General features: G+C 58.7%; 112 protein-coding genes, 2 tRNA genes, 2 pseudogenes and 2 riboswitches (2 of these 118 running past the window's edge). Of the genes and pseudogenes, 67 read left to right on the top strand and 49 right to left on the bottom strand.

What is annotated here, in order from left to right:
• The 4 genes and pseudogenes from AAFX04_07665 to AAFX04_07650 form a co-directional block, all read left to right on the top strand.
• Positions 1–154, top strand: partial view of a ParA family protein gene (locus tag AAFX04_07665; protein MEO1045297.1) — the 3' portion only. It extends 575 nt beyond the left edge of the window; 154 of the gene's 729 nt are visible here — the last part of the coding sequence; the start codon falls outside the window, past its left edge; it ends in the stop codon at positions 152–154.
• A gap of 561 nt (positions 155–715) precedes the next feature.
• A pseudogene (locus tag AAFX04_07660) lies at positions 716–955 on the top strand (hypothetical protein).
• Between the two features lie 62 nt (positions 956–1,017).
• A pseudogene (locus AAFX04_07655) lies at positions 1,018–1,290 on the top strand (tetratricopeptide repeat protein).
• A gap of 963 nt (positions 1,291–2,253) precedes the next feature.
• Positions 2,254–2,544, top strand: coding sequence for an SPOR domain-containing protein (locus tag AAFX04_07650; GenBank protein ID MEO1045296.1), 291 nt, complete (start codon positions 2,254–2,256; stop codon positions 2,542–2,544).
• A gap of 49 nt (positions 2,545–2,593) precedes the next feature.
• On the opposite strand, the gene AAFX04_07645 is transcribed toward AAFX04_07650, so the two are convergent.
• Positions 2,594–3,463, bottom strand: a complete 870-nt coding sequence (locus tag AAFX04_07645; protein ID MEO1045295.1) for an SAM-dependent methyltransferase — start codon at positions 3,461–3,463, stop codon at positions 2,594–2,596.
• Between the two features lie 85 nt (positions 3,464–3,548).
• Here AAFX04_07645 and AAFX04_07640 point away from each other — a divergent pair, with 85 nt between their 5' ends.
• The 5 genes from AAFX04_07640 (at position 3,549) to AAFX04_07620 (ending at position 6,185) form a co-directional block, all read left to right on the top strand.
• Positions 3,549–4,298 (top strand): ComF family protein, encoded by a 750-nt coding sequence (locus AAFX04_07640; protein MEO1045294.1) that lies wholly within the window; start codon positions 3,549–3,551, stop codon positions 4,296–4,298.
• Positions 4,299–4,353: 55 nt separating this feature from the next.
• A complete protein-coding gene (gene grxC, locus AAFX04_07635) occupies positions 4,354–4,611 on the top strand; it encodes a glutaredoxin 3 (protein MEO1045293.1) in 258 nt (85 codons plus the stop codon).
• On the top strand, positions 4,612–5,466 hold the full coding sequence (locus AAFX04_07630) for a carbon-nitrogen hydrolase family protein (protein MEO1045292.1): 855 nt from the start codon (positions 4,612–4,614) through the stop codon (positions 5,464–5,466). It begins immediately after the preceding gene.
• Positions 5,467–5,472: 6 nt separating this feature from the next.
• Positions 5,473–6,039 (top strand): DUF1178 family protein, encoded by a 567-nt coding sequence (locus AAFX04_07625; GenBank protein MEO1045291.1) that lies wholly within the window; start codon positions 5,473–5,475, stop codon positions 6,037–6,039.
• A gap of 69 nt (positions 6,040–6,108) precedes the next feature.
• Positions 6,109–6,185: transfer RNA gene (locus AAFX04_07620), tRNA-Arg, on the top strand.
• 159 nt (positions 6,186–6,344) lie between these two features.
• Here the strand turns inward: AAFX04_07620 and AAFX04_07615 are convergent.
• The 5 genes from AAFX04_07615 to AAFX04_07595 all read right to left on the bottom strand — a co-directional run bounded on the left by AAFX04_07615 (position 6,345) and on the right by AAFX04_07595 (position 8,797).
• Positions 6,345–6,953 carry a hypothetical protein gene (locus tag AAFX04_07615; protein MEO1045290.1) on the bottom strand — a complete coding sequence of 203 codons (609 nt, stop codon included), beginning with the start codon at positions 6,951–6,953 and terminating at the stop codon, positions 6,345–6,347.
• 96 nt (positions 6,954–7,049) lie between these two features.
• Entirely contained in the window at positions 7,050–7,244 is a 195-nt protein-coding gene (locus AAFX04_07610; protein MEO1045289.1) for a hypothetical protein, read from the bottom strand.
• Between the two features lie 244 nt (positions 7,245–7,488).
• Positions 7,489–7,899, bottom strand: coding sequence for a holin family protein (locus AAFX04_07605; GenBank protein MEO1045288.1), 411 nt, complete (start codon positions 7,897–7,899; stop codon positions 7,489–7,491).
• A 51-nt stretch (positions 7,900–7,950) separates the two neighbouring features.
• On the bottom strand, positions 7,951–8,529 hold the full coding sequence (locus AAFX04_07600; protein MEO1045287.1) for a glycosyl hydrolase 108 family protein: 579 nt from the start codon (positions 8,527–8,529) through the stop codon (positions 7,951–7,953).
• A 191-nt stretch (positions 8,530–8,720) separates the two neighbouring features.
• Positions 8,721–8,797: transfer RNA gene (locus AAFX04_07595), tRNA-Pro, on the bottom strand.
• A gap of 259 nt (positions 8,798–9,056) precedes the next feature.
• On the opposite strand from AAFX04_07595, the gene yajC reads away from it, so the two are divergent.
• From yajC to AAFX04_07575, 4 genes are all read left to right on the top strand, one after another.
• Entirely contained in the window at positions 9,057–9,386 is a 330-nt protein-coding gene (yajC, locus tag AAFX04_07590; protein MEO1045286.1) for a preprotein translocase subunit YajC, read from the top strand.
• Between the two features lie 85 nt (positions 9,387–9,471).
• Positions 9,472–11,082, top strand: a complete 1,611-nt coding sequence (gene secD / locus AAFX04_07585) for a protein translocase subunit SecD (GenBank protein ID MEO1045285.1) — start codon at positions 9,472–9,474, stop codon at positions 11,080–11,082.
• Between the two features lie 13 nt (positions 11,083–11,095).
• The gene (gene secF, locus AAFX04_07580) at positions 11,096–12,094 is read left to right on the top strand and encodes a protein translocase subunit SecF (protein ID MEO1045284.1); all 999 of its coding nucleotides are present in this window, start codon (positions 11,096–11,098) and stop codon (positions 12,092–12,094) included.
• 25 nt (positions 12,095–12,119) lie between these two features.
• A complete protein-coding gene (locus tag AAFX04_07575; GenBank protein ID MEO1045283.1) occupies positions 12,120–12,497 on the top strand; it encodes an MTH938/NDUFAF3 family protein in 378 nt (125 codons plus the stop codon).
• Here the strand turns inward: AAFX04_07575 and AAFX04_07570 are convergent.
• Positions 12,482–13,675, bottom strand: a complete 1,194-nt coding sequence (locus AAFX04_07570) for a glycosyltransferase (protein MEO1045282.1) — start codon at positions 13,673–13,675, stop codon at positions 12,482–12,484. The two genes, AAFX04_07575 and AAFX04_07570, sit on opposite strands and share 16 nt — an antisense overlap.
• A 14-nt stretch (positions 13,676–13,689) precedes the next feature.
• Positions 13,690–14,253: a helix-turn-helix domain-containing protein gene (locus AAFX04_07565; GenBank protein MEO1045281.1), complete on the bottom strand. Its 564-nt coding sequence runs from the start codon at positions 14,251–14,253 to the stop codon at positions 13,690–13,692.
• A gap of 89 nt (positions 14,254–14,342) precedes the next feature.
• Between AAFX04_07565 and AAFX04_07560 the strand changes: the two genes are divergently transcribed.
• Positions 14,343–14,810 (top strand): DUF6456 domain-containing protein, encoded by a 468-nt coding sequence (locus AAFX04_07560; protein ID MEO1045280.1) that lies wholly within the window; start codon positions 14,343–14,345, stop codon positions 14,808–14,810.
• A 10-nt stretch (positions 14,811–14,820) separates the two neighbouring features.
• Here AAFX04_07560 and AAFX04_07555 read toward each other — a convergent pair whose 3' ends face one another.
• Complete coding sequence (locus AAFX04_07555) at positions 14,821–16,644, bottom strand: ATP-binding cassette domain-containing protein (protein MEO1045279.1); 1,824 nt, start codon at positions 16,642–16,644, stop codon at positions 14,821–14,823.
• Positions 16,645–16,762: 118 nt separating this feature from the next.
• On the opposite strand from AAFX04_07555, the gene AAFX04_07550 reads away from it, so the two are divergent.
• From AAFX04_07550 to AAFX04_07525, 6 genes are all read left to right on the top strand, one after another.
• Positions 16,763–17,080: a hypothetical protein gene (locus AAFX04_07550; GenBank protein ID MEO1045278.1), complete on the top strand. Its 318-nt coding sequence runs from the start codon at positions 16,763–16,765 to the stop codon at positions 17,078–17,080.
• Between the two features lie 107 nt (positions 17,081–17,187).
• A complete protein-coding gene (locus AAFX04_07545; protein MEO1045277.1) occupies positions 17,188–17,862 on the top strand; it encodes a response regulator transcription factor in 675 nt (224 codons plus the stop codon).
• Positions 17,863–17,932: 70 nt separating this feature from the next.
• Positions 17,933–19,402 carry a HAMP domain-containing sensor histidine kinase gene (locus AAFX04_07540; protein ID MEO1045276.1) on the top strand — a complete coding sequence of 490 codons (1,470 nt, stop codon included), beginning with the start codon at positions 17,933–17,935 and terminating at the stop codon, positions 19,400–19,402.
• Positions 19,403–19,871: 469 nt separating this feature from the next.
• Positions 19,872–21,248, top strand: coding sequence for a S41 family peptidase (locus tag AAFX04_07535; GenBank protein ID MEO1045275.1), 1,377 nt, complete (start codon positions 19,872–19,874; stop codon positions 21,246–21,248).
• 80 nt (positions 21,249–21,328) lie between these two features.
• Positions 21,329–22,252: a LytTR family DNA-binding domain-containing protein gene (locus AAFX04_07530; protein MEO1045274.1), complete on the top strand. Its 924-nt coding sequence runs from the start codon at positions 21,329–21,331 to the stop codon at positions 22,250–22,252.
• A gap of 168 nt (positions 22,253–22,420) precedes the next feature.
• Positions 22,421–23,332 carry a hypothetical protein gene (locus AAFX04_07525; protein ID MEO1045273.1) on the top strand — a complete coding sequence of 304 codons (912 nt, stop codon included), beginning with the start codon at positions 22,421–22,423 and terminating at the stop codon, positions 23,330–23,332.
• Positions 23,333–23,382: 50 nt separating this feature from the next.
• Here the strand turns inward: AAFX04_07525 and AAFX04_07520 are convergent, their stop codons facing one another.
• Entirely contained in the window at positions 23,383–23,676 is a 294-nt protein-coding gene (locus AAFX04_07520) for a chorismate mutase (GenBank protein ID MEO1045272.1), read from the bottom strand.
• 86 nt (positions 23,677–23,762) lie between these two features.
• On the opposite strand from AAFX04_07520, the gene AAFX04_07515 reads away from it, so the two are divergent.
• From AAFX04_07515 to AAFX04_07500, 4 genes are all read left to right on the top strand, one after another.
• Positions 23,763–24,776, top strand: coding sequence for a polyprenyl synthetase family protein (locus AAFX04_07515; GenBank protein MEO1045271.1), 1,014 nt, complete (start codon positions 23,763–23,765; stop codon positions 24,774–24,776).
• 35 nt (positions 24,777–24,811) lie between these two features.
• On the top strand, positions 24,812–25,312 hold the full coding sequence (locus AAFX04_07510; protein MEO1045270.1) for a GNAT family N-acetyltransferase: 501 nt from the start codon (positions 24,812–24,814) through the stop codon (positions 25,310–25,312).
• On the top strand, positions 25,309–27,789 hold the full coding sequence (gene hrpB, locus AAFX04_07505; GenBank protein MEO1045269.1) for an ATP-dependent helicase HrpB: 2,481 nt from the start codon (positions 25,309–25,311) through the stop codon (positions 27,787–27,789). Before AAFX04_07510 ends, hrpB begins: the two co-directional genes overlap by 4 nt.
• Before the next feature lie 98 nt (positions 27,790–27,887).
• Positions 27,888–28,166 (top strand): ETC complex I subunit, encoded by a 279-nt coding sequence (locus AAFX04_07500; GenBank protein ID MEO1045268.1) that lies wholly within the window; start codon positions 27,888–27,890, stop codon positions 28,164–28,166.
• A gap of 21 nt (positions 28,167–28,187) precedes the next feature.
• Here the strand turns inward: AAFX04_07500 and AAFX04_07495 are convergent, their stop codons facing one another.
• Genes AAFX04_07495 through AAFX04_07480 form a run of 4 tightly spaced genes read right to left on the bottom strand, consistent with a single transcriptional unit; the run spans position 28,188 to position 30,859 of the window.
• On the bottom strand, positions 28,188–28,721 hold the full coding sequence (locus tag AAFX04_07495) for an NUDIX hydrolase (protein MEO1045267.1): 534 nt from the start codon (positions 28,719–28,721) through the stop codon (positions 28,188–28,190).
• A gap of 32 nt (positions 28,722–28,753) precedes the next feature.
• The gene (locus AAFX04_07490) at positions 28,754–29,437 is read right to left on the bottom strand and encodes a hypothetical protein (protein ID MEO1045266.1); all 684 of its coding nucleotides are present in this window, start codon (positions 29,435–29,437) and stop codon (positions 28,754–28,756) included.
• Between the two features lie 16 nt (positions 29,438–29,453).
• On the bottom strand, positions 29,454–30,272 hold the full coding sequence (locus AAFX04_07485; protein MEO1045265.1) for a TPM domain-containing protein: 819 nt from the start codon (positions 30,270–30,272) through the stop codon (positions 29,454–29,456).
• A complete protein-coding gene (locus AAFX04_07480) occupies positions 30,272–30,859 on the bottom strand; it encodes a LemA family protein (GenBank protein ID MEO1045264.1) in 588 nt (195 codons plus the stop codon). The genes AAFX04_07485 and AAFX04_07480 overlap by 1 nt, the downstream gene beginning before the upstream one ends.
• A 157-nt stretch (positions 30,860–31,016) precedes the next feature.
• Here AAFX04_07480 and mscL point away from each other — a divergent pair, with 157 nt between their 5' ends.
• Positions 31,017–31,463 (top strand): large conductance mechanosensitive channel protein MscL, encoded by a 447-nt coding sequence (gene mscL / locus AAFX04_07475; protein MEO1045263.1) that lies wholly within the window; start codon positions 31,017–31,019, stop codon positions 31,461–31,463.
• A 462-nt stretch (positions 31,464–31,925) separates the two neighbouring features.
• Here the strand turns inward: mscL and AAFX04_07470 are convergent, their stop codons facing one another.
• The 4 genes from AAFX04_07470 to AAFX04_07455 form a co-directional block, all read right to left on the bottom strand.
• Positions 31,926–32,156 (bottom strand): hypothetical protein, encoded by a 231-nt coding sequence (locus AAFX04_07470; protein ID MEO1045262.1) that lies wholly within the window; start codon positions 32,154–32,156, stop codon positions 31,926–31,928.
• Positions 32,157–32,232: 76 nt separating this feature from the next.
• Positions 32,233–33,516: an N-succinylarginine dihydrolase gene (locus AAFX04_07465; GenBank protein MEO1045261.1), complete on the bottom strand. Its 1,284-nt coding sequence runs from the start codon at positions 33,514–33,516 to the stop codon at positions 32,233–32,235.
• An 18-nt stretch (positions 33,517–33,534) separates the two neighbouring features.
• A complete protein-coding gene (locus AAFX04_07460; protein MEO1045260.1) occupies positions 33,535–34,560 on the bottom strand; it encodes an arginine N-succinyltransferase in 1,026 nt (341 codons plus the stop codon).
• The gene (locus AAFX04_07455) at positions 34,557–35,768 is read right to left on the bottom strand and encodes a hydrolase (protein MEO1045259.1); all 1,212 of its coding nucleotides are present in this window, start codon (positions 35,766–35,768) and stop codon (positions 34,557–34,559) included. Before AAFX04_07455 ends, AAFX04_07460 begins: the two co-directional genes overlap by 4 nt.
• Before the next feature lie 169 nt (positions 35,769–35,937).
• On the opposite strand from AAFX04_07455, the gene AAFX04_07450 reads away from it, so the two are divergent.
• Positions 35,938–38,034, top strand: a complete 2,097-nt coding sequence (locus tag AAFX04_07450; GenBank protein MEO1045258.1) for a malate synthase G — start codon at positions 35,938–35,940, stop codon at positions 38,032–38,034.
• A 10-nt stretch (positions 38,035–38,044) separates the two neighbouring features.
• Here AAFX04_07450 and AAFX04_07445 read toward each other — a convergent pair whose 3' ends face one another.
• From AAFX04_07445 to lptD, 5 genes are all read right to left on the bottom strand, one after another.
• Positions 38,045–38,545 (bottom strand): YdeI/OmpD-associated family protein, encoded by a 501-nt coding sequence (locus tag AAFX04_07445; GenBank protein MEO1045257.1) that lies wholly within the window; start codon positions 38,543–38,545, stop codon positions 38,045–38,047.
• Positions 38,545–39,390 carry a 16S rRNA (adenine(1518)-N(6)/adenine(1519)-N(6))-dimethyltransferase RsmA gene (gene rsmA, locus AAFX04_07440; GenBank protein ID MEO1045256.1) on the bottom strand — a complete coding sequence of 282 codons (846 nt, stop codon included), beginning with the start codon at positions 39,388–39,390 and terminating at the stop codon, positions 38,545–38,547. Before rsmA ends, AAFX04_07445 begins: the two co-directional genes overlap by 1 nt.
• Entirely contained in the window at positions 39,380–40,375 is a 996-nt protein-coding gene (pdxA, locus tag AAFX04_07435; GenBank protein MEO1045255.1) for a 4-hydroxythreonine-4-phosphate dehydrogenase PdxA, read from the bottom strand. The genes rsmA and pdxA overlap by 11 nt, the downstream gene beginning before the upstream one ends.
• A 31-nt stretch (positions 40,376–40,406) precedes the next feature.
• Complete coding sequence (locus tag AAFX04_07430) at positions 40,407–41,708, bottom strand: peptidylprolyl isomerase (GenBank protein MEO1045254.1); 1,302 nt, start codon at positions 41,706–41,708, stop codon at positions 40,407–40,409.
• 267 nt (positions 41,709–41,975) lie between these two features.
• On the bottom strand, positions 41,976–44,216 hold the full coding sequence (gene lptD, locus AAFX04_07425; protein ID MEO1045253.1) for an LPS assembly protein LptD: 2,241 nt from the start codon (positions 44,214–44,216) through the stop codon (positions 41,976–41,978).
• Between the two features lie 341 nt (positions 44,217–44,557).
• Between lptD and AAFX04_07420 the strand changes: the two genes are divergently transcribed.
• The 4 genes from AAFX04_07420 to ndk all read left to right on the top strand — a co-directional run bounded on the left by AAFX04_07420 (position 44,558) and on the right by ndk (position 47,672).
• Entirely contained in the window at positions 44,558–46,033 is a 1,476-nt protein-coding gene (locus AAFX04_07420; protein ID MEO1045252.1) for a leucyl aminopeptidase, read from the top strand.
• A 9-nt stretch (positions 46,034–46,042) separates the two neighbouring features.
• Complete coding sequence (locus AAFX04_07415) at positions 46,043–46,495, top strand: DNA polymerase III subunit chi (GenBank protein ID MEO1045251.1); 453 nt, start codon at positions 46,043–46,045, stop codon at positions 46,493–46,495.
• 133 nt (positions 46,496–46,628) lie between these two features.
• On the top strand, positions 46,629–47,126 hold the full coding sequence (locus AAFX04_07410) for a hypothetical protein (GenBank protein MEO1045250.1): 498 nt from the start codon (positions 46,629–46,631) through the stop codon (positions 47,124–47,126).
• A gap of 123 nt (positions 47,127–47,249) precedes the next feature.
• Positions 47,250–47,672, top strand: a complete 423-nt coding sequence (gene ndk, locus AAFX04_07405; protein ID MEO1045249.1) for a nucleoside-diphosphate kinase — start codon at positions 47,250–47,252, stop codon at positions 47,670–47,672.
• A 157-nt stretch (positions 47,673–47,829) separates the two neighbouring features.
• Here the strand turns inward: ndk and purN are convergent, their stop codons facing one another.
• Both purN and purM read right to left on the bottom strand, forming a co-directional pair.
• Positions 47,830–48,792 carry a phosphoribosylglycinamide formyltransferase gene (gene purN, locus AAFX04_07400; GenBank protein MEO1045248.1) on the bottom strand — a complete coding sequence of 321 codons (963 nt, stop codon included), beginning with the start codon at positions 48,790–48,792 and terminating at the stop codon, positions 47,830–47,832.
• Positions 48,793–48,825: 33 nt separating this feature from the next.
• Positions 48,826–49,974 (bottom strand): phosphoribosylformylglycinamidine cyclo-ligase, encoded by a 1,149-nt coding sequence (gene purM, locus AAFX04_07395; protein MEO1045247.1) that lies wholly within the window; start codon positions 49,972–49,974, stop codon positions 48,826–48,828.
• An 89-nt stretch (positions 49,975–50,063) separates the two neighbouring features.
• On the opposite strand from purM, the gene AAFX04_07390 reads away from it, so the two are divergent.
• The 6 genes from AAFX04_07390 (at position 50,064) to AAFX04_07365 (ending at position 57,147) form a co-directional block, all read left to right on the top strand.
• Positions 50,064–51,314, top strand: coding sequence for a heavy-metal-associated domain-containing protein (locus tag AAFX04_07390; GenBank protein MEO1045246.1), 1,251 nt, complete (start codon positions 50,064–50,066; stop codon positions 51,312–51,314).
• The gene (locus AAFX04_07385) at positions 51,311–51,937 is read left to right on the top strand and encodes a chromosomal replication initiator DnaA (protein MEO1045245.1); all 627 of its coding nucleotides are present in this window, start codon (positions 51,311–51,313) and stop codon (positions 51,935–51,937) included. The genes AAFX04_07390 and AAFX04_07385 overlap by 4 nt, the downstream gene beginning before the upstream one ends.
• Positions 51,934–54,090 carry an RNA degradosome polyphosphate kinase gene (locus tag AAFX04_07380; GenBank protein ID MEO1045244.1) on the top strand — a complete coding sequence of 719 codons (2,157 nt, stop codon included), beginning with the start codon at positions 51,934–51,936 and terminating at the stop codon, positions 54,088–54,090. The genes AAFX04_07385 and AAFX04_07380 overlap by 4 nt, the downstream gene beginning before the upstream one ends.
• A gap of 282 nt (positions 54,091–54,372) precedes the next feature.
• Positions 54,373–55,872 carry a Ppx/GppA family phosphatase gene (locus AAFX04_07375; protein MEO1045243.1) on the top strand — a complete coding sequence of 500 codons (1,500 nt, stop codon included), beginning with the start codon at positions 54,373–54,375 and terminating at the stop codon, positions 55,870–55,872.
• A 92-nt stretch (positions 55,873–55,964) separates the two neighbouring features.
• On the top strand, positions 55,965–56,729 hold the full coding sequence (gene epsC / locus AAFX04_07370) for a serine O-acetyltransferase EpsC (protein MEO1045242.1): 765 nt from the start codon (positions 55,965–55,967) through the stop codon (positions 56,727–56,729).
• 49 nt (positions 56,730–56,778) lie between these two features.
• Positions 56,779–57,147, top strand: a complete 369-nt coding sequence (locus tag AAFX04_07365) for a DUF2794 domain-containing protein (protein MEO1045241.1) — start codon at positions 56,779–56,781, stop codon at positions 57,145–57,147.
• A 23-nt stretch (positions 57,148–57,170) separates the two neighbouring features.
• Here AAFX04_07365 and AAFX04_07360 read toward each other — a convergent pair whose 3' ends face one another.
• The 9 genes from AAFX04_07360 to AAFX04_07320 all read right to left on the bottom strand — a co-directional run bounded on the left by AAFX04_07360 (position 57,171) and on the right by AAFX04_07320 (position 66,411).
• A complete protein-coding gene (locus AAFX04_07360) occupies positions 57,171–57,800 on the bottom strand; it encodes a DUF4328 domain-containing protein (GenBank protein MEO1045240.1) in 630 nt (209 codons plus the stop codon).
• Between the two features lie 42 nt (positions 57,801–57,842).
• Entirely contained in the window at positions 57,843–58,742 is a 900-nt protein-coding gene (locus AAFX04_07355; protein ID MEO1045239.1) for an SDR family NAD(P)-dependent oxidoreductase, read from the bottom strand.
• A 149-nt stretch (positions 58,743–58,891) separates the two neighbouring features.
• Positions 58,892–59,590: a phosphate regulon transcriptional regulator PhoB gene (gene phoB, locus AAFX04_07350; protein MEO1045238.1), complete on the bottom strand. Its 699-nt coding sequence runs from the start codon at positions 59,588–59,590 to the stop codon at positions 58,892–58,894.
• Between the two features lie 16 nt (positions 59,591–59,606).
• Complete coding sequence (gene phoU / locus AAFX04_07345; GenBank protein MEO1045237.1) at positions 59,607–60,314, bottom strand: phosphate signaling complex protein PhoU; 708 nt, start codon at positions 60,312–60,314, stop codon at positions 59,607–59,609.
• Positions 60,315–60,346: 32 nt separating this feature from the next.
• Positions 60,347–61,144, bottom strand: coding sequence for a phosphate ABC transporter ATP-binding protein PstB (gene pstB, locus AAFX04_07340; protein MEO1045236.1), 798 nt, complete (start codon positions 61,142–61,144; stop codon positions 60,347–60,349).
• Between the two features lie 8 nt (positions 61,145–61,152).
• A complete protein-coding gene (pstA, locus tag AAFX04_07335) occupies positions 61,153–62,442 on the bottom strand; it encodes a phosphate ABC transporter permease PstA (GenBank protein MEO1045235.1) in 1,290 nt (429 codons plus the stop codon).
• Positions 62,435–63,811, bottom strand: a complete 1,377-nt coding sequence (gene pstC / locus AAFX04_07330; protein ID MEO1045234.1) for a phosphate ABC transporter permease subunit PstC — start codon at positions 63,809–63,811, stop codon at positions 62,435–62,437. Before pstC ends, pstA begins: the two co-directional genes overlap by 8 nt.
• 37 nt (positions 63,812–63,848) lie before the next feature.
• Complete coding sequence (locus AAFX04_07325; GenBank protein MEO1045233.1) at positions 63,849–64,892, bottom strand: substrate-binding domain-containing protein; 1,044 nt, start codon at positions 64,890–64,892, stop codon at positions 63,849–63,851.
• 229 nt (positions 64,893–65,121) lie between these two features.
• Positions 65,122–66,411 carry an ATP-binding protein gene (locus tag AAFX04_07320; GenBank protein MEO1045232.1) on the bottom strand — a complete coding sequence of 430 codons (1,290 nt, stop codon included), beginning with the start codon at positions 66,409–66,411 and terminating at the stop codon, positions 65,122–65,124.
• A 158-nt stretch (positions 66,412–66,569) separates the two neighbouring features.
• Here AAFX04_07320 and AAFX04_07315 point away from each other — a divergent pair, with 158 nt between their 5' ends.
• The 4 genes from AAFX04_07315 to AAFX04_07300 are packed head-to-tail and all read left to right on the top strand — an operon-like array spanning position 66,570 to position 69,277.
• On the top strand, positions 66,570–67,007 hold the full coding sequence (locus AAFX04_07315; protein MEO1045231.1) for a hypothetical protein: 438 nt from the start codon (positions 66,570–66,572) through the stop codon (positions 67,005–67,007).
• Positions 67,008–67,027: 20 nt separating this feature from the next.
• Complete coding sequence (locus AAFX04_07310) at positions 67,028–67,393, top strand: HPr-rel-A system PqqD family peptide chaperone (GenBank protein ID MEO1045230.1); 366 nt, start codon at positions 67,028–67,030, stop codon at positions 67,391–67,393.
• The gene (locus tag AAFX04_07305) at positions 67,383–68,249 is read left to right on the top strand and encodes an HprK-related kinase A (GenBank protein MEO1045229.1); all 867 of its coding nucleotides are present in this window, start codon (positions 67,383–67,385) and stop codon (positions 68,247–68,249) included. Before AAFX04_07310 ends, AAFX04_07305 begins: the two co-directional genes overlap by 11 nt.
• Positions 68,246–69,277, top strand: a complete 1,032-nt coding sequence (locus AAFX04_07300; protein MEO1045228.1) for a nucleotidyltransferase family protein — start codon at positions 68,246–68,248, stop codon at positions 69,275–69,277. The genes AAFX04_07305 and AAFX04_07300 overlap by 4 nt, the downstream gene beginning before the upstream one ends.
• Here the strand turns inward: AAFX04_07300 and AAFX04_07295 are convergent.
• Positions 69,269–69,943 (bottom strand): HAD-IA family hydrolase, encoded by a 675-nt coding sequence (locus AAFX04_07295; protein MEO1045227.1) that lies wholly within the window; start codon positions 69,941–69,943, stop codon positions 69,269–69,271. The two genes, AAFX04_07300 and AAFX04_07295, sit on opposite strands and share 9 nt — an antisense overlap.
• A 136-nt stretch (positions 69,944–70,079) precedes the next feature.
• Between AAFX04_07295 and glmU the strand changes: the two genes are divergently transcribed.
• From glmU to AAFX04_07275, 4 genes are all read left to right on the top strand, one after another.
• Positions 70,080–71,468 (top strand): bifunctional UDP-N-acetylglucosamine diphosphorylase/glucosamine-1-phosphate N-acetyltransferase GlmU, encoded by a 1,389-nt coding sequence (glmU, locus tag AAFX04_07290; protein MEO1045226.1) that lies wholly within the window; start codon positions 70,080–70,082, stop codon positions 71,466–71,468.
• An 11-nt stretch (positions 71,469–71,479) separates the two neighbouring features.
• Positions 71,480–73,303, top strand: a complete 1,824-nt coding sequence (gene glmS / locus AAFX04_07285) for a glutamine--fructose-6-phosphate transaminase (isomerizing) (GenBank protein MEO1045225.1) — start codon at positions 71,480–71,482, stop codon at positions 73,301–73,303.
• Entirely contained in the window at positions 73,303–73,692 is a 390-nt protein-coding gene (locus tag AAFX04_07280) for a GFA family protein (protein MEO1045224.1), read from the top strand. The genes glmS and AAFX04_07280 overlap by 1 nt, the downstream gene beginning before the upstream one ends.
• 89 nt (positions 73,693–73,781) lie before the next feature.
• The gene (locus tag AAFX04_07275; protein ID MEO1045223.1) at positions 73,782–76,139 is read left to right on the top strand and encodes an EAL domain-containing protein; all 2,358 of its coding nucleotides are present in this window, start codon (positions 73,782–73,784) and stop codon (positions 76,137–76,139) included.
• Between the two features lie 25 nt (positions 76,140–76,164).
• On the opposite strand, the gene purQ is transcribed toward AAFX04_07275, so the two are convergent.
• Positions 76,165–76,839 (bottom strand): phosphoribosylformylglycinamidine synthase subunit PurQ, encoded by a 675-nt coding sequence (gene purQ, locus AAFX04_07270; GenBank protein MEO1045222.1) that lies wholly within the window; start codon positions 76,837–76,839, stop codon positions 76,165–76,167.
• Positions 76,836–77,087, bottom strand: a complete 252-nt coding sequence (purS, locus tag AAFX04_07265; protein MEO1045221.1) for a phosphoribosylformylglycinamidine synthase subunit PurS — start codon at positions 77,085–77,087, stop codon at positions 76,836–76,838. The genes purQ and purS overlap by 4 nt, the downstream gene beginning before the upstream one ends.
• Positions 77,088–77,271: 184 nt before the next feature.
• On the opposite strand from purS, the gene AAFX04_07260 reads away from it, so the two are divergent.
• On the top strand, positions 77,272–77,403 hold the full coding sequence (locus AAFX04_07260; GenBank protein MEO1045220.1) for a hypothetical protein: 132 nt from the start codon (positions 77,272–77,274) through the stop codon (positions 77,401–77,403).
• Here AAFX04_07260 and AAFX04_07255 read toward each other — a convergent pair.
• Complete coding sequence (locus tag AAFX04_07255) at positions 77,359–80,331, bottom strand: insulinase family protein (GenBank protein MEO1045219.1); 2,973 nt, start codon at positions 80,329–80,331, stop codon at positions 77,359–77,361. The genes AAFX04_07260 and AAFX04_07255 overlap by 45 nt on opposite strands.
• A gap of 44 nt (positions 80,332–80,375) precedes the next feature.
• On the bottom strand, positions 80,376–81,155 hold the full coding sequence (purC, locus tag AAFX04_07250) for a phosphoribosylaminoimidazolesuccinocarboxamide synthase (protein ID MEO1045218.1): 780 nt from the start codon (positions 81,153–81,155) through the stop codon (positions 80,376–80,378).
• A gap of 203 nt (positions 81,156–81,358) precedes the next feature.
• Between purC and parC the strand changes: the two genes are divergently transcribed.
• Positions 81,359–83,623 carry a DNA topoisomerase IV subunit A gene (parC, locus tag AAFX04_07245; protein ID MEO1045217.1) on the top strand — a complete coding sequence of 755 codons (2,265 nt, stop codon included), beginning with the start codon at positions 81,359–81,361 and terminating at the stop codon, positions 83,621–83,623.
• A gap of 147 nt (positions 83,624–83,770) precedes the next feature.
• Positions 83,771–85,483, top strand: a complete 1,713-nt coding sequence (locus AAFX04_07240) for a bifunctional diguanylate cyclase/phosphodiesterase (protein MEO1045216.1) — start codon at positions 83,771–83,773, stop codon at positions 85,481–85,483.
• Here the strand turns inward: AAFX04_07240 and AAFX04_07235 are convergent.
• The 5 genes from AAFX04_07235 to AAFX04_07215 all read right to left on the bottom strand — a co-directional run bounded on the left by AAFX04_07235 (position 85,480) and on the right by AAFX04_07215 (position 89,865).
• The gene (locus AAFX04_07235; GenBank protein MEO1045215.1) at positions 85,480–86,718 is read right to left on the bottom strand and encodes a CCA tRNA nucleotidyltransferase; all 1,239 of its coding nucleotides are present in this window, start codon (positions 86,716–86,718) and stop codon (positions 85,480–85,482) included. The two genes, AAFX04_07240 and AAFX04_07235, sit on opposite strands and share 4 nt — an antisense overlap.
• The gene (locus AAFX04_07230) at positions 86,711–87,355 is read right to left on the bottom strand and encodes a CoA pyrophosphatase (protein ID MEO1045214.1); all 645 of its coding nucleotides are present in this window, start codon (positions 87,353–87,355) and stop codon (positions 86,711–86,713) included. Before AAFX04_07230 ends, AAFX04_07235 begins: the two co-directional genes overlap by 8 nt.
• Positions 87,355–87,942, bottom strand: a complete 588-nt coding sequence (locus AAFX04_07225; protein ID MEO1045213.1) for a DUF1285 domain-containing protein — start codon at positions 87,940–87,942, stop codon at positions 87,355–87,357. The genes AAFX04_07230 and AAFX04_07225 overlap by 1 nt, the downstream gene beginning before the upstream one ends.
• Positions 87,943–88,001: 59 nt before the next feature.
• Positions 88,002–88,523, bottom strand: a complete 522-nt coding sequence (locus tag AAFX04_07220; protein MEO1045212.1) for an N-acetyltransferase — start codon at positions 88,521–88,523, stop codon at positions 88,002–88,004.
• 67 nt (positions 88,524–88,590) lie between these two features.
• Entirely contained in the window at positions 88,591–89,865 is a 1,275-nt protein-coding gene (locus AAFX04_07215) for an MFS transporter (GenBank protein ID MEO1045211.1), read from the bottom strand.
• A gap of 128 nt (positions 89,866–89,993) precedes the next feature.
• Between AAFX04_07215 and AAFX04_07210 the strand changes: the two genes are divergently transcribed.
• On the top strand, positions 89,994–90,791 hold the full coding sequence (locus tag AAFX04_07210) for a DUF1499 domain-containing protein (GenBank protein ID MEO1045210.1): 798 nt from the start codon (positions 89,994–89,996) through the stop codon (positions 90,789–90,791).
• A 9-nt stretch (positions 90,792–90,800) separates the two neighbouring features.
• Here the strand turns inward: AAFX04_07210 and AAFX04_07205 are convergent, their stop codons facing one another.
• On the bottom strand, positions 90,801–91,988 hold the full coding sequence (locus AAFX04_07205) for a PQQ-dependent sugar dehydrogenase (protein MEO1045209.1): 1,188 nt from the start codon (positions 91,986–91,988) through the stop codon (positions 90,801–90,803).
• 108 nt (positions 91,989–92,096) lie between these two features.
• Here AAFX04_07205 and AAFX04_07200 point away from each other — a divergent pair, with 108 nt between their 5' ends.
• The 3 genes from AAFX04_07200 (at position 92,097) to folP (ending at position 95,172) form a co-directional block, all read left to right on the top strand.
• The gene (locus tag AAFX04_07200) at positions 92,097–92,708 is read left to right on the top strand and encodes a ribonuclease HII (GenBank protein MEO1045208.1); all 612 of its coding nucleotides are present in this window, start codon (positions 92,097–92,099) and stop codon (positions 92,706–92,708) included.
• A gap of 222 nt (positions 92,709–92,930) precedes the next feature.
• On the top strand, positions 92,931–94,064 hold the full coding sequence (locus tag AAFX04_07195) for a DNA methyltransferase (protein ID MEO1045207.1): 1,134 nt from the start codon (positions 92,931–92,933) through the stop codon (positions 94,062–94,064).
• Positions 94,065–94,077: 13 nt separating this feature from the next.
• Positions 94,078–95,172 carry a dihydropteroate synthase gene (gene folP / locus AAFX04_07190; protein ID MEO1045206.1) on the top strand — a complete coding sequence of 365 codons (1,095 nt, stop codon included), beginning with the start codon at positions 94,078–94,080 and terminating at the stop codon, positions 95,170–95,172.
• 17 nt (positions 95,173–95,189) lie between these two features.
• Here folP and AAFX04_07185 read toward each other — a convergent pair whose 3' ends face one another.
• Positions 95,190–96,608 carry a sigma-54 dependent transcriptional regulator gene (locus AAFX04_07185; protein MEO1045205.1) on the bottom strand — a complete coding sequence of 473 codons (1,419 nt, stop codon included), beginning with the start codon at positions 96,606–96,608 and terminating at the stop codon, positions 95,190–95,192.
• 235 nt (positions 96,609–96,843) lie between these two features.
• Here AAFX04_07185 and AAFX04_07180 point away from each other — a divergent pair, with 235 nt between their 5' ends.
• The 3 genes from AAFX04_07180 (at position 96,844) to AAFX04_07170 (ending at position 99,230) form a co-directional block, all read left to right on the top strand.
• Positions 96,844–96,969 (top strand): aa3-type cytochrome c oxidase subunit IV, encoded by a 126-nt coding sequence (locus tag AAFX04_07180; GenBank protein ID MEO1045204.1) that lies wholly within the window; start codon positions 96,844–96,846, stop codon positions 96,967–96,969.
• 6 nt (positions 96,970–96,975) lie between these two features.
• A complete protein-coding gene (locus AAFX04_07175) occupies positions 96,976–98,136 on the top strand; it encodes an NAD(P) transhydrogenase subunit alpha (protein ID MEO1045203.1) in 1,161 nt (386 codons plus the stop codon).
• A gap of 524 nt (positions 98,137–98,660) precedes the next feature.
• Positions 98,661–99,230 (top strand): fasciclin domain-containing protein, encoded by a 570-nt coding sequence (locus AAFX04_07170; GenBank protein ID MEO1045202.1) that lies wholly within the window; start codon positions 98,661–98,663, stop codon positions 99,228–99,230.
• Here AAFX04_07170 and AAFX04_07165 read toward each other — a convergent pair whose 3' ends face one another.
• Positions 99,231–99,416, bottom strand: coding sequence for a hypothetical protein (locus tag AAFX04_07165; GenBank protein MEO1045201.1), 186 nt, complete (start codon positions 99,414–99,416; stop codon positions 99,231–99,233).
• Here AAFX04_07165 and AAFX04_07160 point away from each other — a divergent pair.
• From AAFX04_07160 to AAFX04_07115, 10 genes are all read left to right on the top strand, one after another.
• Positions 99,415–99,696 (top strand): NAD(P) transhydrogenase subunit alpha, encoded by a 282-nt coding sequence (locus AAFX04_07160; protein ID MEO1045200.1) that lies wholly within the window; start codon positions 99,415–99,417, stop codon positions 99,694–99,696. The two genes, AAFX04_07165 and AAFX04_07160, sit on opposite strands and share 2 nt — an antisense overlap.
• A 3-nt stretch (positions 99,697–99,699) precedes the next feature.
• Positions 99,700–101,154, top strand: a complete 1,455-nt coding sequence (locus AAFX04_07155; protein ID MEO1045199.1) for an NAD(P)(+) transhydrogenase (Re/Si-specific) subunit beta — start codon at positions 99,700–99,702, stop codon at positions 101,152–101,154.
• A 19-nt stretch (positions 101,155–101,173) separates the two neighbouring features.
• Complete coding sequence (locus AAFX04_07150; protein ID MEO1045198.1) at positions 101,174–101,869, top strand: amino acid racemase; 696 nt, start codon at positions 101,174–101,176, stop codon at positions 101,867–101,869.
• 58 nt (positions 101,870–101,927) lie between these two features.
• Positions 101,928–103,094 (top strand): deoxyguanosinetriphosphate triphosphohydrolase, encoded by a 1,167-nt coding sequence (locus tag AAFX04_07145; GenBank protein ID MEO1045197.1) that lies wholly within the window; start codon positions 101,928–101,930, stop codon positions 103,092–103,094.
• Positions 103,087–103,809, top strand: a complete 723-nt coding sequence (locus AAFX04_07140) for an NAD-dependent epimerase/dehydratase family protein (GenBank protein MEO1045196.1) — start codon at positions 103,087–103,089, stop codon at positions 103,807–103,809. The genes AAFX04_07145 and AAFX04_07140 overlap by 8 nt, the downstream gene beginning before the upstream one ends.
• Before the next feature lie 56 nt (positions 103,810–103,865).
• A riboswitch (glycine riboswitch) is annotated at positions 103,866–103,955 on the top strand.
• A gap of 7 nt (positions 103,956–103,962) precedes the next feature.
• Positions 103,963–104,079: riboswitch (glycine riboswitch) on the top strand.
• 55 nt (positions 104,080–104,134) lie between these two features.
• Entirely contained in the window at positions 104,135–105,271 is a 1,137-nt protein-coding gene (gene gcvT / locus AAFX04_07135; protein MEO1045195.1) for a glycine cleavage system aminomethyltransferase GcvT, read from the top strand.
• A complete protein-coding gene (gene gcvH, locus AAFX04_07130) occupies positions 105,271–105,642 on the top strand; it encodes a glycine cleavage system protein GcvH (GenBank protein MEO1045194.1) in 372 nt (123 codons plus the stop codon). Before gcvT ends, gcvH begins: the two co-directional genes overlap by 1 nt.
• 58 nt (positions 105,643–105,700) lie before the next feature.
• Entirely contained in the window at positions 105,701–107,077 is a 1,377-nt protein-coding gene (gene gcvPA / locus AAFX04_07125) for an aminomethyl-transferring glycine dehydrogenase subunit GcvPA (protein MEO1045193.1), read from the top strand.
• A complete protein-coding gene (gene gcvPB, locus AAFX04_07120) occupies positions 107,068–108,642 on the top strand; it encodes an aminomethyl-transferring glycine dehydrogenase subunit GcvPB (GenBank protein ID MEO1045192.1) in 1,575 nt (524 codons plus the stop codon). The genes gcvPA and gcvPB overlap by 10 nt, the downstream gene beginning before the upstream one ends.
• Before the next feature lie 14 nt (positions 108,643–108,656).
• Positions 108,657–109,640 carry a bile acid:sodium symporter family protein gene (locus AAFX04_07115; GenBank protein MEO1045191.1) on the top strand — a complete coding sequence of 328 codons (984 nt, stop codon included), beginning with the start codon at positions 108,657–108,659 and terminating at the stop codon, positions 109,638–109,640.
• Between the two features lie 21 nt (positions 109,641–109,661).
• On the opposite strand, the gene AAFX04_07110 is transcribed toward AAFX04_07115, so the two are convergent.
• On the bottom strand, positions 109,662–110,180 hold the full coding sequence (locus tag AAFX04_07110; GenBank protein ID MEO1045190.1) for an isoprenylcysteine carboxylmethyltransferase family protein: 519 nt from the start codon (positions 110,178–110,180) through the stop codon (positions 109,662–109,664).
• A gap of 44 nt (positions 110,181–110,224) precedes the next feature.
• Here AAFX04_07110 and AAFX04_07105 point away from each other — a divergent pair, with 44 nt between their 5' ends.
• The gene (locus AAFX04_07105) at positions 110,225–110,878 is read left to right on the top strand and encodes a DUF938 domain-containing protein (protein MEO1045189.1); all 654 of its coding nucleotides are present in this window, start codon (positions 110,225–110,227) and stop codon (positions 110,876–110,878) included.
• Between the two features lie 28 nt (positions 110,879–110,906).
• On the opposite strand, the gene AAFX04_07100 is transcribed toward AAFX04_07105, so the two are convergent.
• Positions 110,907–112,133: a hypothetical protein gene (locus AAFX04_07100; protein MEO1045188.1), complete on the bottom strand. Its 1,227-nt coding sequence runs from the start codon at positions 112,131–112,133 to the stop codon at positions 110,907–110,909.
• 16 nt (positions 112,134–112,149) lie between these two features.
• Here AAFX04_07100 and AAFX04_07095 point away from each other — a divergent pair, with 16 nt between their 5' ends.
• Both AAFX04_07095 and AAFX04_07090 read left to right on the top strand, forming a co-directional pair.
• Positions 112,150–112,299, top strand: a complete 150-nt coding sequence (locus AAFX04_07095; GenBank protein MEO1045187.1) for a hypothetical protein — start codon at positions 112,150–112,152, stop codon at positions 112,297–112,299.
• Positions 112,300–112,452: 153 nt separating this feature from the next.
• Positions 112,453–112,460 carry the 5' end (the start) of a fatty acid--CoA ligase gene (locus tag AAFX04_07090; GenBank protein MEO1045186.1) on the top strand. Its footprint extends 1,570 nt past the window's final position, so 8 of the gene's 1,578 nt are visible here — the first part of the coding sequence; it begins with the start codon at positions 112,453–112,455; its stop codon lies off the right edge, out of view.

The raw sequence follows: 112,460 nt of genomic DNA, 5'->3' as shown, positions 1-112,460 counted from the left end.
GGTGGGCGCACTTTGGAACTATATCTCCGACAGGCTGGAGAAAAACTTCCGTCGCACCATTTTCACCGCTCCGACCGCCGCCGCTGCGGCATCGCCCATGGCAGGCGCACCGCGCCCAATGGGTGGCTTTGGCCGTCGCATCGCAGGATCGTGAGGAAAGACAAAGATCATGGGTGATCCCAAACCACTGGCTTCTCTGTCCTCATCCCTGCTCGCCCGTAAAGGTGCGGCGCGGCCGGCGATGCGCAGGCAGATCAATTTCTCTGCGGCACCTGCCGATACCAGCGGTCATGAAGACCTGGGCTGGAACGATATGGGCTATGACGTCAATCCGCCGCAATCACCAACGCCCATTTCCGACAAGGCTGACGGTGATGACGAGCGCAAGGCCAATCCGCTTGCCGGTGCCATTCCGGAGGTGGTGAAACAGCAGGATGCTCTGAAGCAGAAACTGCAGCCGGACAGCGAGGCTGTTGAGCCCGATCCGGACCATGATGAGCAGCAGGAAAAAAGCGCGCCGACGCCCGTTAGCGATGTGCCGGATCAGGCCAGTGCCGAGACAGAAAAACCGCGTGGCATCGGTTCCATCCTTTCGCGCAAGCCTGGCGCATCGCAGCCGGTCATGCCCGAAAGCAAAGCAGCATCGCAGACTGTGCCTGTCGAACAACCGGCGGAAAAACCCTCCGAGCCGGCTGTGGTGCAGCAGAAAAAGCCGGCTGCTCCAGCCAGGCCGAAGCGTGTTGCCAAAGCCGCCAGGGGCGATGCAGCGGGCAAGCGTGCGGCATTCACATTGCGTCTCGATCCGCAGCGGCATTTGCGGCTGCGACTGGCCTGTGCGGTGCACAACCAGTCGGCTCAGCAACTGGTGACACAGGCACTGGACGAGATGCTGGGCAGCCTGCCCGAGATTGATGCGCTGGCAGGCCAGCTTCCGGCAACGGCAAAGAAGGCGTGAACAGTAACCAACAGGATCATGGCCCTGGGGCCAACACAGCATTGGGGCAAGACAGGAACAGGATGATGACAAGCAAGGTTGTATGGAAAGTCGCGGTTTCCTCACTGATCATGGGGGCTACGCTTGCGAGTTGCACCGGCAGCAGTCAGACGGGGCGGCCGCAGTCGCTGTCGGCCAAGGCCGAGAAATCGATCGCCAGGGGCCAGCCGGTTAAGGCTATCACCCGGGGTGAAGAGGCTGTGCGCATTGCTCCACGCGATGCCGAAAGCCGTGCGGTTCTGGCGCAGGCCTATCTCGCATCGGGCCGTTTCCTCTCGGCAGAAAAGACCTTTGAAGACGCGATGGAACTGGGCGACAGCAGCGCCCGGACTGTCATCAGCCTGGCGCTGGCGAAAATCGCCATCGGCAAGAATGATAACGCGCGCAACCTGCTCTCGGATCATCGTAATAACGTTCCTGCGAGCGATTTCGGTCTGGCTATGGCGCTTGCGGGCGATACCAAACAGGGGGTCAAGATCCTCGAGGACCTGGTCCGTAGTGGTGTCAACTCGCCGAAGGTGCGCCAGAATCTTGCTTATGCCTATGCTCTTGACGGTCGCTGGCGCGAATCGAAACTGGTGGCACAGCAGGACATTTCGCCCGAAGAGACCAATGCGCGTATCCTCAAATGGGCCCGCACGGCGCGTCCTGATCTTGGATATCTGCGTGTTGCCTCAGTATTGGGTGTCACTCCCGATGGCTCGGATGCTGGTCAGCCGTTAGAACTGGCGCTGGTCGAGCAGACAGAAAATGCCAAGGCAGTTGCTGTTACCCAAGCGGTCATGACTGGTAAACCGGTACCGGCGAAGAAGCCGGAGAAGCGCGAGCCTGTTGAAACCGTCGCGGTTCCGGCCGCACAGCAGCGGGCACTGCCCAAAAAGCCTGTCGAACTGGCTGCCGCAGCACCGGTTCCGGTCATTGCAGCGCCGAAAAAACCAATCCGTAGCGCGCCGCCGGCGGCCAAAGCTGAAGCTGTGCGCGTGACACAGCCGCGCACACTCGAAGCCATGGGCAAGCCGGCAGCAAAGCCGACTGTTGCGGCACCGGTAAAGGCTGATACCGCAGCACCCAAACCCGCTGCAAAACCCGTCTCGGTTCCGGCGGCTGGCAAACCCGCAGGCAAAGCCACCGATACTCCGGTAAAGGCCGCCACTGCGGCATCGAAACCGGCCGCCAAAGCGCCGACGGCATCGGCCACCGCCAAGGCAGCAGCCAAGCCAGCGACCCGTGCCGCCTTCCGCCCTGCCAGCAGCAATACACTGCGTGAAGGCACCTATATCGTACAGCTTGGCGCATTCTCATCCGCATCCAAGGCGGATCGTGCCTGGTCCTATTATACCGGCAAATATGGCGCTCTGAGCGGTTTTGATCATGTCAGTACCCCGGTGACTTCCAAGGGCCGGACATTGCATCGGCTGTCGGCTGTCGGTTTCGGTAACCGTCAGACTGCGCTGGCAATGTGCGATGGGCTGAAGGCACGCGGCGGCAGTTGCATTGTCCGCAAGGCCGGTAAATCGGTTGCCGGTACCAAACTGGCGATGCGCCGCTAAACCCGATCAGAACGAGCAATGTATCGACTGGGCCCGCTTCGTGCGGGCCCTATTGTTTTGGCGGTTTGCGCAAGGCATCGGCGAGTGAGGCGGTTGCGCTGCCGCGTCGCGCAGGCTTTGGCTGGTCGGGCGAGGGAGCCCAACCGCTCATCCATATCAGTTCGATCTGCTCTTCCGTCTTGCCATCGGCATCGGCCTGTGCAGCGAACGCCTGCTGCGCGCGTTCCAGGCCCGACTGGCCCAGCGGATGCAATGGCGTAGCCAGTGCGTTGCTGCCGCCAAAGGCGCGAATGTCGCGTATTAGCTGCATCATGTCGAAATAGCGCAAGCGCAGGCTGTCACCATCGCTAACTGGCATGGTGAAGCCGCAGCGGCTGAGCAAATTGCCCGCAGCGCGGACATCGATCTGCGGGTGGATATGCGGTGTCACCTGCGCGCCATCGGCAGCCAGCATCGCTGCCTTTAACCTTGCCAGACTGCCCGAACCAAGCATCGCTGCGAGAAACAGTCCATCGGGCTTCAGCGCCCGGCGCAGCTGGATCAGCAGCCCGGGCAGGTCATTGACGGCATCCAATATGCCAATACTGATGACAAGGTCGGGCGTTTCAATATCCTGGGGCAATCTGTCCCAGCGTTCCAGGGGCTGCACTCCGGCAACACCCGAAGCGGCTATATCGCAGCGACTGATAGAGATATTCTGATGTGTCAGTGCAGTGGTCAGGCTCTCAGGCGCATTGCCGATGATCAGCGCATGGCGAAAATCGCGCGTTACCAGTTCCAGTCGAGCGACGATCTCCTCGGCCATCAGCGATGACAGGATATCGGCTGCCGGGTCACGCGCAGTGATTGCTGTTGCACGCTGACGGTAAAGCCGCTGGCGCCGGGTATCGAAAATGTCCTTGGGGCTGTTATCGCTCATATCGCTTCCTGTAGTCTGCAGGCCTTGTGCCGCGTCGCGATTGGCGCGACAAGGGACTATGGCGAGCAATCGGCAAAACTATCCAATGGCAGCTGTAATCGCTCCGGCGCTTGATCTGCTGCTGCCGCCGCGATGCCCGCTATGCGGCGAGATGGTGGCGGATCCCAACAGCTTCTGTCCGTCATGCTGGTCTGAACTGGATTTCATCAGCGCGCCGCAATGCAGCAGTTGCGGGGTGCCACTTGGTAATGCAGCTCATGACCCGGATGCCAAGCTACAATGTGCCGGATGTATCGAAAAAGCACCCGTGCATGACGGTATCCGGGCGGTGGTTGCCTATGATGATGTCTCGCGCGCTGTGGTGTTACGGCTGAAACATGCCGGGCGCATTGGTCTGGCCAAGCTCATCGCGCATTTTCTTGCCAGTCGCATTGCCGATATGCCGGTGGACACGCTGATTATTCCTGTGCCGCTGCACCGCTGGCGTATCTGGCGCCGCAGTTTCAACCAGGCACAGCTTATTGGCCGCGCGCTGGGTGACATGACCGGCCTGGAGATGCGTGACGATCTGTTGCTGCGTACCAAGGCAACGCCGCCGCTCAAGGCAATGCGGGCGCGCGAACGCGAAGCTGCGGTGCGCGGTGCCTTTGCGCTGGCACCTCAAGCCCGGAATGTGCTGTCTGGCCGCACTCTGTTGCTGGTCGATGACGTTTATACCACCGGCGCGACGGCGAATGCCTGTGTCAGGCTGCTCAAACAGGCAGGAGCGCAAAAGGTGGTGATTGCCTGCTGGGCCCGGGTGCTGGCCGCCGGAGAGGCGGGAACAGGTGGGTGACTTGCTTTTGCGGCATAGCAGCCCCATTTGGAGGCAAATAACGGAGCGCAATTCTATGGCGAAAGTCGAAATATACAGCAAGTTCACCTGCCCCTATTGCTATCGTGCCAAGGCACTGTTGCAGCAAAAAGGCGCAGAATATGAAGAATATGAGATTTCCATGGGCGGTCCCAAGCGCGAAGAGATGATCCAGCGCGCCAATGGCCGTACCACGGTGCCGCAGATTTTCATCAATGGCCAGCATGTTGGCGGTTCAGATGATCTTACCGCGCTCGAACAGGCGGGCAAGCTGGATTCGCTGCTCGCCGCCTGAATGGCCAGCCCGGACACTTCCGAAACACGGCGTATCGCGGTGCTGCAGATGACCAGCGGCACTGACTGGCGCACCAATGCCGATGCCATTGATGGCGCAATGGCGCAGGCTGCAGATGGCGGCGCCGTGATGCTGTTTACCCCGGAAATGGCGGGCCTGCTTGATCGCAAGCGCATCCGCGCCGCGCCCCATATTGTTGCCGAGGAAGAGAGTGGGTTCATTGTGGCGATGTGCGCTGCTGCGGCCCGGCACGGCTTGTGGCTGGCGCTCGGATCGCATCCAGTGGCGCATGGTGACGGCAAATGGCGTAACCGTTCGCTGGTGATCGACAGTCAGGGCGTCGTGCAGGCCCGTTATGACAAGATCCATCTTTTTGATGTCGAACTGGGCGGTGATGACGACTGGCGCGAATCCGCTGTCTATGGCGCCGGCGATGAGATTGTCGCCTGTGAAACACCGGTGGGCATGCTCGGGCTTTCTGTCTGTTATGATGTGCGTTTTCCGGCCTTTTACCGGGGGCTTGCCGATTATCGACCCGACATCATAGCTATACCTGCAGCGTTTACCGTGCCCACCGGGCGTGACCACTGGTCGGTGCTGATCCGTGCCCGGGCGATAGAGGCGCAGGCCTTTGTCGTCGCGGCCGCGCAATGCGGCAGCCATCAGGACGGACGCAGTACCTGGGGTCATTCGATGGTCGTTGACCCGTGGGGCGAGGTGCTGCTTGAGATGGACGATCAACCCGGGCTGGCGCTGGTCGATGTTGACCGCGGGCGCATAACTGATGTTCGCCGCAAGCTGCCGGCGCTTGCCAATACCCGTCCCATCACTCTAAAGCGTGAGGACGATGGATAGACAATCATGATTGTTTTCGACCTGCAATGCCGCAAGAACGGCCATGTATTTGAAGGCTGGTTCGGCTCTTCAGAGGATTATGACCGCCAGCATGCCGATGGTCTGCTATGTTGCCCGATATGTGGCGATACCGAGGTGACCAAGGCGGTGATGGCGCCCAATGTCGGACGCAAGGGCAACCAGCATCCGAGTGTTGCAGCAACCGACATGGTGATAAATGATGAGGCTGCACCACCACAGGTGCCAGCACCATCTATGCCTTCCGCTCCTGCTGCGGTTTCCGATAATGGCAGGAGTGATGTAACAGTTGCGAATACCCCCAAAGATGCGGCACCGGCCGATATGAAACGGTTGTTATCAGCGCTGGCCAAGGCGCAGTCAAAGGCGCTGGCACAGTCGAAATGGGTCGGATGCGATTTTGCCGAGCAGGCAAGGGCGATGCATTATGGCGAGGTCGAGCAGGAACAGATCCATGGTGAGGCCAGCGGTGAAGAAGCTGAAGCGTTGATTGAGGAAGGTGTTGCTCTGATGCCTTTACCATTTCCGGTACAACCGCCTGAGAAACAGAACTGATATTTCGCTCTCGCCGGTAGTAATGGTGATTGCATTGCACCGCGCGCGCGATTATTCCGACCCCCGGCTGCGCCCGTAGCTCAGCAGGATAGAGCACCAGATTCCTAATCTGGGGGCCACAGGTTCGAATCCTGTCGGGCGCGCCATTTTTTCAATCCTCGCGCCATTCCCTACGCTCCGCTCCGGGGCTGCTGCGGGCGGCCGGTTGGCCTTGCGAACCCTGCGGGTTCGATGTTGCATCTCTCGGGCGTACCATTTTTGCTTTAGCAGCAATTTATTCTGTGAATGCAGCGCGAGCCGACTAGCTAAAGATCGAAATCCATGCGTGAGGGGATTTCGGCCGACTTGTCCATATAATTGCCTTCGGCGAGAACCTTGTCGCGTTTCTCGAGCAGGTCGATGATCGGATCGTGGAATACCTCGACCGCAGCCGTCAGCCAGTCATTGACCAGCGGGTCGCCCGGGGCGTCCTTCATGCTGAAGTTCTTCAGCCGCTGGGCGATGGCATCAGCGGGCATCATATATTCGAAGGTCACCCAGTAGTTGGTGGTGAACCAGTAGAGCGGCATGCCATCGGTGTTGAAACCAAGCGCGGCGAAATGCACCACCTTGGCCGGAAATTTGCCTTTTTTGTTTTTCTTGTGCTCCGGCTTGATCAGCGGCTCGACACCTTTGAACATGTCGAGCGGCAGGAACATGTGAAAATGCCCGTGCTCGCCTTCCTCGCGCTCTTCCGGCTTATGTGCATGATAGAACCATCGCGACTTGTTGCCCGGCGCGATGCAATCGCCCTTGGGATAGTGCTGATATTGCACAAAGGGCACATCCGGCGGGACAACCCGCGGGATAAGGGAGACGCCTTCCTTGACGATCTGCCCGGTTAACGCAAAAAGACGGTCGACTGCTTCGCTCATTATGGTTCCGTTTTCCTGATAAGCGCTGAACGATAAACAATCAGCTAAGGGAAAACCAACACATAATGGCGGACAGTCGACCGTCCTTGATTTGCATCAAATAATCTGGGTCAGGCCCGGATTATTCAGCGGCGCATTCGCCTTCAGCACCACAGGCGCCGCAAGCACCACAGGCGCCGCATGCACCACAGGCACCGCATTCACCGGTGACAGCGTCAGCAGCTGCGCAAGCAGCACAACCCACAGCTTCAGCACCGCAAGCAGCGGCACATGCAGCGCCACAAGCGGCACAGCCTACAGCTTCAGCGGCGCAGCAGCCAGCTTCTGCAGCTTCTTCCGGCGTACAAGCCGTTGCGAGAGCGAGGCCGCCAGCGATGGCGAGCATCTTACCCAGGTTGCTATTCTTCATCTTCATTCCCCTTCAGGTTTATGTAAACTTGTAAACAAGAGTGGGCTTTTTACGGTCAGCCTCCCTCGTCATGCAAGATTTTTTCGCATGACCGATAGATTTTTTTGCATTGCAGCGCGCTGCGGCTCACTGGACACCGCGATTTTTGCCCCATTGCCGGGCCACGGTATAGCCCAGATATCCGGTGCCAAACAGCGCATATAAGGGCTCGGGAATGCCGGAAAGGTAGGCATTCATGCCGTTGGCGATGGCGTGGGCGGTTTCGGGACGGACGCTGGCGATCAACCCCATGGGAATCGCCCACAATATCATCACATACATGACATAAAGGAAGCTTGGACGTGCCCGGCTGGTCCATGGATCGGCGGATTGCGCCTCTGCCATGATCGCGGCGATTCGCGTTTCCACCTCTTTCAGCTCCTGGCTGCCCTGCAGTTTGAGCAGTTCCAACTTGGCCTTGTCGCGCGCCTGCGGATCGGGGATAATCTTGTCGATCAGCTTGGCGACTGGTGAAATAATCGTATCAATGAGAGACATGATTTGACCTCTTGCTTGCTGAATATTTTGCGGCGCTCATGCGCACCGCTGTCACGGACGGGTACGGTGCGCCAGCCAGCCATAGAGAAACGCCTCATTGGCCGGACGTGATTCGGCAAGCTGGATGTATCGCGCGCCCTGGAGCGAATCGATGGCACGCAGCAGCACTGATTCCCCAGCCTGACCGCGCCTGCGGATGAAGCGGTGCAGTGCGCCGACCGTCTGTTCACCGATAACGCGATCAATGGCGATGTCGGCATAGTCCTTCTCGCCGCGATTGAGCGCGTTGAGCGCACGTTGCAGAAAACCAATGGCGATGCCTGGTCCCATATTGACGCCGATATCGAATAGTTCCGCAGCCACTGTGGGAGCATCTGCGGCAAGCCCGTCGAATCCCGGGCGCAACCAGTAGATTCGCGTGTAGATTTCCACCGCGCGCTCGCGCGGCATGTCGCGCATCGGCCCATGATAGCCATGCTGGCGGGCCACTTTATGGGTGATGCCCCAATTTGTCTCACCGCCGCGATCGGCGGGATGATTGCTATAACCGCCCTCGCGCGCGATGACGCCATTTATCAGCTGCTCGACGGTGGCAGGGCAGGCTTGCGGATCGGCGGATTTATATTCGATGGGGGTATAGGACAACAGCATCAGGCAATCTCCAAGATGTGATCCCTGGTGAATAACCTATTTGGATAACTGTAGGAAAATGCTTTGTTTTCCTATTACCGATCTTCGCCATAACAGCATCCGTGCCAATATCGGCGCCATATGTGATACGGCGAAAAGCTGATTTGTGATTGTACAATGTGGGGGAGAACTGGTCGGGACGAGAGGATTCGAACCTCCGACCCCCACACCCCCAGTGTGATGCGCTACCAGGCTGCGCTACGTCCCGACCGAGGCAGCGCCTATAAAAGGCGTTGGCGCCTTTGGCAAGCGCTGCGGCCTGCCATCTATGCTGGTCTCGCCACCGTCATGTTTATTGCCACGTGCTGCAATTGCTGATAGGCGCGCCGCACATAATGATAGGGTGCCTGGCGATGCGGAATTGGTTCGCCAGCCTGCATCGTCCTTGTGGCGACGGCATCGCGCCATATATCAGCCTGATATTACCGCGCGCCACAGCGCCCGCACTGCAATGAAGAAGCACGGATATGGACACTATTATCTTCACTACCCTGGCAGCCGCAACCCCCGGTGCCGCACCTGCATGGGTCAGCCTGCTGCCGCTGGTACTCATCTTCATCATCTTCTATTTTCTGCTGATCCGGCCGCAGCAAAAGCGGATGAAACAGCATCAGGAAAAGATTTCGGCCGTAAAACGCGGCGACCAGGTGGTCACTGGTGGCGGCCTGATGGGCAAGGTTATCAAGGCCGATGACGATTATGTCGAAATCGATCTGGGCGGCGGCACCAAGGTCAAGGCGGTCAAGTCGACCCTCGCCGATATCGTGCCGCCGGGCGGCAAGGCGGCCAATGACTGAGGTGCCTCATAACCGTCATGCCCAGCAACCGGGCAGATCCACATCCGTCCGCTGATCCGCTGCCTCGCGACTGAAAGATCCGAACATGCTCGATTTTCCTCCCTGGAAGACGATTTCCCTGACACTGATACTGGTGGTCGGTGTGGTGCTGTCGTTGCCCAGCCTGCTCCCCGCAAAGGTGATGGAATATTGGCCGTCATTCCTGCCGCAGGAGACCGTCAATCTGGGTCTTGATCTTGCCGGCGGCAGCCACATTCTTCTCGAGGCCGATCCTGCCGATGTGCAGAAGGAGCAAACCGAGAATATGGAAGGCGCGGTGCGCAATGCGCTGGCCAATGCCGAACCCGAAATCCGCATTGGCGAGATTTCGGTCGAAAATGGTGCGCTGTCCTTCATGGTGCGTGATGCCAAACAGGTCGATGCGGCGCGCGAGGCGATATTGCCTTTGACCAGCGGTGCCGGCCTTACCGGTCAGCGTGACTGGGATATCGAGGTGCGCGATACCACCCGCTTCGTGCTGACCCCAACCGGTGCCGGTCTCGACCAGGCGGTCGAGGATGCAATGAATTCGGCGGTTGAAGTGGTGCGGCGCCGTATCGACGAGCTTGGTACCCGGGAGCCGACCATTATCCGCCAGGGTGCCGAGCGCATCGTGGTGCAGGTGCCGGGCCTGCAGGACCCGGAAGAGCTGAAAGAGCTGCTGGGCCGCACCGCGAAGCTCGAGTTCAAGCTGGTCGACAATCAGGCCGATCCGAATGAAACGTTCGCTGGACGTGCTCGCATCGGCAGTGAGGTCTATCCCTTTGTTGATGGTGAGTTGAGCGGCCAGCCCAACATCGCCGTGCGCCGTCTGGGCGGTATCAAGGGCGACCGGCTGACCGGAGCGCAACAGGGTTTCGATCCGCAAAATCCCGGCCAGCCGGTGGTGAATATCCAGTTTGACAATCAGGGCGCACAGACTTTCGCCAAGCTCAGCACCGAGAATACCGGGCGGCAATTTGCCATCATCCTCGATGGCGAGGTCATTTCCGCACCGACATTCAACGAGCCCATTCTTGGCGGGTCGGCACAGATTTCCGGCGGTTTCACCGTCGAGACTGCCAACCAGTTGGCGATCCAGCTGCGCTCCGGGGCCTTGCCGGTCGAGCTCAAGGTGGTCGAGGAGCGCACCGTCGGGGCCGATCTCGGTGCCGAATCGATTCGCGCCGGTGTGATTGCCGGACTGATCGGCACCGCGGTGGTGCTGCTCTATATGGTGCTCGTCTATGGCCGGTTTGGCGTCTATGCCAATATCGCGCTGGTGCTGAACCTGTTCCTGATCCTCGGTATCATGGCGCTGCTCAACGCAACCCTGACGCTGCCGGGTATTGCCGGCTTCATCCTCACCGTCGGTTCTGCTGTCGACGCCAATGTGCTGATCAATGAACGTATCGGTGAAGAACGGCGCAATGGTCGCCGTATCATTCAGGCGATCGAGGTCGGCTATCGCGAAGCCTCGCGTGCCATTTACGATGCCAATGTCACCAATGTGATTGCTGGCGGCCTGCTGTTCTTCTTCGGCTCGGGTCCGATCAAGGGCTTTGCCATCGTGTTGATCGTCGGCATCGTCACATCGGTGTTTACCGCCGTCTTCATTACCCGCATGTTTGTTGCCGGCTGGCTGCGCCGGTCGCGGCCCAAAGAGCTGCGGATATAGGGAGGCCGGACAGATGAAACTTCTCAAACTGGTTCCCGAAACCACCAATATCGGCTTTCTCAAACTGCGTAATCCGGCGGTCGGGCTCAGCCTGTTGCTGATTATCGGCTCAATCGCGCTGGTGTTCACCAATGGCCTTAATTTCGGTGTCGATTTCGTCGGTGGCCAGCAGATCCGCGTCACCTTCGAGGAAGTCGAGGAAGCGCCGATTGTCGAATTGCGCGAGAGCATAGCCGCGCTCAATCTCGGTGAGGCCAATATCCAGCGTTTCGGTGAGGCCAATGAGGTCGCCATCCGCATGCGGCTGAATGCCGAGGCGGGTGATGAATTGCAGGAAGCTGACAGCGCCACCATCGCCATCACCAGCACAATCACCGAAACCTTCGCTGATCAGGGGGCACGGATTGACGGGGTCGATGCGGTTTCGGGCAAGGTCTCGGGCGAATTGCTCACCACCGGTGTCTATTCGCTGATCTTCGCATTGATCGCCATCTCGATCTATATCTGGTTCCGCTTCGAGTGGCAGTTCGGCGTTGGCGCATTGTTCGCGCTGTTTCACGATGTCGCCCTGACCTTCGGCTTTTTCGCGCTGACCCAGATCGAGTTCAACCTCAACATCATTGCAGCATTGCTCACCATTATCGGCTATTCGCTCAACGATACCATCGTCATTGATGACCGTATCCGCGAGAATCTGCGCAAATACCGCAAGATGGAAATCGCCAATCTGCTTGATCTGTCACTCAACGAGACGCTGGCGCGTACTGTCAGCACCAGCCTGACCATGGTCTTTGTGCTGGTGTCGCTGGTGTTCCTAGGCCCGGATGTTATCTTCGGCTTCAGTGCAGCAATGCTGCTGGGCGTTATTGTCGGCACCTATTCCTCGGTCTACATCGCCTCGCCGGTGCTGATCTGGCTGGGGGTTGGTCCGGACAGCTTCCTGCCGGTCGAATCCGACAGCGAAAAGGCCCAGCGGCGCCTTGCCGAAGGCTATGATGGCGCGCAGCCCTGATATCCTGCTGCTGGAGTGCTGAGCTGTGGTCGAAATACGCCGCGAGGATATTGAAGGCCCGGTGATCAGCGCCATTGGCCCGTCGGGCTATCGCGTCGCTGACCGCATCGTGCCCGGCGGCCTGGTCCTGCTCCCCGATAATGCGCTCGACTGGACGCCGCCTGCGCTTGACGCCCTTGATATCACAGCACTCGATACTGCACTGGCACTTGAGCCGGCCCCCGAATTTGTCCTGCTCGGTTCCGGTCCAAGGCTTGAACATCCGCCTGCGGCGCTACGCCGAGCGCTGGAGGAACGCAATATCGGCCTTGAGGTGATGGACAGCCGTGCTGCTGCCCGTACCTGGGGCCTGATGCGTGCTGAGGAGCGCTGGATCAGCGCCGCGCTCTATCCACTGGGCTGACCGTCCAGAGCTGATACCCTGGCAAATATTGCCCGTAATTCCTCGGCATTACGTTCCCAGGTGAAATGGGTCACGCTACCGCGCACCTGTTGCGGATCGGGTGATTGATCAAGCAGCGCACGCATCGCCTCGGCAATCGCGTCCGGCTGCTGCGCCACAATCCGCCCCGCAACATCGCTGGTTACCAGCTCGCGCGCGCCGCCAGCCTCGCTGATGACAATCGGCGTGCCGCAGGCCAGCGCCTCGACCCAGGCATTGGCCAGCCCTTCAGATTGTGATGGCAGCACCAGCATGCTCGCGCCTGCGAGCAGGCCGGGCAGGCTGTCATGCGGCACGGCTCCGAGAAAATGCACGCGTTCGGTCAGAGCCAACGCCGCCGCTTGGCGTTCGAGCCGCTCGCGCTCTTCGCCATCGCCGACAAAGACATGATGCATATCGGGCACCGCCTGTAGCGCTTCGATAATCAGATGCGGGTTCTTGCGCGCGATCAGCGCACCGACAGTGATGGCATAAGGTGTGTTATCAGCGAAAGGCAGGGGGATTGTCCGCTCGGCATCGGGATGAAAACGCTGCTGGTCGCAGCCGGTATAATGGACATGGATCTTGTCGCGCGCCATTCCCAGCGCTGCCATATCGTCGGCCAGAGCCTGCGACACCGCCAGCAGCGCCGCCGCACCTTGGGCGGCAGGCAGTATCTGTTTGGCGCTGGCGGTCTGGATACCCCAATAGTGGATATCCGCACCCCGTGCCTTGATGGTGTAGGGAACGCCCAGTGCGTCGGCGATCAATGCCGCAGCAGGTCCATCGGGATAGAAGAATTCGGCATCGATCAGGTTGAACGGTTGCGCGGCATGCAGCTTCTTCGCCAGCGGCATGACGGCACGGGCAATGCTCGCCGCATTGTTGCGCGCAGCCATGCCAGGCATCGACTGAAACGCGACGCGGTGGATTGGTGGGCAATCGCCCGGTTGCGCCTCAATGCCATCGCCCGATAGCCGCGCCGCATAGCGAAAGCGTTGCAATCGGCTTAATGGAAAGGGCGGCAGGCTGACCGGATTGATGACCGTCACATCGGTGTCGGGCAACCGGTGCAGATGCTGGGCCTGGCGCGCGACAAAAATGCCGAAATTCGGCTGCGATGGATTGGGATAGAGCGTGGCCAGTGTCAGGATGCGCATCGCAGTTGTCGCTGCTAAAGGCTGCGCAACAGCTGCATGGCGACGCCGATCCAGTCGGGCGCGTTGATGATCTGTTGCCGGGCACTGGCGGCGAGCGGCAATATCTGCATCCGATCAGCTTCGAGCGCCAGCAACCGCCCGAAAATGAAGCGACCGGCTGGTCGGGGTACCAATATGTCGCGGTTCAGCGCGGCGGTAAAATCGTCTTTTTCCAGCCGCTTGAGCCAGAGCTGGTCACCGGCGCGATAGTCGCCAATGGAGATGGCCATGCGCATTGCCACTTGGGTGTCTGCGGTCCGGGGCGGGGCGATTTTCTCCAGCCGTGACGGGGCACGGGCACCATCACCGTCAACAATGGCGACCAGTTCGGTGACCGGATCATCCTGTCGTGCCAGCAGGATATCGCTGTCGACATCAAGCGCTTTGGCAATCCGCTCAAGCCAGGTCAGCGACAGGGTGCGGACCCCGGTTTCCAGCCGCCCGATGGTCTGCGCTGTGGTCGGCGGATCGCAGCGTTCGGCCAGTTCGGCCAGTGTCAGCCCCTGTTCCTTGCGAATGGCCCGGATGTAATTGCGCATACTTTGCCCACCTCTTGTGCCTGACGGCTTTCCTACAGACAGGCCAAAATGGCAATATGCAATCTCAAAAGAACCCTATTGGAGATTCTATGGGAAAGGCGACCACACCGCGATCACGCAGCAAGATCCCCATGCCGCAGCCACCACGGCCTGGGAAAAACCTCGCCGAATCCCCGATTTCCTGGCTTCATGCCCGGGGCTATCTCACTCGCCGCCAGTTCGATGCGGGGGAGACGCTACGTGATGACTGGGAGCGGGCGCAATTTGACGGCATCGCCACCATGCGCTGGTCACCATTGGTAGACAGCCGCCGTCGGCGCGGCCCGCCCGAGCAGCTTGAACCGGGTGAACGTGCCATCGCTGCACGCCGTCGCTTCGAGGAAGCGATGCAGGCGGTCGGCCGCGATATGAACGACCTTTGCTGGCGCGTAATCTGTGCCTGCGAGTCGATACCGACGGTCGAGAAAGATCTGGGTTGGCCGACTCGATCGGGAAAGCTGGTGCTGCGTATGGCACTTGACCGCATTGCCGATTATTACCGGATAGCAGAAGGTTAGGCTGCTATCCTCAGGATTGTTCTGCCATCGCTTCGACTTCTTCGGCCAGCAACAGCCAGCGTTCTTCTGCCGCCTCTTTGTCCGCGCGTTTTGCATCGAGACGCGCGGTGAGTGTTGCGAATAGTTCGGCATCGCGGCTGTACAGATCAGGATCGGCCAACTGCATCTCGATATCGGCCATCTCTGTTTCCAGCGTGGTTATATGATCGGGCAGCCGATCATAGTCGCGCTGATCCTTGTAGCTGAGCTTGGTCTTTCCCGCTTTTCGGGCACGCGGCTGTGCCTTTTCGTGAGTCGATGATTTACCTGCTTTTTCAGATGGTTTTTGCCGTTTATTGTCATGCCGCTTCTTCTCCCAGTCGGCATAGCCGCCGGCGACGATATCGACAAAGCCCGAGCCATCCAGCCCAAGCGTCACGGTTACCGTCTTGTCGAGAAAATCCCGGTCATGGCTGACGATCAGGACCGTACCGTCATAATCGGCGATGACTTCCTGCAGCAGGTCGAGTGTTTCCAGGTCGAGGTCATTGGTCGGCTCGTCGAGCACCAGCAGATTGGAAGCACGCGCAAATTCGCGCGCCAGCAATAGCCGCGACCGCTCACCGCCGGACAATATGCCGACCTTGGTGTCGACAATGCCGGGATCGAAAAGGAACTCCTTGAGATAGCCCTGCACATGTTTGCGCACTCCGCGTACATCGATCCAGTCGCCGCCCTCGGCCAGCACATCGCGTACCCGCTTGTCCGGCGCCATCAGGCTGCGTTGCTGGTCAATGATTACCCCGTCCAGCGTTTTGGCATGGGTGACGCTGCCGCTATCAGGTTCCAGATCGCCGGTGAGCAGCTTGAGCAGAGTCGTCTTTCCCGCACCATTATGACCGACCACGCCGATACGGTCACCGCGCTGAATACGCAGGCTGAAATTGCGGATGACGCTGCGCTTCTCCTCGCCTTCTCCGAAGGATTTGGAAATATCCTCGGCGACGATCACCGACTTGGTGCGCACATCATCGCTGACCACAGCCAGCTTGGCCTTGCCGCTGGGGCCGAGCATGGCAGCGCGCTGGGCCCGCATTTCATAGAGTTTTTCCAGCCGGCCCTGATTGCGCTTGCGCCGCGCGGTGACGCCACGCTCCAGCCAGTGCGCCTCGATCTTCAGCTTGGCATCGAGCTTTTCCGCTGCCCGCGCTTCTTCGGCATAGACTTTTTCCATCCACGCATCATAGCCGCCAAAACCGATCTCGCGACGCCGCAGCGCGCCCCGGTCGAGCCACAAGGTCTGCTTTGTCAGTCGGGTAAGAAATGTCCGGTCATGCGAGATCGCAATAAACGCGCCGCTATATCTGCCCAGCCAGTCCTCCAGCCAGTTGATCGCGGCAAGGTCGAGATGGTTGGTCGGCTCGTCGAGCAGCAGCAGGTCCGGGTCCTGCGCGAGCGTACGACAGATGGCGGCGCGGCGCTTCTCGCCGCCACTGGCGCTGGCCGAAGCCCGGTCGAGGTCAATGCCGATCTGGTCGGCAATGGCGCGTGCACCATGTTCGGGCGGACCATTATCGCCATGTGTTGCATAATCGATCAGCCGTTCATGGCTGGAAAAGTCGGGGTCCTGAGGCAGCATAACGACTTTGGTACCCGGAACGATGGTACGTTTGCCGCGATCCGACTCGATCTCGTCGGCGATCAGCCGCAACAGCGTCGTCTTGCCTGCGCCATTGCGCCCGATCAGCGCCAGCCGGTCGCGCGGGCCGATATGCAGGTCGATATCCTGAAACAGCCAGCCGCTGCCCTGGATAAGACCAAGGCCTTCATGCGAGAGGATAGGGGGTGTCGCCATGGTGCAAGCGCATAAGGTGTTGCGGCTGGCGATACAAGCAGCGCCGCCACAATCCCGCATGGATGCCGGGATTGTGCCATTCACTTGCTATTCAATCGATTGAAGCTATTGCAATCGGATGGTCTATTCTTCCTTGCGTCTGTTCCTGCTGCCGCTGGGCATTGCATTGCTGACTCCACTGGCTGTGGACGATGCACAGGCGCAACGCCGTGGCGCCGAAGAAAATGCGCGCCAGCAGATGCTCGACGGCCAGGTCAAGTCGCTGAAAGAGATTGAGGCCGCAGTGCTGCCCAGGATGAAGGGCATGACCTATCTGGGTCCCGAATTTGACCCGCGAACGCGAATCTATCGCCTCAAATTTATCCGCGACAACAATCATGTGGTGTTTGTCGATGTCGATGGCCGCACCGGTCGTATCCTGCGCCAGCGCGGCTGAGCCCGACATTTCCGTAATTTGCCCAAAAAACTTGACCTCAGCTATAATAATATGGCTTGCCCGGTGAGATATGAATCGGGGCACCGGCCTGAGACAGGGAGAATGTCATGCGGCTATTGATTGTCGAGGATGAGCCAACATTGGGCCAGCAGCTCAAGACGACGCTGGAAGGATCGGGCTATGCGGTTGATCTGTCGACCGATGGCGAAGACGGCCATTTTCTTGGCTCGACGGAAAATTACGACGCGGTGATCCTCGACCTCGGCCTGCCGGAGATTGACGGACTGACGGTGCTGACCATGTGGCGGCGCGAAGGGCGCACTTTTCCAGTACTGGTACTGACGGCGCGTGACAGCTGGTCCGACAAAGTTGCCGGGCTCGATGCCGGTGCCGATGACTATCTCGCCAAGCCGTTCCAGACCGAGGAACTGATCGCACGGTTGCGGGCGCTGATCCGCCGTTCCACCGGCAATGCCAGCTCGGAGTTGACCGCTGGAGAAGTGCGGCTCGATACGCGCTCGGGCAAGGTCACGCTGGCAGGCGAGCCGGTAAAGCTCACCGCGCAGGAATATAAACTGCTATCCTATCTGATGCACCACAAGGGCAAGGTCGTGTCACGCACCGAGCTGATCGAGCACATTTACGATCAGGATTTCGACCGTGATTCCAATACTATAGAGGTGTTCGTTACTCGCATCCGCAAGAAGCTGGGCAGCGATGTGATCACCACCATCCGAGGTCTGGGCTATAGTCTGGAAGACCCAGAAGAGCGGGATGGCTGACCGCGATCCCGAGGACAGATTTACTCCGGTGACCGCACCGGATTTGCCCGCTCGGCCAGCATTACAGGAAATGACCGGAGGTGCGGCAGGAGATCCCTCTGCCGGACAGGTAACGCCGCCGCATACCGGCTCGCTAAACCGCCGCATGATCAGCATCGCGGCGGCATGGATATTGGTACTGCTCTTCGGCGGCGGCCTGATCCTCGATCGCATATTGACCACCACCATCACCGCCAATTTCGATGAGCAGCTCGAATATGTGCTGAACGCCATGATCACCTCCGCCGAGATCGGGCCTGACGGTGAGGTGCTGTTCAACCGACCGCTGGGCGACCAGCGCTTCCTCGAACCCGATAGCGGTCTGTACTGGCAGATTAGTGGCGACGGACATCAGGATTTCCCGTCACGTTCGCTCTGGGACCGCAGCCTGACGCCGCGCGCTGACAGCGGAGCCGAAGCGGCCTATATCTATGATACCACCAAGATCACCCAGCTTACCGAGCCGGCCGGCGATGTTCTCGATGGCGATGAGCCGGCAGAGGTGCGCTCATCATCGATCCAGCCACGCAATGATGGCGTTTTGCGGGTAATCGAGCGCGGGATTTATCTGCCCGGATCGGATGTCCAATGGTGGTTCATGGTGGCGCAGAGCCGCAATGAGCTGGATGAACAGCTTGCCGATGTCCGTCAGACGATCTTCTACAGCTTCGTGCTGCTCGGCCTTGGACTGATCATCCTGGCGACATTGCAGACCTTTTACGGGCTGTGGCCGCTGCGACGCGTTCGTCAGGCGATTTATGCGATGCGCACCGGCCAGCAGGACCGGGTGACCGAAAGCCTGCCGCGCGAAGTCATGCCGATGGTCGATGAACTCAACGCGCTGCTCGAACATAATGAGCGCCAGGCCGAGGAAGCGCGTCGTCATGCCGGCAATCTGGCGCACGCGCTGAAAACGCCGCTTACGGTGGTGATGAATGCGGCAACGGCGCAGGCGGATGACCTTTCCGATACCGTGATTCGCGAGGCGCGGGTGATGCGCCGCCAGGTTGATCACCATCTGGCTCGCGCGCGCGCGGTCGGTCGGCGTGGTCATGCGCATAGCCGTGCCAATGTGTGGCAAAGCGTCGAGGCGGTCGAACGCGCGGTGACCCGGCTTTATTCGCATGTGCGTTTCGATCTTGACGGTAAGCGCGATATTGCCGTCAGCGTCGAACGTCAGGATCTCGACGAGATTCTCGGCAATGTTATCGAGAACGCTGCCAAATATGGTGGCGGCAGCGTGTTCGTGACCATCGGTGTCGATAGCGCCGGCGAAAATGCCGAAATCTGGGTCGAGGATGACGGCACCGGCATTCCGGCTGAAGAGCGCGATCATATTTTCGATCGCGGCGCCCGGCTCGACACCAGCAAACCCGGCACCGGACTGGGCCTCGCCATCGTCCGCGATGTCGTCGAGATTTATGATGGCACAGTTACGCTCGAAGAAAGCGAAGACCTGGGCGGTTTGTTGGTGCGGATAAAACTGCCTTTGGCAGCGTAAGCCCTGTCTGGAAGACTCCATCCATTCCAGTAAAGAGTGACACAGGGTGACACGCTGTCACCCATGAGTTCCGGGTAAGTTGACGCCTCTAATATGCTGAAAAATATGTGTTTTTAATCCACTGTATCGCTATTGTTACGGGGTGAGACCATGTGCGGATATGCACCGAAATGCCAGCATCAGAAAAACAGATAAGCAAGAGTTGCTGCGATAATAGCAGGCGGGACCGGGCGTAGGACATGAGGCACATTCAGGGAGCAAAGCGAGTGGCGGCGACAGCAGTCGCAAAGCTATAAACATTGTTTATCAATAATTAAATTATTGACTATCAATAAAGCATCTATAGTCGATGATATCGATTATCGATAATGATTCCTGATGCCATGTGCTTCCGCTGCAAAAAGGTTCTCTGAATGATGTACAATTTGACCACTGCCAAGCTGCCCAACTGCAATATCGGGGTGCTGCTATGAGCATCCAGCTGACACGCCGCAAGGCGCTCATAGGCGGCGGCGCGGTTGCCACTATAGCCGCTACGGCAGGCACCGGTTTTCTGATCATGAAAGAACCGTCATCGGCACCGGGGCCATTTGCGCTTGAAGCCTTGAAAAAGGATCTGAAAATATGGCGACAGGCGCTGTTGCAAAGGCATCCGCGATGGCATGGCCACAATCAGCTGGATGATGCGACCGAAACCGCATTTCAGGCCGTCGCCGCCTCAATTACGCAACCTCTTAGCCGACAAGATGCGTTCCGGGCATTCGGCAGGATGAATCCCTATTTCCGCGATGCCCATACTCTTTTGATGCCATCACTTAATGGCCGTGGTCCCTATGATGACATGGACAAGCAATTTCCTTTCGGTGTGGATGTGAATCCTGACGGCAGCTTCTCCCTGCGCAGCAGCTGGACACATCAGGGCAGCGAATATCCGTTGCTGAAAGGCGGAGCCGAGATACTCGCGATAAATGGTGTTGATGCTTCCCGGATATTGGGGCGGATCAGGCCCTATAGCCATGGCGAAACCGAGATATTGCGTGGCTATATTCTTTCCCTGCTGCTGCCCCAATGGCTTGATTGCGTGCTTGGCTGGCGCGACCGCTTCTCCATTGTCATGCGGGAGGGCAGTGCGACGCGCCAAATCGTGTGGAAATCGGGCGATCCCTGGGAGGCTGATGATGCCAAGACCCGCTATGTGCCCGAGATTGCCTGGCCCATGCCCGGCATGGCTGTGCTGCGCGTGCCGACCTTTGATGTCGATGAAGACCCGGCTTTTTTTGAGAAACAGATTGCGGATTGCTTCGCCCAACTGAACAGGCGCGGTACAGACAGGCTGGTGATTGATATTCGCGGCAATACCGGGGGGCAGAGCGATGCTGGCGCACAGATCATAAGTCGCCTCATCGACAAGCCGGTTACGCAAGTGGCCCGGGCGCGCGAAAAGCTGAATGAAGACAATAATGGTATATTGGGATGGTATGGCGAGCCAGGAACCATGCGCGAATTCGATATGGATGCAGAGCAGATAGAGCCTGTTTCACCCGACCAGCGGTTCAGCGGGCAAAGCTATGTCTGGATAGATGAACTGAGCTATTCGGCATCCATCCTCTTTGCGACAGCAATGCAGGATCATGGCATTGCCAGGCTGATCGGCACGCCCACCGGTGGCTTTGCCAATCAAACCGGCAATATGATGCCAACACGTTTACCCACAACCGGGTTCAACGCCTATATCGCGACACGTGAATTTCTCAGGCCCAGTGGCGATGCGCGTGTTGGGCCTGTGATGCCGGATATTCTGCAGGATAAGGGGGAGAGCGATGCGGCGTTTTTGCGGCGTATATAGCGAAGCAGAATTTTGGAATTGGCAAGCTGTTGCTGTAAATTCGTCTATCTAACCATTGCAGGATTATCGTACAGACCATCATGGCTTTATCGACTTTAGAGACGGTTGGAACTGCGCTTAAGGCCAGCTCTGTTTTGGAGCTTGATGACCGCATATTGAGCAAAGTCGTTGCAGGGAGCACTCTTTTCCTTGCGATATTCATCGTCCTGTATCAGCCTTTTCAGCTAGACGAATCCAGCCTGCCCGACCTGGTTTTTGTATCCATCAGCACAGCAATCATCGTCTTCCTGTACACCTATGGCTTTTATCGGCTGGCCTCAGGCTTTTTGCGGAAATATCCGCGTTTTCGCAGCAAACGCCTTTATGTGGAAATTGCAACGACACTAGCCGTCACAATCGCAGCAAGCATGACAGTTTATGCGCTGCGTATAGGACAAGGTCAGGTCCCGATATCATTATCAAATGCCGTACTTTTTCTCTATTTTGCACTGACAGTCACACCGCTTTTGGTGGTTGTCACACGAACAGTGTTGGTAATCCGGGAAATGGCGAAAATGCTGGGTAGAAACACCCCAAAGATGAGTCAGACCGGAAATATTATGACGGATGAGCCTATCATCCATATTGCAAGGGAGGGGAATGAACCTCCGCTTGTTTTCAAATCTGGCGATTTTATCTGCGCATCGGCGGAGGGAAATTATGTGCAGATCGTTTTGGACTCAAGGCTGACAGATCCGGAGATACTGATCCGGTCTACATTCACTGCGTTTTTGCAGCAGGTAAACCATATCGCGCATTATCGACAAAGCCACCGGTCACATATGGTCAATCTGGACAAGGTGTTGAACATCACCGGTGATGCACAAGACAAGCGGCTGAGGTTGCGTGGTACCACACGCCTGATCCCGGTATCGCGATCCCGGGTAAAATCGATCCTGTATGATCTTGCAGATCTGCAGAATCAAAAGCGCTTGCACTCACTTCCCAAAAACCATCTGGCCTGATCGCTGATTATGCGCTTAGCTTGGCTGGCGCTCTAACGATATCCATTCGTCACAAATCTTTTCGTTTCGTCCCAGCATGCTGGAAGAACCACCGATTTTCATCAAGCCCTGCACTTATTGCGCGCCGTCCAGTGCGTGCCTCAAGCATGTTTTGCGGGATGAGAATTGATGAAAAAACTTGGCATAGCCGCTATTTTTATCAGCCTGTGCGTTATCACATTTGTGTCGACCGGTTGCAGCTACAAGCATCTTTTGCCTCGAGGGCCTGCACTCACGCCTGATGCAACAGTCTCTGCCGGAACCGGGCATTTTGTGATGACCGCCTATAAAAATACAGACAGGAAGAGAATCCGGGTCTGGACGCATAGGCCTGAGGACTGGCAAGCGGGAGACCAGGTTCTCTTCGTGATGCATGGTATGTCACGAAATGCGAAAGACTATCTCGATGCATGGCTGGATATTGCCGATCAAAAGAACATTCTCATTATAGCACCCGAATTTCACAACAAATTCTACAAATATACGACCATTGATTATCAGGACGGTAACTTATTCGGCCTTTTTGGTGAAAAGAACCCGCGAGAAGAATGGGCGTTTCAGGTCATCGACAATATTATTGAGAAAATTGAGTCTGATAATGACTTTCGCATTGAGAAATATGATATGTTTGGCCACTCGGGCGGCGGTCAATTTGTCCACCGCATGGTGCTGTTTTATCCTGACGAGCGTCTGAATATTGCGATTGCGGCAAATGCAGGTGTTTATTCCTTCTCGGATACCACTGGTGATTATCCCTACACACTGCCCAAAGGCTATTCTCTATCTGCTCAAGCTATTGAGAAGAAACTGATTGTCTTGGTCGGAGAACAGGATACAGCGACTGACACTGGGTCGCTGGATGTTTCAAAAGCGGCACTGCGTCAAGGTGCCAACCGGCTGGAGCGTGGGGGGAATTTCTTCAATGCAGGCCAGAGCATCGCAAAGGCAGAGAATCTGGATTTCGCTTGGTCGTTTCAGGTGGTTCCAGATGTCGGGCATGATTTCATGTTAATGACAGAGGCTGCTGCAGATCTTCTTTAGGTCTCCATAGTGACGATCATGACAACCCATTCACTCTGCAGATTCTATCGCTAACCGTCCACGCCATCACGCAATCGCTCATGGTGGCGGATCACTTCATCAATGATGAAGCGCAGGAATTTCGCCGAGAATTCCGGATCGAGATTGGCATCCAGTGCCAGCTGCTTGAGGCGGGCAATCTGCCGCTGCTCGCGCTCGGGGTCGGCCGGGGCGAGTTCGGACCGGGCCTTGTGCTCGCCCACCGCCTGGGTGATCTTGAAGCGCTCGGCCAGCATGAAGACCAGCGCCGCGTCGATATTGTCGATGCTCTGGCGGTAGGCGGATAAGATCGGGTCGTCGGCCATGGTCGATTCCTGTGCAGCGGGCGTTTGCCGCATGTTAATACGCTTAGGGCTTGCCATATAGCCTGCAGATTGCCAAATCACCGCACATGACTGCAACCGTGCATCCGCTTCACCGCGACAACAATCCATCGCTTAACCCCATCATGGCACTGGTGGCGCAGGATATGAACGCGGTGAACAGCATCATATTGGAGCGGATGCAGTCGGAAATCCCCCTTATTCCGGAGCTTGCCGGCCATCTGATAGCCGGTGGCGGCAAGCGGATGCGACCGATGCTGACACTGGCGAGCGCCAAGCTGCTCGATTATCCCGGTACGCGCCATCACAAGCTGGCTGCGGCAGTGGAGTTCATCCATACCGCGACGCTGCTGCATGATGATGTTGTCGACGGATCGGATATGCGCCGCGGCAAGACGGCGGCCAATCTGGTGTTCGGTAATCCGGCGACGGTACTGGTCGGCGATTTTCTGTTTAGTCGCTCATTCGAACTGATGGTTGAGGATGGTTCGCTCAAAGTGCTACGCATCCTTTCCAACGCATCGGCGGTGATTGCCGAGGGTGAGGTTGACCAGTTGACCGCCCAGCGCCGTATCGAGACCGATGAGGAGCGCTATCTGTCGATCATCGGTGCCAAGACGGCAGCGCTGTTCGCAGCCGCCTGCCGCATTTCTGCGGTGGTTGCCGAGCGCGATGAGGCGACCGAACTGGCGCTTGATGCCTATGGTCGCAATCTGGGGATTGCGTTCCAGCTGATAGACGATGCGATCGATTACACATCCGATTCCGAGACGATGGGCAAGGGGGTTGGCGATGATTTTCGCGAGGGCAAGGTAACGCTGCCGATCATCCTCTCCTATGCGCGCGGCGATACCGAAGAGCGCAAATTCTGGGAAGATGCGATTGCTGGCCACCGCTCGAGCGATGAGGATCTGGCCCATGCCATCCGCCTGATGCGCGACAATGGCGCGGTGGACGATACCATTGAGCGCGCGCGACTTTATGGCCAGCGGGCCATCGATGCTATTGCCGGCTTTCCCTCGGGCGATGCCAAGGCAGCGATGACCGAAACAGTCGCCTTTGCCATTTCGCGGGGATATTAGCACAGTTGCCGGAAAAGCGATTTACAATCAGACCATTGCAGGCTGCTGATTGTCATGCGCTACCGGCGATCGAGATCGATGCCGCTGCCGCTTTTGCCGATCTGCCCGATTATGCGCATATCGCCAGCGCCGATGTTCCGGACGCGGAAGAACGCGAATACATGTTGCAGAAAGGGCCAGCCTGGCTGGCGCTGGACAGCACCGGTGAAGCGCCAATCGGCTTCTTGCAAACCGATAGCCGTTCGAGCGATATCTATATTCAGGAACTGTCCGTGAGCAGCCAGTGGCAGGGCAAGGGGGTAGGGCGCACCCTGCTGGATACAGCGCAGCAATTTGCCCGCGACCATGGTTTTGGCGCAATCACGCTGACCACCTTCCGCGCAGTGCCATGGAATGCGCCATTTTATGCGCGTTACGGCTTTGCCATGCTGGAGGAGGATATGCCCGGCTATCTGGAACAGCATCTGCAGAATGAGGCGGATAACGGACTGGCACGCGAGACCCGCTGTGCGATGCGGCTCGCCATTGACCCATGAGCAGTGTTGGCCTGCCGATAGCATCGGTACTGCCCAAGTTGATGGCGGTGCTGGCCGATACCACTAATGCGGTGTTGGTCGCACCCCCGGGGGCGGGCAAGACCACCGCTGTAGCGCCGGAATTGCTGGAACAGCGATGGCTCAGTGGCAGGATATTCCTGTTATCGCCGCGCCGGGTGGCGGCGCGCGGGGCGGCGGAGCGGATGGCGGAACTGGCGGGTGAAACTGTTGGCGCAACCTATGGTTATATGACCCGGATGGACAGCCGCACCAGCAGTACCACGCGAGTGGTGGTGATGACCGAGGGTGTGTTCCTGCAACAGATACAGCGCCAGCCCGATCTGCCCGATGTATCGGCAGTGCTGTTCGACGAGGTGCATGAGCGCAGCCTCAACAGCGATTTCGGTCTGGCGTTGGCGCTCGAAGCCCAGACGGCGCTGCGGCCCGATTTGCGGCTGCTGGCTATGTCCGCAACGGTCGATGGTGAACGCTATGCCGCGCTGATGGGCAATGCGCCGGTGATCACCAGCGAGGGGCGCAGCTATCCGCTGACCTTTCATCATGTCGGTCGCGATAGCCGCCAACCCCTCGCGGTCAGCATGGCCCGGATTGCGACGCAGGCCTTGGCCGAAACCGAAGGCGATATCCTCTGTTTCCTGCCCGGCATTGGCGATATCCGGGCTACCGAGCGACGGCTGGCGCATATGATCGATGATAGTATCGCGCTGGTGCCGCTGCATGGCGGTCTGTCGAGTGCCGAGCAGCGGCGTGCCATCCGCCGCGATGGCGAGGGACGGCGCAAGCTGATCCTCTCCACCAATATTGCCGAGACCAGCCTGACCATCGATGGCGTCTGCGTCGTGGTCGACAGTGGCATGGCACGCAAGGCGCATTTCGATCTCAAATCGGGCGATACAAGGCTGGTGACCGAACGCGCCAGCCAGGCTTCGGTGACGCAGCGCGCAGGTCGTGCCGGACGTCAGGCACCGGGCATTGTCTATCGCGCCTGGGAGGAAGCGGCGACCAAGGGCTTTCCGGTCTTTGACACCCCCGAGATCAGCGACAGCGACCTGATGCCATTGGTGCTGCAATGCAGCCTCTGGGGAGCGCGCGACCCTGCGGCCTTGCCCTGGCTCGATCCACCGCCACTGGCTGCGCTGGCTGTCGCGACGAACGCGCTGCAGCGTTTCGGCGCGATTGACGATGACGGGGCGATCACGTCGCATGGTCGATCTATGGCCGCGCTGCCGCTGCCGCCGCCACTGGCGCATATGCTGATTGTTGCCGTACGCTCCGGTCAGGCGGAGAGTGCTGCCCGCATCGCATTGCTGTTGCAGGAGCGCGGGCTCGGCGGCGACAGCATCGATCTCGAGCACCGTTTGCGACATTTTGCGGATGCGGCAGACAGGCGCAGCCAGAATGCGCGCAAGCTTGCTGCCCGCTGGGCCAAAATGGCGAGGGCAGAGGCACCACAGAATGGAGGGGTTGATTTGCGCGATGCGCCGCCTGCAATTTTGCTGGTTCAGGCTTTTCCCGACCGGCTGGCGCGGCGGCAGGACGGGCAGGGCGAATATTGGTCATCAGCGGGTGGGCGACGTTATCGGCTCGAAACCGACTCCAGCCTGAAGGCAGCGGAGTGGCTGGTGGTCGGTCATGCCCAGGGTGAGGCAGCATCGGCGCGGATAGCCAGCGCCATGGCACTGTCCGAAGCCGATACGCTGCACTGGTGCACTGACCGGATCGTCGAGACCGAGCAGCTCAGTTACAATGCCGAAGCTGATCGCGTCGAAGCCCGGCTTGAGCGCAAGCTGGGAGCAATTCGGCTCGCCAGTGTGCCCATCGCCAGTCCCGATCCGGATGCCGCTACAGCGGCATTGATTCAATATGTTGCCGATCATGGCCTGGATGTGCTTCCATGGCCGGAATCGGCCAAAGCGCTGCGGCAGCGCGCGTCCTATTGCGATGTCGAGGCGCTGTCGGATGGAGCCTTGCGCGATACGCTCGACCAGTGGCTTGCGCCGGCTCTTGCCGGTCGCCGCCGCTTTACCGGTCTGGATAGCGCTACGCTCGACTCACATCTGCGCGGCCTGCTCGACTGGGATACGCTGCAGACCATCGACACCATGGCCCCGACGCATTTCACCAGCCCGGCAGGGACACGCCATGTGATCGACTACGCCGCCGATGCCGCCCCCAGCGTCACGCTGCGAGTGCAGGCGCTGTACGGGCTGGCCGAACATCCTGCCATCGGCCGCCCGGCCATTGCGTTGGTGTTGAACCTGACGTCTCCGGCTGGTCGGGTGGTGCAGACGACGCGTGACCTGCCAGCCTTCTGGTCGGGCAGTTGGACCGATGTGCGCCGTGACATGAAGGGGCGCTATCCCAAGCATGTCTGGCCGGAAAACCCGGTTTCTGCTATAGCCGATATGCGGACCAAAAATGCCCAGGCGCGTTCCGGCAACGGGAAAAAGGCCTGAGCCCATAACGTCGCTATTGACCGCCCCAAAGGGTTGCGGCAGAGCGCAACCGCATTTGTTGCAACCATGATTGCGAGACGAGACCTCAGGAACCGACCATGCCCGCACGTATCTATCAGAATCCGAAAAACGCCATGCAGTCGGGGCGTGCCCTGACCGACCAGTGGATATTGGAATTCGAGCCTGCGGAAGCCAAGAAGCCCGATCCGCTGACCGGTTGGGCCGGATCAGGCGATACGAAACAGCAGCTGCGGTTGAAATTCCCCAATTGCGAGGCCGCCAAGGCCTATGCCGAGAAATATGGCATATCCGCGCGTATTGTCCACACACCGCGACGGAGCCTGAAAATCCAGGCCTATGCCGATAATTTCGGCTGATTATTGCGGTTAGCGCGAACGCTATTTCAGTATATCGCTGCCGAGTAGTAACAGCATGCGGGTATCAATGCCGCATCCTTTCGCGCGCTTGGCATCGATAAAGTCGGCAACGCCATTGAGCGGCACCCGGTGTACGGTGATATTCTCGCCATCGACCCCGCCGCCATCGGAGACCTTCACACATTCGGTGGCGCGGAACAGGTGAAAGCTCTCGCTGACCATGCCCGGTGAGGAATAGAAAAGGCCCAGTGGTTCCATCTTGCCGGGGCGATAGCCGGTCTCCTCTTCCAGTTCGCGCGCGGCCGCGCTTTCCGGGTCTTCCTCGCCTTCATCATCGCCGATCAGACCCGCAGGCAGTTCGAGACAATTGCAGCCCAAGGGCACGCGATATTGCTCAACCAGCAATACATCACCCCCGACCAGCGCCAGCAATACCCCGGCCTCTATGCCCCGGCTGCGCGAGACATATTCCCAACGTCCTTTGCGGTGGGTGGTGATAAAGCGCCCCTGCCACATAATCTCGACGGGATGATCATGGTCGAAATGATCGGTCATGCCGCTGCGCTTTCTGAAGAAGAGGGGGAAAATTAAAGCTCAATCAGCCTGTCGGGCAGCTCATTGGGGTTGGCATCGCTCTTCGGGAAGTGTTCGCTCAGAACGACACCGACCTTCTCGACTGCGGCGGCCATCCCTTCACCCGGTTCGCCGCGCTTTGCACCGTCTATCAGCGCCGCCATTGCATCGCCCCAGACTTCGGGGTCGACCTTGTTGGCAATGGCATCATCGGCGACAATCTCGGCCCGGTGTTCAGCCATGGAAAGATAGATCAATATGCCGGTCAGCGCCATGGTGCGGCGTTCGGCACCGACCTTGAAATACTGTATGGCGCGGCGACGCACCCGACGCTCCTTGGTCGCCTTGGGGGTGACCGCCATGCGCAGCGGCATCCAGGCAAAAAGGTAGCGCCCTGCAAGGAAGATGAGCAGGCTCATGCCCAGCATCAGTGTCATATATTGCGCTGTGGTATAGCGGGTCTTCCAGCCGCTCGCGACCAGTGCACTGGCATCGATCCAGAAACTGGGGAAGATCGCCAGGCTGGAGAGGAAGAGGAACAGCAGTCCCAGCGCATAGTGTAGCCCGACATCATGATAGGCGTCGGACTTTTCGGTCACGATGGTGACGATCTCGCCATCGGTGGTCTGCTCTGCCTTGCTGACCGCATTGCTGACCAGTTCATGATCATGCGGCGTCATCTGATTGACTTTTGCCATTACCAGTTTCCCTCAATCACCAGCCACCGGAGGCGCCGCCGCCGCCAAAGCCGCCGCCACCGCCTCCGAAACCGCCGCCGCCAAAGCCGCCACCGCCCCAGGAAGATCCACCGGAAGAGCCGCCGCCCCAGCCACCGCCGCCCCAGATGATGATGGGACCGGCCGAGCCGTTCTTATACTTGCGGCCTTTACGGCGCGAGAAGAGGGCTGGCAGCACGAAGAAGAACAATATGGCGAGCCAGAAGATCAGCATTCCGGCATTTCCCGAACGATTGTCCTGACGATCGGAACGTTCTGCGGCCAGCGCATTTTGCCGTGCCTCTTCCTCGGGTAGGGTAAGTTGCGTCAGCAGGCCGTCGGTGCCGGCGGCAATGCCTGCGGCATAATCGCCATCACGGAAAAACGGCAGGATATCGTCATTGATGATCCGGCTGGACAGCGCATCAGTCAGTATCGGTTCGAGGCCATAGCCGACCTCGATCCGCACCTTGCGCTCATTCGGCGCAACCAGCAGGATGACGCCATTGTCTTTCTCGGCATCGCCGCCGCTATCGGCTTGGCCGATCCCCCATGTGCGGCCCAGCTGATAGCCATAGTCCTCGATGGGATAGTCCTGCAGGCTATTGACCGTGGCAACCACCAGCTGCCGCGTTGAATTGGCCTCCAGCGCCGCCAGCTGAGCGGTAAGCTGCTGCTCCTGACTGTCGGTCAGCAGATTGGCCTGATCTACAACGCGTCCTGTGAGCTCGGGAAAGTCCTGTGCTCTGGCAAGACCACCAAGGCTCGCGCCGACAAGCAGCGCGAGAATAATGGCGAGATATTTGACGCGAGCAATCACCCGCCAAATTCAACCGTAGGTGCGGTTTCCGAGCCCGGAGCAGCCTCGAACGGTGCCATAGGTTCGGCACCATGGATCAGCTTGGCACCGATCGCGTCGGGGAATGTGCGGATGGTGGTGTTATATTTGCGCACCGCCTCATTATAATCGCGACGCGCGATATTGATCCGGTTTTCCGTGCCTTCGAGCTGGCTTTGCAGGTCGCGGAAATTGGCGTTGGACTGGATCTGCGGATAGGCCTCGAAGCTGGCGAGCAGGCGGCCAAGGCCGGCACCCAGCTGTTCCTGTGCTGCGGCAAATTCACCAATCTTGCTGGCATCGGTCAGATCATTGGCGCTGACCTGGATCGATGTGGCCCTGGCCCTGGCTTCGGTTACCTGGGTCAATATTTCCTCTTCCGATGCTGCGGCGGCTTTGACCGTGTTCACCAGATTGGGAATCAGGTCGGAGCGGCGTTGATAAGCGGCCTCGACATTGGCCCATTCGGCCTTGGCGGCTTCTTCCGCGGTGGGCACGCTGTTGATGCCGCAGGCGGACAGGGTGATCGTCGCGGCGGCCAGCGCCAGAAACTTCCAGAATCGCATGAAATATCCCTCCTCAGAACTGTTAGCGTTATATAAGAACAACACAGCGCTTTTTCAATTGTAAAGCCCTATCAGCGGCTATGAAATCACGGTATTTTCTCCTCGACATTTGCGGTGCCATGGCTAGAGATGCCGCTGATATCTAGGGAGTTTCAGCATGTTCGCAGAATTCAGGGATTTTATCGCCCGCGGCAATGTTATCGATCTGGCGGTTGCGGTCATTATCGGTGGTGCCTTCGCCACCATCACCACCTCGCTGACGCAGGATATCATCATGCCGGTTGTCGGTGCGATTTTCGGCGGTGCAGACTTTGCCAACAGCTTCATCCTGCTCGGGCCGGTGCCCGAAGGCTATGAAGGATCGCTGACCAGCTATGCCGATCTGAAAGAGGCCGGTGTGCCACTGCTTGGCTATGGCCAGTTCATCACCGTGTTGATCAACTTTGTCATCCTCGCCTTTGTGATCTTCCTGATGGTACGCCAGGCCAACAAGATGATCGAGGCGGCGAAGAAAAAGGAAGAAGAGGAAGCCGCGCCCGAGCCCGAAGGCCCGAGCGAGACCGAGTTGCTGGAAAAAATTCTTGAAGAGCTGAAGAAACAGTAATTTTCGGCTGTTTTCTGGGATGATGGATGATCTGTAGCGGCCTTTGCCGCTACGATCACTTTTCATTCAGTTTTCCCGCGTTATATAGGGTCTGTCCGTTTCGGCGGACTATGACGATAAAGTGCAGCGTACAATAGGCACAGCGGACCCGGGGGCAGTACCCGGCGGCTCCACCATATATCCCGGTTTCCGGGGTTTCTGACGGGGCCGAACCAGGATCGACGTGTGTTGAAAAGCGGTGTTTTCGTTCGGGCTGAGTAACCCGTTAAAGGCTCAAAACCAATAAGTGCAAACGATAACGAAGCACTCGCACTTGCTGCCTAATCATGCGGCCTAACGGCTAGAGATTAGAAAGTAATTTGCGCGGTCGGACCCACCGGGCAACAGAAGGGATTCCAGCGGCTTCAGGGGTGCCGGGCAACAGAAACCCCTGACCCTCTCTCACATCGCTGGCAATGCTGGTTAATGATCGGGGCCGTAGGCGCGCTGATAGTCGATGGCGTCGAGTATCTTGGCGCCGGCGAGGAACACCGCGCCGGTACAGCACAGGAATAGCAGCCAGCCACCGACACCGGGGAACTGGACGAGATATTTCGAGCCGCGTTCGACGGCACCGAGAGACAGGGCATAGATGATCAGATAGGCTTCGAATTTGGTCTTGATCAGGAACAAACGGCGCAGTTTTTTCAGCATGATATAATGAGAGCAATCCTTATGCCAATGGCGGAAAAGCTGGGGTTGTGATGGTTAGCATTCAGTAAACTGTAAACTAAACCGACAGTGCTTTTGCCACTGGCGCTTCCAGTTCGCCAAGGCCAAGCGTTGCCAGCAATGCGCTGCGGGCCGCCACAGCCTGTGCGACCAGTTCCGGTGAGCCGATGTCATCGGCGTGAATCTGCTCTGGCCAGTATTCCTCAACGACCGATGCAATATGTGCAAGCTGCTGGGCCGTGGCGATGAAGCGGCTGTCGACTGTTGCCGGATCCGCAACCACACGCAGCCGCAGACAGGCAGGACCGCCGCCATTGGCCATGGATTGGCGGACATCGACCGGAACAAGACGGCGAATCGGACCATTGCCTGCCACCATATCCTGCAGCCAGTGCCACACCGCCGGGGTCTTCTGCGCCTCGGTGGGCAGGATCAAGGCCATCCCTGCACTATCAGGCAATGTCACCAGCTGGGCGTTGAACAGATAGCTGCGAATGGCATCGGCGAGCGACACCGCCGATGCCGGTACCTCGACAATCTCTGCCCAGGGGCAATGCGCACGAATGTCGGCCAGCGCCGCATCGCGATCGGCAAAGGCCTGCTCATGGGTGAACAGCACATTCTCATTGGCAACCGCGACGACATCATTGTGAAACGCGCCGGCTTCAATCGCTACAGGTGACTGTTCGATAAACAGTGTGTTGGCCTGATCCAGCCCATGGCGACGGGCTATAGCGCGGCTGGCTTCCTCATGCTGACGCGCCGGAAAGGAACCCCCTGAACGACCATAGACAAACACTTCTATGCCGACCTCGCCATGGGCCGGGCAGAGCCGCATATGATTGGCCGCGCCCTCATCGCCATAGGGCGGCGGCACCGGCCCGTGCACCGCGAAATGATCACCATCGGCAAAGGCCAGTTGCAGCTGCGCCAGCGTATCGGGCCATTCATGGCTGCGATGCGGCATGGTCACCAGATTGGCGACAGTGAGATGGCAGCGTCCGTCATGACTGTCCGGCGCCGGGCTGACGGTGGCAGCATTGGCGGCCCACATGGACGAGGCCGAGAACGCTGCGGCACGGATATGCGGATCGGCGCTGACATAATCGGTCGCCAGCGATTTCAGCCAGCCATGATCGGGGCGGGGCAGCGGCATGAAAAAGCCCTGTGCCAGACCGAGGTCGAGATTGGCCTGCATTTTGGCAACACCCTGCAAAGCCGCATCACGTGGGCGCGATATCGCTCCGGCATTATTCGCCGAGGCAAGATTGCCGGGACTCAGCCCGGCGTAATTGTGCGTCGGGCCGATAATGCCGTCAAAGTTGATCTCGGTAAGGGGCATATATCGGGCTTTCCAGCGTTAGCGTGCTATCATCAGCAGTTCTTCACCGCTTGCAATATCCAGCGTATCGATCGCATCATCATCCAGCATCACGCCCTCATCACCTTTAGCGACCATGGCATAGGCGCAACGGAAATCGCGCAGCTTTCCGGTAGCGACCAACGCTTTATGGGCTTTGTCGGCGCTATTATTGTCGAGCCGGTCGATCAGTTTTGTGCGTTCCGCGCCGGCAATGGATTTCACATTATCGGTACGCGCCACCATGGTCGGGCCGCCGTCAAAAATGTCGACATAATTTTCGAAGACAAAGCCTTCATTCTCCAGCATCCGCATGGCGGCCCGACCGCTGACATGCGGGCGACCGATGACATTGCGCGCATCCTCATCCAGCATGGCGGTATAGATCGGGTTTTTCGGCATCAGGTCAGCGATAAACTGATTGCCGTGCAGCGCATTGAACATATCGGCTTCATCAAAACTCATGCCAAAAAACTTGCCGCCAATGCCATCCCAAAAGGGCGAGTCACCTGCATCATCGATAATCCCGCGCAATTCGGCGAGAAGCTGACCGGCAAAACGCGCGCGGTGCTGGGCGATGAACAGATAGCGGCTGCGCGCGAGCAAAAGCCCAAGCCCGCCAGCACGTTCATTCGGGTGTAGGAACAGCCCGCCAACTTCGGACGATCCCTCCAGGTCAGTAACCAAGCTGAGCATTTCAGCACGAAATGTCCGGTCCAGCTCATCGCTATATTGGGTCAGCGTGCTCATGCGATAGGAATAGAAGGGCCATTGCTGTCCGACCTGGGTAAACAGCTGGCATGTGCCGCGCACCTGTCTGGTATCGATATTCTCCAACACCATGACAAAGCGCTCATCGGCAAGTTCGTCGACAGTGCGGGCAAAGGCGGTATCGGACTGCTCCAGCTTGGCGCGCAGCGAAGAGCGATCGGCGGGTAAATTGGTGAATCCGCCGCCGGTGAGCTTCGCCATTTCATACAGTGCCTGCAGATCATCCAGCCGCGCCGCGCGAATGCGGAAGCTCATAAACCGCCTCTTTTTTCCATGCGCATGATGGTCAGTGCCGAAAGCCGTGCGCGCTCGGCCAGGCTGTCGACAATCATGAATTCGTCAGATGAATGAATCGCGCCGCCGCGCACGCCCATGGTATCGACCACCGGCACCCCGCAGGCGGCGATGTTGTTGCCGTCGCACACCCCGCCCGTAGCCCGGTGGCTGATGGACAGGCCCAGATCGGCGCCACATTGCTTGACCAGCGTAAACAGCTTTTCGGCTTGGTCATCAATCGGCTTTGGCGGCCGTCCAAAGCCGCCATGGGCGTGAATCGAGACCTCATGCTCTGCCGCAACAGCTTCCATAAGCTGGTCCAGCGATTGCTCGGCAAAGCTCTGCATATCAGGTGTTTTGGGGCGGAAATTGACATGCAATATTGCATGATCGGGCACGACATTGTTTGCGGCACCGCCCTCGATCTTTGCCGGATTGCACGCCAGTCCTTCGCGGGTCAGACCTTTCAGCGCCACCGCCAGCGCAGAGGCGGCGACAATGGCGTTGCGGCCTTCCTCCGGGTTGCGTCCGGCATGGGCGGATCTGCCGGTGATATGGATGGCGTAATTGCCCGATCCGCCGCGCGCGCCGGCCAAAGTGCCATCGGGCAGGGCGGGTTCATAGGTAAGGGCAGCCACCTTGCCGCTGGCGAGTTCAGCGATCAGCGCTGCCGATGCGCCTGAGCCGACTTCCTCGTCGCTGTTGATCAATATGTCATAGCCGATGCTGGTGCCCGCCTTCTCCACCGCCTGAAGCGCAGCCAGCATCACAGATATACCGCCCTTCATATCGGCAAGGCCGGGGCCGTTGAGTATGCCGGGTTCGAGCCATTTCTGCTGCTGAAACGGATGATCCACGGGGAAGACCGTGTCCATATGGCCGGTAAAGAGCAGCCGGAAATTGGCATTGGGCCGCACCCGCACCACCAGATGCTGGCCACGCTTGATCGCCCGGATGCTGCCATCGCTGGTCATCTGCTCTACCGGATCAGGGTCAACCAGTTCGGCGCTGCCGGGCAGGACAGAGAATGCCAGTTGCAGCACCTTCGCCATATGGGTCAGGCCATCGAGATTGCCCGATCCGCTGTTGATTGCGGACCAGTCCTGCACCTGTTTGAGCATATGGTCCTGGTCGATGGAGTCGAGTGCCGCCTGTTCATCGGCGGTGAGAGATAGCGTCTGGGTCATGCCCGATGCTTTAGCGACTAAATCATGATGCCGCCAGCCATCGCCACGGACATTTACAAGCCGGTCGGCTTGCGTCATAGGGATGGCCACTTCTCCTCCCCCGGACAATATTATGCATATTGCTTCACTGCCTGACTGGTGGTGCAGACCAAGAATCGGGAGCATGTTTATGACCGACACTATCACGCGCGCAGGGTTGCAGATTCACACTGGTCTCGCCCGGTTCTTCGAGCAGGATGTTTTGCCGCCGCTGGATATCGACGCGGCGGATTACTGGCACAAGCTGGCCGATCTGCTGGCGCGATTTGCTCCGGACAATGCGGCGTTGCTCGCCGAACGCACGCGCCTGCAAAACACCATCAGCGCCTGGAATCAGCAGCAGCCGGGCCAGCCCGACGCATCGGCCTATAGAGCTTTCCTGAAGGAGATCGGCTATCTGGCGGAAGAGCCGGTGCCATTCACCGTCGACACCAAGAATGTCGATGCCGAAATTGCCACCATGGCCGGGCCGCAACTGGTGGTCCCGGCGCTTAATGACCGTTTTGTGATCAACGCCGCCAATGCCCGCTGGGGCAGCCTTTATGACGCACTTTATGGCACCGATGCGATCGACGCGCCGCCTGCAAAACCGGGAGGCTATGACACAGTACGCGGCGCGGCGGTGATCAAACGCGCGCGTGCCTTGCTCGATGAGATTGCACCTCTGCGCAACGGCAGCTGGTCCGACTGGAGCGGCGGTGATGCCGACCTGGCGGGTCCGGCGGAGCTGGTTGGTCGCGATGGCGAATCGCTGCTCATTCGCCACAATGGCCTGCACCTGATCGTGGTTATCGATCGCGACCATCCGATTGGCCGCGACGATCCGGCGGGGATTGCCGATGTCATCATGGAAGCCGCGATCAGCACTATTATCGACATGGAAGATTCGGTTGCGGCGGTTGATGGCGAGGACAAGCTTACCGGCTATCGCAACTGGCTGGGCCTGATGCGCGGTGACCTCCGCGCGACCTTCACCAAGGGCGGTAAGGAAATGACCCGTACCCTGGCCGAAGACCGGAATTTTACCGATCTGTCGGGCAATGGCTTCACCCTGCCGGGGCGCAGCATGCTGTTTGTGCGCAATGTCGGACATCTGATGACCAACCCGGCGGTGCTGCTGTCCGATGGCAGCGAAGCACCCGAGGGGATACTCGATGCCTGGTTCACGACCACCATAGCCTGTCATGACCTCAAAGGCTTGGGCCGGCTGCGTAACAGCCGCAGCGGATCGGTATATATTGTGAAGCCGAAGATGCACGGCCCTGCCGAATGTGCCTTTACCAACAGCCTGTTCGATGCCGTCGAGGATGGCCTGGGGCTGGCGCGGCATAGCATCAAGGTCGGTGTTATGGATGAGGAGCGTCGCACTTCTGCCAATCTTGCGGCCTGTATCCATGCCGTGCGCCACCGGATCGCTTTCATCAACACCGGCTTTCTCGATCGCACCGGCGATGAAATCCATACCGCGATGCAGGCCGGGGCGATGGTACGCAAGGCCGATATGAAGGAGTCGCGCTGGATCCAGGCCTATGAGAAGCGCAATGTCGCCATCGGCCTGAATTGCGGCCTGTCGGGCCGGGCGCAGATCGGCAAGGGCATGTGGGCCGCGCCCGACATGATGGCCGATATGATGAAACAGAAAATCGGCCACCCGAAAACCGGCGCCAACACCGCCTGGGTGCCGAGCCCGACTGCAGCGACGCTGCATGCCATCCATTATCACCGTGTTGATGTGTTTGACCGGCAGAAGGAAGTGGCGCAGGAACCGGTGCTGCCGCTCGAGGCCTTGCTGACGCTGCCGCTGGCCGAAAATGCCCGCTGGTCTGAGGAGGAGATCACCGCCGAGCTGGACAATAATGCGCAGGGCATATTGGGTTATGTTGTGCGCTGGATCGATCAGGGCGTCGGCTGCTCCAAGGTGCCCGATATCCATGATGTCGGCCTGATGGAAGACCGGGCGACGCTGCGCATCTCGTCACAGCATATCGCCAACTGGCTGCACCATGGCATTTGCACCGCAGAGCAGGTAGAGACCGCATTGCTGCGCATGGCGGCCAAGGTCGATGCCCAGAATGCCAGGGACCCGGCCTATCAGCCACTGATCGGCAATGAAGATGGTGCGGCTTTCAGTGCAGCGCGTGATCTGATTTTCAAGGGTGCGCAGCAGCCGAGCGGCTATACCGAACCACTGCTGCATCGCTATCGCCGCGCGTTTAAGGGCATCTGATTAGAAGAGACTAGATTGGATTGCCCTTCATATCAATTCGGCCTTCAAGAATCGCAAAGACTTTTTCAATGCGCTTATTCTGAGTCGCCTCCCGTTTTGCCGACGCGATCATATAGGCAAGGGCGCGACGTTTTCCCGGACTTGCATCATCCCATAAGGCTTTCACTGCAGGAGCTTTTGCCAAAGCAGACTCAAGAGAATGCGGTACGTCGACGGCATCTTGATCTGCTATACGAAAGCGGACAGTGACTTCGTCACCGAGGGACTTCCGGATGGAAGTCAGCAATTTTCGCGATAGCAAAATATAGTGCTGGCCGCGCACCGGGGTCAGGGCTGCTTCTATTGGAAAATCTTCGACCTCTCCGGTGATACGAAGTTTTGGAAAGTCAGATAGTGGCAACCCGCTTTTGATGTCTTCTGGTACAAAAACGACGGAATAACGGTACTTTTCCGAACCTACGTCATGGTGCACTACCGTTGCTGTAAAAATATGAGGGTAGAAACCGTCCATCAGAGCGCCCGGGCGAGCTGAATATAGTCGTTAACGTCCAATGTTTCAGCCCGTCTTGTCGGGTCTATATCACACATGCTTAGCGCCTCCAGCGCGCGCGGCACCGGTTTCAGGCTTTGGCGCAGCATCTTGCGGCGCTGGCCGAAGGCGGCAGCGGTCAGCGCCTGTATTGTCTGTGAGCGCACGCCTTCAGGGGCCGGTTCCGGCGTTATATGTACCACTGCCGACATCACCTTTGGTGGCGGGGTAAAGGCGCTGCGGTGCACCTTCATCGCGATATGTGCTGCGCTGCGCCACTGCGCCAGCACCGCGAGGCGGCCATAGGCACCGGTCCTGGGCTGTGCGACAATGCGCTCGGCCACCTCGCGCTGAAACATCAGCGTCAGCGATTGCCATAATGGCGGCCAGTCTTCGCCCGACAGCCAGTCGACGAGTAGCGCGGTCCCGACATTATAGGGCAGATTGGCGACGATATGGCATGGGCCGGGACTGAGCTGGTCGAGGGGGAGAGCGGTAGCATCGCCTTCGATCACATGCAGCTGGCCGGGAAAGGCATCGGACAGCTCGGCAAGAGCCGGCAGGCAGCGGCTATCACGCTCGACTGCGGTGACCCGTGCGCAGGTGCGCAGCAATGCCCGGGTCAGTCCGCCCGGACCGGGACCGATTTCGACGACATGCGCCGCCGACAGGTCGCCGGGTATTGCCGCAATCCGGTCGAGCAGCTGTTCGTCGAGCAGGAAATTCTGCCCCAGCGCCTTGCTGGCAGAGAGACCATGACGCGCTATGACATCGCGGATCGGCGGCAATGCAGGGCTTACGCTCCCTTGCTGGGGCTTATTCGCCATAAATGTCGCGATGGTGGCGCGCCGTCATTGCCATCCTGATTGCCGCTATCATCGATGCCGGATTGGCGATGCCCTGTCCGGCGATGTTGAACGCTGTGCCATGATCGGGCGAGGTACGGATGATCGGCAGACCCAGAGTCATGTTGACACCATCGTCGAAATGCAGCGTCTTAAGCGGTACCAGCGCCTGATCATGATATTGGCACAAAACCACATCGTAATTTTTGCGCGCGGCCGCATGAAAAAGCGTATCGGCGGACAGTGGCCCGGTAACATCCATTCCCTCGTCACGAAGCTCGGTAATGGCCGGAGCGATAATCGTGGCTTCCTCATCGCCAAGACGTCTGTTCTCACCGGCATGCGGGTTGAGACCGGCAACAGCTATTCGCGGTTCGGCAATCCCGAAATTGCGATGCATGCCCTTGGCGGCTGCGCGCGCCCGCGCCTTGAGCAATTCGCCGGTTAGCTGCTGCGGAACCTGCGAAATCGGGATATGCACCGTGACCGGTACCACGCGCAGTGTCGGACCGGCCAGCAACATCACCGCATTCTCCTTGGCGACACCGCAGCGTTCAGCGATAAATTCGGTCTGGCCCGGATGGGTGAAACCGATTTGCTGAAGGGAATCCTTGGAAACCGGTGCGGTGATGATCCCGGCAACACCGCCGGCACGCGCGAGGCCGACCCCGATTTCCAGCGCCTGCAACGCGCATTGGGCGCTGGCGTTGGAGGGCTGGCCGGGGGTTACATTACCGCAGTCCTGAACATGCAGTACCGGCAGTGCAGTGGCAAAATACCGTACCGCATCTTCCGGCGAGTCGATCTGGACCACGGGGATATCGGCAAAGGCATGAAACGCCGCGATATCACCGAGAACAAAGAACGGCGCCAATCGTTCATCATCACGCGCGCGCCAACTCTTGGCTATGATTTCGGGTCCGATACCGGCCGGATCGCCCGATGATATGGCATATATCCGGGACATTTCCGGGTCGCTGCTCCTGGTCAGCAGAGTATCAGTTATAATCGATCACCGCGTCGCGGCGCAGGTCGCGTAAATAGATGCGCGCGCGCTTTTCTATCCGTTCCTGCTCCATATTGGTCATCAACTCATCGGCGGATGGGCCACTGCTGACCTTGGGGTCATCGCGACCGCACAGCACCAGCACCCGGACACCGCCGCTGATCGAACCGAAGGGCTGTGTCGCTTCACCAACCGACAGGTTAAGCATGGTGTCCTGCAGCTGTCCCGGCAGATTGCGGATGACGACATCGTCATTGTCGACCACCGAGGCACCGACTTCGCGGGCGACACGATCAGCATCGCCGCAGCCGCGAATGGTGTTTGCAGCGCTGGCGAATCGTGATGCCTGATTGGTCGCTTCGGCCTCGGTAATATCATCGGGGAACAGGATCGCCAGCTGCTTCAGGCTGAGCCGTGCATCGCGCGGATCGGCGCTGAGGATCTTGCGCTTGTCGATCAGATACATAATCGAAAACCCGCCGGGAAGCTCGACCGGCCCTGCAAGCTGTCCTACCGCCATGGTCTGGGCAATTTCCGCCATTTCATTGGGTAGTACTTCGAGGCGGACCCAGCCCAGATCACCGCCACGGGCAGCGGTGGAGGCTTCGGACCATTGCTTTGCTAGGGCAGCAAAACTACCGCCTTCCTGGATCTGCGCCATGATCCGGCGGCCATTCTGAAAGATTTCGCTGGCATTATTCGGTGTCGCGGACAGGAAAATCTCGCCGATGCGATATTCTTCGGTGCCCTTCGATGCCTGCAGCCGTTCGATGATAGACTGGACCTCGTCTTCAGAGACGTTGATAAAAGGCATGATGTTGCGGCGCAACAGCGATTGCCAGGCCAGCTCACCCATGATCTGACGTTTCAGGCTTCTCGGCGAAGATCCATTCTCACGCAGATAGGCATCGAGATTCTCCGGTTCTGTCCGGAAGTTGCCGCGGGCAATGCCGAGATAGGTCTGGTCGATTTCGCTCTGCGATATGGTGATGTCGTTGGCCGCGGCTTCCTGGATTTGCAGCGTTTCGTCGATCAGGTTGCGCAACACTTCGAGACGCAAACGTGGTATGTCCTTTTCGGGGATTTTGCCACCGCTCGATGCGATCAGCAGCGCCATCCGATGATCAATATCCGTACCGGTTATGATTTCGCCGTTCACAATCGCGGTGGCACGGCGAACATTGGGGTCATTCTTTCCAAAAATCGTGGGATCCTGGGGAATATTGAGCTGCGTTGCCGGGACGCCGGGATCGCTGACCGTCTGCGCTGCGGTGCCGGCGGCCGTGACCACCATAGTCAGGGACAGGGCACATGTCGTGAGTGTTTTGGCTAGGGTAATCATCATCTTCTTCACTGAATCAAGAAAAGGCATAGCGGCCATATATTGCGTCTTTCATGGCCATATATCCATTCGCATCTGCCAGCCATAGGCTTAACCTATGCTGAGTGTATCACGCGACTTGAGCCTATGACCGGATAAAGGATAGCCCGGCAAAAGCCAAGGCCCGGCAACACGCGGCAGGAGGCGGTATTTCATGGTACCGGGTGTCAGCACAGCGCGTCATATCCCCAGATTGCGCAGAGCAAAGCGCAGCAGGAAGGTGTTGCCGCGCGCGGCATCGCCAATGGCCACGAAGTCGCGGCGCCAGGTGAAGCCGAGCGAAATACAGTCATCGTCATAGGCGATGCCGAGACGGGTACGGATCGGCTCGAAACCGTCGGAGAAGTTGGTGGGATCCTCCTGGGCATCGGTAAGATCGAAAATGCCCGAGCCGAAGACCGACCAGTAACGGTCAATCTGCACCCGCCCGGCGACGCGCAATTCCTCTCGGTCCTGCAGATCCTCGATTTCCGGGCCAATGTCGCGGTTAAGCCGCAAATAGCTGATCTGGCCATAGGTGCGGCGCGAACCCACCGTAGCGTCGATCTCATTGCGACGCACCGCCAGATTGTCCTTGTCGAGGCGGTAGCGGTGGGTGAATTTGACGATATCACGGAACCGCAATTCGGTGCGGCCGACAACATCCGATGTGCGTTCGGCGAGCCCGGTGCCCACCGGGATGATGTCAGACTTGTCATTGAAGCGGTAGCTCTGGCCGATAACGGCGTCGATCCGCATTCCGGGGCGCTCCAACTGCCATTCCAGGCCATAGACCACGCGCACGCCTTCCTCGACCCGGTCGAAGCCGGGCAGGCGGTTGAGGGCAAACAGATTGCCGGTCTCCAGTTCGATCGCCCGGGCATCCTCATTGGGAATATCGAGATTCTGCCCCGGTGTGGTTGCCACCACCTGCACCCGTGGCGTCAGCGTCTGCACCCCGCCAAAGGCTTTGCCGACAAAAGGCCATTGGACATCGGCAGCGACCGAACCGATAGCGCGGCCTTCAAAGCCGGGATTGCCGCGATAGACCAGTGTTGGCGTCAGTGCGTTCTCATCGCTATTGTAAATGTCGCCACGGCCATAGGCGGTGAGAGTGAATAACTGACCGCCGGACGTGACACGCTTCAAATCCCACCGGGCCGAGGCAAAGGCGCGCTGGGTGTCCTGGCCATCGGTACGGCCAATGGCCAGGGTGTTGAAGCGGAATTCAAGCCGCCCCCCGGCGAGCGGGTCATCCATGCGCTGACGATAATCGACGATCGGAAGGGCAATTGGCACCTGGCCCTGCGGATCATTGACCCGCAGCGTCTGGGTGGCCCAGCCCAGCAGTGCGAAATAGCTGTCCTCATCGACCCGCTCGGCCTTGATGGTCGAACGCAGCCGGTCATCGCGGCTGATGTCATAACGGCGCAGAAAGGTGCGGTCCGTGGTCGCCCGGATCGATCCGGTAATGCTCCAATAGGGTGAGAGCTGGAACCGGCCAACGGCATCGAAATAGCCACGAAAATCGCGTTCCGACGACAGCGGCACGGTGGCGCCTACGGGAATGCGCGAGCTGGCGGTGGCATAGCCGGTGATCTGATAGGCGCCATCGGTGGTCAGCGCACGATATTGTCCCTGCACCATGGGCAGAACATCGCTGAAGACGCTGGTGGTCACGGTAAGGTCGCGATTAGGTGCGAGCGCAAAATAATAAGGCTGACTATATTCCAGACCGTTCGCCTGGCTTAGCCGGGCATTGGGGACCAGCAGGCCCGAACGGTTGGCATCGTCGATCGGATGACTGAACCCCGGCAATGGGATCAGCGGCAAGCCGAACAGTTCCAGCCGCGCACCCTCATAGCTGACCTTCTTTTTTACGGGATCGTAAATCACGCGGACGGCCTTGATCTGCCAGCTTGGTGATTTGGGGCAGCCCTCCTTGTCCTGCACGGCGCAGGCGGTGTAGCTGGCCTCGTTCAAGGTGATAAAACCGTCACCGCGCTCCGCCTTGTTGGCGACGATGCGGCCGCCTTCATCAAGCACCAGCAGAATATTCTCTATCACCCCGGCGCGGATATCCTCGGTTAGCACGATGGTGTCGCCATAGATCACGCCGCCCGGGTCGATAATCCGCACATTGCCCGAAGCCCGGACCTCTCCGCTCTTGCGGTCCCAGCTGACGCTTTCGGCGCGCAATATCTGTTCATTGCGTCTCACGATGACGTCGCCGCTGGCGGTGATACGATCCGCTTCATTATCATAGCGAATGATATCGGCGGAAAAATCGATTTCCCGATCATCACCCAGCATGTCAGAAAGCCTGTCGGCATCGCTGGTTTCCGGGCTGGTTTCCGGGCTGGTTTCCGGCTGGGCAGGTTCCGGCCCGGCTTCACTATCCTGAGCGAAAGCCGGTGCCGCGAGACTCGCAGCCGACAGCACCAGCAGACTCGGGCCGATCGTCCTGACAGGGCATAGAGAAGCCCCGCATATCCTGCGATATCCTTGATTTTTCGCAACTGTGCCTGGCAACTGGCTCACCTCTTCTGTGCCGGTCTTTTGCACAAAGGCGGCAAAAGGCAAAGCGCGAAAGACAAGGCGGCATGGAAAGACGACGGGCGGGCACGGATATTGTCACGGCAAATGTTGCGCAATAATTGACCCGGTCGGATGAAGGCGCTTTAAGCTGCGGGACGCCATCGCTATATGGCCTTGCATCACAGGCAGTATCCGCCGCGTTCTATCTCAGGGTCCGGACCCTAATACCCCAGGAGCACATCATCATGCAGATCAGTTTTACCGACAGCCCTTCCGCAGCTTCGCTGCGCTGCTATCTTGTCGGATCGGATGATTTGCAGAATGCCGCACTGCCCGAGCCCCATGGCAAGGCGATTGTCGAGGCCGCGCGCAGCGCCCGTTTTCGAGGGCAGCCGGGCAATATCTTCGAGACTTTCGCATCGGTCGATGGCACGCAACAGCGGCTGGTGCTGATCGGTATCGGCGGCAAGGATGCCAGCGCGCGTGACATGGAAAAAGCCGGTGGTGCGCTCACCGCACGCTATCTCGCATCGGGCGTCGAGGCCGCGCATCTCGATATTGCCGCTTCGCCATCGGAGATTTCCGCCGATAATCTGGTGAACCTGCTTATGGGTGCGTTGCTGCGCAGCTGGCGGATCGACGAATATCGCACCAAATTGGCCGATGATGCCAAGCCGACCCTGACATCGCTGACGGTCGCGGGAGCCGCAGCTGGCACCGAGGGGCAATGGAACGATGCGCTGGCGATCGCCGAAGGGGTGTTCTTTACCCGCGAACTGGTGGCCCAGCCGGCCAACAAGGTTTATCCGGAGAGCTTTGTCGAGCGTTGCCAGCACCTCACGGAGCTTGGTGTCGAAATCCGGGTGCTCGACGATGCCGAAATGGAAGAACTGGGCATGGGGGCATTGCTCGGCGTGGCTCAGGGCTCGGTGCGGCCGGCGCGGCTGCTGGCGATGCGCTGGGACGGCACCAATGGTACGGAAAAGACACCAATTGCCTTTGTTGGCAAGGGTGTAACCTTCGATACGGGTGGTATCTCGCTCAAGCCGCCGGCGGGCATGGAAGACATGAAATGGGACATGGGCGGTGCCGGTGCCGTTGCCGGCGCGATGAAGGCGCTGGCCGGGCGCAAGGCGAAGGCACATGTTATCGGCATTTGCGGGTTGGTCGAGAATATGCCCGATGGCAATGCCCAGCGTCCGGGTGATATCGTCACCACCATGTCGGGCCAGACGGTCGAGGTGATCAACACCGATGCCGAGGGTCGTCTGGTACTCTGCGATGCGCTGCACTGGTGCCAGGAAACCTACAAGCCGAAATATATTGTCGATCTGGCGACCTTGACCGGAGCAATCATCATTTCGCTCGGCCATGAGCATTGCGGCATGTTCACCAATGACGATGAGCTGGCAGGCATGTTGAACAATGCGGCGGATGCATCGGGTGACAAAGTGTGGCGCTTCCCGCTGGGCAAGGCCTATGACAAGCTGATCGACTCGCCGATTGCCGATATCCGCAATGTCGGGCCGCGCGGCGCCGGTTCGATTACTGCAGCGCAGTTTCTGCAGCGCTTCATTCAGGATGGCGTCAAATGGGCGCATCTGGACATTGCCGGCATGGCATGGGCCGATAAGGCCGGGCCGCTATGGGAGAAGGGCGCAACCGGCTATGGTGTGCGTCTGCTCGACCAGCTGATCGCCGACAATTTCGAGCAGAAATAAGCACAGCCGATGCGGGTCGACTTTTATCAGCTTAGCCGCGACCCGGTGGCCAGGCTGTTGCCCGATCTCGCCGAACGCACGCTGTCTGCCGACAACCGCATGGTCATCCTCGCCGATGACGATGTGCTGCTCGATGGTATTTCCGATGCCTTGTGGAGCAGCAAGCCGCAGAGCTTTCTCGCGCATGGCAAGGCGGGTGAGGGACAGGAAGGCGATCAACCGATATTGCTGGCGCGCACATTGGCCGAAGGCGAGGCGGGTGCACCGAATCAGGCGCAGTTTCTTGCAATAGCCGATGGTGTATGGCGGGATCATTGCAACAGTTTCGAACGGATATTCTTCCCCTTCGAGCCCGATCATATCGACGCCGCGCGTGCGGCGTGGAAATCGCTCAAGGATCGTGACAGAGTAACACGGCACTATTGGCGGCAGGACGGACGGCGCTGGGTAGAGGTCGGCTGATTTCGCGATAGTGATCTGGATCATTGCCGATGCCTAATTCGTGCTATTATGCCCGTTTGAGAGATTGCCGGACGGCAATGCCAAGGGGAGAGACAAAATGCGGAATGGGCCAATCGGAAAATTCATAGCAGTCATGAGCGTATTGGCGCTGGCGGCCTGCGGTGGCAGTAATGAGGATGAGGTGGTGAGTGGCACCGTCACCGGCGAGGACGGCGAAACTGCGGAATACCGCATAAGCGAGGGTGATGACGGCGAGGTCAGCTATAAGGTGGAGAGCGAAGATGGCAGTTTCGAGCTCAACGCCAATAGCGACAAGCCGGTCGATTTGCCTTTCGGGCTGACGCTGCCGCGTGGTGCCGATGTCCAGACCAATATGACGATGAACCAGGGCGAGGGCAGGCCATCCTCAACCACCGTCATCTTTCAGACAAAACAATCCGCTGACGACATCATAGCCTTCTACAAGGCGAAGGCCAAAGCCGAGGGCTTCAAGGTGAAGACCGAAATTACGTCGCAGGGCACAAAGATGTTCGTGTCGCAGCGCGGCGACAAGGAGAGCATCAATGTTTCGGTTACCGAGCAGGAGAATGGGGTGAACGTTGCCAATGTCTCGGCGGTGACAAAGCCATAGTCCCAAATACACATTGCCTGACAGCCGGGCCGAACAAGATCGGGCTTGCCACAACGGGGTGGCACGGCTAAAGGCGCGCGCAACAATATTCCCCTATTTCAGGATATTCAGGAGTTCTCCCCCATGGCCGTAACCCGCACATTCTCGATCATCAAACCCGATGCCACCCGCCGCAACCTGACCGGTGCTGTCACGCAGAAGCTGGAAGAAGCCGGCCTGCGCGTCGTTGCCTCCAAGCGCATCCGCATGACCCGCGAACAGGCCGAAGGCTTTTACGCGGTGCACAAGGAACGCCCCTTCTATGGCGAATTGTGCGACTTCATGACCAGCGGCCCGGTTGTGGTGCAGGTTCTCGAAGGCGAGGACGCGGTCAAGCGCAACCGAGACATTATGGGCGCAACCAACCCGGCCGATGCCGCCGAAGGCACCATCCGCAAGGAATTTGCCGAGAGCATCGAAGCCAATAGCGTGCACGGCTCGGACAGTGACGAAAACGCTGCCATCGAGATCGCGTTCTTCTTTAATGACGACGAGATTGTCGGCTGAGCCAATTACCTGTTCGTCATGCTGAACTTGTTTCAGCATCTTCAATGCCGCGCGCTTGGGCTATGCGATGCGAGTAGACCCTGAAACAAGTTCAGGGTGACGACTGAGAGTTGAAAAAACCGCCGGTTACTCCGGCGGTTTTTTTGTTGTGAAAGTCTCAAAACTCATCCGCCACATCCATCAGCCTGGTCAGCTTCTTCGGTGCAACGGCGCGCCAGCTGCGCTCCAGCCACTGGCGGACATGGTCCCAGTCGACGCCTGGGCGGTCAAGGCGATAGCCGATCCAGCCCGAGGCACCATAATAGGCTGGGCGGTGATAGATTTCGGGCTGCTGCTCGATCAGCGTTGTCATCTCGTCGACACCGCTGGACTTCACCAGCAGCGCGATGCGGTCCTCGCCATGATGCCGCACCGAGAGATAGGCGAAGAACTTGCCCGATTTTTCGCTGCCGACGCGCCATCCCGGCGCACCATGGCTTTCGCGGCTATGGGTTTCGGGCAGTGACAGGGCGATCTCATCGACACGGCTCTGGAGCCATTCCGGGTCAAGCTCGCGCGCGACATAGTGCGAAAGGGTACGGGCATAGAGCTGATATTCGGCGATTTTCACCCGTAGGGCGAGGCTGTCTGCATCATCATCGGGCAGGATTGCCACCGCTGTCTGGGCCAGCACCGGCCCATCATCGAGTGTCGGCGTCACCAGATGCACTGAACAGCCGCCATGGCTGTCGCCGGCATCGATGGCGCGTTGATGCGTATCGAGGCCTTTATATTCCGGCAGCAGCGACGGGTGGATATTGACCATCCGCCCCTGCCATTGTTCGACAAAGCCGTTGCCGAGGATGCGCATATAGCCAGCCAATGCGACATAGTCGGCGCGCGCCTCGCTCAGCGCCTCGTGCATGATGGCATCATGTGCACCGCGGCCAAGCCCTTTATGCGGATGAGCGAAGACTGTCACGCCTTCCGCCTCGGCAAGTTTCAGCCCTGCCGCGTCGGGATTGTTGCTGGCGACCAGAACCACCTCATAGGGGCATTCGGCATCACGCGAGGCATAGAGCAGCGCCGCCATATTGGTACCCTCGCCGGAAATCATGATAGCAAGCCGCGCTTTGGTCATTAGCAACTCCGTTCGTGCCGGGGGCAGCATAGCCTATCCCGCATGCGTCGCGCTCCAATCCTCGCGCGCTGCCCAGCATCCGGCGAGTCCGGATACGGTGCATCCCTTGTCGCCAGCCTTAACCGTACCGATGCGGTGCGCCGTTTCCCCTGACGTGGTCAGCGCCTTGGCAATTGTTTCTGACTGTTCTTCCGTCACGATGACCGCCATGCCGATACCGCAATTGAAGGTGCGCGCCATTTCTTCAGGCTCGATATGGCCCTCGGCCTGAAGAAACGCCATTAACCGCGGCTGTGCCCAGGCGCTGGCATCGACCTGCGCATGGCAACCATCGGGCAGCACCCGCGGGATATTTTCCAGCAGTCCGCCACCGGTAATATGTGCCAGCCCTTTGATCTGGCCGGCGCGCAGCAGCGGCAGCAATACCGCGACATAAATCCGCGTTGGTGCCATCAGTGCATCGATCAGCAACTGCTCCTGATCGAACAGGGCGGGGCGGTCGAGTTTCCAGCTTTTGTCTTCGGCGAGGCGCCGCACCAGCGAAAAGCCATTGGAATGGACGCCCGACGACTCCAGGCCCAAAATGACATCGCCGGGGGCAATGGCCGATCCATCGATCAGCGTGCCGCGCTCCGCCGCGCCGACACAGAAGCCGGCAAGATCATAATCGCCCGGCTGGTACATGCCCGGCATCTCGGCGGTCTCGCCGCCTATCAATGCGCATCCAGCCAGTTTGCATGCACTGGCAATGCTTGCGACCACCCGTTCAGCCACGGCGTTATCCAGCTTGGCTGAAGCAAAATAATCGAGGAAGAAAAGCGGCTCGGCGCCCTGGACGATGAGGTCGTTGACGCACATGGCGACAAGGTCCTGGCCAATGCCGTCATGCCGGTCATGCTGTATCGCCAGTTTGACCTTGGTGCCGACGCCGTCATTGGCGGCCACCAATACCGGATCGGTAAAACCCGCTGCTTTGAGATCGAACAGTCCGCCAAAGCCGCCAAGGTCAGCATCGGCGCCGGGCCTGGCGGTGGCGCGGGCCAGCGGCGCGATCGCCCTGACCAGCGCATTGCCGTCTTCAATCGAGACGCCGGCATCGGCGTAGCTGTAATGCTCTGGTTGTGCGCTGGCCGCGCTGCCCGTTTCATCGGGTGTTTCGTTCTTATGGGTATTGCTGTTCATGGCTTCTGCGCCTAACGATTTCGCATGATGATTTCCACGATATTCCGCGTTGCATCGCATCGGGGCCATTGAGCAGGATCGCGCTTTCGATGACACGAAATCGATCTTTTCAGGCCTATCTGTCGCTTATCCTGCTTGGCATGATCGCGCTGCTGGGGCTGAATGGCCTGGGTTTCACCCAGATCGAGGCTGATCGCGGCATCGCACCGATCAACAGCAGTGGCGATTTCGAGGTTGAGGGCATCACCGTCAATGCCACCGGCAAGAACGCCGAGGAAGCGCGGCTGAAAGGCTGGCGCGAAGCCCAGCGCAAGGGCTGGCAGGCATTGTGGCAACGCTCCAATCGCGGCGGCGCGGCACCGGCACTCAGCGATTCGCGACTGAGTTCGATTGTTTCGGGCATTGTGATCGAACGCGAGCAGATCGGGCCGCGACGCTATATTGCCAGCCTGGGTATATTGTTTGACCGCGCGCGTGCCGGGGCGATATTGGGTGTGCGCAGCACGAGGCTGCGTTCAGCGCCATTGCTGGTGGTACCGGTGATGATCAGTGGCGGCAGTGAGCAGGTGTTCGAATATCGCACGCCCTGGCAAAGGGCATGGGCGAACTTCCGCACCGCCGACAGCACTATCGATTATGTTCGCCCCAGCGGCGCCGGCAGCGATTCGCTGTTGCTGACCGCAGGCCAGACCGGACGGCGCGACCGCAATTGGTGGCGGCTGATCCTTGATCAGTTTGGTGCCGCCGATGTGCTGATCCCGGTGGTGCGGGTCGAGCGGCTCTATCCTGGCGGCCCGGCAACAGGGTATTTCACCGCCTATTTCGGCCCTGATCGCGCCAGGATCGGCAGCTTCGAACTGACCGCAGCAGATAGTGATGGTTTGGCGGCGATGCTCACCGAGGGCGTCGAGCGCATGGACACCATCTATCGCGCTGCCCTTTCGCGTGGCGATCTGCGTCCCGATACCTCACTGATCATCGAAGACAGCGATGAGGATGCACTGGAGGATGAACTGGAAGAGCTCGAGGCGCTCGAAGACGACGCCGCTGAAGAGGATGATCGCACAGCCTCTGAGGAAGCGGCGGTACCTGCAGCGCCTGCCGTGACCAGCATCGCAGTGCAATATTCCAGCCCCGATGTCGGCTCGGTCAACAGCGCCGAAGCGGCGGTGCGCGGCATAGCCGGGGTACGTTCAGCCAGCACGTCGAGCCTGGCGCTGGGTGGTACATCGGTGATGTCGGTGCAGTTTGACGGCGATGCAGCGCAATTGCGGCAGCAGCTCGAGGCGCGTGGTTGGCGGGTGCAGCAATCGGGCAACACGCTCAGAATTTCGCGATGACCCAGATCGCCCTGCCTCTGTCTGCCGAGCTGCCGCGTACCGATTATCTGGTGACTGACGCCAATGCCGCGGCCGCGGCGCTACTCGGGCGCTGGGACCACTGGCCCTATCGCAGTGCCGTGCTGTTTGGCGCCGAGGCAGCGGGCAAGAGCAGCATGGGTGAGGTTTTTCGCCGTGAATCCGGGGGGCTTTTCATCGACGATGCGCACCGCGCGGATGATGCCGGGATATTCCATCTCTGGAACCAGGCGCAGCAGGAATCGTGGCCGATACTGATCGCCTTTCCCGAGGATTACCGGCTCGATGCCTTGACCTTGCCCGATCTCAAATCGCGCCTGGCGGCGTCGCAGCGCATTGCCATTGGTGCCCCCGACAGGGCGATGATCATGGCGCTGTTCGAAAAGCTGGGCCGGATGCACGGGCTCGATGTGACGCCGAAACTGGCAGCCTATGCCGCCGACCGTTGCGAGCGCAGCTATCAGGCGGTGCGCGATCTGGTGCTGGCGTTGGACCGTATCACGCTGGAGCAGCGCAAGCCGGTTGGCATGGGCCTTTTGCGCACCTTGCTGGATGACGGTGAAGAGGCTGACAATGACAGCAACGAGGACGCAGGAGCAGCATGATGGCGACGACTGTGACAGACCATGCGGACACTATGATCGATTCGCGGCGATTCTATAATCGCGAGCTGAGCTGGCTCGGTTTTAACGAGCGGGTTCTTGCCGAGGCGCAGAATGAGGCGCATCCATTGCTCGAAAGGCTGCGTTTCCTGTCGATCTCCGGCAACAATCTTGATGAATTCTACATGGTTCGTGTTGCCGGGTTGGTCGGACAGGTCGAACAGGGCGTCGAGCAGCGCTCGGCTGATGGCCGCACCCCGGCACAGCAGCTTGCCGAGATTGAGGTCAAGGCGGCCGAACTGGTGCATGACCAGCAGCGCGTATGGCAGGAATTGCGTCGCAAGCTGGCAGTGCAGGGCATAGCCATAAGGGCTGTATCCGAACTTGAGCCGGATAATCTGCAATGGCTGCGCGACCATTTTCTTGACCAGATTTTCCCGGTGCTAACGCCGCAGGCGCTCGACCCGGCGCATCCCTTTCCGTTCATCCCGAACAAGGGCATCAGCGTCATTTTCGATCTCAGGCGCGAATCGGACGGGCATCATGTGCGCGAACTGATCATGCTGCCGCCGACCATGTCGGGTTTTGTTCGCATTCCGGGTGAGGATGCAGTCTATATCGCGCTCGAAGAGGTGCTGCGCGGCTTTGCCGATACCCTGTTCCCCGGCTATGAGGTGCTCAATTCGGGGCTGTTCCGCATCATCCGCGACAGCGATATCGAGGTTGAGGAAGAAGCCGAGGATCTGGTCCGATATTTCCGCAGCGCGATCAAACGCCGTCGTCGCGGTCAGGTGATCCGGCTCGAAATATCCTCCGATCTCGATGCCGAAACGGTCAAGCTGCTCGACGAGCAGTTACTGCCCGAAAGCGCGGTCAAGTCGGTAATCACCGGCTTTATCGATGTTGGCGGCCTGGCGGAAATTGTCGACGAAGACCGGCCGGATCTCAAATTCACTGCCTATACGCCGCGCTTCCCCGAACGTATCCGAGAGCATGGCGGCGACTGTTTCGCTGCGATCCGCGGCAAGGATATTGTCGTCCACCACCCTTATGAGAGTTTCGAGGTGGTGATCGCCTTTCTGCAGCAGGCAGCGCGCGACCCCGATGTTATCGCGATCAAGCAGACGCTCTATCGCGCCGGCAAACAATCGGCAGTGATTCGTGCGCTGATCGACGCGGCCGAAGCCGGCAAGTCGGTCACAGCGGTGGTCGAGCTCAAGGCCCGGTTCGACGAGGAGCAGAATCTACTCTGGGCCAGCGCGCTTGAACGCGCCGGGGTGCAGGTTGTTTATGGCTTTATCGAGTGGAAGACCCACGCCAAGATTTCGATGATCGTGCGGCGCGAACCCGAGGGTTATCGCACCTATTGCCATTTCGGTACCGGCAATTATCACCCGATCACCGCCAGGATTTACACCGATCTCAGCTTCTTTACCGCCGATCCGCGCGCGGGGCGCGATGCGGCGCAGCTGTTCAACTATATCACCGGCTATGTCGAACCGAAGAAGCTTGAGCTGCTCACCATGTCCCCGCGCGACATGCGCAACACGCTGATGGAACTGATCGATGTCGAGATCGATCATGTGCGCAATGGCCGACCGGGCGCGATCTGGGCCAAGATGAACTCGCTGGTCGATCCGGCGATCATCGAGAAGCTCTATACCGCCAGCAATGCCGGTGTGCAGATTGACCTGATCATCCGCGGTATCTGCTGCCTCAAGCCGCAAATACCCGGCATGTCGGACAATATCCGGGTGAAATCGGTGATCGGCCGCTTCCTCGAGCATAGTCGCATCTGGGCCTTTGGCGATGGCGACCATCTGCCCAATGACAAGGCGCGAGTCTATATCAGCTCGGCCGACTGGATGCCGCGCAACTTTGACCGGCGGGTCGAATATATGCTGCCGATCGAAAATCCGACAGTGCATGAACAGGTACTGGAGCAGGTCATGCTGGCCAATCTGCTCGACAATGAGCAGAGCTGGGAACTCAACGCGGATGGCGAATATATCCGTGTCGAACCGGGCGACAAGCCGTTCAACCTGCACCATTATTTCATGACAAACCCGTCGCTCTCGGGGCGTGGTGCAGCGCTCAGGAACAGCGATGAAGTGCCCGACCTGACGCTGCGACAGCCGATCCGCAGAAAGGCCTAAGGCTCAGGGTCTATGAAATTGATGGAGCGAGGTTTGAAGCAATTGGCGCCTGGGCGAGGAAGGAAAGCGCAGTCGATAGCGGCGCTATCGCAAGCTTTTCTGACGTGGCGCAGGCGCCAATTGGTCAAATCCTGAAAGGACGACAAAATGACTTCCATCTCGATCAAAAATACGCTTGGAAAGGCAGTAAACCTTCCCGGCCCGCATTTTCGCCCGATATGCTCATCATTTTGGCGCCTCGCCCATCAATTTCATAGACCCTGAGCCTAGACCATTTCCTCGATGCCGCTTCTGTTCCGTACCAAGCGAAAGCCCAAGGGCGCGCGTAGCCACAGCGTGGCAGTGATCGATATCGGCTCCAACTCGATCCGGCTGGTCATCTTTGCCGGGCCACGGCGCAATCCCGCGTTGATCTTCAACGAGAAGGTGATGGCCGGACTGGGCAGCGAGATCAGCGAAACCGGAGCGCTCGCACCCGAAGGCATTGACCGGGCGATAACGGCGCTGCGGCGGTTCCGGACATTAATCGAGGGCTGCAATGTCGATCGCACACTTTGCGTTGCCACCGCTGCGGTACGCGATGCCAGCGATGGCCCGCAATTTGCCGACAGGGTGCGCGATCTGGGGTTCGATGTCGATGTGCTGAGCGGCGAGGAAGAAGCGCAAATGGCGGCCTATGGAGTCATTTCGGCTATTCCCGAGGCCAATGGTGTGGTCGGTGATCTCGGCGGCGGCAGTCTGGAGCTGGCCGAAGTTGGTAACCGCTCGATTTCAGACAGCATTTCATTGCCTATTGGCGTGCTGCGCAGCCGTGAGATCAGTGAAAAGGGGCAAGGGCCGCTGAGCAAGCATGTCGCCAAGCTTGTCACAGCCAATGGCTGGGACGGACGGTGCAGGGGACGGACACTGTATATTGTCGGTGGCTCATGGCGGGCATTGGCGCGTGTCGACATGTATGACCAGGGCTATCCGCTGCCGGTGTTCCACAATTATGCCATCCCGGTCGAACGCATTGCACCGCTGTCCAAGCGGATTCTGGACTCCTCGCGCGATGACCTGCGCGCGGTACCACGTCTTGCCACTTCGCGTATCGCGACATTGGGGACGGCAGCCAAATTGCTGTGCGCAGCCTGCGACATACTGAAACCGGCGCAGATTATCGTCTCCGCTTATGGTCTTCGCGAAGGGCTGATCTATCGCACCATGCCGGAGGATATCCGCCAGCTTGACCCGCTGCTCGATTCAACCCGGCGTTTCGGGCGCTACCAGTCGCGTTTCGGTCAGGATGGCGGCAAGCTGTTCGACTGGATAAAACCGGCTTTTCCAGATCTCGGATCGGGTGATAAGCGGCTGCTCATGGCGGCATGTCACCTTGCCGATATTGGCTGGCAGGCCAACCCCGATTTCCGGTCCGAACGCGCGCTGGAAATCGCATTGCATGGCAATTGGGTCGGTATTGATGCGCATGGCCGTGCGATGCTGGCGCAGGCCTTGTACACCAATTTTGGCGGCGGAGTGGAACCGTTTTCCTATGACGGGCGGCTGTGCAGTGATGCCGATCTGGCGCGTGCGGCGGCCTGGGGACTGGCCATCCGTCTCGGCCAGCGCTTCAGCGGCGGTCATGACAATCTGTTTGGAAACAGCCATTTGCTGCGTGAAGACAACAGGCTGAAAATTGCGATTCAAGGCAATGACCACAGTCTTATGGGCGAGAGTGTCGAGCGCCGTCTGGCCAAGCTGGCGAGCTATCTCGAGATTGATTATGCGCTCGGGCAAGCGTGATTTGCCGTAAAATAGTGGTAATTTCGCACGAGCATATCTATTATTTACAATAGTGTCAGGGCTCAGGCCTGCAGCCAATGGAGGAGCGTTCCGTGTTTCGCGCTCTCAATGATTATCTGAAGTCGATCGCGTCACGCGATCCCGCGCCCCGCTCGAAATGGGAAATTCTCACCTATCCTGGTCTCTGGGCCGTGGGCTTTTACCGCGTTTCGCATTGGCTGTTTCGCGGCAACTTGTTCTTTCTTGCCCGGTTGATCAACCATCTTGGGCGGATGCTGACCGCCATTGATATCCACCCCGGTGCCACTATAGGCAAGAATCTGTTTATCGATCATGGCTTCACCGTGATCGGTGAGACTGCCGAAATCGGCGATGATGTCACAATCTATCAATGCGTGACGCTGGGCGGCACCAACCCGACCAATGGCGAGGCCGGTAAGCGCCACCCAACCATCGGCAATGGGGCAATTCTCGGTTCTGGTGCGCAGATATTGGGACCGATCACCATTGGCGAGCGGGCGCGCATAGGCGCCAATGCGGTGGTTACCAAGGACGTCCCCGAGGGCGCGACCATGGTTGGCGTGCGGGCGCGGCAGGTGCCGGTTGACGCGAAGGATTACCAGAAAGAATTCATGCCCTATGGTACGCCGTGCAGCGAGGTCTATGACCCGGCGACGCAGAAGCTGGAAATCCTGCAATGCGAGATCGAGCAGATGCAGAAGCGCCTGGCACAGCTGATGGAAGAGCGCGATAGCCCGACGGAAGAGCAGAAAAGCCTGCCCGAGCCGCCATGCAAGGCCGAAGACGCCGATGCCGAAGTGCCTGCCGATCAGGTGACGGACCAGAAATCCGCCTGATGCCCGTCGGAGCATTTTGCCCTGATATGCAATTGCCAGCCTTTGCGGCATGACCGCAACGGGCCACAACGCTGCATCGAATGTCGCGGTGTTGCCGCTACACCGGTCACAGACACGGCAGACGGTATTCGACCGGACAGAGCTTAACGCTATTCTCAACATCTATGGTCGCATGGTCGCTGCCGGGCAATGGCGCGACTATGCCATCGAGTTTGGCCGGGACACGGCCATCTTCGCAGCCTTTCGCCATGCTTCGCAAAGGCCGGAGATCCGGCTCGAAAAATGCCCTGCAAACCGGCGTAAACAGGGCCAGTGGCTGTTGCGTGGCGAGGCGGGGCAGATCCTCAAGCGCGGCCATGAGCTGGCGAATATCCTCGCCCCGATCGAACGGCGGCTGATCAAGGCGGTGGAGGAATAGGGTGGCCGTGCCGTCCTGGCTCGTTATTCGAATATTGCGCTGAGATGCTCGGTTTCAGTCTGGCTCCGTGTGATCGACCTGGTCAGCTGAATTGCAAGCACATGGCAGGCAATGGTGATCGCCGAGCCTGCAACACCAAAAGTGAGCGCTGTTGAAGATCCCTCTGACAAACGGAATGCAATCTGGTTTGCAATACCGCCTACGATCCAGGTGATCCACCACCATATCAGGATATTACTGTTTTCCTTGAGGTCGTTGAAATTTCCGTGGCTGGCATTCCATATCTGGCGCATGGCCTGAAACGGCATAAACAGATTGGCAATCGGAATAAAATACCAGCCCACGCACCAACCGGGTGTATATTCGAAACCCGGTATATCGGCCTCATAGATGTTGGCTGCAGCGCGATAAATCCACATCGCAAAAATGATGATGGTGACGATATTGAGGACCGTCACAGCCACACCGAAGCTTACTATCGAATATAGCGCACCTTCCGATCCGACATTATACGGATCATATATTCCGCTGAGCTCGACCAGTTCAAGCAACAGGAAAAGGGCGGTGCCTGCCATATTGGCATATAGCAAAGGCTGTAAGAACCGGTACAGCCTGACCAGCTTCTGTCGCCCTTCCTGCAGATCATAGTTCATAGAGTGCCTCTTCCGTGACCGGTCCCGTCAAGGGGGAGGCAATCAGCCGCCCTGCAGGGCTTTCATGATGGCCATTGACTGTTCCGAACCCGATTGCGGCACAATCTCGCCAGTGCGGTCGGTGATGCGGTCGAACGCGGCTGCCACACCTTCTACCGTACGCTCGCCCTCAGGCAGTGCGACGCCGGGTGTCATGGTGACATAGGCAGCATGATAGGCACCGGCGCCTGCGCCGATGATCATGTTGGTCGGCCCGTCTTCGGAGACGAGGTAAAGCGCAGCCGGGGCAACATTTTCCGGGGTGAAGGCTTTGAAAGCTTCGGGCGGGAAAATGTCTTCGGTCATGCGGGTGCCGGCGACCGGGGCCAGCGTGTTGACCTTGATGTTGTATTTTGCGCCTTCGAGATAGAGCGTCTTGGTGAGGCCTGCGAGGCCCAGCTTGGCAGCGCCGTAATTGGCCTGGCCGAAATTGCCATAGAGGCCGGTCGATGATGCCGTCATCAGGATGCGGCCATAATTCTGTTCGCGCATGGTTTCCCATACCGCCTTGGTGGCATTGCCCGATCCGTTGAGATGGACATCGACGACAAAGGCGAAATCCTTTGGCTCCATCTTGGCGAAGCTCTTGTCGCGCAACACGCCGGCATTGTTGATCAGGATATGGACGCCGCCCCATTTCTCCTTGGCCTTGGCGACCATTTCTTCCATCTGCGCATATTCGGTTACCGAGCCGCCATTGGCCATGGCTTCCCCGCCTTCTTTCTCGATTTCCTCGACCACTATGGCGGCGGCATCCGAGGTTCCGGTGCCGTCGCGGGCCCCGCCGAGATCATTGACCACGACCTTGGCACCACGCCGTGCCAGTTCAAGGGCATAAGCACGTCCCAGGCCGCCTCCGGCTCCGGTGACAATGGCAACACGGTCGGCAAAGCTGATGGTCATGATAAGGCTCCTCGGATGTTCTGCGATATGCTTTGAAAATTATGTCGCGGGTTTCCGATGCGCCTTCGGCTTTGTCAACCGCGCATTTGTCGCTTTTCTACGGTGAAAAAGGTTGCCGCTACGGCCATGGGCACTTGGGGATTGGCGGTTCAGGCAACCGCCTCTGCATCAAGCGCATAACCGGCCGAACGCACGGTGCGGATGATATCTGCCTCACCATTGGCGTTGATTGCCTTGCGCAGGCGGCGAATATGCACGTCGATGGTTCGGATTTCGATATCGCTCTCATTGCCCCATACCGCGTCCAGCAACCGTTCACGTGAGAATACCCAGCCAGGATGTTCGAGAAAATGCCGCAACAGGCGGAATTCCGTAGGGCCGAGCGGAATGGTCTTGCCGCCGCGCTTCACCTTGTAGCCGACCGTGTCCATCTCGATATTGGCATAGGTGAGGGTGCCTCCCGCCAATGCCGGGCGCATGCGGCGTAGCACGGCATTAACGCGGGCGATCAGTTCGCGCGGGCTGAATGGCTTGGTGAGATAGTCATCGGCGCCGATATCGAGGCCACGGACCCTATCTTCTTCCTCACCCCGTGCTGACATCATGATGATCGGGATATTGGCAGTATCATTATTGCGCCGCAGACGGCGGCAGACCTCGATGCCGGAAAGATTATCGATCATCCAGTCGAGCACCACAATGTCCGGCTGCTGTTCGCTGACGATCAGCAGCGCCTCTTCGCCATCCGGGGTCTGGCTGATACGAAAGCCCTGTTTCTCGAAATGCCAGGAGATCAACTCCGCCAGTGCCATATCGTCTTCAACCAGGAGAATATGGGGCTTGGACATTTCTCTTCCCTTTATTTCAGTCATTCATATCGAGCGGATCATTGCCACGATCACGCTCTACAAGATTTTCGCCGGTAATTGAAAAATAGACCATCTCCGCGATATTGGTCGCATGGTCGCCAATCCGCTCAAGATTCTTGGCGATAAACATCAGATGAACCCCGGCATTGACCTGCCCGGGCACCGCAATCATGTGGTCAATCAGGCCACGGAAAATAGCACTGTAGAAATCATCGACCATTTTGTCGCGCTTACATACCTGAATGGCGAGATCGGCATCGCGTCGGGCATAGGCGTTCATGGCATCGTCGACGAGTTCAATCGCGGCGCGCGACATCGGATCGAGCGCATCGGCGGCCTCCATCCAGTCATCAGGGTCGATCAGCGGCACCCGCTTGGCGATATTCTTGGCATAGTCGCCAATACGTTCGATCTTGCTGGAGATCTTCAGTGTCGCGATCAGCACCCGCAGGTCGTCGGCCATAGGTGCACGCAGCGCCATGATTTGGACGACCATGCGGTCGATGGCACGCTCCAGCTCATCAATGTCCTTGTCCTTGACGATGATCGACGAGGCCAGGCCATGGTCGTTGCGCTCAAGCGCCGTCATTGCGTCGATTACCGCCTTTTCGGCGCGACCACCAATATCCGACACCAGCCCACGCAGTTCGACCATGTCGGTGTCGAACGCTTTGACCGTATGCTTGGTGCTACTGGGTGTCATCGAACTTGCAAATCCTCAAACCGCAGCGAAAATCAGCCGTATCGGCCGGTGATATAATCGCGGGTCCGCTCCTCTGCAGGGTTGGTGAACAATTCGGAGGTTTCTCCATATTCGACCATCTCCCCGAGATGAAAAAATGCGGTCCGCTGTGATACGCGCGCGGCCTGCTGCATATTGTGCGTCACAATCACAATAGCATATTTGCCACGCAATTCATGGATAAGCTCCTCGATCCTGGCGGTAGCGATGGGATCAAGTGCCGAACAGGGCTCGTCCATCAGGATTACTTCCGGGTCTACAGCGATGGCGCGGGCGATGCACAGCCGCTGCTGCTGGCCGCCGGAAAGCGCGGTGCCGCTGTCGTTGAGGCGGTCCTTGACCTCGCTCCAAAGGCCAGCACGCTGCAGCGATTTCTCGACAATGCGATCAAGCTCGGCCTTGTCGGTGGCAAGGCCGTGAATGCGTGGGCCATAGGCAATATTGTCATAGATGGATTTGGGGAACGGATTGGGTTTCTGAAACACCATACCGACTCGTGCGCGCAGCTGCACCACGTCCATTGCGCTGTCGTAAATGTCCTCGCCATCCAGCATGATCGTGCCGGTCACCCGGGCGATGGGAATGGTATCGTTCATCCGGTTCAGGGTACGCAGAAAGGTCGACTTGCCACAGCCCGAGGGACCGATGAACGCGGTGACATTCTCCATGTCGATATCGATATCGACGCCCTTAATGGCTTCTTTCTCGCCATAATAGACATGCACATCGCGAGTCGCCATCTTCATCGGCCCGACGGCAGCATTTTTTTCCATGGTGGTTTCTGTATTCATAGCGGGGCTCACCATCTCGTCTCGAAGCGGTTGCGCAGCCAGATCGCCACCGCATTCATCGTCAGCAGGAATATCAGCAATATAATAATCGCGGCGGAGGTTTTCTCGACAAAACCGCTATTGACCTCATCCGACCACAGGAAGATCTGTACCGGCAACACCGTTGAAGGGTCGGACAAATTGTCTGGCGGTGTCGCGGTAAAGGCGCGCATGCCGATCATCAGCAATGGCGCTGTTTCGCCCAGCGCCCGGGCCATGCCGATGATCGTGCCAGTCATGATCCCGGGTATGGCGAGCGGCAGCACATGGTGGAAGATTACCTGTACCTTGCTGGCGCCGATGCCAAGCGCTGCCTCGCGGATCGATGGCGGGACCGCCTTGACCGCATTGCGTGCGGCAATGACGATCACCGGGAAGGTCATCAGCGCCAATGTCAGGCCGCCGACCAGCGCCGAGGAACGCGGCAGGTCCATCCAGGTCAGGAACACCACCAGACCCAGCAGTCCGAAGATGATCGACGGGACAGCAGCGAGATTGTTGATCGACACCTCGATCAGGTCGGTCCAGCGATTGCGCGGTGCATATTCCTCGAGATAGACCGCCGAAAGGACGCCAATCGGAAAGGCCAGCAACAGGGTAACGAACATCGTCATCAACGAGCCCTTGAGTGCGCCCCATATACCGACAAGTGCCGGATCGACACCGTCGGAGCTGGTCAGGAATGGCGTGTTGAACACCGTCTGTATAGCATTGCGCGCCTGCAGATCGTCATAGAGCGACTGCAATGCCGGGCGGGCATCACCCTTGTTGACCCGATCGATATCGCTGGCTGCGGACAGCCACAATGTGGCGTTTTCTGTAATCAGCTGAGGATTATCGCGAAGCTGTTCGCGGACCTCGACCCAGGCGTTGCGGGCAAATATCTGGCGACCGTCAGTGCCATAGCTGGCTTCGATCGCGATCTCGGTAAGGCCGCGCAAGTCGAGGGATGTCAACGTTGCCTTTTGTTGTGCGCCCTGCAATGCCTCCGGAGACATGCCGCCCGAAAGCGCCGGGAAGTTGATGGGTAGCGCGACCTCGGTGCGCAAAAAGCCCTTGGCACCGTTGCTGACCATGACGAACAGCAGGAAGGCAAGGAACAGCGATGACAGGATGATCGCAGCGAGCCCGAGCGCGCGGAAACGCTTTTCCGAGGCATAGCGCCTGGCAACACGCTTGCGCATCGCCTCGCTTTTCCAGTCGGTCCCGGTCCTTGTACCGGGCGATATCGGAGCGGTCATGGCGGCGGCTTCACTCATAGGCTTCCCGATATCTCTTGACGATCTGCAGCGCGACCAGATTGAGCAGCAGGGTAACGAAGAACAGCGCCAGGCCCAAGGCGAAGGCGGCGAGTGTCAATGGCCCCTGAAAATCTGTATCGCCGGTGAGGAGCTTGACGATCTGCACCGTTACCGTGGTTACGCTGTCGAACGGATTGGCCGTCATGTTGGCGGCCAGACCGGCAGCCATCACCACGATCATGGTTTCGCCAATGGCACGGCTGACCGCGAGCAGCACACCGCCGACAACGCCGGGCAGAGCTGCAGGAATCAGTACTTTCTTGATGGTCTCGCTTGGCGTTGCGCCCATGGCCAGGGAACCGTCGCGCATCGCACTGGGAACGGCGGCAATACTGTCATCGGCCATGGAAGACACGAACGGGATGATCATAACGCCCATAACCAGACCGGCGGCCAGCGCCGATTCGGACGATGCGTTGCTGATACCGATGGAAACCGCGAAATCGCGCAGTGCCGGTGCCACGGTGAGTGCGGCGAAATAGCCATAGACCACTGTGGGCACACCGGCGAGTATCTCCAATATCGGTTTCATCCAGCTGCGCAGTGCTGGCGGCGCATATTGGGTGAGATAGACCGCGCTCATAAGACCGAAGGGGATGGCGACAATCATCGCGATGATCGCACCAATAAAGATAGTGCCCCAGAAAAGCGGGAGGGAACCGAAACCGTTATTTTCTCCAGCGATCAGTTCCTTGCGCGGGTTCCATTCGCTGCCGAAGAAAAACTCGACAGGTGACACCATGCCGAAAAAGCGGATCGATTCGAAAATCAGCGATGCGACAATGCCGATGGTCGCCAATATCGCGATCAGTGAGGCGATCAGCAGGACCATCAGCACCACACGCTCGACCTTGCTGCGGGCTCGGAAATCCGGGCGGATTTTCAGAAAGGCGAAAGCGGCACCGGCAAAACCCAGCAACAGCGCTGCAGCCATGCCGAGCAGCTGGTAATGGCGCTCTGCCTCGGAATAGATCGGCGCCAGTGTTACTGCCTCGGGGTTGAAGCTCTGCGCTTCAGGGTTGCGGGACAGCGCGCGGGCTTCAGATAATATCGAGGCCTTGGCGAACGGGTCTTCTGGCAGGTTGCTTGCCGCCGGATCGGCGAGCACCATATTGCTGGTCATTGCCGGCGATACGCTGATCCAGATAGCGACAAATGCGGCCACCGGCACCATTGCCCATAGCGCGACATACCAGCCATGATAGTTGGGCAGCGAGTTGAAGCTGGTCTTGCCGGCGAGGACGAAACGGTTGGCCTTGGCGCGGCCAAAGAGCCAGCCCAGAACGCCGAGCCCGACAATCAGAAAAAGAAATGCGAATCCCGACATTTCTAAACAATTCCCCCCCTTGTCGATCCGTTAACGGTCAATCCAGATCATCCGCACTGATCGTCGGTAGTGTTTCCAGCCTGGTCGACAGCTCCGAACGCTGATCCTCGGGCAAGGCAATCATGCCGGCATCGGCAAGCGGACTGTCTGGCTTGGCCAGGGCAATGAATTCAGCAAGATAGTCCTTCAGCCCGGGGATCACGTCCATGTGCCGCTTCTTGACATAGAGATAGAGCGGACGCGCGCCAGGATATTGCCCCGAGGCGATGCTGTCATAATCGGGAGTGACACCGTTGATCGTGACACCCCGGACATTGCGCGCATTTTCCTCAAGATAGCTATAGCTGAAAATGCCTACAGCATTGGGGTCACCGCTAAGCTTCTGAACAATGAGATTATCATTCTCACCGGTGTTGATATAGGCACCATCGGTACGCACATCGGTGCAGGTTTTCTTATATTCAGTCTCGTTGCTGTCCTTCAGCGCAGCCATTTTGGGATCGCTTTGGCAGCCGACCTCCATAATCAGCTCTTCGAAAGAGTCGCGGGTGCCAGAGGTTTTTGGCGGTCCATAGACCTTGATCTGTATCGCCGGCAGCGACGGATCGATATCGGACCACATTTCCGGGCGTTTATCGGTACCGTAAGGCCGCGCTGCGAGCGCCCGATAGATTTGCGGCACCGTAAGGTTAAGCGTCGGCCCTTCGTTGGACTGGGCCAGGGCAAGGCCATCGACCCCGATCCTGAACTCCACGACTTCGGTTACCTGGTTTTCCGCGCAGCGCGCCAGTTCGCTCGCCTTGATGCGGCGAGAGGCATTGGCGATATCCGGGGTCGATGCACCGATACCATCGCAAAATAGCTGGATGCCACCGCCAGTGCCGGTGGATTCGAGGATAGGCGAGGGATGTTCACCGATGCTCTGGAACGAATCCGATACGATCTTGGCGAAGGGGAAGACGGTCGACGATCCAACAACACGCACTTCATCACGGCTGCTGTTGGGAACCAGGCTGGCCGGGTCCTGACAGGCAGCAAGTGCCAGCAATGCTGACATACCAATGAAGGAAAAGGCGCGCATAATGATGATCCTGTGAGTACGGCGTCCGGGTGAGTAAAGAGAATTCGGGCGTAAGGGCCGTCTCGGCTGATGGGGCATTACGCATAGGCAGTTTATCAAGAATGACATTTGTGTGACAATATGATGACATCGGCAAAGAAGCTGTCATCTTGCTGCGAGTGAAGCGGGTGACAGCCGATTAGAGATGTTATCAGGCGTGCCGCCGCTATCGCTGGTCTTAAAGTGCGAATCAGGAAAACTCTGACTGTTTTTCAGGCTCCTGACGGTCCCGCTGAGGGTGTGCAGCGGGCAGTGATATGGTGATCTTTGTGCCCTTGCCCAATGTGCTGTTGATTTCCAGCCGCCCGCCATGGCGCTCGACAATATGCTTGACGATAGACAGTCCCAGTCCGGTGCCGCCAATTTGGCGGCTGCGTCCGGCGTCGACACGGTAAAAGCGTTCGGTGAGACGCGGCAGGTGTTTGGGGTCGATACCATCGCCTTCATCGACAACCGACAGCCGTGCCATACGCCCGGTGCGGCTGGGTTTGAGGCGCAGGGTTACGGCGGTGCCAGGGCGGCCATATTTGATGCTGTTCGAGACCAGATTCTGGATCATCTGCGATAGCTGCGACCGGTCGCCCCGCACCATGCGGACCTCGGCATCAATGTCGAGTATGATCGGGCGATCCTGGCGCTCGTCGAATATGCCCTTTATCTCTTCGAGCAGCGCATTCATGTCGACCAGACTTTCCGGTGCCTTGAACTTGTCTGCTTCGATCCGCGACAGCGATATCAGGTCGGCGATCAGCTTTTGCATGCGGTCGGCTTCGCCTGCCATGACCTTGAGAAACCGCTTCAGCGTGGCCGGGTCTTCCGCTGCATCGCTGTCGCTCAGCGTTTCGATAAAGCCGATGATCGAGGACAATGGCGTACGCAGCTCATGGCTGGCATTGGCGACAAAATCGGTGCGCATCTTTTCGATCGCGTAATTGCGAGATTTGTCCCACAGATAGAGAATGCAGTATTCGCCATAGCCGATGCTGCGCAGGTTGAGCTCCCATCTTTGGTCGCGATTGCCGATACCGATCAGCTCGATTGGTCGCTTCAACGGCTCTTCGGGCTGGCGCATAATGGCATCGGTAGCGCTTGGGTGACGGATCACCAGCCGCACATCCTCATTGTCGATATCCTCCCCCAGCATGGACTTGGCGGCCTGATTCGAACCGATAACGGTCATGCCGGATAACAGCAGCAGCGGGTCGGGTATCCCCTCGATAAGCGCCTGGAGTTCGGGCATTTCATGCCATTTCAGCTCATCGCTTTCGAGAATCGGTGAAGCTGCCTCGATGCTGCGTACCGGTGGGGTCTTCTGGTCCAGCCCGATGGCCAGTGCGACCAGCCCCGCAGCGATGATGATCGCGCTGCGTTCGACCGGACCATCGATATACAGGCCGAGCACCGGGGCCAGCGCGATGATCAGCGCGGCCAGCAGCAACCGCACCGGGCGGATCTCAGGGCTGAAGAAATTTGGCATCATCGAATCCCAATGGGCTTTTGCTCCATATAGCATGTTGCTGATTAGCAATTATGACAGCGCTTGTCCCGATCCTGCACAAAGCTGGTGATGAACGCTGCTTTTACTCGCTTTTTATCCTTTGCCCGCATAAAAGGCCGGTACTGCATTTTGGGGCCGATATGACCGAGCGCAAGTCTGGTGACGGACGGCAGGAGTCCGCGCACATCGAAAACAACAGCGATTCGCATCGCAAGACCGGAACGGGCCTGGCACCTGTCGGGCATACCCGGCGCGCATTGGTGCTGGGGGCTGTCGCGACGTCGGCCGTTGTCAGTGTGCGTCCGGCTCTGGCACAAACCGCAAGCTCTGTACTGACTTGCGAGATCACCGTACCGGCACCTGAACAGGGACCGATCTATGTCGACGCCTATGGCAATATCGTTGACAAAAACACCCAGGGCGCAACGCTGTTGCAGCCGCGCACCTTCAAGGGTGAGCAGGTGCGCCGTGGCCGCATTCGCGGGCCGCGTGCCTATCGAGACCTGATCCGCCGCCTGCGTCCGGGGATGAGCGGTTTCACCTGCTATGCCTCGATCCAGGGGCGCCGCTTCGGTTGAGTTCGGCCAGCCATTGTCCGATGGATGATCCGTCTGCAACTTCCCCAGCCTATGTTCTCGATCCGGAACCGCTATGGCGTCGTGAGACGCTGGACGAAATGCAGGTGCTCTATCACCGTCCATCGGGTCAGACCCATATATTGATCGAACCGGCACCGCAGATCATCGACTGCCTGCTCGCAGGGCCGTTGACCGCGGAACAGCTGCTGGCTGAGCTGGCGCAGCATTTTGCTTTTGAGACAGACGATGATGGGCCCGAAACCGAGGATGAGAGCGATCTTGACCGGCTGGCGGCGCGGCTGGAAGAAATGGTGACGCTGGGTTTTGTCAGCCACATCAATGCCACCGATAGAACTGCGGTCAGGGACGCGGATAATGCGGCATGAGTGTCGCATTCATGTCGGGCCGGCGGTTTTTCGCATCGGATCGGATTGGGCGGCGCCCATCGCACAATTAGAGGCGCTGTATCGCGACTATCCCGATGCCAGCGATACGATAGCCGATTTCACCGTGCGGCTCGAAGCGCAGCGTTTCTATCGCCGCTGGCTGCGACCTTCGGTGATGCTGTCGGGCGATTATATGCTGCCCGATGCCAGCCCTTTGCCACTTGCCCAGGGGCTACTGGCGGCAGAAATGGCGATGAACCTGCAAATGGCGCTGGGTTGGCGACGGCATTTGCTGCTCCATGCCAGCGCGGTCGAGCGCGACGGCAAGGTGCTGTTGATGACTGGTGAATCCGGTTCGGGGAAGTCGACATTGTCGGCACTGCTCGGTGAGCATGGCTGGCGCTTCATGGGCGATGAGTTCGCGCTGATCGATCTTGAGAGCGGACATGTTCGGGGTTTTCCGCGCGCCATCAGCCTGAAGAACAGCGCTATCGACGTCGCGCGCGATTTCGTCGGTGACGACAGCCGCTTCGGGCCGCTGCTGACCGATACACCCAAGGGTATGATCCGGCATTTGCGGCCACAGACGGACGCTATTGACTCGATGGAAGAGACGGGGCCGCCGATATTGCTACTCTATCCCGGCTATGGTTATCCGCGCGCGAGTGAGGCAGTACCACCGACCGAGAATTTCGTCCGCCTGACCCAGGCGTCGACCAATTATGTGGCGCTGGGTGAGGCCGGCTTTTCGGCACTGGTCGATCTGGTGCAGTCGGTCCCGGCCTATGCCATTGATTTCGAGAGCACTGATGCAGCGCTGGATCTGGTCGAAACATTATGGGCGGGCGTTGCATGAGCGGCCCGGTGGAAGAGCTTGTCACGCTTTTGCGTTATCCTGACGCAGCTGCGAATATTGCGGTCGATGGCTGGACCGATATTTTGTGCGTTGCTCGTGCCGAAATGCTGCTGGCGACGCTGGGCGCCCGGTTGCAGGATCAGCCGCTTCCCGACGCCGTGACGCGGATTTTTACCGATGTGAGGCGCGATTGCACCGGCAACCAACAAAGGGCGCGTTGGGAAGCCAATCGCGCGGCCAGTCTGCTCGCGCCATTGGGTATCACGCCGATATTGCTCAAGGGCACAGCCTATCTCGCCAGTGATCATACTGCGGCTCAGGGGCGGCATATTGGTGATCTCGACATAATGGTGCCGCGCGCAGCGCTGGAAACAGTCGAGGCGGCGTTGCTCGGTACGGGTTGGGAATGGGTCAAGGACGACCCTTATGACCAGGCCTATTATCGCCAGTGGATGCACGAATTGCCGCCGCTGATCCATCAGGATCGCGATGCGATGATCGATGTGCACCACACCATATTGCCACTAACCGCCAGGCCGATGCCTGATGCCGGTGCGATGATCGCGCGCGCGCGCAGCGTCGGGGACGGGCTTGCCATTCTCGACCCGTGCGACATGATCTGTCACTGTGCCGCGCATTTCCATGCCGATGGCGATATGGCGGGTGGACTGCGCAACCTCTGGGACTTTCATCTGTTGATCAGCGATTTCTGTCGATCATCTGAGCAATGGTCTGAGTTGCGGCAGCGTTCCGGGGAGCACCAGCTTTGGCCGACATTGCAAGGCACGCTTCGGCTGGCCCATGCGCTTTACGGAACCATCTGGCCTCCGGAATGGGGGGCGAAATGGGGTTTGCGCGAGGCGTTTTTCCAACGCCGGTTGCTCGCGCGCAATGGCTGGGGGCAGGAAACCCGTCCGGTGACACGGCTGGCTATCTATATTCGCTCGCACTGGCTGCGCATGCCACCATTGATGCTGGCGCGGCATTTATGGATCAAATGGCGCAAAGGTTCCGGCGCATCAGCCTGACATCTGCCCCAGCAACGGCAACAGGTCGTCATAATGGTCGAGAATGGCGTCGGCCCCAAGCTCTTCAACCGGTTGATGCAGGAAGCCGAAACGGACTGCAATGGCTGGTATTCCGGCATTGTGCGCCGCCATGACGTCATAGATGCTGTCGCCGATAAACACTGCTTTGCCGCCGCCGCTGCGCCGGATCATCTCGTCGATAGGGGCACGATGCGGTTTGGCCTTGCCCTTGCCCATAGTGTCGCCGCCAATGACACAGGCAAAGCGCTTGCGCATGGCGATACGCGACAACAGGGTCTCGGCGAAACGCTCATATTTATTGGTCACCACCGCCATGGCGATGTCGCGCTCGTCGAGCGCATCCATCAGCTCGACCAGGCCGGGATAGGGTGGTGAAGCGCTGCCGAGATTATCACCATAATAGTCGAGCAGCAGCGGCAGATATTCTTTCGTCGCGCCGGGGTCATCAATGCCGGCCCGCGCCAGCCCTTCGGTCAGCATATGCCTGGCCCCGAGTCCGACCATGGGTTTCACTTCGTCAATCCCAAGTGGAGGGCAGCCGGCGGCGGCGAGCGTATGGTTGACCGCAGCGGTCAGCTCCGGGCTGGTGTCGAGCAGCGTTCCGTCGAGATCGAAAGCGACGATTTTGAAAGAAATGTCTGTCATTGCAGCGTTTAGAGCATAGCGATGGCTGTAAAGCTACTGGCATATGCAGGAACAACGTGGCAAAGACGCGGCGAAGTTTTCCGGATCATATCCTGGGCAGTGTCAGGCCCGGTGTGATGGTGAGAAAGAGGGCGTGATGGGTGATATCGGCAAGCGGCCGCTGGCTGCGATCATATTGGCGGCGGGGCAGGGTACGCGGATGCGCTCTGCCCTCCACAAGGTACTGCATCCGGTGGCTGGCAAGCCAATGCTGCTCCACCTTCTCGACAGCCTGAACAGCCTTGCCGATGATGCGCGCGAACTGCGTACTATCGTCATTGTCGGCAAGAGTCGCGAACAGGTGGAGCCGCTGGCGCGCGCGCATGGTGCCGATATCGCTGTGCAGAACGAGCAGCTTGGCACCGGCCATGCTGTGCTGCAGGCAGAGCCGCTGCTCGAGAATTTCGACGGCGATGTGCTTGCCTGTTTCGGCGATGTGCCGATGGTTGCAGCCGATACAGTGCAGGCGATGCAGGCAGCGCTGCACCAGGCGGATGATGCGGGGCGGGCTCCTGCTGCGGTTGTTCTGGGTTTCCGGCCGCGTGATAGCAAGGCCTATGGCCGGATTATCGCCGATGCCGATGGCCATATCGCGAAGATGGTCGAATATAAGGACGCCAATGACGCCGAGCGCGCAGTAGATCTGTGCAATAGCGGACTGCTCATGGCGCGGCGCCAGGATATGTTCGTGCTGCTGAGCAAGGTCGGCAATGCCAATGCTGCCGGGGAATATTATCTTCCCGATCTGGTGACTATCGCACTTGCCGAAGGCCGCGCCTGCCGCGTTATCGAATGCGAGGAATGGCAGGTTGAAGGCGTCAACAGCCGTGCCGAGCTGGCCCAGCTAGAGGCGCAATGGCAGATGCGCAAGCGTGCCGACATGATGGCCGCCGGAGTGACGTTGACGGCGCCGGAAACGGTCTATTTTGCACATGATACCTGTATCGGGGCTGATGTTACCATAGCGCCGCATGTTGTTTTCGGCCCCGGCGTCAGCATCGCCAGTGGCAGCATGATCCACAGCTTCAGCCATATCGAGGGGGCGGTGATCGGCAGTGATTGCCAGATTGGACCCTATGCCCGTCTGCGCCCTGGTGCGGAACTGCGCGACAGAGCCAAGATCGGCAATTTTGTCGAGATGAAAAAGGCGGTGCTGGGCGAGGGCGCCAAGGCCAATCATCTCAGCTATATCGGCGATGCCGATGTTGGCGCCGGGGCCAATATCGGGGCCGGGACGATCACCTGCAATTATGATGGCTTCTTCAAATATCGCACCGAAATCGGTGCAGGCGCGTTTATCGGCTCTAACAGTGCGCTGGTGGCACCAGTTACCATCGGTGATGGCGCGATTGTCGGTGCCGGGGCGACGGTCACCAGCAATGTCCCCGCCGATGCATTGGTGCTGGTGCGGGCGGAGACAGCCGAGAAAACCGGATGGGCGGCGCGTTTTCGCGCGGCGATGACGAAAAAGAGAAATCAGGGCTGAAAGGTCGGTATATGTGTGGGATTATCGGGATTTTGGGCACGGACGATGTCGCCGACCGGCTGGTCGACGGTCTGAAACGGCTGGAATATCGCGGCTATGACAGTGCCGGGTTGTGCACCATTGTCGACGGCCGACTCGAGCGTCGCCGGGCACAGGGCAAGCTGGCCAATCTGGCCCAACGGCTCGGGGAAGCACCGCTGACCGGCAGTTCCGGTATCGCCCATACCCGCTGGGCCACCCATGGCGCCCCGACCGAGGACAATGCGCATCCGCATATCGTCGGTGATGTGGTGATTGTGCATAATGGCATTATCGAGAATTTCCGCGATCTGCGCGAGGAATTGCAGGCCGAGGGGCGCGAATTTGCCAGCCAGACCGATACAGAGGTGGTGGCGCATCTGATCGCGCGCGAGGTGGAGAATGGCGCGTTGCCACAGGATGCGGTCGCGGCGATATTGCCGCGGCTGGTCGGTGCCTTTGCGTTGGCAGCGATGTTCCGCAGCGACCCTGATCTGCTGATCGCCGCGCGCCAGGGCGCCCCTTTGACAATCGGTTATGGCGAGGGTGAGAATTATATCGGCTCCGATGCCGTGGCGCTGGCACCGATGACCCAGCGCATTGCCTATCTGGAAGAGGGTGACTGGGCGGTAGTGCGGCGTGCATCGGTACAGATTTATGACCGTGACAACCAACCGGTAGAGCGTGCCATTGTGCATTCGGGCGCGACGGTGCAGGCGATCGAAAAGGGCAATTACCGCCATTTCATGCTCAAGGAGATATATGAGCAGCCGGTGGTGGTGGCGCAGACGCTGCAAAGCTATTTGCGGCCGCTCGAGGGCAGGGTCGCGCTGCCCGATATCGAGTTTGACCTGTCGGCGATTCGCCGGGTGACCATCGTCGCTTGCGGCACCAGCTATTATGCCGGCATGGTGGCAAAATACTGGTTCGAGCAATTTGCCCGGGTACCGGTCGATCTCGATGTCGCGTCGGAGTTCCGCTACCGCAAGCCTGTGATGGAGGAGGGCGGTCTGGCCCTGTTTATCAGCCAGTCGGGCGAGACTGCCGATACACTGGCAGCACTGCGCTATGCGCGCGAGACAGGTCAGGTGATCGGCGCCGTGGTCAATGTGCCGACCAGCTCCATGGCGCGCGAAGCCGATCTGTTGTTACCGACTCATGCCGGACCGGAAATCGGCGTCGCCTCGACCAAGGCCTTTACCTGTCAGCTCGCGGTGCTCGCAGCGCTGGCGACCAATCTGGCCCGAGCCAAAGGTGAGCTGAGCGCCGAGGAAGAACAGGAAATCGTCACCCATCTTGCCGAAGCCCCTGCGGCGCTCAATGCCGCACTCGGTTTTGACGAAGCGATTGAGAATATCGCGCCGCTGATCGCACCAGCGCGGGATGTGCTTTATCTCGGTCGCGGCCCTGACTTTCCGATGGCGCTGGAAGGGGCCTTAAAACTCAAGGAAATCAGTTATATCCACGCTGAAGGCTATGCCGCCGGCGAGATGAAGCATGGACCTATCGCACTGATCGATGATCTGGTGCCGGTGATCGTATTGGCGCCTTCGGGGCCGCTGTTCGAAAAAACTGTGTCGAACATGCAGGAGGTGCAGGCGCGTGGCGGCAAGATCGTGCTGATTTCCGACCGTCAGGGGCTCGATGCCGCGTCGCATGGTGTCATGGCGACGATCGAGGTGCCTGCGGTACACCCGCTGATTGCGCCGATGGTCTATGCCGTCCCGGTGCAGTTGCTGGCTTATCATGTTGCCGTAACCAAGGGCACTGATGTCGATCAGCCGCGTAACCTGGCGAAATCGGTTACGGTCGAGTGATGGCGGGCGGCCAAACCGCCGCGATCACTGTTACTGGCGGTTGTCATTGCCGCCGGGTGCGTTTCTCTGCAGTGGTTGAGGCGGAACCGGAAATCCTGTTGTGCAACTGTTCGATCTGCCGTCGCACAGGTTATCGCCACCTGATCGTGCCGCATCGCAATTTTACCCTGTTATCGGGGGAAGAAGTGCTGCGATCCTATCGCTTTGGCACCGGTGCGGCCGAGCATCTGTTCTGCAGCCATTGCGGGATAAAGAGCTTCTACCAGCCGCGCTCGCATCCCGATTGCTGGAGCCTGCATTTCGATTGTCTCGACGATGTGTCGCTGCTGCAGCCGAAATTCCGCCATTTTGACGGGCGAAACTGGGAGGAAGCCGCAGCCGGATTGTGATTTCTGGGGTTGCGGTGCAACACGCGATTTTACCCTGAATTGCTGCACTTGCTTACGTTTCGCTAACATAGTTCGGTTATCAGGCTTGAGTGACTGATATTCTCGAACTTCCTGGCGATACGAAAACGCTGCCGCTTGTCGGTATATTGGGCCTGTCAAAACCAGAGGGTTTTGACTGGGATCGTATTCGCATGATCCAATATGAGCGCTTTGCCCATTTTGGCGTCATGCGCCTGATCGCCAATGTCATCGGTGTGGTGCTGGTGTTCCAGCTCTATCGGGGCACAGTGCCGGTTTCGCTGCTGGCGGGCTGGGGCATATTCACCATTGCCTGCATATTGGCCAACCGGCTTGTTGCTCGCGCCAAAGTGTCGGAAGGCAATGCGCAGCAATTCCATGTCAGCCGTTCGGCAACCAACAACATCGCGCTGGGTTCGGCAATATCGGGCCTGTGCTGGAGCTGCCCGATCATTGTGTTTAGTCAATATGGTTCGATCAGCCAGCACGCTGCGGCATGGACCGTGGTAGCGGCTTTGATGGTCGGTTCTGCCCGGGTGCTAGCGGCAATGCCGCTTGGTGCCGTATTGTTCACCTCGCTGGTCGGCATGGCCAGCACAGCATCGTTCATGCTTACTGGGCAATATGTCATGGCCTCGGCGGCGATCTGCCTGTGTATGCTGCTGATTGCGTCGAGCCTTGAGACCGCGCGTGATTATCTCAGCTATCGTCTGTCGGAGCATGGCCTGAACGAGAAAACGCAGGTGGTGAGCCTGTTGTTGCGCGAGTTTGAGGAAAGTGGCGCGGACTGGCTGTGGCAGGTCGATCCGTCGCGCCGGGTCACTCATGTCAGTCCGCGCTTTGCCTATGCGCTGGGCAGCAGCGTAAAGGATGTCGAGGGCAAGTCGTTTATCCAGCTTATTTCCGGTGCATCCTGGGAGACGGGCAAATTCCATTCAAGCCTGCATGATCTGACCGAAAAGCTGAAACGTCGCGAAAGCTTCAGCAATCTGATGGTGCGGGTGCATATCGGCGACGAGGTGCGCTGGTGGGAATTGTCGGCCTCGCCCAAACTCGATGACAACGGCGTCTTCCTGGGTTTCCGGGGGGTCGGCTCGGACGTTACCGAACAGCGCGAATCAGCAGAGCAGATCGCCTATATGGCGCGCTATGACACGCTGACCGGCTTGCCAAACCGGCTGCACATTACCGAAGCAACCAGCAAGGCGATGCAGGACGGAGAGAAATGGCGTCGTCGTTCGGCGTTCCTGATGATCGACCTTGATCGCTTCAAAGCGGTCAATGATACGCTTGGCCATCTAATCGGTGACCGTCTGCTGGCCCAGGTGTCGCAGCGACTGGGCAGCCTGATGAGCGACAATGAGCTGTGCGGCCGGCTTGGTGGCGATGAATTTGCGGTGCTGGTCAAGGAAGTGCCCGATTCGTCCTATATTCAGAACCTGTCGCAGAGAATCATCGATGCGCTGTGCAAGCCCTATGAGGTGGACCAGCATACGGTCTTTATCGGTGCCAGTATCGGCTCTGCGATAGCACCGCGCGATGGGCGCACCGTCGAGATGCTGATCCGCAATGCCGATCTGGCGCTGTATCGCTCGAAAGATGAGGGCGGAAACAAGCATCATGGTTATGAGCCGAAGCTGCATATGCATGCCGAAGAACGCCGCATCATGGAAATTGCCTTGCGCAAGGCATTGCCCAATAACGAATTCAGCCTGAACTTCCAGCCGATTGTGCGCGCACAATCAGAAGAAATCTCCGGCTTTGAGGTGCTGTTGCGCTGGAAAAACCCAGAACTGGGCCACGTCTCACCGGCGAAATTCATCCCGCTGGCAGAGGATGCGCGCCTGATCGTGCCAATCGGTCGCTGGGTGCTGGAAAATGCCTGCAGGGAAGCGATGAACTGGCCGGAACACACCAAATTGTCGGTCAATGTCTCTGCCGAACAGCTCAGCGACCCGAATTTCATCCAGATTCTGATGAAGGCGCTGTCTAGCTCCGGCCTTCCGCCGCAGCGGCTCGATGTCGAGGTTACCGAGAGCATCTTCCTGCATGAAGGCACCATGGCCGTTGATGTGCTCGATCAGATATTGTCACTCGGTGCGGGACTGTCGCTTGATGATTTCGGGACCGGCTATTCCTCGCTCGGCTATCTGCGCAAGACCCGCTTTACCAATATCAAGATCGACCGCAGCTTCGTGCAGGGCGCAGCGCGTGATGTGCCGGAAAGCCTCGCCATTGTCCGTGCGGTTGTGGCCATGGCGGACAGCCTTGGCATGTCGACCACTGCAGAAGGGGTCGAGGACGAGCAGGAAGCGCGCAAGATCACCGATCTGGGCTGCAAGAAAATACAGGGTTATTATTATGGTCGGCCGATGACCGCGCTTGAGGCAAAAAACCTGTTTGATGTGCGTCGTCGCAAATCCGCCTGACTTGCATGCAGCGCAGAGCGGATCGTCACGCCTCGACCAGTGCCATCGACAGCATCGAGCGCAACAACGCTGCGCCGTCGGTATTGCCGCATTGCGGATCGACGGCGCGCTCCGGGTGCGGCATCATGCCGAGGACATTGCCGCGGACATTGGCAACTCCGGCGATATCGGCCACCGATCCATTGGGATTGTCGGCATAGCGAAAGGCGATTCGGCCTTCGGACTCCAGCATGGTGAGGGTTTCGGCGTCGGCGAAATAGTTGCCGTCATGATGCGCCACCGGGATAGTGTAGCCGGTATCACTGTTTAGCCCGGAGAGCATCGGTGAGGCGTTTGGGCTGGCGTGCAGCGTTACATCGCGGCAGACAAAATCAATGCCGCTATTGCGCACCAGCGCACCCGGCAGCAGCCGCGCTTCGGTGAGGATCTGGAAGCCGTTGCAGATGCCGATAATGCCGGTGCCGCGTTCAGCTGCCCGCACAATCGCGGCCATGATCGGTGATCGCGCCGCCATCGCGCCCGAGCGCAGATAGTCACCATAGGAAAAGCCGCCCGGGATGGCGATGAGATCCACATCGTCGTTAATGGTGGTTTCGCTGTGCCAGATGATGCGGGGTTCCTTCCCGGTCAGCTTGCGCAGCGCTACCTGCATGTCACGATCACAATTGGAACCGGGGAAGCGGATGACTGCAGTTTTCACGTTGCCGGCTCCTGCTGCTCCAGCCGCACGACCTCATAATTTTCGATGACGGTATTGGCCAGCAGCTTGCGGCACATATCGGCGATTGTCTCGTCACTGACCGAAGGGTCAACGTCGAGATCGATCATCCGGCCGCAGCGTATGTCGTTGATGCCGCTGAACCCCATATTTTCCAGCGTATGGTGTGTGGCACGGCCCTGGGGATCAAGAACACCGGGCTTCAACGTGACATGGACACGAACTTTCATGGAAGCAGACCTTTGCAGCATGAGGGCATGTGCAGCTTCGCTAGACGTGCGCGCGGTTCTCTGCAAGCCATGGCGTTCGGTAACCCCAGATTAACTGTTCCCGACTAAGCTGGACTATGGACAGAATGTATCCGCATCCTGCCAAAGGAGTGACACGAGCATCGCTATGGCCGGTTTAGCAGTAATGATGTTTATTGCCCTGTTTGCCTTCGGACATGAGGTTATGGGCTGGCGCGACCCTGATGGTCAGGTGCAACTGGCGCTGTTCATGTCATTCATTTTCGGCATTATCAGCGGTTATCGCACCAAGGGCTGACTGTCCGCCACCGGCTCCAGCAATATCATTATCGCCATTGAGGGCGGCATATTCGCTGCGATGCACCACCTCGACAACAAGGGGCGGCAGTGAAAGCCATTTTACAGCCTCCTGCTGGAGCTGTTCTGCACTGACGCTGGCGATCATGTCAGGCAAGCTGCGGTAGCGTGCGAGCGCATCTGGATCGGTCTGTGCCTGATCGACAATCGCCATCCATGATCGATTGCTGGTGGCACGCTGTTTCAGGCGCTCCTCAATCGGCCGCTTCGCGCGCAGCAGTTCGTCTTCGCTCGCGGGGTCTGTGATCAGCGACTCGACGATCCCGGCAATTGCCTGTTTCACGGTTTCGCGGTCGGCAAAATCGACATTGCTGCCGACCGTCATATAGCCATAGCCATCATAGATGGATGACATGAACGATGACGCCCCAGGTGAATAGCTGGCACCGAGCTCCTCTCTTACCCTGTCGGTTAGCCGCAATTGCAGGATTTCGGAGAGCAGCAACAGTCTGACCTCGGTGGCATAGTCGCTATTGTCATCGGTCGGCCAGTAATAGCGCAATATCGCCTGTTCCTGCTCACCATCATGGGCGATATAGCGCGTCGCGCGCTCGTTGGTGAAACGGCGCTGGATTTGTGCGCCATAGTCGCGCGCAGCCTTCTCGCGTTCGGGCAGTGCTCCAAAGGTGCTGGCGACCGCTTCAATTACAGCTTGTTCGTCAACATCACCAACAATTCCGATTTCCAGAGAGGCTCGTTCGAGAGACTCACCGATGGCGTTTTTCAGCGCGGCAAAATCCAGCTTCTCCAGCGCTTCCTGCGGTGCCAGGCTGAAACGTGGGTCATCGTCCGAGATGATACCGCCAATATAGCTGCCCAATGCGGCTTCGGGCGTAGCGGCCAGCCGGGCATAATAATTGTCGAAGCTGCGCCGATAGCGTTCCAGTGCTTCGGTCCGGTAGCCCGGCGCCTGTACATAGGCGGCGAGTATCTGGAGCTGGATCAGCAGGTCCTGCGGCGTAGTCGCGACATAGCTGCCGAAATAGTCGCTACCGGCAGAAAAGCGCAGCGATACCGACCGACCCGCCAATATGCTGAGCAGGTCATCGACACTGTGTGCCTCCAGTCCGGCGTCGCCATATATGCGCATCAATGTGGTGGCATAAGGATTGTCGAGGCTGTTGAGCAATTCACCACCATCGATCCGCAGTGAAATTCTGACCCGGTCCTCCTCGAAATCGGTCGGCTTGATGTTGAGGCGGACATTGTTGGCGAAGCGGATGGTGCGGATTCCCAAGTCGTCAATGTATTGATCTTCGATAATCGCGCCTTGCTGGCCGAAATCGGTGTAAGCAAACTGTCCGCTGGTCTTTTCCTTTATCGGTAGCACCGCAACTTCCTGGCTGCCGAGCCAGGCGGTCCTTATACTCTCCGCGCCGCCTGCAATATCCCCTTTGGTGGTAATATGGATCAGCGGGTCGGACAGCGGCACGATATCCTCGCGCATCGCGGCGAGGATAGTTTCCGACGAGATATTCGGTTCGGCGGCCTCAAAACGTGCAAGGCGCGAGGCCGGGGTGGTTACTACGCGGTGCGCGAAAAGGCCGTCGATGATCAGGTTGGCAAGACCTGCATTGCGCCGGGTCGATGAGCTGCGCACCGCATTTTCCAGCGCATTGCGATAACCCGCAATCTGTTCGGCAACTTCCTGATCGGTAAAGCCATGGACCAGTGCCTGGCGGACAAGCTTCTCGGCTACCGCAACACCCTCTGCCAGTTCGCCGTCGCGGGTCTGCACCTGCAATTGGGTCTCATGCGTCAGCTTGAACACATCGCCGCTATCGAAGCGTGCCGATAGCAGCGGCGTGTTGCCGGCGCGGACCATACGCCCGATACGGCGGGCGATGATGCGATAACCCATGCTGCGCAGCAGTGCCTTGCGCCGGTTATCGAGATTGTCCGGCTTTTTGCGATAGGGAGCATAAGCCACCAGCGTGGCGCTTTCGCTGATTGCCGGATTGACAAAATCATGCGCTGCGCCGGTGCGATCAAAATCGATAATGTCGGCCTGCTGATCCTGGGGCAGGGCCGTCTGGGCCTCCCAGTTACCGAAGCCCTGTATGACCTTGCGTTCGATCATATCGACATCGATGTTGCCAACGATGACCAGCGTCGCATTTTCAGGCCGATAGTGCCGCAGGTAAAAGCGTTTCAGCTGGTCTGCCGAGACGGTGCGAATACTCTCTTCGGTGCCGATTGGCAGTCGCTGGGCAATGCGCGTATCAGGCAGGAAAAAATCGGTCTGCTCAACAAAATTCCGCAAGGTATAGCTATCCCTTGTGCGCATCTCCGAAAGGACAACCCCGCGCTCGCGTTCGACAGCCCCGGGAGCAAAGGTGATTTCGCTTGCAGTTTCGCGCAGCAGGAACAGCGCGGTATCGATCAGTTCTTCCGAGACATTGGGCAGGCCCAACGTATATCCAGTACGGTCGAAACTGGTATAGGCATTGGTATCGGCACCGAAAGCAAGGCCGAAGCGCTCGAGTATCTTGACCATCTCGCCTTCGGGAACATTGGTGGTGCCGTTGAACGCCATATGTTCGACAAAATGGGCAATGCCGCGCTCATCATCCATTTCGTTGAGCGAGCCGATATCGAAAACCAGCTCAAGCACTGCCGTCTCTTCGGGCTTGTCATTCTGCCGGATCGCATAGCGCATACCATTGGGCAGTACGCCGAAGCGGATCGTGGGGTCTGGAGCAAGAGTGCTGTTGTCGAAGCCCCATGCGGTAGCTACCGCATCAGCGGCAGGGTCTGTCGTTGCGGCACTCTCGTCCGATTGCGCCGCTGCCGGCCATGCCGATGACGACAGCAACAATGCCACGAGCAGCCATGCCAGAAAAGATCGTGCGCCGTGATGCTGGCGCATGGGGCCGGAAAATGTTGCCAGAGGAAAAACTGTCCGCAACGCCATTATTTCCCGCGTTTCTTGCGGTGGGTGTCGAAATCCAGCACCTCATTATCGCTGGTTTCCTGCAACAGGCCGAGCCGCCGCGCGACTTCCTGATAGGCTTCCACCTCACCGCCAAGATCGCGCCGGAAACGGTCCTTGTCGAGCTTCTCATTGGTCGCGAGATCCCAGAGCCGGCAACCGTCGGGGCTGATCTCGTCGGCGAGGATAATGCGCGAGAAATCGCCATCGAAAAGCCGCCCGAATTCCAGCTTGAAGTCGATCAGTCGGATACCGATGCCGGCAAACATGCCGCTCATAAAGTCATTGATACGGATCGCCATCGAAGAAATGTCCTGCATTTCCTCGAGGCTCGCCCACCCGAAACAGGCGATATGCTCTTCGGCGATCAGCGGGTCACCAAGTGTGTCATCCTTATAGCAATATTCGATCAGCGTATGCGGCAGCGGCTGGCCTTCTTCCAGGCCAAGCCGGCTGCAGATCGACCCTGCGGCAACGTTCCGGACAATCACCTCGATCGGCACAATCTCGACCTGACGCACCAGCTGCTCACGCATATTGAGCCGGCGGATAAAGTGCGTCGGTATGCCGATATGCGCCAGTCGGGTAAAGACATATTCGCTGATGCGGTTGTTGATCACGCCCTTGCCGTTAATCGTGCCCTTCTTCTGGGCGTTATAGGCGGTGGCATCATCCTTGAAATACTGGATGATGGTCCCCGGTTCGGGGCCTTCGTAAAGGATCTTGGCTTTGCCTTCGTAAATCTGGCGGCGGCGTGACATAGAGTTCCTGACACTATCCCGGAGGGGCGACCCGGCCTGTTTGAACGGCAGGTTGCGAAAGTCTGCGCTATAAAGGATTGATGCGAGTGGCGCAATTCATGTGGTGCATATGTGCAGCAATGAGACTATCCGACATATGCAAAATCCACAGCTTTTCGAATACCCTTCTCGCCAAGACCGGGCGAGATTGCTAGGCGCCTTGCATGAGCAGTACCGATAATCCGGGCAAGGGCGCGCCGGAGACCAATCCGATACCGACATCGTTCAACGAAGCACTGTCCGAGCGCTATCTGGTCTATGCGTTGTCGACCATCACTGCGCGGTCTCTGCCCGATCTGCGCGATGGTCTGAAACCGGTGCATCGTCGGCTGTTATGGGCGATGCGCCAGCTCAAGCTCGACCCCGCCAGCGGTTACAAGAAATGTGCCCGTGTCGTCGGCGATGTCGTCGGTAAATATCACCCGCATGGCGACCAGGCGGTCTATGATGCGATGGTGCGCCTGGCACAGGATTTCGCGTTGCGCTATCCGCTGGTCGACGGGCAGGGCAATTTCGGCAATATCGACGGGGATAACGCCGCAGCCTATCGCTACACCGAAGCGCGGCTGACGCCGACTGCCATCCGGCTGATGGATGGCCTCAATGCCGGCACGGTCGACTTCATCCCCACCTATAATGGCGAAGATGAAGAGCCGGAAATTCTGCCCGGCTATTTCCCCAATTTGCTGGCCAATGGTGCCAGCGGCATTGCTGTTGGTATGGCGACCTCAATCCCGTCGCACAATGTTTCCGAGATTGTCGATGCGGCGCTGCTGGTGCTGGAAAACCGCAAGGTCGAACATGAGCAGCTGATGGAAGTCTTTCACGGGCCTGACTTCCCGACCGGTGGCATATTGCCCGACAGCAGGGAGAGTATCTCCGAGGTCTATCGCACCGGGCGCGGTTCCATGCGGGTACGGGCGGGATGGCACAAGGAAGATCTGGGTCGCGGGCAATGGGTCGCCGTGGTCAGCGAAATTCCCTATCAAGTCGCCAAGTCGAAGCTGATCGAGCAGATTGCGACCCTGATTCTCGACAAGAAACTGCCGATTCTCGCCGATGTGCGCGACGAGTCTGATGAGCAGCTGCGTATCGTGCTCGAGCCGAAAAGCCGGACGGTCGATCCCGAAGTGCTGATGGACAGCCTGTTCCGCCTCACTGATCTGGAAAACCGCTTTTCGCTCAACATGAACGTGCTTGATGCCGAGCGTACGCCCTCGGTGATGGGGCTGGGCGAGCTGCTTGGCCATTGGCTCGACCATCTGTTCATCGTGCTGCAGCGGCGCAGCGCGTATCGCCTTGGCAAGATCAACGACCGGCTCGAGCTGCTCAGCGGTTATATTATCGCCTTTCTCAATCTCGACCGGGTGATCGAAATCATCCGCACCGAGGATGAGCCGCGTCCGGTGATGATGGAGGAGTTCGACCTCAGCGAGCGCCAGGCCGAGGCGATCCTCAACATGCGATTGCGTAGTTTGCGCAAACTCGAAGAAATGGAGCTGCGCAAGGAAGGCGATGCGCTGGAGAAAGAGCGCGATGATCTGGAGAAGCTGCTGAACAGCAAGCAGCGGCAGACAACACGCATCCGTAAGGACCTGGTGGCGCTGCAGAAAGAGTACGGGATCGACACAGAGCTCGGCAAGCGCCGTACCAGCCTGGAAGAAGCGGCGCCGGCACGCGAGATTCCGCTCGAAGCGATGATCGAGCGCGAGCCGGTTACGGTGATCCTGTCCAATCGTGGCTGGATCAAGGCGATGAAGGGCCATGCCGATCTGTCGCAAAAGGAGATTACCAAGTTCAAGGAAGGCGATGGCCCGGCATTCTCGCTGCATGCGCAATCGACCGACCGGCTGCTTTTGGTGAGCGATGATGGCCGCTTTTTCACCCTGGGGGCCGACAAACTGCCCGGTGCGCGCGGTTTTGGCGAACCGGTGCGTTCCATGCTCGATATCGATACGGATGCGCGCATCATGCAGCTGCTGGTCGCAGGCGAGAGTGGACATGTGTTGCTCGCCGCAAATAATGGTCGCGGTTTTCAGGCAAAGATAGCCGAGCTGACTTCCGAGACACGCAAGGGTCGCCAGGTTGTTAACCTCAAGGGCGATAGCCGTGTCGCTGTGGTTCGCGCCATTCCGGCCGATGCCGATAGCGTTGCGGTAATCGGCGACAATCGCAAGCTGGTGATCTTCGCGCTTGCCGACTTGCCGACTATGGCGCGCGGGCAGGGGGTACAGCTTCAGCGCTACAAACAGGGTGGCCTGTCCGATGCCGTTGCGTTCAATTTCAAGGAAGGCCTGAGCTGGACCATGGGTGGTGATACCGGGCGACGGCGCAACGAAAAGGAAATCAGCCTGTGGAAAGTAGCCCGGGGTGCCGCCGGGAGGCTGCCGCCGACGGGTTTTCCGCGGAACAACCGCTTCGATGATTAGGGTTCCGGTCGCAACTGATTAAAGGCTGTGTCGATAATGCTGCAAACCGGTCAAATTCTTACACCGGGTTACGGAATTTAGCATATATTTACAGATGTCGCGTAGCGCCATCATATGCATGAGTTGCGCATTGACAGCATAGAACCGATGGCTCAGGCCGTGCTCGGTGACGATCAGCTGGCCGGACTGGTCCGGTCGCTGCCGATTGCTGCCACCATTGTGAGGCGCGACACCAGCGGCACTATCAGGGTCGTGGCCTCAAACGCTGTTTTCGAGATGCTGTACGGGATTTTGTCCAGCCAATGCGAGATTCCAGGCTTTATTGTTGAAGAAGAGTTGCTCGATCGCATGATGCAGCAGCTGGAGCAGGGCGGGGTGCAGCTGTCCGAGCGATGGAGCCGTCCTGATCCGGTCGATCCGCGCGAGATCGATGTCAGTCTGGCCAGGCTGGGCGCGGTCGAGGACAAATCATATTATCTCGCCAGCTTCATCGATCGTACGACCGAAATGCAGAATCAGCGCAATCTGCATCGCGAAATGCTCTCCGACAGCCTGACCGGCATCTATAACCGAACCGGTTTTGAAGAAGCGATTCTCGATGTGCTCTCGGACGACGCGGTGCATGAGATGTCGGACAAAACTGCAAAGGGTGCCAATTATGCGGTCATCGCCATCGATCTGTCGCGCTTCAGTCAGGTCAATGAATATGCTGGCGCCATAGTTGGTGACGAACTGATCCTGACGGTGGCCAGCCGTTTGAAGAACATGCTGCGCAATCGCGATATCCTGGCACGGACAGGTGGTGATGAATTCGGTATTTTTGTCCATCTGGGCGAGAATTCGGACGATATCGATACCATTTGCGCGCGCCTGCAATCGGTATTCGAGTCACCTTATTCGCTGTCCGGGCTTGAGGTGAAGATGGAGGCAGCCATTGGTGTCGGTCTTGGCACTGTGGGAGAGGATGATCCTTCCGATACCATCAGACAGGCGCAATTTGCGCTGAAACAGGCCAAGCGTAGCAACAATGTCGAACTCTACCGCAAAGAGGTGCTGGATATTTCGCGGCATCGTTTCAGCCTCGAGACCGACCTGCGTCGGGCGCTGCAAAATGATGCGCTGAGCCTCGCCTATCAGCCGCTTATTGATCTCTCCACCGGCGACGTTATCGGTTTCGAGGCACTGGCTCGCTGGAACGATCCTGACCGTGGCATCATTGCGCCCACAGACTTCATACCCGTTGCCGAGGATTGCGGGCTGATCGTACCACTTGGGCGCTGGGCGTTGTCTACGGCTGCCCGCACGCTCAGCCGGTGGGACAAGGTTGCCGGCAGGACGCTCGGTACCCGTGTCGGGGTCAACCTGTCGGCAGTGCAGTTTACCCGCGATGATGTTGCATCCGCCGTTGATGATGCCATTCGCAACGCCGCAATTGTCGGCAATCGGCTGACGCTCGAGCTGACCGAAAGCGCGATCCTCAGCGATCCCGACCGCGCGGCACAGGCGATGGAATCGCTCAAGGCACTCGATACCTGCCTGGCGATGGATGATTTCGGCACCGGCTATTCCAACCTTGCCTATCTGCAAAGACTGCCAATCGACATTTTGAAGATCGATCGCAGTTTCGTCACCGAGATGCTGTCTGACCGTGATCGCGTGTCGATTGTCCGTGCGGTGCTGTCACTGGCCAATGCCCTCGGCATGGAAACGACGGCTGAAGGTGTCGAGACGCTGGAACTGTCGAACACATTGGCAGCTTTGGGATGTTCGCACGGGCAGGGCTATTATTATGCCAAACCGCTCACCGCCGACGAAGCGTTAGACTTTTATCTGCAGCGGACAAAGACAGGCAAAGCCTAGGACCTGTCGTCTATATTGCCGATATATGCGCTGACAAAAGCCTCTATGTCATCGATCTCCGGGAAACCTGCTTCAATCCAGACATTCTCGAGCCGATGCAGTGCCTTGCCGACATCGGGGCCTGAATCGATGCCGCTGCGGATGATATCACGCCCGGAGACCGGAAATGCCGGGGGATACCATTCGTGCAGCGCCTCCACTGCTTTTTGACACAAATTGTCCCCGGCGAGCAACAACTCCGCCTCCAGCGCCATATCCCTGCCGAAGCGATAGGCGAGAGCGCGCGGTTCTGAGAGATCTGAATCGGTGATCGTGGCCAGTTGCCGCAGCCATTCACGATCGGCATTGGCCAGCCGCAGCCGCGCCGCGATCCGATCAATCGCATCGCGCTGCCGCGGCAGCAGCGTCGCCAGCCTTGTCATGGCGCACACGCTGACGCCATGATGTTGTGCACGCCCGATCAGCCTGGCGAAATCGGCAAAGCCATTGTCGGTCAATTCTGGCAGGATATGTGGCCATAGTGCCGCCTCGGCCATGGCGCGCATTGCCTCCAGCGCGCCATCGGCCATGATCAACCGCAGCAACTCGCCGGAAATGCGCTCGCGCGAAAGAGCCTTGAGTGTTGGCCCCATTTCGCGGCACAGCGCGATCAGCTCCGGATCAATAGCCTCTCTGCCAAAACGTGCGTGGAAGCGGAACAGCCGCAATATCCTGAGATAGTCTTCCTCGATACGGGTTCGCGCATTGCCGATGAAGCGCAGTCGACCGACTTTCAGATCGTCAAGGCCGCCAAAATAGTCATGCACCCTGCCGTTTTGCGGCTCGGCGTAAAGCGCGTTGAAGGTGAAGTCGCGTCGTCCTGCATCTTCACGCCAGTCTTCGGAAAAGACGATGGTGGCGTGGCGGCCATCGGTGCTGACATCGCGGCGCAACGTCGTGACCTCGACCGGGCCGCTGGCGAGTATGACGGTCACAGTGCCATGATCGATACCGGTGGGGATGGATTTTATGCCTGCCTTTTCGGCAATCGCCTGCACCCTCTCGGGCGAATGCGGCGTAGCGATATCGATATCGCTGGCGGCAATGCCGAGTAACGCATCGCGCACTGCGCCGCCGACCAGCCGCGCCTGTGTGCCGGATGTGGCATCGCCGTCGAGAAGGGCGCAAAAATCGCGCACATCCTCGCGGTTGGGCCATGGCCAGACAGGATCGAGAAGTATCCGCGCCTCAGCCATTGACGCCGCTGTCCCGCACCATGGCATGATCGTCCACTGCTGCGATCTGGCGCGCGAGATTGGCCAATATGCCAGCGGTGACGCCCCAGATACGGCGCTTCTGCCAGATCAGCTCATAATAGCCGCGTCTATGCCCCTTCCAATGGCCATATCGCCGCTTGATTGCCTGATGGTCGACGGCATCGGTAAAAGGCATTTCAAACCAGTCCGCGACCTCTGCGGGATTGGCCATCAGCGGCAGGTCGGCGGGCAGGAAAGCCACCACTGGTGTGATCGAAAAACCGCTGGCGCTGTGATAGCATTCACCGGTCCCGATGACCTCGACCGCTTCGGCCGGGATGGCCAGTTCCTCATTGGCCTCACGCAAGGCGGTGGCGATGGCATCTTGGTCTTCCGGGTCGACCTTGCCGCCGGGGAAAGCCACTTGCCCAGGATGGCTGCGCATGGTTTCTGGGCGTTGGGTCAGCAACAGCCCGGGTTCCGGCCTTCGCGTAATCGGGATCAGCACCGCAGCATCGACATAGCCGCGCTCGGGTGTGCCGAAATAGCGCTCGTCGCGCAGTTCATCGTCAATATCGTGATTGGCGGTGCTTTGCAGCGCTGCACTCAGCCGCTGCTGCCATAACTCCATGTTCATTATGCTGCGTCTTCCGTATCGGTCAGATGCAGCACCAGTTCACCGCCGCCATAATCGAGCCGGTATTCCGGAGCCATATCATCCTGTTCGAGGATCAGGTTGATCAGATCGCAATGGGCAGTGCGTGACAGTAATGCCTCCAGACCGGGACGCAATGTCAGGTAAAAGCGCGGATCATTGTCCGGACCTTCGGTTCTCAGCCGATTCTCCTGTCCTGCAATCACCACCTCGTCGGTGTTCAGGCGGAAACTCAGGACATGGCCGCGATTAGTAGCTTTCGTGGAGAGCTCGACGGCAACAAAGGGGACATTCTCAACACTTATGAACTGTTTCTCATAAGGCGTAACCAGTGCATAACGGCCATCTTTCTCCCGCCGCAGGATCGATGCGAATAGTCGCACCATTGCCGGGCGCCGGATCTCGCCGCCATGATGATACCAGCGGCCATCGGCAGCGATGTGCATATGGCTCTCACTCTCGGCTTCGGGGTGCCAAAGCTCTACGGGTGGGCGTTTCTGTCCGGAGACAAGTGCTGCGAGGGCTTTGGGATCGAGCGACTGGATATTGGGTGGTGGCGTGTAGGGCATGGCCCCGGTCTAACGGCAAAGGCACCTGTGCGGCAATAGCGATCGTCCAGCGCGCTGCACTATGGAGAAGCGCCATGGAGCCATGGCTCCAGAGTCGCAATTTCGGGCAGCTTCAGTCCCTTGATCGTCTTGATGAGCAAGCGCTTGCGCTCGAACGGTCCGGGTAGCTGCCATCCTTGCGTGCGCTTGGAACTGAAACCGAAATGGCGGCCATAATATTCCGGGTCACCGATCATCACCAGCGGCAGTGGCGCCGAAGCTGACAGCGATTCCAGCACAGCCGTCATCATCGCGCGGCCGATGCCGGCGTTCTGATGCTGCGGATCGACAGCGACGGGACCGATCATGATCATCGGGAACTCGTCCTGATTGTCGGCGCTGAGCTTCACCGGCCAACACTGGATGCTACCGACCAGATAGTCCGCATCATCGAGCGCGGCAAAAGACAGGGCATCGAGCATGCGTGCGCCTTCGCGCAGCTTATAGGCGGTGCGCTGATGGCGGTCCTCGCCAAAAACCCGGTCAAGCAGGGCTTCGACAAGATCTTCCGGAACAGCGGAAAGCGGGTGGAGAGCGGTCATGAGGGGCGGTATTTCGTGGCGGTCAGTGTGTTGTGAAAGGAATGCGAACCAAGCCGCATAAAGCCGATCATGCACGCTGTCGAGCCGGGCTCTCGGGCGACTGGCGACTGACACCGGCCAGAATGACGAGCGCCATGATGGCAATGGCAATGGCAATGGCAAAGGGCGCGCCAGCAAATATCATCTGGCGTTCGGGCGCAATGGCATAGGTCAAGGTGGTGTTGTAGATCAGCGGTGCGATAAACGCAGACAGTGCCGACAGGCTGCCATTGAAGCCCTGCAGCTCGCCCTGCATGGTTTCCGGCACACGGCGCGACATCATCGCGTTGAGAGATGGCATCGCCATGCCTTGAATGCCAATGACGAAACACAGCGCAAGCGTAATCCATTCATAGGGATTGACCATATAAACGGCGAAGCCGGTAACGGCGAAGACAATGGCGATGAAGGCAGTGCGGCGCTCGCCATGGCGGGCGACAAATTTGCCCAGTACGAATGTCTGGAAGGTAGTCATGGAGAGGCCGACAATTGCCAGTGAATAGCCGACATTCACATCGCCCCAGCCATATTGCGCCCGGGCAAAATAGGTCCATGTCGCCGGATAGATGGCGCTGGCGGTCATCCACAGCAGATAGACGATGGCGATACGGGTGATCGCCGGGCTTTTGCCGAGATGCAGCAGCGCCCCTACAGGGTTGGCGCGGACAAGCTTGAAATCGCGCCGCCTGGATCGGGGCAGGGTCTCCGGAAAGGTGAACAGGCCATAGACAAAGGCGAGGGCGCCCAGTCCGGCGGCGAGAAAAAAGGGCAGGCGCGCACCATAATCGGCAAGCACGCCGCCAATAGCCGGCCCCAGGATGAAGCCGATGCCAAAGGCAGCACCGACATAGCCAAAGCCTTTGGCGCGCTCGTCCTCGCGCAGCATATCGGCCATGGCGCTGTTCGCCGGGCCGAATATCGCGCCCAGTCCGCCAGCGATCGAGCGACCGATGAACAGCCAGACGACACTGGGGGCAAAACCCATGAGCAGATAGTCGATCGCAAAGCCCGCCAATGACAGCAGGAATACCGGGCGGCGGCCATAGCGGTCGCTGAGATTACCGATCAGCGGTCCGAGCAGGAACTGGAACAGCGCATAGGAAGCGGCAATAAGCCCGCCGATGAATGTCGCGCGCGAAAGGTCGACATTTTCCAGCATCATGATGAATTTGGGCAGCACCGGGATGATGATCCCGAAACCCAGCGCATAGAGGAACACGGTGAACAGCACGAAACGCTTGGCTGCCATTATTTCCTCTCTGCTCAGCATGTTGGTGCGTTTCTCCCATATCCTGCTCGTCATCTTCACGCCTTGGCGGACAACACCTAGGGCCCGAACCCTAATGTTGTCGATCCCTTACAGCTTTGATAGAGCGCTGCGGGTAAGGCGGGGACGCCGTCGGCGAAGCAGAGGTGCATATGGGCGCAGCAATGGACAATAGAGATGACGTGCCTCGCTGGCACTGGTCGGTCGCCATGGCCTTGACCGCGCTGGTGCTGGGTGTGCTGACGCTGGCTATTGCGCTGGTCGGCGCGATTGGCGCGGGTCAGCAATGGTGGGGTCAGGATGCAGGCATGCAGAGCCTGACCGGGGCGTTCTTCCTCGGTCTGATCACCATGGTGCTCGCGCTCGGCATCCTTTTCTATTATCGCAAACAAGGCCAGCCGCTGGTGTTGTTCAGTGTGCTCGCGCTGCTGCTTGCCGGAGGCTATGTCGCCTATATCGGCTATCATATCATCAAGGCGTCATCACTGCCGATGATCCATGACATCTCGACCGATCTGGAAAATCCGCCGCAATATGTTGCGTTAAGTCTGAGGCAGGACAATTATTCCGACATTCCTGGCCGCGGTGAACCGGAATATGCCGGCAAAAATGCGTTTGAGCGCTGGCAACAACTGCACAGCCAGGGTTATCCCGATATCAAGAAGCTGCGCTTTGACAAGAGCGTCGCTGAAGTCATTGCCAGTGCAGAAGAAATTGCAACTGTCAATGGCTGGGATATTGCCGCTGTCGACCCACTTAATGGTCGTTTGGAAGCAACCGACACGGTAGCCCTGCTGAAGTTCAAGGATGATGTTGTGGTCCGCGCTGTCCCCGATGCCGATGGCGAGGGCAGTATCGTCGATATCCGCTCGGTGTCGCGCTACGGTCTCAGCGATATCGGTGTCAATGCCAAGCGCATCCGCCGCTTTTCACAACAGTTGACCGACACACTCGGCGAATAGAGCTTGTGTTCAGGGTTTCGGGCTGAGCTTCAGCAGCCGCCCGCCCGAGCCACGGCGTTCATCTTCCAGTACCCAGAGATGACCTGCCGGTCCCTGTTCAGCTTCGCGGATGCGTGCGCCCATCTCGAAACGCTCGGCCTCGCTGGCCTTGTCGCCGTCAATGGTAACGCGCACCAGCGCCTCGCTGGACAGTCCGCCGATAAAAGCGCTGCCTTTCCATTCGGGGAAGACATCGCCATTGTAAAAGCTCAGCCCCGCGGGTGAGATCGCCGGCACCCAATAGGTTGCCGGTGCGCTGAATTCGGGCCGGGTGTCATGGTCGGGTATTTCCTCACCGCTATAGTGATCGCCGTTGGAAACAATGGGATAGCCATAATTGGCACCGCGCTGCACCAGGTTGAGCTCATCGCCATGGCGCGGCCCCATTTCCTGGTTCCACAGCCGCCCCTGGGCATCGAATGCAAGGCCCAATATGTTGCGATGGCCGAGCGACCAGATCTGGGCCGTGACCCCGCCCTGATCGTAAAAGGGGTTGTCTTCGGGGATGGTGCCATCAGGATTGAGCCGCACCACCTTGCCGAGATTGGCCTGCATGTCCTGCGCCGGATCGAATTTCTGGCGCTCACCCGAGCCGATGAACAGATATTTGCCATCGGGCGAAAAGGCGATGCGGTGCGAATAATGACCGCGCCCGGTGACTTTCGGGAATTGGCGCCAGATGATCTCCAGCCCTTCGAGACGCGGCGCGGCATCGGCATCCGCCCCGGGGGTGGTTAGCGTCGCACGACCGACAACGGCACCGCGGGTATCATTCTCACCTGCTTCTACCCAGCTGAGATAGACCATTGAGGTGTCAGCGAAATCCGGGGCGAGGACAATATCGCCCAGACCGCCCTGGCCGCCATAATCGACCTCGGGGACACCAGCGACTTCGGTTTTCTGACCATCCATGCCGACCATGAACAGCTTGCCGGTTTTTTCGGTGACCAGCATCATGTCGTCGCTGACAAATGTCAGCGCCCATGGCTCGTTGAATACTGCGACTTCTTCGGCAACGAATGGCCAGTTTTCGGCTTCGGCTGATAGGATGTAGCTGGGGCCGTGAGTGTCGGCGCTATTTCCCGCCTGGGCATCATTGCTGGAATTACAGGCGAACAGGGCGAGCGACAGGGCGGTGGCGGCAGAAAGACGATGCATGCGAGTGTCTCCGAAAAACATTGGGATAATGTCGCGTGTTTGCAGGCTTTTTGCAATGTCCGAGGGTAAAGATATTGGGGGAAACTCTGTCGACGAGGTGCGAAAGCGATGGCGAACCAAAATTTCAATCCGGGTTCACCTGTTATCTGCGGCGTCGATGAAGCCGGGCGCGGGCCGCTGGCGGGGCCGGTGGTGGCAGCGGCGGTGATCCTGCCCTCCGGTTATGGCATAGAAGGACTGGCCGACAGCAAGAAACTGACGGCGAAACGACGCGCTCTGCTGGAGCAGCAGATAAAGCAAAGCTGTGTTTTTGGCATTGGTATCGCCGAACCCGATGAAATTGACCGTATCAATATCTTGCAGGCGACGATGCAGGCGATGGTCCGCGCGGTTGAGGCGGTGCAACAGCGTTTTGACAGGGTTCATGTCGACGGTAACAGGCTGCCATCATGGTCCTATCCAGCCGAGGCGATTATCGGCGGCGATGCCAGCGATCCAGCCATCTCTGCAGCCTCGATCCTGGCCAAGGAGCATCGCGACCGGCTGATGCTGGCGTTGGCGGGCGCGGATGATCGCTATGGCTGGCGGCGCAACAAGGGCTATGGCACAAAGGAGCATCTTGCGGCGCTGGAAAGCCATGGCGTCAGTGATCATCACCGGCACAGTTTCGCTCCGGTGGCCCGAGTCGCTCAGATTCGCAGCGGTTTTTCATCCAGGTGAGTCCTTTAGGGCACACCACTAGGTATTGAGTCCTGCCATCGCGCACAGACTCCATATGCTGATTTGGACTCTTTGTGTTCTCACTGGCTTGAGACGGCCTTAACCATTTTCTGTCAGACTGTGCTGCATATCCGTGCTTGACGCCCTGCGCATCGGGACTCACGGTTGCGGCAAGGAGTAATGGCCAGAGGGTGACAGGATATGGCGCTGACCAAATCGGGGATGAAAACCGTCGCAAATCGGCCTGCACAAGCGCGCCGTGCAGACAGCCAGGCAGCGCATGCCTTGCCGCTGAACCGGATATTGCGCGGCGATTGTATCGAGGCGATGCGCAGCCTGCCCGATGCCTCGATCGATATGGTGTTTGCCGATCCGCCCTACAATCTTCAGCTTGGGGGTGACCTGTTTCGCCCCGAAGGCTCTGTCGTAGATGCCGTGGACGATGACTGGGACAAGTTCGACACATTCCGCGCCTATGATGAATTCACCCGTGCCTGGCTCACCGAAGCGCGTCGGGTGCTCAAGCCTGATGGTTCGCTCTGGGTTATCGGCAGCTATCATAATATCTTCCGCGTCGGTGCGGTATTGCAGGATCTGGGCTACTGGATCCTTAACGATATCGTCTGGCGCAAGGCCAATCCGATGCCCAATTTTCGCGGCACCCGTTTCACCAATGCGCATGAGACGATGATCTGGGCATCGCATGGTGAGAAATCGAAATACACCTTCAACTATCGCGCAATGAAAACGCTGAATGACGAACTGCAAATGCGCTCCGACTGGGTGCTGCCGATTTGTGGTGGTGCGGAGCGCCTGAAACGCGATGGCAAAAAGGCGCACCCGACGCAAAAGCCCGAGGCTTTGCTCTATCGCGTGCTGCTGGCTTCGACCAACAAGGGCGATGTCGTGCTCGATCCGTTTTTTGGCACCGGTACTACCGGTGCAGTGGCGCGCCGCCTGGGCCGTGACTGGATCGGTTGCGAGCGTGACCAGGGCTATTGCGAGGTTGCCGAACAGCGCATCGCCGAGGCACTGCCACTCGACGAATCCGCTCTGAAAACAATGCAATCGCCGCGCAGCGCACCGCGCGTTGCTTTCGGCACGCTGGTCAGCACCGGTTATATCGCCCCGGGTACGGTTCTGCATGACCGCAAGCGCCGCTGGGCTGCGACGGTGCAGGCTGATGGCTCGCTTGTCTGCGACGGCAATCAGGGCTCGATCCACAAAATCGGTGCCACGGTGCAGGATGCGCCAAGCTGCAATGGCTGGACCTTCTGGCATATCGACGATCCGGAAAAAGGCATGCAGCCGATCGACACCCGACGCCAGACCTATATCCTTGCAACCGAGCCCTGAGGATCAGCAACTGATGCGTGCCTATCTTCATCCCGTCGCAACAGCGCAAAGCCCGCAGGCGGTAGATGGTGGTGCAATCCGTCTCGGTGGCTCCCTGGTCTGGGCCAATATGCTGCAGATTGATTGCCGCGATGGTGGCAGCCAGGCACATCGCGCGCTGGTGCCTGCAGACGGCATCGACGATGCGCTGGCAGCCACTCCCCAAGCAGCGCGCCAACAGCTGCAGCAACAATATGATAGTCTGCGCAAGGTCCATGCGCCGCTGGTTATGGGTGAACGGACATTGCGTTTCGACCAGCCGCAGGTCATGGGCATCATAAATGCCACGCCGGACAGTTTTTCTGATGGCGGGAAACATGATGCACCGGAGGCCGCAGTCAATGCCGGTTTTGCGATGACAGCTGCAGGCGCGGCGATTGTCGATATCGGCGGTGAATCGACGCGGCCTGATGCAAAAACCGTGTGGGAGGGTGACGAGATCGCCCGTGTTCAACCCATAGTGCAACAACTGGCGGCATCGGGCGCTCTGGTTTCCATCGACAGCCGCAAGGCGGCGGTGATGGAGGCGGCGCTGAATAGCGGCGCGGCAATTGTCAACGATGTCTCGGCACTGCTCTATGATCCGGGCTCGATTGAAGTGGTCGTCAATACAGGCTGCCCGGTGATCCTGATGCATGCCCCGTCACAGGGCGAAGACCCGCATCTGAACAGTGATGGTTATGGTGATGTGGTGCGTGACGTTTTCGACTGGCTGCACGCGCGCATCGAAGCGGTCGCTGCGGCAGGTGTGTCGCGTGACAGGATCATCATCGATCCGGGGTTGGGCTTCGGCAAGTCGCTGGCCGACAATCTGGCGCTGCTCAATACGCTGCCGCTGTTCCATGCTTTGGGTCAGCCGTTGCTGGTCGGTGCGAGCCGCAAGCGCATGATTGGCGCACTGTCGAACGAGGAAGCAGCCGATCAGCGTCTGCCGGGGTCGCTGGCACTGGCGCAGCACGCCATGAATTGCGGCGCGCATATATTGCGGGTGCATGATGTACCTGAAACCATGCAGACAATGCGGGTATGGCGCGGCCTGCGCGATGCAGCGCTGACCGCAATGTCCTGAAAACCGCTTGATCGGCGTCAGGCCGCGTTGTCGATGCCGAGTTCGGACAATTTGCGGTACAATGTCGAACGCCCAATACCGAGGCGCCGCGCGACCTCGGTCATCTTGCCGCGATAATGGCCGATGGCGAGGCGGATAATATCGGCTTCGATTTCTTCCAGCGGCCGCAAATTGCCATCATCGGAGTAGAGCGTAACGCCAATTCCCTCATGCGCCGAGGTGGCATCGCTATCGACACCTTGCATCATATTGGCCAGATGCGGCAGCTCCGCTGTGGTCAGCGCATCGCCGTCGGCAAAGATGGCGGCGCGGAACAGCGTGGTCTGCAACTGCCGCACATTGCCTGGCCAGTCATAGGCGGAGAGCAGCGCCAGCGCATCCTGGGTTATCCCCAGCGGCCGCATACCCGGCTGATCGGCGATACGCGCGAGGAAATGCCGCGCCAGTGAGGGGATATCGCCTTTGCGCCTGCGTAGCGGCGGGATGCAGATCCGCTGTTGGGCTATCAGGTCATATAGCGCATGGTGGAAATCGCCGCTTTTTACCATCGGTTCGAGTGCGCGGTTGCTGGCGAAGATGTAACGGGTGTCGACGCGGAAGCTGTGCCCGCTGCCTATCGGCTGTATCTCGTCCTTTTGCAGGCAGGCCAGAAATTTTTCCTGGATATCGAGCGGCATGCGGTCGATTTCATCGATCACCAAAGTGCCGTTTTCGGCGCGCTGGATATGGCCGATCTGGCGGTCGAAAGCGCCGGGAAAAGCGCCTTTTTCATGGCCGAAGAGCAGCGATTCCATCTGGTTCGCCGGGGTGCTGCCGATATTGAGCAGCTTGAGCGTCATCTTGGCGCGTGGCGAGGTGGCATGCACGGCGCGCGCCACCATTTCCTTGCCGACACCGCTTTCGCCCTCGATCAGCACATGGTTATGGCTACGCGCAGCCTTGGCCGCTACTGCCAGTGCCGCGCGGAATTCCGGCGCGCTGCCGATCATTTCGTCGAAATTGAGCGGGGAAGAGATTTTCTCGGTGAGCGGGCGCAGCTCATCGACCCGGTCCTGCCGCTCGGTAGCGGCATTGAGCGCGGCAATCAGCCGATCGGGTGCCAGCGGCTTGATCAGATAATCGGTCGCGCCTGCACGCATTGCTTCTACAGCGAGCAGCGGCGAGGTGCTGGTGGTCAGCATCAATATCGGCAAGGCAGGGCGGCGCGATTTCAGTTCGGCGATCAGTCTTGCGGCATCTTCCCCGGGCACCCACTGGTCGAGAATTATGGCATCAAGCTGCATCCCCTGCTGGGTACCCAGCATGGCGATAGCGGTTTCCGAATCCTTGGCAAAAACGGTACGCCAGCCGGCCTTGGCAGCCAGCGCCGCAACCAGACGGCATTGTGCCGGCTCATCATCGATAAGCATCAGCAGGCGTGTTTGGTCCTCTGCCATAAGTGCGGTCCTTGCGCGGAATGTCCCGATTAGGCACAGTTATAGGCAGGATTGGTAAACCCAAGGTTAAGAGGCGGCGGCGTTCGGGCTTTCAGCGGACACGGTACGCAGATGGTTGAGCATGGCGATGCTTCGCGCTAAGGGAGCAGCGGACAGGGCATTCGCGTCCCTGCCCGCGAAAGTTTTCAATCCAGTTCTCAAAACCTCAGTTCAAAGACAAGGGAAACGCCGAACCATGACTTCTGGCAACAATATCGAAGATGCACGCAAAACCTATTCTGCCTTTACCGGTCTGGTGAAATGGGGAACCATTGTCACGGCTGTCGTGACCTGCATTGTCGTCCTCATCATTGCCAGCTGATTGCCCATGTCCGAAGCAGCAGCGCAATCCGCATCGCCCCGTATCATAGCCGTCCTCGCCGAAACCGCCGAGTATGAAAACCGCGTCGCGGCAACGCCCGAAACGGTCAAGAAATTCACTGGCCTGGGCGCGGAATGTCTGGTTGAGAAAGGCGCTGGTGTTTCGGCATCCTGTTCCGATGATGACTATGCCGCTGCCGGTGCGACGCTGACCAGCCGCAAGGACGCCATTGCCAAGGCCGATATCATTATCGCTATTCAGGGCCTCGATCCGAAAGAGCTGGCCAAGGCCAAAAAAGGCGTCACGCTGGCGGCAGCGCTCAATCCTTTTGGCGAACGTGAGCGGATCGACGCTTATGCCAAGACCGGTGTACACGCATTGGCGCTGGAATTCATGCCGCGCATTACCCGGGCGCAGTCAATGGACATATTGTCGTCCCAGTCGAACCTCGCCGGCTATCGGGCGGTGCTGCTGGGTTCGGTACATTATGGCCGGGCCTTCCCGATGATGATGACCGCAGCCGGCACCGTTTCGGCAGCCAAATGCTTTGTCATGGGCGTTGGTGTCGCCGGATTGCAGGCTATTGCCACGGCGCGACGACTGGGCGCGCAGGTCAGCGCCACCGATGTACGCAGCGCTACCAGGGAGCAGATTGAGAGCCTGGGTGCCAAGGCGATATTTGTCGAGAATGTCGCCGGGATCGAAGGCGAAGGGACAGGGGGCTATGCCACCGAAATGTCCGATGAATATAAGGCGGCGCAGGCTGAGCTGGTATCCAGTCATATTGCCAAGCAGGACATCGTCATCACCACCGCGCTGATTCCGGGTCGTCCAGCGCCGAAGCTGATCTCCGATGATCAACTGGCGACAATGCGCTCCGGCAGTGTCATCGTCGACCTTGCCGCAGAACAGGGTGGCAATGTCGAGGGCGCGGTTGCCGGGGAAACCGTGGTCAAGCACGGCGTCACCATCATTGGCGCGCGCAATATCACCTCGTCGCTGCCGGCTGATGCATCGGCGCTGTTTGCGCGCAACATCTTCAACTTCTTCTCCGCCTTCTGGGACAAGGATGCCAATGCGCCGGTCTTCCCCGAAGATGACGAGATCGTTCAGGGCATCACCGTGACCCAGGACGGCAAGGTCGTCCATGAGAGGCTGCTGGGTTGAGATATTCAGCCGGCGTTTCAGCCTGTCTGTTGCTGGCTGGTTGCGAAATGCTTGGCGTCAAAGGCCCACCGGTCTGCGAAAACTGGGTCAAGAACAGGATCGATGATCCCGAAAGCTAAAGCTGAGCTTCTTCGAACTGGTCATCCAACGGGCCAGATGTCGCGATCGAGTTTACAAGCGAGATCAATGGCAGGACGGTGCGGCAAAGAGCGGAGTGCAACTTTGTCGATCCTGAAGCGGAAAACCTCGTTGTCGATGATGAGCGGTCATCGATCATAAGCTGGGACTTTTGAAGCATTCGGTTTTCCATGGGTGGCTTGCATTATCCGGTCAATTCATGCAGATGCCGTCGTAACAGGTAAACAAAAGTAAACAGGTCGCCTGGACATTTAGCTGTTCATAATCAGAGAGATAACTCCCCTCATCACGGTTCTGGCCGAAAAAAATCGGCCGATCATGAACCTTTTCCTTCGTTTATGCGTCTTTTGGGCGCACCCTTCCCTACAAAATGGAGACTTCTAAATATGTTGAAATCGAGTTTGACCGGTATTGCTGTTGCATCGCTTTTGCTGGGGGGCGCGGTTGCCCAGGCCCAATCGACGGAGGGTGCTGCGGAAGAAACACAGGCCGCCGATGATACGACAATGTACCCGACCTGGAACATCGTGCAAAATGTCTCCCGCTCGGCAGATCACTCGCTGCTGGTCGAACTGGTAAAAACCGCCGATCTGGTCACCACGCTGTCAGGTGAAGGCCCGTTCACCGTCTTTGCACCTACCAATGACGCGTTCAACGTGTTTCCTGAAGGCGCTGTCGATGGCCTGAAAAAGCCCGAAAACAAGGCGATTCTCAGCCGCATCCTGAAATACCACGTGATCCCGGGCAAGGTGACGTCCGAACAGCTTATCGCCATGATCGAAGCCGGTGGTGGCAGCGCGACGCTGACCACTGTCGAAGGCACCGAGCTGACCGCTACAATCGTGGCGGACAAGGTCAAGCTGTCGGGCTCCAATGGCACCGCTTTTGTGACCACGGCCGATCTCGAACAGTCGAACGGAATTGTTCACTCGATCAACGGCGTGGTTGTACCCTGATCAGCCGATTGTCGGCACAAGCTGAAAACCGGAAACGCCGGGCAAGCAATTGTCCGGCGTTTCTGTTGTCATCATAGTCGAGACGCTCGACAGTCGCGAGGATATTTGCCAAAGGTTAGCGGCATCGCGCCGTTCGGCCTTCAGATGACCGCCAATCAGACGACCGCTAATCAGGGGTAGCTTCATGGATTTCATATCGGTTTTGTCCATTTTCGTGCTGGCATGTTTTGTCGGCTATTATGTCGTCTGGTCGGTCACACCGGCGCTCCATACCCCGCTCATGGCCGTGACTAACGCCATTTCCTCGGTGATTATCGTCGGCGCACTGATCGCTTCGGCCGAGGCAGGCAGCCAGGTTGCCAAATATCTCGGCCTGTTCGGTGTAGTCCTGGCCAGCATCAATATTTTCGGCGGCTTTGCGGTCACCGAGCGTATGCTGGCGATGTACAAGAAGAAGGAGAAGTAAGCGATGGCCTTCTCCATTCTCGCTGCCGGTGCCGATGGCGGTTCGGTCAATCCCTGGGTTGCGCTGGCCTATCTGGTTTCAGGCGTATTCTTCATCCTGGCGCTGCGCGGTCTTTCTTCGCCTGCCACCAGCCGTGCGGGCAACCGTAATGGCATGATCGGCATGGTGCTTGCTGTCGGCACAACGCTGATTACCCATAATCTCGCCACCTGGTACGAGATTGCCATCGCGATTGCGATTGGCGGTGCCATTGGCTTTGTCATTGCGCGGCGCATCGCAATGACCTCGATGCCTGAGCTTGTGGCGGGCTTCCACTCGCTGGTAGGCCTTGCGGCTGTGGTGGTGGGCCTTGCTGCCTGGCTTGACCCGGGCAGTTTCGGCATAGTTGATGCGGAAGGCCAGATTCTGATGGTCAGCCGTATCGAGCTTGGTCTTGGCATTGCTATTGGTGCGATTACCTTTTCCGGCTCGGTTATCGCCTTTCTGAAGCTTTCCGGTCGCATGAGCGGTGCGCCGCTTCTGCTTCCTGCGCGCCACATTATCAATCTTGGCACGCTGGCCGCGATCCTGATATTGATTGGCACCTATGCGGTATCTGGTGCCGGCGGTGCGGGTGAGGGCATGCTGGTCATCTGGATCACTGTTCTGGCCTTTATCATCGGTTTCCTGCTGATCATCCCGATTGGTGGCGCAGATATGCCGGTCGTGGTTTCGATGCTCAACAGCTATTCGGGCTGGGCCGCCGCAGCCATGGGCTTTACGCTGGGCAATACCGCTATGATCATTACCGGCGCCCTGGTGGGTTCCTCGGGGGCGATCCTGTCCTACATCATGTGCCGGGCGATGAACCGCAGCTTCATCAGTGTGATTGCCGGCGGCTTTGGCGCCGAAGATGGTGCCGGTGCCGATGGCGCACCGCGCGAGCAGCGGCCTTATAAGCAAGGCAGCGCCGATGATGCGGCGTTTATGCTGGAACAGGCCGAGAAGGTCATCATCATCCCCGGCTATGGCATGGCGGTGGCACAGGCACAGCATGTGCTGCGTGAAATGGCCGATGCGCTCAAGGAAAAGGATGTCGAGGTCAAATATGCCATCCATCCGGTTGCGGGCCGTATGCCGGGGCATATGAACGTGCTGCTCGCCGAGGCCAATGTGCCTTATGACGAGGTGTTCGAGCTGGAGGATATCAACAGCGAGTTCGCCCAGGCCGATGTTGCCTTCATCATCGGCGCCAATGACGTTGTCAATCCGGCGGCAAAGACCGACAAGTCATCGCCAATTTATGGCATGCCGGTGTTCGATGTCGACAAGGCCAAGCAGGTGTTCTTTATCAAGCGCTCCATGGGCGGTGTCGGCTATGCGGGTGTCGACAATGACGTCTTCTATATGGACCAGACGATGATGCTGCTTTCCGATGCGAAGAAGATGGTCGAGGAAATCGTCAAGGCGCTGGACTGAGTCGGCAGGAGGGGGAGCAATGCGCAAGATCGGGCTCATCGGTGGGATGAGCTGGGCCTCTACCGAGACCTATTATCGCCATATCAACACCCGGGTGCAGAAGCGCGCGGGCGGGATGTGCAGTGGTCCGATCGTCATGGAGAGCCTGAACTTCTGTGACCTGTCCCGTCTCGATACGCGTGAGCAGTGGCGGCATGCCAGCGAAACCCTGTCGGAATCGGCAAAGCGTCTCGAAGATGCCGGCGCCACCGCCATTCTGATCTGTGCCAATTCGATGCACAAAATTTATGACGATGTGGCTGGTGCAGTCTCGGTGCCGATCATCCATATCGCGGATTGCGTTGGCGAAAAGATGCGCGCCGACGGCATCAAACGCGCGGCGCTGATCGGTACCCGCAATGTTATGACAGAGGGTTTTTACCGGCAGCGACTGGTGCATCATGGTATCAGGCTCATGCCCCCTGATATGGAGCGTGTCGAGGAGCTGGAACGCATCATCTATGAAGAGCTGATGCTGGGTCAGGCGACGCGCGATTCCGAACGCACGCTCAAGACCTTTCTTACCAATATCGCCAAGGAAGATGTCGAGGCGGTAGTGCTTGGCTGCACCGAGCTGGAGATGATCGTCAACACCCGCGCCAATGTCCTGCCCATCTATGATGGCACGCAGATTCATGCCGAAGCTGCTGTAGAATGGATATTGGGTCAAGGCTGATCGCCGCTATAAGCGCATCATCCGCGCGATGATGTTTCCGTCCAGCAGGTAGCTTTTTATGACCCGCGCTTCCTATGCCTCCGATCCCGCAAAGAGCCGCGGTCGGCTCCATGCCGAGCGGGACAGTTCGGTGCGCGGGCCGCGCAATGCGTTTCAGCGCGACCGCGACCGGGTGATTCACTCGATTTCCTTTCGCCGCCTGCGCCACAAGACCCAGGTATTTATCGCGCCCGATGGAGACCATTACCGGGTGCGCCTGACCCATAGCCTCGAGGTGGCACAAATAGGCCGCGCCATCGCCCGGGCTTTGGGTCTGAACGAGGATCTGACCGAGGCGCTGTGCCTGGCGCATGATATCGGCCATCCGCCCTTCGGTCATGCCGGAGAGCGCGCGCTCAATGATGTGATGGCCGATTGCGGCGGCTTTGATCATAATGCCCAGACGTTGCGCACCTTGATGCACCTCGACTCACCCTATCCTGATCGTCCGGGGCTCAATCTTAGCTGGGAAGTGCTCGAGGGGCTGGCCAAGCATAATGGCCCTTTGGTAGAGCCGGGCTGGGCGATGGCGGCATGCGATACCGAATTGTCACTCGAACTTCACAAGCATGGCTCACTCGAAGCTCAGATCGCCGCGATTGCCGATGATATCGCCTATGACAATCACGATATTGATGATGGGCTGCGCGCCGGTTTCCTGAAACGCGAGCAATTGATGGAACTGCCCTTTATCGCTGCACAATGGGACGAGGTGCGCCAGGCTTTCCCCGATGCGGGAGAGGCGGCGCTGTTGCGAGAGATGGTGCGCAGCCAGATCGGGCTGATGGTCAATGATGTTATTGCGGCAACGCGTGAGCGCGTCGCGGCGCATGACATCACCAGTGCCGATGATGTGCGCATGGCCGGTCGGGTGATTGGCGGGTTTTCCGACGAGATGGCGGCGAAGGAGCGAGAATTGAAACGCTTCATGTATGACAATCTCTATCTCCACCCGGATCAGCGCGAGGCAGCGGATTGTGCCTGCGCCATCATTGCCGACCTGACGCGCTATTATCGCGATGATCCGGCCCGGTTGCCCGAAGACTGGCAATCGGGTCTGGACGAGGATGATATAGAGACCGGACGCCGCATCATGGACTTTATCGCCGGCATGACCGACCGCTATGCGATCAATCGTTATGCCGGGCATATCGGACCTGTCCCTAATGGGCTGCGCAATGTCTGACACTGGAAAACGTGTATTGATTGTCGGTGTGACCGGGTTGGTTGGACGCCAGATCTTCCCCGCGCTGGCCGATAGCGATAATATCGCTGCGCATGCTCTGGTCCGGCGCGGCGGTGATGGCATCCCCTCCGGCTTTCATGTTGCCGATCCTTCCGCATGGCCGGATGCCATTGCGACGTTGAAACCGGATGTCTTCATTTCGGCATTGGGAACCACATGGAAGAAATCGGGCAAGAACGAGGCTGCCTTTCGCGCGGTTGACTATCACCTTGTGCTGGATTGCGCGGCGGCGGCCTATGCTGCCGGGGCGCGGCATGCGATCATTGTCACGGCTGTCGGATCCAGTGCCCGATCGGCAAATCTTTATCAACGGACCAAAGGCGAGGTGGAAGATGCTGCTACCAGTCTGGGTTTTGACAGGCTCGATATAATACGGCCCGGCCTTTTACGCGGCAAGCGCGACGGTGAGCAGCGGATTGTCGAAGGCCTGATGTTGATGCTGGCGCCGATCACGGATCACCTTATCCCCAAAAGCTGGTCCCGCTATGGCTCCATTGATAGCGCCGATGTTGCCCGTGCCATTGTGCGATTGGCCCTTGGAGATACGCATGAGGCGCATGAATCAAAGCTATATGTGCATCATAATGATGCGTTGCTGTCGCTGGCTGCGGGGACGAGAGAAAAAAGCGGACAAGACACCCGCCTCGCTGATTGACAGCCACCTGACCCTCCGCCACTGTTTTATGGCTCGAATCGGCCTGTAAAGGCCGATGCGTCAAAACGGGAGAGTGTCGGCGGGAGCCGACCGCCGAAGGAGCAACCGCCCCGGAAACTCTCAGGCTGTGGGACCGTTTTGGCGCTGTGAAAATAGGAGCACTCTGGAAAGCGTCCACCGTCGCTTTAGCGAAGGTGAGCCACCGAAGGGGTAAGGGGCGGCGACCCAAGCCGTCCGAAAACTCTCAGGTTCCGTGACAGAGGGGGCAGTGTGTCTGCGGGGTATGATCCGTAACCACTTGCACCCTGAACGGAAGGCAAAGCTGATGAGTGACCAAAGCGCAGAAAAAACGCTGCCCCTCAATGACTGGCATCAGGCAAAAGGCGCACGCATGGTGCCCTTTGCCGGCTATTCCATGCCGATCCAGTATGAAGGCATCATGGCCGAACACCAATGGACCCGCAACAATGCCGGGCTGTTCGACGTGTCGCATATGGGGCAGTTGCAATTGGTAGGTGAAGGCGCCGCCGAGTCGCTGGAGCGGATTGTTCCGGGCGATATATCGGCGCTGAAGCCGGGCAAGATGCGCTATTCGCTGCTGCTCGCCGAGGATGGCGGCATTCTCGATGACATGATGATCACCAATACCGGTCGGCATCTCTACATCGTGGTCAATGGCGCGGTGAAGCATCAGGATATCACCTATATGCGGTCGCAGCTTCCGCAAACTATCGATCTGGTCCATCTGGAGGGCCAGGCGCTGCTCGCGCTGCAGGGGCCGAAAGCGGCAGAGGCGTTCGCGCGGCTGAGCATTGTCGGGCTGGAGCCGGGTTGGCCGGGACCGGATGATCTCTATTTCATGGATGCTGCCCCCTGTCTCTGGGGTGAGGTGCCGCTGGGTGTGAGTCGTTCGGGCTATACCGGTGAAGATGGTTTCGAAATCTCGGTGCCCGCCGAGCATGTCGTTGCACTGGCCGATGCACTGTGTGAACAGCCCGAAGTCAAACCGATCGGGCTGGGGGCCCGTGATTCTTTGCGGCTTGAAGCTGGCCTGCCGCTTTATGGTCATGATCTTGATCCCAAAACCGACCCGGTGCAGGGCAACCTGGCCTTCGCCATCTCAAAAGTGCGCCGTGCTGAAGGCGGTTTCCACGGTGCGGACCGGATATTGGCTGCGCTCGAAAATGGCGCCGATAAAAAACGCGTTGGCTTTGCGGTCGAGGGCCGCATGCCTGTACGCGAGGGCGCGCCGATCTTTGCAGGTGATGCAGAGGTTGGTGTGATCACCTCGGGCGGTTTTGCTCCGACCATCGGCGCGCCAATTGCTATGGGTTTTGTCGCCGCTGATCATGCTGCACTCGATAGCAGGCTCGAAGCTGAAGTGCGCGGCAAGCGCGTACCCATAGCCGTTTCCAAAATGCCCTTTGTTCCCAATGGATATCGCCGGAAAGGAAAATCCTGATGAGCCGTTATTTCACCGATGAGCATGAATGGATCGAAGTCGATGGCGACACAGCCACGGTCGGCATCACCGATTATGCGCAGGAGCAGCTGGGCGATGTCGTCTTTGTCGAGGTGCCCGAAGCCGATAAGCAAGTAGGCAAAGGCGATGACGCCGCCGTGGTTGAATCCGTCAAAGCCGCCAGCGATGTCTATGCCCCGGTTTCCGGCAGCGTCACCGAAGGCAATGCCGCGCTCGCCGATGATCCGGCACTGGTCAATTCCGACCCGGAAGGTGCGGGCTGGTTCTTCAGGCTGACATTGAGCGATCCGTCCGAGCTTGAAGGGCTTATGGATGAGGCAGCCTATAAGGAATTCCTCGCAACTTTGTGACGTGTGTTGCGTTATGTGATTGTCCCGCTCCGGGGCCGCCACCAATCAGGGATTGATGATGCGTTATTTGCCTTTGAACGATGAAGACCGCGCGACCATGCTGGTGCGTGTGGGTGCCGAAACCATTGACGATCTGTTCGTCGATGTTCCCGAGGAAGCCATTCTCGACGGTCCCATTCGAGACCTGCCCAATCATGCCAGCGAGCTTGCGGTCGAGCGGCATATGGCCAGCCTGGCAGCAGAGAACAGCGTTGCCGGCAATGCGCCCTTCTTCTTGGGCGCAGGGGCCTATCGCCATCATGTTCCGGCCAGTGTCGATCACATCATCCAGCGCGGCGAGTTCCTCACCGCCTATACCCCCTATCAGCCGGAAATCGCACAGGGTACGCTGCAGATGCTGTTCGAGTTCCAGACTCAGGTGGCGCGGCTCTTTGGTTGCGATGTTGCCAATGCCAGCATGTATGACGGCTCGACCGCCTGCTGGGAGGCGATTGTCATGGCCCGGCGCATTACCCGGCGTGGCAAGGCACTGCTTTCTTCGGGCCTGCACCCGCATTATGTCTCGGTCTGCCAGACCATGGCGCGCTTTACCAAGGATGATCTGCGCGTCAGCCTGCCCGATTTTGGCGGCGCGACCGATTATGATGCGCTGATTGACCAGATTGACAGCGATACCAGCTGCGTCGTGGTGCAATATCCCGACATATTGGGCCGCATAGACGATATGACCCGGCTTGCCGAACGTGCGGCTGAGCACAAGGCACTGCTGATCGCGGTTGTCACCGAGCCAGTGGCGCTGGGTACGATCAAGAGCCCGGGTGAAATGGGTGCGGATATTGTGGTCGGAGAGGGCCAGTCCATCGGTGTCGGTCTGCAGTTTGGCGGGCCCTATGTCGGCCTTTTCGGCTGCAAACAGAAATATGTGCGCCAGATGCCGGGCCGCTTGTGCGGTGAGACCGTCGATGCCGATGGCGAACGCGGCTATGTGCTGACGCTGTCGACGCGCGAACAGCATATCCGCCGCGAAAAGGCGACGTCGAATATCTGCACCAATAGCGGCCTGTGCGCATTGGCATTCAGTGTGCATATGACGCTGCTGGGCGAGGCAGGCCTGCGCAGACTGGCAGCGGTTAATCACGCCATGGCGGTCAAGGCCGCTGAGCGGCTTGAGCAGATTGACGGCATTTCGGTGGTCAATGACCGCTTCTTCAACGAATTTACCGTGCATCTGGGCCGTGATGCCCGCGATATTATCCGTACATTGGCGGATCGCGGCATATTGGCCGGTGTTTCGCTTGGTCGGCTTTATCCAGATGCCGAGGAACTGGCCGACGGTCTGGTGATTGCAGTCACCGAGACAGTGACCGATGAGGATATCGAGGCACTGGCAACGGCGCTGGAAGACATTTTGCAGGAGCTTGGCACATGGGCATGAACAATGTCGGCAGGGTGACCGTGCCGCAAGAAACAGCGTCGGACAAAGCGTCAGCCACTGCCACTGGGAACCGCGCGCTGATGCTGAAAGAGCCGCTGATCTTCGAAAGTGGTGCCTATGATCGTACCGGTGTCGATATTCCCGATGCCGCGGAAGTGAAAAGCCGCCTGTGCGGTCTGGAGCGCGACACGGTCATCGGCTTGCCTGGCTTGGCCGAAGGCGAGACAGTGCGGCATTATACCCGGTTGTCGCGGCAGAACTATGCCATTGATCTGGGCCTGTTCCCGCTTGGTTCCTGCACCATGAAGCATAATCCGCGGCTGAATGAGAAAGTCGCGCGTTTCCCAGGCTTTGCCGATATTCACCCGCTCCAGCCGATCCATAGTGTGCAGGGCGCGCTCAGAGTGATTTACCAGCTTGGCGAGTGGTTGAAGAAGCTTACCAATATGCCCGCCGTGTCGATGTCGCCCAAGGCTGGTGCACATGGTGAATTATGCGGTGTGCTTGCCATTCGCTCGGCGCTTGAGGCACGTGGCGACGCACGCGAGGTCATCCTGGTCCCGACCAGCGCCCATGGTACCAATCCGGCCACCGCTGCCTTTGCCGGATACAAGGTCGAGGACATTCCCGCGACCGATGAGGGCAGGGTTGATCTGGAGGCACTGAAAGCACGACTGGGGCCGGATGTTGCCGGTGTGATGATCACCAATCCCAATACCTGCGGCCTGTTCGAGCGTGACCTCAAGGCGATTTCGGATGCGGTGCATGATGCCGGTGGTTTCGTCTATTGTGACGGTGCCAATTTCAACGCCATTGTCGGTCGGGTGCGCCCGGGCGATCTCGGCGTCGACGCGATGCACATCAATCTGCACAAGACCTTCTCGACCCCGCATGGCGGTGGCGGCCCCGGCTCCGGTCCGGTGGTGTTCTCCGAGGCGCTGGCACCCTTTGCGCCACTGCCTTTTGTCGAAGAAGGCGATGATGGTTTGCTGCACATTATCGAGGAAGAGACGGCGCAGGAGCATCATGGCCAGAGCTTTGGCCGCATGGTCGCCTTTCACGGTCAGATGGGCATGTTTACCCGGGCACTGACCTATATGCTCAGCCATGGTGCGGACGGCCTTCGCCAGGTCGCCGAGGATGCGGTGCTCAATGCCAATTATGTGCTGCGCGCGATGGAGGATATTCTCGACGCGCCCTTTGCCGATTCGGGGCCGTGCATGCATGAAGCGTTGTTTTCCGACAGCGACTTTGCCGAGGGCTTTTCAACCTTGGATCTCGCCAAAGGCCTGATCGATGAAGGCTTTCACCCGATGACGGTCTATTTCCCGTTGGTGGTGCATGGCGCGATGCTGGTCGAGCCGACCGAGACCGAGAGCAAGGCGGCGCTGGACCAGTTCATTCTCGCTTTCCGTTCCGTTGCAGAGCGTGCACTGGCAGGTGACGAGCGCCTCAAATCGGCGCCGCATCATGCGCCGCTGAAACGGCTCGACGAAACCCAGGCAGCACGCAAGCCGGTGCTGGTCTGGACAGATCCCGATCCCCGGGCGGAGGCCGCAGAGTAAGACCCGGCCAAGCCATGCATCACAGGATATTTCAGGGCTCGACAAACCTGTTTGCGCTATGGACAGTGCTCGGCACCGGCTGGGCGTGGTTTTTTCCGGCGCATTTCCTGTGGGTCGTCGATGGCCGGTTTCAGCCTTTCGGTCAGCCACTGATCAGCGTATTGCTGGGCGTAATAATGCTCGGCATGGGGCTAACGCTGACGCTCGATGATTTCCGCCGGGTTTTGCAAATTCCGCGCTGCGTTGCCACCGGTGTCATCCTGCAATTCACCATCATGCCGCTTGCAGGCATTGGCATTGCCACGCTGTTCGCGCTCGAGCCGGGGCTGGCGGTAGGGCTGATCCTCGTCTCCTGCTGCCCCGGCGGCACCGCGTCCAATGTTGTCGCCTATCTCGCCCGCGCCAATCTGGCGCTTTCGGTGACCATGACCATGGCGTCGACATTGGTGGCGATCATCGCAACGCCGCTGCTGACCGGATGGCTGGCGGACAAGTTCGTCGCCATCGACCGCTGGAACCTGTTTGTTAATATGGTATCGATCGTACTGATGCCCGTGGTTGCCGGTGTGGTGCTAAAACGGCTGTTTCCTCGTGCCACCAACCATATCGCGATAGTATCACCGCTGGCGTCGGTGCTGGTCGTGGTACTGATCGTTGCCGGGATCATCGCCGCATCCAAACCATTGATCGAGGCGCATTTCGGCGAATTGCTGCTCGCAGTGCTGTTGCTGCATCTGTGTGGCTTTGGTCTGGGCTACGGCCTCACAGCGATTACAGGCTATGGCGTGCAGGAGCGTCGCACGATCAGTATCGAGGTCGGCATGCAGAATAGCGGTCTTGGCTCGTCGCTCGCCTCGACCCCGGCTTTTGCGGCGCAATTTGTTTCGCCGCTACAGGCCGCGCTGGCCCCGGTGCCGAGCGCGCTGTCGGCGGTTTATCATGTCGTTATCGGCAGTTTGCTTGCAGCGATCTGGCGACGGCGTACGGCAAATTTATAAACGGAGGCGGCTCAGTAACAGCTATAACCAGCGCCGCACCTTTTTCAGATAGTCGGTATAGGGCTTACCGAAACGCCGGGTGAGATAGATTTCTTCGGCCCGGATCACGAAACGGTCTATAGCCAGCACTGCAAAGGGCAGAAAGAACAGCGTGCCGGCGCTGTCCTGCCAGAAGGCGAAGCCGAGCATCAGCATCGCCATGCCGAGATACATCGGGTTGCGGCTGTGGCGATAGGGGCCACGGGCGATGATGGTTTCGCTCTCGGTCCAGGGCTCGGGGTTCTCTCCGGCCTGGCTGAACAGTCCCAGCGAAACGATAACAATGGCGATGCCGGTGGCGATCAGACCGACTCCGATCCATTCCAGTTCGGGCGCTATCTGCAATGTCGGCAGCGGGAACAGCGTATCGCCGGCGCGGCCGAGCAGGATGAAACCGAGAAACACCAAAGGCGGCGGAAAGCGGACATTGGGAGCATCTTTTTTCTGTTTTTCGGGCAAATTGCTGTCTTTCTTTTCCGCGCCAGGGTTAAATAGATGCACTGGCTGGACATGGCCAGCCATGTTGTGGAGCACAAGGAACAGTAATGGCAGACTCGACCCCCTGGATAGCCAGAGAGAGCGGCCCGGAAGATCGCAAATTCTCCCCCGCTGCCGAGCGCAACCGGGACGTGATCGCGGATGCGCTGCTGCGGCTATTGCCTTCCAGCGGCACGGTGCTGGAGATTGCCAGCGGCACCGGCCAGCATATCAGCCATTTTGCGACACTGCGTCCCGATCTGACCTTCCAGCCAAGCGACATCTCGTCGGACGCATTGCGATCAATCACAGCCTGGGTTGCGGAATCGGGAGGCGGTGCAAATATTTTACCGCCCATCCACCTCGATGTGCTGGCGCAAGATGCAGAGGCTCAATTTGAGGATGATGCGCTGGCAGCGGTCATGTGCATTAACCTGATGCACATCAGTCCGTGGGAAGCGAGCGAAGCGCTGTTCCGTCTCGCTGGCAAATGGTTGCCGCGCGGTGCACCGCTATTCGTCTATGGCCCGTTCTTTCAGGCCGGTGTCGAGACTGCCCCCAGCAATATTGCCTTTGATGAAAATCTGCGTGGCCGTGATACGCGATGGGGTATACGATCCATTGAAAAGGTGCGCGAAGCTGCCAGCGCAAACGGCTTTGATATGCCAGAGGTTACCGCCATGCCGGCCAACAATCTGTCGCTGGCTTTTCGCCGGTCTTGATGGTGACTATTTGCGTGAGGCAGGCACGTTATGTGTCGGCGTCAAAGGCAAATTCTTCATAGACCAGTTCAAGCCGCTCAACAATCGGCATACCGGTGCGGCGGCGTATCAGTGATCCTGTTGTTGATGGCAGTGCAGGGTAGCGTGAGGTAAAGGTGAAGCGCTCTATGACAATCCCGGCCCGTTGCGTCCCATTCTTGAATGCCGGGAGCGGTGCATAGACCTGGGTTGCGATGGATTCCTTGACACGCTCCTGCCAGTTGAAGGGATCTCCTCCTTCAGAACGCAGAACAATGATGTCAGACACAGTGCCGTCCGGATTAACGAGATAGCGTATATCGGCCCATGTATCCTCAAATGAAGCGGTACTGAGAAATGTCACTGCAGCGTTATTTGCGTTGATGCCATTATTCAGCTCTGCCGCTTCCTGCTGTGCCGATTGCTGGAGATTGATCGGTTCCCGCCTGATCAGCAGGGGTTTGCCTTCCGAAGACAGGGCAGGTCGTATTTTCTGACTGGCTTCATCCTTTTCGCCAAGTGCAAGGCTGGCGCGCAGGAACAATGCGTTTGCCGATTGTCGCAGCTGTGGGGTTAAATCCGGATCTGTCTGGAATTCGGTCATATCCCTTTGCACACGCCGCAATATTGTGCGGTGATTGCGCGGTTCGGCGCGGGCTAGGTCGAGCGCAGCTTTGCGCAAAACGGCGAATGCCGCAATGTCATCATAGCCCGCCGCCTCGGCACGCTTCTGCACCGTATTGTAGATGGACTCGGCACTGCGCCAATAGCCAGCGTTGATAACCCGCGCATCGGCGAGGCTAAGCCGGGCTTGTAGTTCTTTCCTGAGCTCATCAGGCTGATAATCGCGCAACGCATTGCTCGCCTTGCGGGTCGCCCGTTCATATTCCAGCCCATAGCCGAGATGCAGGTCGACCGTTGCCTGCGCCGAATAGAGATTGGCCATCTCCTGCGGCCAATCACTGACATGTTTCTCATTGCGGTTTTTGCCATATGAAAGGGTCCGACGCGCATCGCGATATTCACCGCCCAGAAATTCTGCATTGGCAAGATTGATTGTGGCGGCAATATCTTCATCAGGCGGACAGTTACGCGCCAGACATTCTTCCAGCTCTTGCCGCGCCTCCTCAATGGTATAGCCGAAGACAACGATAACATCCGAGCCATCCGAGGGGGCGGCTGTGTCGGTCGTTTCCTTAGAAGCGGTTTCGGAAGTGTCTTTGGACTGGAAAGCCAAGGCTGTGGATGACTGTATGGCAAATAGAACAGCCAGCGATAAAGTAAAAATCCCTAAATTTACTTTGGCTTTCCGCGCTGGCAACATCGACTTCTCCTTGGTGGCGGTATCTTCTGTATCATCTGTGAAGCATATTGTGACCTATTGTGATTCTGACATCAATTGATTGATGCGATAGGTTTTTCCTATCGCATCAACGTCTTTATTGCGTATCATCACCGATAGATGCAATCGTCTATGCCGACAGGGCGTTCTGACGAAATATAATGTTGACACGATGCTGTGTACAGACAGCACTGCAAGATTGGGAGAGTGAGCAATGACCGA

It is taken from the genome of Pseudomonadota bacterium, from assembly GCA_039818985.1.
GTDB lineage: Bacteria > Pseudomonadota > Alphaproteobacteria > Sphingomonadales > Sphingomonadaceae > Alterisphingorhabdus.
This window is presented reverse-complemented; position numbering and strand designations above follow the sequence as displayed.

What these genes read in the sequence shown, in the direction of transcription:
- AAFX04_07645 (MEO1045295.1), bottom strand. Translation starts at nt 3,463, where the DNA reads ATGAGCGATAACAGCCCCAAGGACATTTTCGATACCCGGCGCCAGCGG.
- AAFX04_07640 (MEO1045294.1), top strand. Translation starts at nt 3,549, where the DNA reads ATGGCAGCTGTAATCGCTCCGGCGCTTGATCTGCTGCTGCCGCCGCGA.
- grxC (MEO1045293.1), top strand. Translation starts at nt 4,354, where the DNA reads ATGGCGAAAGTCGAAATATACAGCAAGTTCACCTGCCCCTATTGCTAT.
- AAFX04_07630 (MEO1045292.1), top strand. Translation starts at nt 4,612, where the DNA reads ATGGCCAGCCCGGACACTTCCGAAACACGGCGTATCGCGGTGCTGCAG.
- AAFX04_07625 (MEO1045291.1), top strand. Translation starts at nt 5,473, where the DNA reads ATGATTGTTTTCGACCTGCAATGCCGCAAGAACGGCCATGTATTTGAA.
- AAFX04_07615 (MEO1045290.1), bottom strand. Translation starts at nt 6,953, where the DNA reads ATGAGCGAAGCAGTCGACCGTCTTTTTGCGTTAACCGGGCAGATCGTC.
- AAFX04_07605 (MEO1045288.1), bottom strand. Translation starts at nt 7,899, where the DNA reads ATGTCTCTCATTGATACGATTATTTCACCAGTCGCCAAGCTGATCGAC.
- yajC (MEO1045286.1), top strand. Translation starts at nt 9,057, where the DNA reads ATGGACACTATTATCTTCACTACCCTGGCAGCCGCAACCCCCGGTGCC.
- secD (MEO1045285.1), top strand. Translation starts at nt 9,472, where the DNA reads ATGCTCGATTTTCCTCCCTGGAAGACGATTTCCCTGACACTGATACTG.
- secF (MEO1045284.1), top strand. Translation starts at nt 11,096, where the DNA reads ATGAAACTTCTCAAACTGGTTCCCGAAACCACCAATATCGGCTTTCTC.
- AAFX04_07570 (MEO1045282.1), bottom strand. Translation starts at nt 13,675, where the DNA reads ATGCGCATCCTGACACTGGCCACGCTCTATCCCAATCCATCGCAGCCG.
- AAFX04_07565 (MEO1045281.1), bottom strand. Translation starts at nt 14,253, where the DNA reads ATGCGCAATTACATCCGGGCCATTCGCAAGGAACAGGGGCTGACACTG.
- AAFX04_07560 (MEO1045280.1), top strand. Translation starts at nt 14,343, where the DNA reads ATGGGAAAGGCGACCACACCGCGATCACGCAGCAAGATCCCCATGCCG.
- AAFX04_07555 (MEO1045279.1), bottom strand. Translation starts at nt 16,644, where the DNA reads ATGGCGACACCCCCTATCCTCTCGCATGAAGGCCTTGGTCTTATCCAG.
- AAFX04_07550 (MEO1045278.1), top strand. Translation starts at nt 16,763, where the DNA reads ATGGTCTATTCTTCCTTGCGTCTGTTCCTGCTGCCGCTGGGCATTGCA.
- AAFX04_07545 (MEO1045277.1), top strand. Translation starts at nt 17,188, where the DNA reads ATGCGGCTATTGATTGTCGAGGATGAGCCAACATTGGGCCAGCAGCTC.
- AAFX04_07540 (MEO1045276.1), top strand. Translation starts at nt 17,933, where the DNA reads ATGACCGGAGGTGCGGCAGGAGATCCCTCTGCCGGACAGGTAACGCCG.
- AAFX04_07535 (MEO1045275.1), top strand. Translation starts at nt 19,872, where the DNA reads ATGAGCATCCAGCTGACACGCCGCAAGGCGCTCATAGGCGGCGGCGCG.
- AAFX04_07530 (MEO1045274.1), top strand. Translation starts at nt 21,329, where the DNA reads ATGGCTTTATCGACTTTAGAGACGGTTGGAACTGCGCTTAAGGCCAGC.
- AAFX04_07525 (MEO1045273.1), top strand. Translation starts at nt 22,421, where the DNA reads ATGAAAAAACTTGGCATAGCCGCTATTTTTATCAGCCTGTGCGTTATC.
- AAFX04_07520 (MEO1045272.1), bottom strand. Translation starts at nt 23,676, where the DNA reads ATGGCCGACGACCCGATCTTATCCGCCTACCGCCAGAGCATCGACAAT.
- AAFX04_07515 (MEO1045271.1), top strand. Translation starts at nt 23,763, where the DNA reads ATGACTGCAACCGTGCATCCGCTTCACCGCGACAACAATCCATCGCTT.
- hrpB (MEO1045269.1), top strand. Translation starts at nt 25,309, where the DNA reads ATGAGCAGTGTTGGCCTGCCGATAGCATCGGTACTGCCCAAGTTGATG.
- AAFX04_07500 (MEO1045268.1), top strand. Translation starts at nt 27,888, where the DNA reads ATGCCCGCACGTATCTATCAGAATCCGAAAAACGCCATGCAGTCGGGG.
- AAFX04_07495 (MEO1045267.1), bottom strand. Translation starts at nt 28,721, where the DNA reads ATGACCGATCATTTCGACCATGATCATCCCGTCGAGATTATGTGGCAG.
- AAFX04_07490 (MEO1045266.1), bottom strand. Translation starts at nt 29,437, where the DNA reads ATGGCAAAAGTCAATCAGATGACGCCGCATGATCATGAACTGGTCAGC.
- AAFX04_07480 (MEO1045264.1), bottom strand. Translation starts at nt 30,859, where the DNA reads ATGCGATTCTGGAAGTTTCTGGCGCTGGCCGCCGCGACGATCACCCTG.
- mscL (MEO1045263.1), top strand. Translation starts at nt 31,017, where the DNA reads ATGTTCGCAGAATTCAGGGATTTTATCGCCCGCGGCAATGTTATCGAT.
- AAFX04_07470 (MEO1045262.1), bottom strand. Translation starts at nt 32,156, where the DNA reads ATGCTGAAAAAACTGCGCCGTTTGTTCCTGATCAAGACCAAATTCGAA.
- AAFX04_07465 (MEO1045261.1), bottom strand. Translation starts at nt 33,516, where the DNA reads ATGCCCCTTACCGAGATCAACTTTGACGGCATTATCGGCCCGACGCAC.
- AAFX04_07460 (MEO1045260.1), bottom strand. Translation starts at nt 34,560, where the DNA reads ATGAGCTTCCGCATTCGCGCGGCGCGGCTGGATGATCTGCAGGCACTG.
- AAFX04_07455 (MEO1045259.1), bottom strand. Translation starts at nt 35,768, where the DNA reads ATGACCCAGACGCTATCTCTCACCGCCGATGAACAGGCGGCACTCGAC.
- AAFX04_07450 (MEO1045258.1), top strand. Translation starts at nt 35,938, where the DNA reads ATGACCGACACTATCACGCGCGCAGGGTTGCAGATTCACACTGGTCTC.
- AAFX04_07445 (MEO1045257.1), bottom strand. Translation starts at nt 38,545, where the DNA reads ATGGACGGTTTCTACCCTCATATTTTTACAGCAACGGTAGTGCACCAT.
- rsmA (MEO1045256.1), bottom strand. Translation starts at nt 39,390, where the DNA reads ATGGCGAATAAGCCCCAGCAAGGGAGCGTAAGCCCTGCATTGCCGCCG.
- pdxA (MEO1045255.1), bottom strand. Translation starts at nt 40,375, where the DNA reads ATGTCCCGGATATATGCCATATCATCGGGCGATCCGGCCGGTATCGGA.
- AAFX04_07430 (MEO1045254.1), bottom strand. Translation starts at nt 41,708, where the DNA reads ATGGTGGTCACGGCCGCCGGCACCGCAGCGCAGACGGTCAGCGATCCC.
- AAFX04_07420 (MEO1045252.1), top strand. Translation starts at nt 44,558, where the DNA reads ATGCAGATCAGTTTTACCGACAGCCCTTCCGCAGCTTCGCTGCGCTGC.
- AAFX04_07415 (MEO1045251.1), top strand. Translation starts at nt 46,043, where the DNA reads ATGCGGGTCGACTTTTATCAGCTTAGCCGCGACCCGGTGGCCAGGCTG.
- AAFX04_07410 (MEO1045250.1), top strand. Translation starts at nt 46,629, where the DNA reads ATGAGCGTATTGGCGCTGGCGGCCTGCGGTGGCAGTAATGAGGATGAG.
- ndk (MEO1045249.1), top strand. Translation starts at nt 47,250, where the DNA reads ATGGCCGTAACCCGCACATTCTCGATCATCAAACCCGATGCCACCCGC.
- purN (MEO1045248.1), bottom strand. Translation starts at nt 48,792, where the DNA reads ATGACCAAAGCGCGGCTTGCTATCATGATTTCCGGCGAGGGTACCAAT.
- purM (MEO1045247.1), bottom strand. Translation starts at nt 49,974, where the DNA reads ATGAACAGCAATACCCATAAGAACGAAACACCCGATGAAACGGGCAGC.
- AAFX04_07390 (MEO1045246.1), top strand. Translation starts at nt 50,064, where the DNA reads ATGACACGAAATCGATCTTTTCAGGCCTATCTGTCGCTTATCCTGCTT.
- AAFX04_07385 (MEO1045245.1), top strand. Translation starts at nt 51,311, where the DNA reads ATGACCCAGATCGCCCTGCCTCTGTCTGCCGAGCTGCCGCGTACCGAT.
- AAFX04_07380 (MEO1045244.1), top strand. Translation starts at nt 51,934, where the DNA reads ATGATGGCGACGACTGTGACAGACCATGCGGACACTATGATCGATTCG.
- AAFX04_07375 (MEO1045243.1), top strand. Translation starts at nt 54,373, where the DNA reads ATGCCGCTTCTGTTCCGTACCAAGCGAAAGCCCAAGGGCGCGCGTAGC.
- AAFX04_07365 (MEO1045241.1), top strand. Translation starts at nt 56,779, where the DNA reads ATGACCGCAACGGGCCACAACGCTGCATCGAATGTCGCGGTGTTGCCG.
- AAFX04_07360 (MEO1045240.1), bottom strand. Translation starts at nt 57,800, where the DNA reads ATGAACTATGATCTGCAGGAAGGGCGACAGAAGCTGGTCAGGCTGTAC.
- AAFX04_07355 (MEO1045239.1), bottom strand. Translation starts at nt 58,742, where the DNA reads ATGACCATCAGCTTTGCCGACCGTGTTGCCATTGTCACCGGAGCCGGA.
- phoB (MEO1045238.1), bottom strand. Translation starts at nt 59,590, where the DNA reads ATGTCCAAGCCCCATATTCTCCTGGTTGAAGACGATATGGCACTGGCG.
- phoU (MEO1045237.1), bottom strand. Translation starts at nt 60,314, where the DNA reads ATGACACCCAGTAGCACCAAGCATACGGTCAAAGCGTTCGACACCGAC.
- pstB (MEO1045236.1), bottom strand. Translation starts at nt 61,144, where the DNA reads ATGAATACAGAAACCACCATGGAAAAAAATGCTGCCGTCGGGCCGATG.
- pstA (MEO1045235.1), bottom strand. Translation starts at nt 62,442, where the DNA reads ATGAGTGAAGCCGCCGCCATGACCGCTCCGATATCGCCCGGTACAAGG.
- pstC (MEO1045234.1), bottom strand. Translation starts at nt 63,811, where the DNA reads ATGTCGGGATTCGCATTTCTTTTTCTGATTGTCGGGCTCGGCGTTCTG.
- AAFX04_07325 (MEO1045233.1), bottom strand. Translation starts at nt 64,892, where the DNA reads ATGCGCGCCTTTTCCTTCATTGGTATGTCAGCATTGCTGGCACTTGCT.
- AAFX04_07320 (MEO1045232.1), bottom strand. Translation starts at nt 66,411, where the DNA reads ATGATGCCAAATTTCTTCAGCCCTGAGATCCGCCCGGTGCGGTTGCTG.
- AAFX04_07315 (MEO1045231.1), top strand. Translation starts at nt 66,570, where the DNA reads ATGACCGAGCGCAAGTCTGGTGACGGACGGCAGGAGTCCGCGCACATC.
- AAFX04_07310 (MEO1045230.1), top strand. Translation starts at nt 67,028, where the DNA reads ATGGATGATCCGTCTGCAACTTCCCCAGCCTATGTTCTCGATCCGGAA.
- AAFX04_07305 (MEO1045229.1), top strand. Translation starts at nt 67,383, where the DNA reads ATGCGGCATGAGTGTCGCATTCATGTCGGGCCGGCGGTTTTTCGCATC.
- AAFX04_07300 (MEO1045228.1), top strand. Translation starts at nt 68,246, where the DNA reads ATGAGCGGCCCGGTGGAAGAGCTTGTCACGCTTTTGCGTTATCCTGAC.
- AAFX04_07295 (MEO1045227.1), bottom strand. Translation starts at nt 69,943, where the DNA reads ATGACAGACATTTCTTTCAAAATCGTCGCTTTCGATCTCGACGGAACG.
- glmU (MEO1045226.1), top strand. Translation starts at nt 70,080, where the DNA reads ATGGGTGATATCGGCAAGCGGCCGCTGGCTGCGATCATATTGGCGGCG.
- glmS (MEO1045225.1), top strand. Translation starts at nt 71,480, where the DNA reads ATGTGTGGGATTATCGGGATTTTGGGCACGGACGATGTCGCCGACCGG.
- AAFX04_07280 (MEO1045224.1), top strand. Translation starts at nt 73,303, where the DNA reads ATGGCGGGCGGCCAAACCGCCGCGATCACTGTTACTGGCGGTTGTCAT.
- purS (MEO1045221.1), bottom strand. Translation starts at nt 77,087, where the DNA reads ATGAAAGTTCGTGTCCATGTCACGTTGAAGCCCGGTGTTCTTGATCCC.
- AAFX04_07260 (MEO1045220.1), top strand. Translation starts at nt 77,272, where the DNA reads ATGATGTTTATTGCCCTGTTTGCCTTCGGACATGAGGTTATGGGCTGG.
- AAFX04_07255 (MEO1045219.1), bottom strand. Translation starts at nt 80,331, where the DNA reads ATGCGCCAGCATCACGGCGCACGATCTTTTCTGGCATGGCTGCTCGTG.
- purC (MEO1045218.1), bottom strand. Translation starts at nt 81,155, where the DNA reads ATGTCACGCCGCCGCCAGATTTACGAAGGCAAAGCCAAGATCCTTTAC.
- parC (MEO1045217.1), top strand. Translation starts at nt 81,359, where the DNA reads ATGAGCAGTACCGATAATCCGGGCAAGGGCGCGCCGGAGACCAATCCG.
- AAFX04_07240 (MEO1045216.1), top strand. Translation starts at nt 83,771, where the DNA reads ATGGCTCAGGCCGTGCTCGGTGACGATCAGCTGGCCGGACTGGTCCGG.
- AAFX04_07235 (MEO1045215.1), bottom strand. Translation starts at nt 86,718, where the DNA reads ATGGCTGAGGCGCGGATACTTCTCGATCCTGTCTGGCCATGGCCCAAC.
- AAFX04_07230 (MEO1045214.1), bottom strand. Translation starts at nt 87,355, where the DNA reads ATGAACATGGAGTTATGGCAGCAGCGGCTGAGTGCAGCGCTGCAAAGC.
- AAFX04_07225 (MEO1045213.1), bottom strand. Translation starts at nt 87,942, where the DNA reads ATGCCCTACACGCCACCACCCAATATCCAGTCGCTCGATCCCAAAGCC.
- AAFX04_07220 (MEO1045212.1), bottom strand. Translation starts at nt 88,523, where the DNA reads ATGACCGCTCTCCACCCGCTTTCCGCTGTTCCGGAAGATCTTGTCGAA.
- AAFX04_07215 (MEO1045211.1), bottom strand. Translation starts at nt 89,865, where the DNA reads ATGACGAGCAGGATATGGGAGAAACGCACCAACATGCTGAGCAGAGAG.
- AAFX04_07210 (MEO1045210.1), top strand. Translation starts at nt 89,994, where the DNA reads ATGGACAATAGAGATGACGTGCCTCGCTGGCACTGGTCGGTCGCCATG.
- AAFX04_07205 (MEO1045209.1), bottom strand. Translation starts at nt 91,988, where the DNA reads ATGCATCGTCTTTCTGCCGCCACCGCCCTGTCGCTCGCCCTGTTCGCC.
- AAFX04_07200 (MEO1045208.1), top strand. Translation starts at nt 92,097, where the DNA reads ATGGCGAACCAAAATTTCAATCCGGGTTCACCTGTTATCTGCGGCGTC.
- AAFX04_07195 (MEO1045207.1), top strand. Translation starts at nt 92,931, where the DNA reads ATGAAAACCGTCGCAAATCGGCCTGCACAAGCGCGCCGTGCAGACAGC.
- folP (MEO1045206.1), top strand. Translation starts at nt 94,078, where the DNA reads ATGCGTGCCTATCTTCATCCCGTCGCAACAGCGCAAAGCCCGCAGGCG.
- AAFX04_07185 (MEO1045205.1), bottom strand. Translation starts at nt 96,608, where the DNA reads ATGGCAGAGGACCAAACACGCCTGCTGATGCTTATCGATGATGAGCCG.
- AAFX04_07180 (MEO1045204.1), top strand. Translation starts at nt 96,844, where the DNA reads ATGACTTCTGGCAACAATATCGAAGATGCACGCAAAACCTATTCTGCC.
- AAFX04_07175 (MEO1045203.1), top strand. Translation starts at nt 96,976, where the DNA reads ATGTCCGAAGCAGCAGCGCAATCCGCATCGCCCCGTATCATAGCCGTC.
- AAFX04_07170 (MEO1045202.1), top strand. Translation starts at nt 98,661, where the DNA reads ATGTTGAAATCGAGTTTGACCGGTATTGCTGTTGCATCGCTTTTGCTG.
- AAFX04_07160 (MEO1045200.1), top strand. Translation starts at nt 99,415, where the DNA reads ATGGATTTCATATCGGTTTTGTCCATTTTCGTGCTGGCATGTTTTGTC.
- AAFX04_07165 (MEO1045201.1), bottom strand. Translation starts at nt 99,416, where the DNA reads ATGAAGCTACCCCTGATTAGCGGTCGTCTGATTGGCGGTCATCTGAAG.
- AAFX04_07155 (MEO1045199.1), top strand. Translation starts at nt 99,700, where the DNA reads ATGGCCTTCTCCATTCTCGCTGCCGGTGCCGATGGCGGTTCGGTCAAT.
- AAFX04_07150 (MEO1045198.1), top strand. Translation starts at nt 101,174, where the DNA reads ATGCGCAAGATCGGGCTCATCGGTGGGATGAGCTGGGCCTCTACCGAG.
- AAFX04_07145 (MEO1045197.1), top strand. Translation starts at nt 101,928, where the DNA reads ATGACCCGCGCTTCCTATGCCTCCGATCCCGCAAAGAGCCGCGGTCGG.
- AAFX04_07140 (MEO1045196.1), top strand. Translation starts at nt 103,087, where the DNA reads ATGTCTGACACTGGAAAACGTGTATTGATTGTCGGTGTGACCGGGTTG.
- gcvT (MEO1045195.1), top strand. Translation starts at nt 104,135, where the DNA reads ATGAGTGACCAAAGCGCAGAAAAAACGCTGCCCCTCAATGACTGGCAT.
- gcvH (MEO1045194.1), top strand. Translation starts at nt 105,271, where the DNA reads ATGAGCCGTTATTTCACCGATGAGCATGAATGGATCGAAGTCGATGGC.
- gcvPA (MEO1045193.1), top strand. Translation starts at nt 105,701, where the DNA reads ATGCGTTATTTGCCTTTGAACGATGAAGACCGCGCGACCATGCTGGTG.
- gcvPB (MEO1045192.1), top strand. Translation starts at nt 107,068, where the DNA reads ATGGGCATGAACAATGTCGGCAGGGTGACCGTGCCGCAAGAAACAGCG.
- AAFX04_07115 (MEO1045191.1), top strand. Translation starts at nt 108,657, where the DNA reads ATGCATCACAGGATATTTCAGGGCTCGACAAACCTGTTTGCGCTATGG.
- AAFX04_07105 (MEO1045189.1), top strand. Translation starts at nt 110,225, where the DNA reads ATGGCAGACTCGACCCCCTGGATAGCCAGAGAGAGCGGCCCGGAAGAT.
- AAFX04_07095 (MEO1045187.1), top strand. Translation starts at nt 112,150, where the DNA reads ATGGCAAATAGAACAGCCAGCGATAAAGTAAAAATCCCTAAATTTACT.